The organism is Streptomyces sp. NPDC096132, assembly GCF_044763345.1.
In the GTDB taxonomy this organism is placed as follows: Bacteria; Actinomycetota; Actinomycetes; order Streptomycetales; family Streptomycetaceae; genus Streptomyces.
Genome location: NZ_JBIWGA010000023.1, coordinates 21576 through 134101, shown reverse-complemented (window position 1 = coordinate 134101; position 112526 = coordinate 21576). Strand labels below are relative to the sequence as shown.

The window sequence follows — 112526 nt, the reverse complement described above, 5'->3', positions numbered from 1 at the left end:
GGCGACCTCGCCGGCGTCCGCGCCAGGCTGCCGTATCTCGCCGAACTCGGCGTGGACGCCCTGTGGTTCAACCCCTGGTACCTGTCGCCGATGAAGGACGGCGGCTACGACGTCGCCGACTACCGGGCGATCGACCCGGCCTTCGGCACCCTCGCGGAGGCGGAGAAGCTCATCGCGGAGGCGCGGGAGCTGGGCATCCTCACCATCGTCGACATCGTGCCCAACCATGTCTCCGACCAGCACCCCTGGTTCCGCGCCGCCCTGTCCGGCGGTCCCGAACGCGAGCTGTTCCACTTCCGCCGGGGCCGCGGTGAACTCCCGCCCAACGCCTGGCGGTCGCAGTTCGGCGGACCGGCCTGGACCCGCGTCGAGGACGGCGACTGGTATCTGCACCTCTTCGCCCCGGAACAGCCCGACCTCAACTGGGCCCACCCCGCGGTCCGTCAGGAGCACGAGGACATCCTGCGCTTCTGGTGGGAGCGGGGGGTCGCGGGAGTCCGCGTCGACTCCGCCGCCCTCCTGGTCAAGGACCCGCTCCTGCCGGACTTCACCGAGGGCCGCGACCCGCATCCGTACGTCGACCGGGACGAACTCCACGACGTCTACCGTTCCTGGCGCGCCGTCGCCGACGAGTACGGCGGGATCTTCGTCGGCGAGGTCTGGCTCCCCGACACCGAACGCTTCGCCCGCTATCTGCGCCCCGACGAACTGCACACCGCGTTCAACTTCACCTTCATGGCCTGCCCCTGGGACGCGCGGCGGCTGCGCGCGTCCATCGACGAGACGCTGGCCGCGCACGCCCCCGTGGGCGCCCCCGCCACCTGGGTGCTGTGCAACCACGACGTCACCCGGACCGTCACCCGCTACGGCCGCACCGACACCGGATTCGACTTCGCCGCCAAGGCCTTCGGCACGCCGACCGACCTCGCCCTGGGGATCCGGCGCGCCCGGGCGGCGGCCCTGCTGTCGCTCGCCCTGCCGGGAGCCGTCTACGTCTACCAGGGAGAGGAGCTCGGCCTGCCCGAGGCGGACGTGCCCCGCCACCGCATCGAGGACCCGATGCACTTCCGTTCCGGTGGCATCGACCCCGGCCGGGACGGCTGCCGGGTGCCGCTGCCCTGGACTTCCGAGGCGCCCCACGCGGGCTTCGGTTCGCTCGAGGAGCCCTGGCTGCCGCAGCCCGCGGGCTGGTCGGCGTACGCGGTCGACCGGCAGCGCGACGATCCGGACTCGATGCTCGCCCTGTACCGCGCGGCGATCGCCGCCCGGCCGGTCTTCGGCGACGGCCCGCTCACCTGGCTGCCCTCCCCCGACGACGTCCTCGCCTTCGCCCGGGCGGAGGGGGTGATCTGCGTGGTGAACCTCGCGGGCTCGCCCGCCGAACTGCCGGGGCACCACGAACTCCTGCTCAGCAGCGGCCCGTTGGACGACCGGGGCCGTCTCCCCCAGGACACGGCGGCCTGGCTGAGGGCCTGAGCCGCCGCGCCTGCCCCGCTGTCCCCGCACCCCCACCACGAAGGGATCAGCACATGCACAGCAGCCGCTTCAGACACGTCAGGCGCATGCCGGCCGTCGGTGCGGCTGTCGCCGTCGCCGTCGCCGTCGCCGTCGCCGCGGGCATGCTCGTCGCCGTCGCTCCGGCCGCCCACGCGGCGGCGGGCGCGAGTCTCCCCTTCACCTCCGTCGAGGCGGAGTCGGCGACCACCACCGGCACGAGGATCGGCCCGGACCACACGCAGGGCACCCTGGCCTCCGAGGCATCCGGACGCCAGGCCGTCCGGCTCACCTCCGGTCAGCGCGTCGAGTTCACCGCACCGGGCGCGTCGAACGCCGTGAACGTCGCCTACAGCGTCCCGGACGGCCAGTCCGGCACGCTGGACGTGTACGTCAACGGCACCAAGCTCGCGAAGACGATCGCGGTCACCTCCAAGTACTCGTACATCGACACCGGTTGGATCCCCGGCGCCAGGACGCACCACTTCTTCGACAACGCCCGCCTGCTGCTGGGGCAGAACGTCCAGGCCGGTGACAAGGTCGCCGTCGAGTCGACCGGCGTCCAGGTCACCGTCGACGTCGCCGACTTCGAGCAGGTCGCCGCGGCCGCCTCCCAGCCCGCCGGTTCGGTGTCGGTCACCGCCAAGGGCGCCGACCCGAGCGGCAACGGCGACTCCACCCAGGCGTTCCGGGACGCGATCGCGGCCGCCCAGGGCGGGGTGGTGTGGATCCCACCGGGCGACTACAAGCTGACGTCGTCCCTCGGCGGGGTGCAGAACGTGACCCTGCAGGGCGCCGGCAACTGGCACTCCGTCGTCCACAGCTCCCGTTTCATCGACCAGTCCAGCTCCTCCGGCAACGTCCGCATCAAGGACTTCGCGGTCCTCGGCGAGGTCACCGAGCGCGTCGACTCCAACCCGGACAACTTCGTCAACGGGTCCCTGGGGCCCGGGAGTTCGGTCTCGGGGATGTGGCTCCAGCATCTCAAGGTCGGCCTCTGGCTGATGGGCGACAACGACAACCTGGTCGTCGAGAACAACCGCATCCTCGACACCACCGCCGACGGCCTCAACCTCAACGGCAACGCGCGCGGGGTCCGCGTCCGCAACAACTTCCTGCGCAACCAGGGCGACGACGCCCTCGCCATGTGGTCGCTGTACTCCCCGGACACGAACTCCAGCTTCGAGAACAACACCATTTCGCAGCCCAACCTGGCCAACGGCATCGCGATCTACGGCGGCACGGACATCGCCGTGCGGAACAACCTGATCTCCGACACCAACGCCCTGGGCAGCGGGATCGCGATCTCCAACCAGAAGTTCCTCGACCCCTTCTTCCCGCTGGCCGGCACCATCACGGTCGACGGCAACACCCTGGTGCGCGCGGGCGCCATGAACCCCAACTGGAACCACCCCATGGGCGCGCTGCGGGTCGACTCCTACGACAGCGCGATCAACGCGTCCGTCGCCATCACCAACACCACGATCACGGACAGCCCCTACAGCGCCTTCGAGTTCGTCTCCGGAGGCGGCCAGGGCCACCCCGTGCGGAACGTCACCGTGGACGGCGCCACGGTGCGGAACACCGGCACGGTCGTCGTCCAGGCCGAGGCCCAGGGCGCGGCGGTGTTCCGCAACGTCACGGCGACCACCGTGGGCGCGGCGGGCGTCTACAACTGCCCGTACCCGGCCGGCTCCGGCACGTTCACCCTCACCGGCGGCGGCAACTCCGGCTGGAGCAGCACCTGGTCGGACTGCTCGACCTGGCCCCAGCCCGGCCAGGGGAACCCGGACCCCGACCCCAACCGCAATCTCGCCAAGGGTCGCCCGGCCACCGCGACCGGCTCGCAGGACGTCTACACCCCCGGCAAAGCGGTCGACGGCGACACGAACAGCTACTGGGAGTCGACCAACAACGCCTTCCCGCAGTCCCTGACCGTCGACCTCGGCTCCTCCTACTCCGTACGCCGTCTGGTGCTGAAGCTGCCCCCGTCCTCCGCGTGGGGCGCGCGGACCCAGACCATCAGCGTGCTGGGCAGCAACGACGGCTCCGCGTACTCGACGGTGGTCGGCTCCACCGGCTACCGCTTCGACCCGGCCACCGGCAACACGGCCACCGTGTCCCTGCCCGACGGCACCGCTCTGTGGTACCTGCGGCTGTCCGTCAGCGCCAACACCGGCTGGCCGGCGGGGCAGTTCAGTGAGGTGGAGGCGTATCTGACTCCGTGACGTCCATCAGGGGGCCCGTCAGCCGGAGAAGTGCCGTACGAGCTCCTCGGTGAAGACCTGTGCGGCCGGTGCCGTCCATCGCCTGCGGTGGCGGGCCAGCCGCACGGGAACGTCCGCGAACCGCGGGCCGGGTACGTGCTCCAGCCGGCCCTGGCGCAGGTGCTCCTCCACGGTCGTGAGCGGCAGCAGGGTCAGTCCCAGGCCGGCGGCGACGCAGGAGCGCGCGGCGTCCACGCTTCCGAAGCGGGTCAGCCGCGGCCGGGCACCGGGCACGGCGAGCAGCCGTCGCTCCAGCTCGTCGCTGTAGGAACAGCCCTGCTCCAGCAGGAAGAAGTGCTCCGCGGCGAGGTCCGCCCAGGTCGCCGGTCGGGCACGCGCGGCGAGCGGATGCCCGGGAGCGCACAGGAGGGCGAGGGGTTCGGAGGCGACGGGCTCGGTCGTCACCTCGGGGAAGTCGGCCTCGTCGTCCAGCAGGAGCGCCAGGTCGAGGCGTCCGGACCGCACCCCCTCGACGCACTCCGCCGTGCCGGCCGCGTCCAGGTGGATCTCCACCTCGGGGTGGCTGGTGCGCAGGGCGGCGATCACTGCGGGCAGCCGGGTGGAGCAGAGCGACTCGGGGGTGCCGACGGCCACCCGTCCCCCCACGGTCCCCTCGCCCTCGCCGGCGGCCCTCAGCCGGGCAACGGCGTCGAGGACGTCCTCGGCCCTCTCCAGCAGCCGTCGGCCGGATTCGGTGAGCAGCGCGCCCGCGGGCAGGCGGTCGAAGAGCCGGGTGCCGAGCTCCCGTTCCAGGGTGCGGATGTGCACGGTGACGGTGGACTGGGCCAGGTGCAGCTCGGCGGCAGTGGCGGTGAAGCTGGCCGTGCGGGCGAGTGCGGTGAAAGTGTGCAGCAGTCGGGTGTCCACGGGAGCCAGGCTATGCGATATCCCGATCGACGGGATCGATGTTCATCGTTGGACTCGATGGGCGTGGGATGACAGCGTGGAGCCATGACCACCGACGTGAGCGGGAGCGACCCCGTGAACCACTCCGAGCCGCCCGCCGAGACCCTGCGCTACTCGGCCTTCACCCACGATCCGGCGGGAGGCAACCCCGCCGGGGTGGTGCTCGACGCCTCCGGGCTGGACGAGGCGGCGATGCTCGCGCTCGCCGCCGAGGTCGGCTACTCCGAGACGGCCTTCGTCACCGAGCGCGACGACGCCGCGCGCCGGTTCCGGGTGCGCTACTTCAGTCCGCTCGCCGAGGTGGCCTTCTGCGGACACGCGACCGTCGCGCTGGCCGTCGCCCTGGCCGAACGGCTGGGCCCGGGCGAGATCGTCCTGGACACCCCCGCGGGCGAGGTTCCCGTGACCACCAGGGTGGACGGCGAAGGTGCCGTGCTGGCCACGCTCACCAGTGTTCCGACCCGTTCCCGTCCCGCCACGAGCGGCGAGCTGGACGCGACGCTGAAGGCCCTGGGCTGGGTGGCCGACGACGTGGACCCGGCCCTGCCGCCGCACGTGGCGTTCGGCGGCAACGACCACCTGGTGCTGGCCGCCGCCACCCGGGAGCGTCTGGCGGACCTGGACTACGACTTCGACGGCCTCGCCGACGTGATGCGGCGTCACGACTGGACCACCGTTCACCTGGTGTGGCGCGAGTCGCCGGAGCGCTTCCACGCCCGTGACCCGTTCCCCGTGGGCGGTGTGGTGGAGGATCCGGCGACCGGGGCGGCGGCCGCGGCGTTCGGCGGCTACCTCCGCACGGTGGGGCTCGTCACCGGCCCTTCCAGGATCACCATCCGCCAGGGAGAGGACATGGGCCGTCCCAGCGACCTGCTCCTCGACGTGGACCCACAGGTCACCCGCGCCCGCGTCACGGGCCAGGCGGTGGCGCTCTCCGCGGATCAGTAGGAACCAAGCGCCGACCGGGGCGGATGCCGACAGAAGAGGGCGGGGGTCCGTCTCGCTGACCCCCGCCCTCTCTCGGTGTCTCGTGCGGTGCCGCTCAGTTCGGCCGCTGCGTGCGCCGACGCCACCACGCCAGACCCACGCCGATCAGCAGGATTCCCACCGCGCCCGAGGCCGCCGACGCGGCGATCAGGCCGGTGTTGCGCATGCCGTCGGCGGAGTCGGCCGGCTGCAGGGCGTCGCCCAGCTGGTTGCGGACGTCGTTGCCACCGGTCGTGCCCTTCGCGAGCGGGCCTCGCGAACCGGCCACGGGCTCGGCCAGGTAGGGGAAGGAGTCGCCGAACTTCTGGTCGTTGACGTCGACCGCGTCACCCAGGTCGTTCTTGGAACCGACCAGCTCACCCTCGACGACCTGCAGCGAGATGTCCACGACGTCATCGGTGAGCCGGCGCCCGTTCGGGAAGCCCGCGTTGTCGCCGTCGAGCACACCGAGCCGTTTCGGCGCGGCGGCCGGCTTGATCGAGGTGTTCAGGCGCAGCATCTCCGCCGGTCGCACGTTCGGCGGCTGGTTGAGGCCCTTGACGCCCTTGAGGAAGACATCGACGAGATCGTTGCGTGGTTCCGCGGGTGCCTTGATCTTGTAGACCGCCTCCATGAGCTTCGGCAGTTCCGGATTGGTCACGTTCTTCAGGAACTGGCCGTCGTTCCACGGCGAGTCCGCGTTGAACGTGTCCTTGTCCTTCAGCGGGTTGACGACCTCGTTGACCAGCGGGTTGCCCAGACGGGAGACCTGCTGGTAGGAGCCCTGGGCGTTCTTTCGCTGGGTGGTCGACCAGATGCCGACGACCGGCTGGCTCTTCGACTCGGTGATCATGTCGGTGGGCAGTTGCAGGGCGATCGAGTTGACGTTGTAGCCCTTGAGGGTGTCGTTGCCGACCTCGGAGAGGTCACCGCCGTACAGCAGGTCGAACACGCGCAGGTCCAGGAAGAACGGGTCGTCCGCCTGGCCGGCGAACGTCCGGGCGCCGTCGGCGAGCTTACGGACGGCCTGCGAGCGCAGCTTGCCGTAGTCCGGCATCGACGCCTTGCCGACGTTCGACGGAGCCACCGGTAGGTCGTCGCCGAGCTTCGTCCTCGACACGACCTGCTGGTCGCGCAGCTTGATCAGCTCGATGTCGTAGGTCTGTGTGACGTTCAGGTCCGGGTCGTCCAGGCTGGTGACCGGGCCCGTGTTGTACAGGAACGTCTTCTTGGACTTCGTGTGTGTCTTGAAGGTGTAGCGCAGGAGCAGTTCGCCCTGCGCGTCACCGTTGTTGTCGATGTGGATGTCGTACTGGGCGTCGTCCGCGAACGTGTAGAAGTTCGGGCCGCCCGCCGGGTCCTCGAACGGGATCCAGTTCGCGATGATCGTCGTCGTCTCCGGATGGTCCGGACTGACGAAGGCGTACACGTCCGTGTTGTCGTACCGGGGTTGTCCCGAGATCAGCGGGGCCTCCCGGTGACTGGAGGCGGTGGCCGCCCCCGGTTCCAACGTGGCCACACCGGCGGCTGCGAGTCCCCCGGCGGCCAGTGCACCCGTGATGAGGGTCGCGAGGCCCCTGCGCCCCGCACCGCTCCTGGAGATAGGTGTCATACCGTCCGTCCTCCGTGCCAACTTCCCTGACACCCGAGGATTCGGAACAGCCCGCCCTGAGGATTGGTGAATATTGACTGATCTGACCGACCTATCGGTGGATCTGTCGATTGATCTCCACTCTCCCGGCCGTCCCGCCCGCGGGGCGCCACATGGTGGTGACGACGTGCCCGGTGGCGACGGTGATCCGGTCCCGGGGGACGAAACCGACGCTCTCGTACCGCTCGAGGTTGGCGGGGTTGGACGACTCGAGGTAGGCGGGCGCACCGAGTGCGTCGATCCGGGCGAGGCTGTCGGCCAGCAGGCCCATGCCCAGCCCCTGTCCACGGTGCCGGTCGTGGGTGCCCAGGATGGTGAGGTAGAAGTGCTCCTCACGGGGGCGAGCGGCCGCGAACTGCTCCGAGACGCTCAGGACCGCCGCGACTTCCTCCGGGCTGGCGACCTCTGCCAAGAGGTGCTCCAGGCCGGTCTCCTCCTCGGGTGACAGTTCGTCCTCGCCCGGCGGGATCCACACGGCGACGGCTTCGACGTTCCGGGTGACGAGCGTCCAGGAGTGACGCAGCGCCGCCGTCGCGAAGAGGCGCCACATGGGCATGATCCGCGCGGCGCGCGAGCGTTCGTCGGGGAAGACGGGGCCCCAGAGCGGGTCGTGGAAGAACGCCGTGGTCAGGGTGTCGACGATGGCTTCGATGTCCGCGGGGGCCGCCACCCGTACGGGGACGCGGGGATGCGTGGTGGTCATCTGCTCACCTCTGTTCGGGCATGTGTACGCCCCGACGTTACGGCCGGACCGCCCTCCCCTTCATGGACCAATCCCGATGCGGCGGCCCAGCCGCTCAGTGGTCGTGGGCCGTGGTGAGCCGGTCGACGGCGGTGTCGAGTGCCTCGGTGGGCAGGGTGAAGGGAAGCCGCAGGTAGCGGTCGTGGGCTCCGTCCGGCGAGTACTGGCTGCCGGGGGTGAGGAGGAGGCCGTGGTGGGCGGCGTCCGCCGCCAGTCGGCTCGAGGTGGTGTCGAGGAGTTCCAGCCACAGGGACAGGCCGCCCTGCGGGGGCCGGAAACGGCACCACGAAAGCGCGCTCAGCCGGGAGACCAGGTGGTCGCGCTGGGCTCTGAGCCGGTCCCGCCGGTGCGCCAGCACCTTTTCCCGGTGTTCCAGGAGGTGGAGGGCGATCACCTCGTTGAGCGGGGACGGCGCCAGCGCGGCCGCGAGAGGGTGCGCCGACAGGCGGGCGACGACGTCGGGATGTGCCCGGATCCAGCCGATGCGCAGGCCCGGCCACAGGGACTTGCTCAGGGATCCGACGGTCAGCACACCTCGGTCGCCGGCGCGCGTGGTGAGGCGGGCGGGCGGAGGTTCCGCGTCGCGCAGGTCGAGGTCGCGCGTGGTCTCGTCGACGACGAGGAGGGTGTCGTACGAGCGGATGCGGCGCCGGAGGTCGTCCCGCTGCTCCTCGCTCATGAGCAGGCCGGTGGGGTTGTGGAAGTCGGGGATCAGGTAGGCCAGGGCGGGGCGGGCCGTGCGGAGGGTGTGGTCGAGCGCGGGGACGTCCCAGCCGGAGGGGGCGAGGGGCTGGGCGATCGGTCTCGCTCCGGCGGACCGGAACGCGGTGAGCGCGCCGGGGTAGGTGGGCGAGTCGGTGACGACGCGGCTGCCGTGGTGGAGAAGGGCCGCGCAGAGCAGGTGGAGCGCGGCGTCGGCCCCGCTGGTCAGCAGCAGGTGCCGGCTGTCCGTGGGAAGGCCCTGGGCCGTGTAGGTGTCGGCCAGGGCGGTGCGCAGTCGTGACGGGCCGCCCTGCGTCGGCGCGCCGGGCAGAAGGGTCGTGTGGAGGCTGTCGGCCGCGGCGTGGACCGCTTCGAGCAGCTCGTCGAACGGGGCGGCCGGCTCGGCGATGGTCAGGTCCAGCGCGGCGCCGTCCCTGCCGCCCCGGCCGAGGTCGCTGGACCATGGCGCGAGGCGGTCGCGCAGGTGCGGGGGCAGGGCGGTGGTGCTGCCGGATCCGGTGCGGGTGCTGATCAGTTGCTCGGTGCGCAGGAACTGGTAGCAGGTGGTCACGGTGCCGCGGGCGAGACCCAGTTCGGCGGCCAGGAGGCGTTCGGCCGGCAGTTGTACGCCGAGCGGCAGGCGGCCGTCGTGGATCGCCTTCTCGACGGCGTGCGCCAGCTGCCGTGCCACGGAGGCGCCGCCCACGCGCCAGTCGCCCAGCAGGCGGGCCAGTTCCGAGGCCGGGATGTGGCGGGTCACCTGCACGTGGGCCACCTTACCCGGATTGGCCCATGCCCGGCCGAGCGGACGGCCCTAGCGTCGGCGGTGACCGGCCATGACCGCAGCGGTGGCCGGCCACGATCCCCAGGAGAGAGCACGTGCCCCTCAGCTTCCGACACGTCGACGTGTTCGCCGCCACGGCGTTCACCGGCAACAGCCTCGCCGTGGTCCCCGACAGCGGAGGTCTGTCCACCTCGCAGATGCTCGCCATCACCCAGGAGCTGCGCCACTTCGAGACGATCTTCCTGAGCCGCGCGGAAGACGCGGAGGAGAAAGGCGCCCCGGAAACGGTCCGGGCCCGCGTGTTCGACCTGTTCGAGGAGCTGGACTTCGCGGGCCACCCCGTCCTGGGCGCGGCGGCCGTGCTGCACGAGCAGGAGGACGCGCCCGGCGCCCGGCACTGGACCTTCCAACTGCCGGGAAAGACGGTCACGGTGACCACACGGCGCACCGAGCGCGGGTACCACGCCACCCTGGACCAGGGCAGACCCGAGTTCGGCGCGACCCTCTCCACCGCTGACGCCCACGAGGTGGCCGGGGCCCTCTCCCTGCCGGCGGAGGCACTCGCCGAGCTTCCCCTCGAGGTGGTCTCCACCGGGCTGAGGTATCTGATCGTCCCCGTACGCGGCCACCTGGCCGCCGCAAGGATCGTCCACGACGACTTCGCGGAGCTGCTCGCCCGGCACGGGGCACAGTTCGTCTACGTCGTCGACGTCGACGCCCGTGAGGGCCGGCACTGGAACAACGACGGAATCCTGGAGGACGTGGCGACCGGCAGCGCCGCCGGCTGCGTCGGGGCGTATCTCGCGGGGCACCGGGTCGTGCCCGTGGGGAAGGAATTCGTGCTGCACCAGGGCCGGTTCGTCGGCCGCCCGAGCCGGATCACCGTCCTTCCCGAGGGCCTGCCCCGGGATCTCACCAACATCCGGGTCGGTGGCGACGTCGTCATGGTGGCCCGGGCCACCCTCGACACCGTCCCCCAGCCGGCCGGTCAGTGAAGGTACAGCGACTTCCCATGCCCCAGCACCTGCTCCACAGCGCGTCCCGGATCCGCGAGGCCGTGGACATCGCCGACCTGATCGAACCCGTCGCCGAGGCGTTCATCGCGTTCAGCGGCACGGACGGCGCCCAGGCCCCGGTCATGGTCCTCCCGCTCGGCGACGGCGCCGACTCCCACATCAAGGCCGCCCACCTGCCCGGCCGACGTCCCTTCGTCGTCAAGGTGGCCAACTGGTTCCCCGGGAACAGACGTCAGGGCCTGCCCGAGGGCGGCGGTTTCGTCGCTCTCTTCGACGCGGCGACCGGAGCCGTCACCGCCGTCCTCGAGGACGAGCACCATCTGTCCGACGTCCGCACCGCCGCGGCGGGCGCCGTCAGCGCCCGGGCCCTCGCCCGGCCCGACGCCACCCGTGCGGCCGTCCTGGGAACCGGCAGACAGGCCTACCTCCAGGCCCGCGCGCTCACCCACGTCCGGCCCGTCCGGCACCTCACCGTCTGGGGACGCGACCCCCGCAAGGCGGCCGACCTCGCCGCCCGCCTCCGACAGGAACTGCCGGACACCGACACCACGCCGACCCCGGACGCGGAGACGGCCGTACGGCATGCCGACATCATCGTCACCGCCACCGCCTGCACCACCCCCGTCCTGCACGGCGCATGGCTCGCCGAGGGCGTGCACATCACGGCCGTCGGCGCCGACGACGCCGTCAAGCGCGAACTGGATGGTGCCTGTCTGCGCCGCGCCACCGGGGTGTTCGTCGACAGCCGGGACCTCAACCTCCGCTACGGCGATCTGCGCGCCGCCATCGCGCACGGCGAGGCAACCCCGCACCGCATCGACGGCGAACTCGGCGACGTACTCTCCGGTCGCGTTCCGGGCCGCCGCTCCCCGGCCGACATCACCATCGCCAAGCTCATCGGCATCGGCGCCCAGGACCTCACCACCGCCGAAACGGCCCTAGCCCTGCTGGCCCCGTGACACCAGGGACGCGCCCACACCCGACGAGCTACTGGTCCGACGACAACTCGAACACCCGCACTCGCCGACCGCCGGTGGGACTGACGGTCTCACGGGCCAGATGCATCCCCAGTTTGGTCATGATCCGTTCGGAGGCGTCGTTGCCCACTTGAGCGATGCTGACGATCCGCTCCAGCCCTCGCTCTTCGAACCCGAACCGTACCGCGGCCGCAGCGGCCTCGGTGGCCAGGCCCTGCCCCCAGTGGGACCGTCCCAGCCGCCAGCCGACCTCGACCGCCGGCAGTACCTCCGGCAAGAAGTGCGGCACCGAAAGGCCGGTGAACCCGGCCAGCTCACCAGTGGACCGGATCTCCACGGCGAACAGGCCGAAGCCCTGTGACTCCCACTCGCTCTCCCATGCCTGGATCCCGCTGCGAGTCTGCTGTTCGTCACGGACGCTGCCGTCACGGATCCACCGCATGACCTCGGGGTCGGCATGGACGGCAGCCATGGGCGCGACGTCTTCCTCGCGCCAGCGACGCAGGATCAGACGGGGAGTCTCCAGTGTGACCATCCAGTCATTCTGGATCACACATGCCGCTGGGCGCGCGCCGCGCCCGCCACGGCCAGGCCGAGCAACACGATGACGGTCGGGCGGGCCAAAACGCTGAAGACCCTCACCGGGCCGGAGTCACGGCCTCCGCCGTCTGCGCGGGCTTCGCGTCCGCCGGAACGTCCGTGTCCGAGGAGCCGGACGTGTAGGCCGTGTGCGTCGTCCGGGCAGCGGCGGGATCCGCCGCGGCGGAAGCGGCGTGGGCCGTGACGGCCGCGCCGACGGCCGGCGCGGTGCCCACGACCGAGAGGCCCGGTGCGGCGCGCACCCGGCCCGTACGGAGGCTGCGGGTTACGCTCCGCGTCTACGGCGACGAGAGGGAGGCGATCGTGGGAGCGGAGCTGTCGAGTCCACCGAGACCCTGGTTGAGAGGGATCGGGTTCGGTGTCCTCTTCGGAGGGGTGACTTCAGTGGTCTCCGTTGCCGCCATCGGGCGGGCGTGGGCCGCTTGCGACATCGGCGGCAACGCTGCGGCCAACAGCATGACCTTGCTCTTGCTCGCCCCTCTCCTATGGATTGCGGCCGCCGTTCCGTGGCTGGTCCTGCAAGGCACTCTTGGCAGACGTCATCGAGGGGCCGCACTGACCGCAGGGCTCGTCTTCACCCTGTGGTTCACCTGGTTCCTCGTGACATGGCTCGGCATGCCGGACTCCTACCCCGCCCCAGGGTGCCCGGACAACGTCCCACCCTGGTGGCCGAGTTTCCTCCCCGCATGACCGGAGATCGTCCCGCCCCGGCGCGCTGACACCCCCTAACCGACCAGGCGGCGGCGCCAGTCCAGAGGGGTGATCTTGATGGCCCGGGTGGGGTCGTTGTCCCACTCGGTGGGGAGGCCGACCGCTTCGAGGGCGGTCACCACCTCCTGGCCGACGGCGGCGGTGGTCTCGGTGGAGCCGTCGAAGCCGCCGTAGAGGAGCATCAGCCCCTGGCCGCCGGCGGCGGAGTCGGTGCACTGGGTGTGGAAGTAGACGAAGCCGCGGGCGTCGGGCTCGGCCTCGGCGCCGATCTCGGCCTGACCGCAGCTGCGGCAGCAGGTGAAGTTCTCGCGGGCGGTGATACCGGCCTCCTCCAGGGCGGTGAACGCCCGGGTGAGCCGCTCGGGGTCGGTCTCGCCCTGCCATGCCGCCTGCTCCGCGACGCGCTCCAGCCACATCCGGTCGACCAACGCCTGCGCCTGCTCGCGCGAGACCGGCCGGCGGTCCCCGCTGACCAGGTAGTCCTCGGCCAGTTCGGCCAGTTCGTCACGGGTGTCGTATCCGCCGACCAGCACCTCGCGGACCCGCCTCTCCAGCTCCCGGCGCTCGTCCTCGTCGAGTTCGAGCGGCGGCACCTCCCGGGCGGGGCCCATGTCCAACGGCGACCAGGCCCGGCCGCTCTCCCAGCCGTCCTCCCGGCGGGCCCAGCCCGTCATCGCGGCGATCACCGCCTCGGGCGTGTCCACCATGACCTGGAAGTGCCGGTCGGCGGCGCCGTCGCGGTGCTCCAGCGTGTAGTCGCCACCGGCCTCGTGCCAGACCTGGGTGAAGACGTCGGGCAGGTCGGGTATCCGCTGGACCACCAGGAAACGGTCGCCGTCACCGCCGATCCGCCGGACCAGCCCGGCCAGCTCCTCGGCCGACACGCGCACGTGCCGCTCCCCGTTCTCCGTCTTCACCACGATCTCGAGCATGCGCAGACTCTGGCACACCCCACTGACACCACGCCCCCACCACAGCGCGCCCCACCACCCCCGAATCGGCTACCCGCCCGCCGCCGGCCGCTCCGGCAACCCCGTCCCCGCCGTCGTGATGGACCGCAGCAGCCGTTCGGCATAGGCATGGAAGCGGGTCGGCATGTCGAAGCCCTTGGGGTCGAGGACCCACTGGAGCTGCAGCCCGTCCATCACCGCGGCCGTCTCCGCGGCCACCCCGACGACATCCGTGCCCTGCCTCAACTCGCCGCTGTCCACGGCCCGTTGCAGCGAGTCGGACATGACCGAGACGAGCTCGGTGTAGCGCCGGACGAAGTAGGGGTGGGCGGGGTGGCCGGGGTCGCCGGCCTCGGCGGCGAGGACGTTGAACATCCGGGTGCGGCCGAGGCGGGCGGCGTTGTACTCGGTCAGCCGGAGCAGGTTCACGTAGCACTCGGTGGCCGTGGCGAAGTCCTCACGGAAGAACCTCTCCGAGTCCTGCTGCTCGGTGCGTTCGAGGACCTGCACGAGGAGGTCCTCCTTGCTGCGGAAGTGGTGCAGCAGCCCGCCCTGGGTGATGCCCACGTCCTTGGCGATCCGGGCCAGGGAGGAGGCGTGGAAGCCCCACTGGGCGAAGTGCTCGACGGCGGCGTCCAGGATGCGCAGCCGTCGCTCGTCGCCCACGGAGTACGTCCCGCGGCCTGCGGCTTTGCCGCCGGTCCTGCCGTTTTCCTTCTGCTCCATGGCGGTCACCATAGCCCGCGCACAGACTGCTCCTTCGTGCGGTGCGGCACATCACGAGGCCGGTGATTACACGTGTAAGTCACTTATTTTTCAAGCCATGTGCAGAGTGATTCAGGCCACTTGACCAAAACCTAGTACCCACTCGGTTTTGCTGCTTCCCTGATCGGGCCGGTGCGGCGAAGATGCCGCCCCCGTCCCCCATGGAGAGCCGCCATGGCCCTGAGCCACGACGCCCCGCTCGGTGAGTCGACCTCCCCATCGACCGCCGCGCCTGCCGCGCAGTCCATCCCCGCCGACGCCTCCCCCAAAGCCCCCGCCACCCTCGTTCTGACCCTCGCGTTCGCCCAGTTCGGCGCCTATCTCGCCGTCCTCACGCCGGTCATGGTCACGCTCGCCCTGCGGGTCAGCCAGATCGTGCCGGAGGCGGACCGGGGTGCCGCTCTCGGCCAGGTGCTGTCCGTCGGCGCGCTGCTGGCGATGCTCGGCAACCCGGTCTTCGGCGCCCTGTCCGACCGCACCACCAGCCGCTTCGGCCGCCGCCGCCCCTGGCTGGTGGGCGGGATGGCCGCCGGGCTCGCCGGGCTCCTCGTCGTCGCCCTCGGCGGCAGTGTGCCGGTGCTGGTGTTCGGCTGGGCCGTCGCCCAGCTCGGCATCAACGCCACCCTGGCCGCCCTGACCTCCTGCATCCCCGACCTGATCCCGCCGCAGCAGCAGGCCCGGGTCTCCGGCGTCATCGGCATCACGACCTCGCTGGCGATGATCGGCGGTTCGGCGCTGGCGCAGGTGTTCAGCGGCTCGATGGCCCTGGCCTTCCTGGTGCCGGGCGTCATCGGACTGGCCGCCGTCGTCTGCCTCGCGGTCGTCATCAAGGACCGGCCGGCCCGGGCCGGCGCCTTCGCCCCGTACAACCTCAAGGAGTTCCTGCGCAGCTTCTGGGTGAACCCGCGCAGGCACCCCGACTTCGCCTGGAACTTCGCCGGCCGCTTCCTGGTCTTCACCGGCGCCTCCTGCGTCACCAGCTACCAGGTGTACTTCCTGATGGACCGCCTCGGCTACGACGACACCGCGGTCACCGGGAAGGTCCTGGTCGGCACCCTCGCCATGGTGGTCGCGATCGCCGCGGGCTCGCTGCTCGGCGGTCAGCTCTCCGACCGCTCCGGCCGCCGCAAGCCGTACGTGCTGGGCTCCTCCCTTCTCATGGCGGTCAGCCTGGCGATGATCGCCTCCGCGCAGGGCTTCGGGATGTACGTCGCCGCCCTGGTCGTCTTCGGGTTCGGCGAGGGCCTGTACCTCTCCGTCGACATGGCGCTGGCCGCCGCGGTGCTGCCCAACCCCGAGGAGTCCGCCAAGGACATGGGGGTGCTGAACATCGGCAACGCCCTCCCCCAGTCCCTGGTCCCCATCGTCGCCCCCGCGTTCCTCGCGATCGGCGGCGGCGGGAACTACGGCGCGCTGTTCCTCTTCGGCGCCGTCGCCGCCGTACTGGGCGCGCTCGCCGTCCAGTTCATCCGCTCGGTCAAGTAGGCCCACGGCCGGGCGGCCGTACCCCACCCCGGCCCCCACGTACAAGGAAAACCGGATGACCACCCCCGCGTACCGCGATCCGAACCTGCCCGTCGACGAGCGCGTCGAGGACCTGCTGGCCCGGATGACCCTGGAGGAGAAGGCGGGCCAGCTCTTCCACACGATGCTGACCATGACGCCGGACGGCGGCCTCGCCGAGGAGGGCCCGTTCCTCCGGTGCGGCACCACCGAACTGGTCACGGGACGCCATCTGACCCACTTCAACCTGCTGGGTCAGGGCGACGCCCGCGCGATGGCCCGCTGGGCCAACCGGATGCAGGAACTGGCCGCGGACACCCGGCTGGGCATCCCCGTCACCCTCTCCACCGACCCCCGGCACGCCTTCACCGACAACCCGGGCGCCTCCTTCAACTCCGGGGCGTTCTCGGCCTGGCCCGAGCCGCTGGGCCTGGCCGCGATCGGTGACGCGGAGTTGGTGGAGAAGTTCGCCGATACGGTCCGCCGCGAGTATCTGGCGGTCGGCTTCCGGGTCGCCCTGCACCCGCAGATCGACCTGGCGACCGAGCCGCGCTGGTCGCGCCAGTCGGGCACGTTCGGCTCCAGCGCGGAGGTCAGCGGCGCGCTGGCGGCCGCGTACGTACGCGGGCTGCAGGGCCCGCGGCTCGGCCCGCGGTCCGTCGCCGCGATGGTCAAGCACTTCCCGGGCGGCGGACCCCAGAAGGACGGGGAGGACCCGCACTTCCCGCACGGCAAGGAGCAGGTCTACCCGGGCGGCATGCGCGAGTACCACCTGGCGCCCTTCCGCGCGGCCGTCGAGGCCGGGTGCTCGCAGATGATGCCGTACTACGGGCAGCCCGTCGGCACCGACTGGGAGGAGGTCGGCTTCGGCTTCAACAAGGACGTCCTCACCGGCCTGCTGCGCGAACGTCTGGGCTTCGACGGCATCATCTGCACCGACTGGGGTCTGCTCAGCGACGCCGAGATCCTGGGCGAGCCGGCCGAGGCGCGTGCCTGGGGCGTCGAGCACCTGAGTGTCGCCGAGCGCGCGGCGAAGGCGTTGGACGCCGGTACCGACCAGTTCGGCGGGGAGCAGTGCCCCGAGGTGATCGTGGAGCTGGTGCGCTCCGGCCGCGTCGCGGAGGAACGGATCGACGCCTCCGTACGGCGGCTGCTGCGCGAGAAGTTCCTCCTCGGGCTGTTCGAGAACCCGTACGTCGACCCGGACCGCGCCGAGGAGACCGTCGGGGCCCGTGAGTTCACCGCCCTGGGCGAGGCGGCCCAGCGCCGCTCGCTCACCGTCCTCACCAACAACGGCCTGCTGCCCCTCGGCGGACGCCCCGACCTGTATGTCCGGGGACTGGGCCAGGAAGCGGCCGCGGCCTACGGCAACGTCGTCACCGACCCGGCCGACGCGGACATCGCCGTCCTGCGGCTGCGCACCCCGTACGAACAACGGCCCGGCGCCTTCGAGTCGTTCTTCCACGCGGGTTCCCTCGCGTTCCCCGACGAGGAGCTGAAGGAGATCCTCGGGGTGCTCGACACGGTGCCCACGCTGGTGTGCGTCACCCTCGAACGGCCCGCCGTCCTCCCCGAGATCGCGGAACGCGCGGCCGCCCTGGTCGCGGACTACGGCGCCTCGGACGCGGCCCTCCTGGACGTGGCCTTCGGCCGGGCCCGCGCCGAGGGCCGCCTCCCGTTCGAACTGCCGCGCTCCATGGCCGCCGTCGAGGCCGCCCGGCCCGACGTGCCCAACGACACCCAGGACCCGGTCTTCGCGTACGGCCACGGCATCGATCTGCCGTAGGCCACGGGGCCGCGGTGGGGCGCGGCCCGTCACCGGGGCTGGAGCAGGTCCTCCAGCCCCGCGTGCCATCCGACGAGCAGACCGTCGACGACTTGGTCGTTGTGCTCCTTGGTCTCCCACAGGGAGATCTGGGCCTGCTCGCGCCCGACCTGCCACTCACGCTCCGAGTCGCGGAGGAACCCCAGGGCGTTGGTGACTTCGCCGCGGTCGAGGGAGGCGATCTCCTTGCCGGCGAACTCGCGCACCCAGTGGGAGTCCCGGTCGAAGTCGTACAGGAGCGGAGGTCTGTCCCCCATGGGCTGTGCGGCGAAGCAGAGACGTCCGTCGACCGTGAGGAAGACGATCAGGAACCACGTGGCACGGCTGGAGACGTCGCCCCGGTCGTAGCGGGTGATCTCGAACATCACGCCGTGCTCGGCCCGGTCGCCGGTCAGCGGGTGCAGGATCGGGATCTGCCAGCCGGCGACGGTGGACGGGGGCGTCGGCTCGGGCGTCGGGGCCATGCCGTTCAGGGCGTCCTTGAAGTCCGCGAAGCGTTCCCGCCAGGTCGGACGTTGCCAGGACGGGCGTCCCTGCTGGGCCGGTTCGACCGGGCCCAGCAGGGCTTCACGGGTCGGCACTCCAGCGGCTCGCAGCCGTTGTGCCGCCGTTTCGGCGAAGTCGCGCACCCCTTGCCGGAATTCCGCCGCGGCCCTGTCCACCGCGGCCTTCTGCGCGTCGCGCGCGGATTGCGCCTGCTGCCCCCGTGCGCGCAGCGCCTCGGCCTTTCTGCGGATCTCCTCGTCGTCCACGGACGCACCCCTCCCCCATGCGGAAGAGGCCAATGTAGCCGCAGCCGTTCCGGTTGTCCGCTGTTGTGCCGTTTTGATCACGGCACGCCCCGTGCGGTCAGCCTGCGGCGAGGAGCTGCAGGGTGTCGATGACCCGGTTGGAGAAGCCCCACTCGTTGTCGTACCAGGCGACCACCTTGATGTGGCGGCCGTCGACGCGGGTGAGGGCGGAGTCGAAGATCGACGAGGCCGGGTTGCCCGTGATGTCGGAGGAGACGAGAGGGTCCTCCGAGTACTCGAGGACGCCGGCGAGCGGACCCTCGGCGGCGGTGCGGTAGGCGGCGAGGACCTCGTCGCGGGTCACGTCGCGGGCGACGGTCGTGTTCAGCTCGACGATCGAGCCGACCGGGACGGGCACGCGGATCGAGTCGCCGGACAGCTTGCCGTCGAGGTTCGGCAGGACCAGGCCGATCGCCTTGGCGGCGCCCGTCGTGGTCGGCACGATGTTGACGCCGGCGGCGCGGGCGCGACGGGGGTCGCGGTGCGGGCCGTCCTGGAGGTTCTGCTCCTGCGTGTAGGCGTGCACGGTCGTCATGAAGCCGTGCTCGATGCCGGCCAGCTCGTCGAGCACCGCGGCCAGCGGGGCCAGCGCGTTGGTCGTGCAGGAGGCGTTCGAGACGATCGTGTGCAGCTCCGCGTCGTAGGCGTCGGTGTTGACGCCGTACGCGAGGGTGACGTCGGCGCCGTCCGAGGGGGCGCTCACGAGGACCTTGCGCGCGCCCGCGTCGAGGTGGGCGCGGGCGTCCTTGGCGGAGGTGAAGCGGCCGGTCGCCTCCAGCACGATGTCGACGTCGAGCGCGGCCCACGGCAGCTGCGCCGGGTCACGCTCGGCGAGCACCTGGATCCGGCGGCCGTCGACGACGAGCGCGCCGTCCTCGACGGTGACCGGGCGGCCGAGGCGGCCGGACGTCGAGTCGAAGGCGAGCAGCCGGGCGAGGGCGGTCGGCTCGGTGAGGTCGTTGACGGCGACGATCTCGAGGTCGCTGTCGCGTTCGAGGAGCGCGCGCAGCACGTTGCGTCCGATGCGGCCGAATCCGTTGATGGCGATGCGAGTCATGAGTGATGTCCCTTTGTCTCTGCGGTCGCCACCAGCCTCGCGTGCGGCGGCCACCCGTGGCCGGGGCGTGAGCGCCATGGTTCGCAAGGATCTCGCCAAGCGCGCTGCCCGGCTGTTCCCGCCTATTCGCCGCGGGTGAAGGTGCGCCGGTACTCGCTCGGGGTGGTGCCGAGGATCTGCTGGAAGTGCAGCCGCAGATTCGCGCCGGTGCCGAGCCCGACGTCGCCCGCGATCTGCTCGACGCCGCGCTCGGAGCGCTCCAGCAGCTCCCGGGCCCGGTCGATGCGGGCGCGCATCACCCACTGCATGGGGGTGTAGCCGGTGTCCTCGACGAAGCGGCGCGAGAAGGTGCGCGCGGAGACCGCCGCGTGGCGGGCGAGCGTCTCCAGGGTGAGGGGTTCGTCGAGGCGGTGCAGGGCCCATTCACGGGTGGCGGCGAACCGTTCGCCCAGCGGCTCCGGCACACTGCGCGGCACGTACTGGGCCTGGCCGCCGCTGCGGTAGGGCGCCGCGACCAGGCGCCGGGCGGCGTGGTTGGAGGCGGCCACGCCGAGGTCGCCGCGGAGGATGTGCAGGCAGAGGTCGATGCCGGAGGCGGCGCCGGCCGAGGTGAGCACGCTGCCCTCGTCGACGAACAGGACGTTCTCGTCGACCTGTACGAGGGGGTGTTTCGCCGCCAAGGCCCGGGAGTAGTGCCAATGGGTCGTGGCGCGTCTGCCGTCGAGGAGGCCGGTGGCGGCCAGCGCGAAGGCGCCGGTCGAGATGGCGGCCAGCCGGGCACCGCGGCTGTGGGCGGCGAGCAGCGCGTCGACGACCTCCCGCGGCGGGTCCTCGCGGTCCGGGGACCGGTAGCCGGGGATGAAGACGATCTCGGCCCAGGCGAGTGCCTCCAGGCCGTGCGCCACGTGGTACGACAGCCCGTCGCCGCCGGTGACGAGGCCGGGTTCCGCCCCGCACACCCGCACCTCGTACGGCATGCTGGCGCGGGTGGTGAACACCTGCGCGGGGATGCCGACGTCGAGCGGCTTGGCGCCTTCGAGCACGAGGACGGCGACGCGTCGGAGGCGGGAGGGCGGCACGGGGACAGCCTACGGGGTGGGGGTGCTCGGGCTTCGATCGTCACGTTGTCGATCAGGGCTGACATCGGGTCCGTCCGAGCGGCGCAGACGGAGGGTCAGGATCTGGAAGGGGCGCAGGGTGAGGCGGATCTCGCCGTCGGCGATCCGGTGGCTCGCCGGGTCGGGCAGGGGGCGTTCCAGCAGGTCGGTCGTCCCGGCGGAGGCGAGGGGGAAGCCGGGGGTGAGGGTGGCGCGGGCGCGGACGCCCTCGGACTCGTAGAGGCGGACGACGACGTCTCCGCTGCGGTCGTCGGCGAGTTTGACGGCCTCGATCACCACGCCCGGGTGGTCGACGGTGACCAGCGGGGCGACCGGGGTGCGGCCGGGCCGGGTGCGCTCGGGGAGGTTGAGGCGGTAGCCCTCGCGGACGGCGTCGGCGAGGTCGGCGCCGATCAGCAGGGCGTAGCGCAGCCGGTGGACGCCCTGGTCCTGGTCGGGATCGGGGAAGCGGGCGGACCGCAGCAGGGAGAGGCGGACCGTGGTGGTGGTGCCGCCGTCGGGGCGGACGTCACGCGTGACGTCGTGGCCGTAGGTGGAGTCGTTGACGAGGGCGGCGCCCCAGTCGCGTTCGCCGACGTGGAGGAAGCGGTGGGCGCAGATCTCGAACTTGGCGGCGTCCCAGCTGGTGTTGATGTGGGTGGGGCGTTGGACGTGGCCGAAGGGGATCTCGGCGGTGGAGTGCGCGGCCCGCACGTCCAGGGGGAAGGCGGCCTTGAGGAGCTTCTCGTGTTCGTGCCAGTCGACGACCGTGTCGACGAGCAGGCGCCGTGAGCCGGCCGGGAGGGTGAGGGTCTGCTCGATCCGGGACGCGCCGAACGACCGTACGACGCGTATGGTGCCGTCCTCGGCGGCGGTGACCGAGTCGGCCTCGGTGAGGTCGCGTACGGAGTTGCGGTAGAAGGCGTCGATGTCCCAGGCGTCCCACTGGTTGGGGAAGTCCTGGTGGAGCTGGAGGAGGTTCGCCCGGGCGCCGGGGGCGAGTGCCTCGCGGTCGGCGGTGATGTCGTAGGCGGAGGTGATCAGGCCGTCGGTGGCGTCGACGGTGAAGCGGACCAGGCCGTTGTCGAGGAGGAGGCTGTCGGGGGTGATGACCGGGGCCACCGGTGTGCAGGGGTCGGTGGGGCGCACGGCGGCGCCGAGGCCGGGGACGTCGGCCCTGGTGTGCGGGGCGGCGTTGAAGACCAGGGTGTCCTCGCCGTCGCCCGCCAGGGTCCGCTGTGCCGCGTCGATCAGGCCCTCCAGCTCCCGGGCGACGGCCGCGTAGGTCTCCTCCGCCTCCCGGTGCACCCAGGCGATCGAGGTGCCGGGGAGGATGTCGTGGAACTGGTGGAGCAGGACCGTCTTCCACAGGCGGTCCAGGGCGTCGTACGGGTACGGGTGTCCGTGCCGTACGGCGGCGGTGGCGGCCCACAACTCGGCCTCGCGCAGGAGGTGTTCGCTGCGCCGGTTGCCCTGCTTGGTGGCGAGCTGGCTGGTGAGGGTGCCCCGGTGGAACTCCAGGTAGAGCTCGCCGGACCAGACGGGGGCGCCGCCGGCCGCCTCGTACTCGGCGTGGGCGCGGGGGAAGAAGTCGGCGGGGCCCTCGACGGCGATGCGCGCGGAGCCCTCCAGGTCGGCCATGCGGGCGGCACGGGAGAGCATCTCCCGGGTGGGGCCGCCGCCGCCGTCGCCGTAGCCGAACGGGATGAGGGAGCTGTTGGAGCCGGCCTTGTCCTGGAAGTTCCGTACGCTGTGGGCGACTTCGGCGCCGGAGAGTTCGCCGTTGTAGCTGTCGACGGGCGGGAAGTGACTGAAGATCCGGGTGCCGTCGATGCCCTCCCACCAGAAGGTGTGGTGCGGGAACTTGTTGGTGGTGTTCCAGGAGATCTTCTGCGTGAGGAACCAGCGCACCCCGGCGAGCTTCATCAGCTGCGGCAGGGCGGCGTTGTAGCCGAACGTGTCCGGCAGCCACATCTCCTCGGTCTCGACGCCGAACTCCTCGAGGAAGAACCGCTTTCCGTGGACGAACTGGCGGACCAGGGCCTCGCCGCCGCTGATGTTGGTGTCGGGCTCGACCCAGAGGCTGCCGGTCGGCAAGAACTGCCCGGTCTTCGCCTTCTCCAGGGCGCGGGCGTAGACCTCGGGGCGGTGTTCCTTGAGCCAGGCGAGCTGCTGCGCCTGGGACATGACGAACTTGAACTCCGGGTGGTCGTCCATGAGTCGGGTGACGTTGGAGACCGTGCGGGCGACCTTGCGGACGGTCTCGCGCAGCGGCCAGAGCCAGGCGGTGTCGATGTGGGCGTGGCCGACGGCGGAGACGCGGTGGGCACTGGCGTGCGCGGGAGCGGCGAGGGCGGGGGCCAGTGCGGCGCGGGCGGCTTCCGCGCTGCCGCCGATGTCCTGCAGATCCACTGCGTCCAGGGCGTGTTCGGCCGCGCGGAGCAGTTGCCAGCGGCGCGGGGAGTCGGGGGACAGTTCGCGCATGAGCTGGTCGAGGACGTCGAGGTCCTGGACGAGTTCGTACACCGGCCGGTCGATGACCGCGAGGTCCAACCGCCGTAGCCGGTACAGGGGTTCGCCCGGGTCGGCGGCCGGGTCGCCGAGCCAGGGGGCGCGACCGCCCACCGAGGTGGGGCCGAAGGTGAGTTCGCCGGGCGCGGTGTGCATCACGACCGGGTTGGCGGCGGCCTCGATGTACGCCGTGAACTCCTCTCCCCCGACAGCGGATTCGCTCACCGGCAGCCAGGTGTTGCGGGGGTTGAGGGCCTTCACGGCGGTGCCGTCGGCGCGGTAGACGAGGCCTTCGGCGGAGAAGCCGGCCGAATGGGTGGCGAAACCGAGGTCGAGGACGGCCTCGACGGGCAGTCCGGCCCAGTCGGCGGGAATCGTGCCGCTCACCTTGAACCAGCTGGTCGTCCAGGCCGGGCCCCAGCGGTCGCCCGTCCGTGCCGGGCGGTAGGGGGCGGCCAGGCCCTCGCGTACGGGCACGGGTTCGCCGGGGACGTCCCAGACGTCGACGCGCAGCGGGACGGAGCGGGCGTGGACGGCGGGCCGTATGCGCTCGTCGAGCACCCGGCGCAGCCGCTGCTCGGTGAGTTCACGGTCGTTGTGCATGGCTGTGTTCTCCGTGGGGGGTTGCGTAGGGGGTGCTCATCCCTTGAGCGCGCCGCCGAGGGCGAAGCCGCCGCCGAGTTTGCGGGAGAGCAGCAGATAGAGCATGACGACGGGCAGCGAGTAGAGGAGCGAGAAGGCGGAGAGCTGTCCGTACTGGGTCTGGTCGTGGGCGCTGAGGAAGGTGAACACGCTGACGGACGCGGGGAGTTTCTCCGGGGACAGCAGCAGGATGAAGGGGACGAAGAAGTTCCCCCACATGCCGATGAAGGTGAAGATGGTGACCACGGTGACGCCGGGGCGCATCAGCGGCAGGACGACCCGCCACAGCACCTGCATCGCGTTCGCGCCGTCGATGCGGGCCGCCTCCTCCAGGACGATCGGCACGCCGTCCATGAAGTTCTTCATCAGCCAGATCCCGAACGGCAGCGCGGAGGCGGCCAGGAAGAGGGTCGTGCCGGGCATCGAGTCGATCAGGTCGACCTGCACGAACATGCTGTAGACCGGGATCATCACGGCGGTGATGGGCAGTCCGGTGGAGAACAGGATCGTGTAGAGGAACGGGCGGCGCAGCCGGGAGCGGTAGCGGGAGAGCGGGTAGGCCGCGAGGACCGAGACGACGACCGTGATCAGGGTGCCGAAGCCGCACAGCAGCAGGCTGTTGAGCATCGGCCGGTAGGTGGTGTCGACGTTGAGGACCGCGTCGAAGTTGTCGAGGGTCAGCGTGTCCGGCCACTTCAGACGGAAGGTGTTGAGGTCGCTGACGGAGGCGAGGGCCATCCACAGCAGCGGCAGGACGTACGTCACCGACACCGCCAGCAGGACCAGGTTCACCCCGAGCCGGCCGAGGCGGGAGCGGCGCCGGAGGGACGCGGGGCGGGCGGCGGTCCGGTCGCGGCGGGCGGAGCCGGTGCGCGGCTTGACGGCGACGGCCATCACTCGTCCTCCAGTCGGAGCAGCCGGATGTACACGGCGGAGAAGAGGGCGCCGACCACCAGCAGGACGAGCGCGATGGCGGTGCCGTAGCCGATGAGGCTGTTCTGGAACGCCTGTTGGTACATGAACACGGGGAGGGTCTCGCTCTTGTTGCCGGGGCCGCCGCGGGTCATGGTGTAGATCAGGCCGAAGACGGAGAGCGTCTGGAGCGTGATCAGCATCAGGTTGGTCAGGATCGACCGCCGGATCACCGGCAGGGTGACCCGCCACAGCCGCTGCCAGGGGCCGGCGCCGTCCATCTCTGCGGCTTCGACGAGTTCCCTCGGCACGTCGTTGAGGGCGGCGGAGAAGACCATCATCGAGAACGCGGTGCCGCGCCAGACGTTGGCGAGGCAGACCGCCAGGATCGGCAGGGTGTAGAGCCAGTTCTGCCGTGGCAGGTGCAGGGTCTGGAGGAGGGAGTTGAGGGATCCCTGGTCGTAGAAGAAGGCGTACATGAGGTAGCCGGCGACCACCTCGGGCAGCACCCAGGCGGCGATGACCACGCCGTTGGTGAGCGAGCGGACCGGCTTGGAGGCCTTTTCCATCAGGACGGCGAGGGCGAGTCCCAGGGTGTTCTGGCCGACGACGGCGGAGCCGACCACGAACACCAGGGTGAGGCGTACGGCGTTGAGGAAGTCGGAGTCCTCGAAGGCGCGGGTGAAGTTGTCGAGGCCGGTGAAGTGGGTGCCGGTGGCGCCGGTGAGCTGCATGTCGGTGAAGGCGTAGTACACGCAGTAGGCGATCGGGCCGGCGAGGAAGACGGCCAGCAGGACCACCGCCGGCAGGAGCGGCATGCCCCTGAGCAGGCCGCGGACGGGCGCGGGGACCCCGCGGGACCGGCGGTGGCCGTCGGTCCCGCGGGGAGCTTGGGCGAGTGCGGTCACGAGGTGCCCTTGACGGTCTTGTCGTCGCCCACGGCGGCGGCCACGTCGCTGTCGTAGGTGGCGGCGGCCTTGTCGACCGAGGCCTGGCCGGTGGTCACGGACTCCATGGCCTTCTGGATGGCGGTCGAGACCTGGTTGTAGGCGGGCAGGCCGGGGCGGTAGTGGGTGTCGGCCACCAGAGCCGTGAAGAACTCGTTGGTGGGGACGGCCTTCAGATACGTGGGGTCGGTGGCGACGTCGGTGCGGGTGGCGATGGTGGCGTTGAGGGCGTTCCACTTCGCCGAGTTGGTCTTCGTCTGGATCGACTCCAGGAACTTCCAGGCGAGGTCGGGGTTGCCCGCCTTCGCGGGGATCGACCAGGCCCAGCCGCCTGACATCGATGTCTTGCCGGGCGCCTGTCCGTTCTGCGTCGGCATGGCCGCCGTACCCATGGTGCTCTGCCATTCGCTCCACGGCTTGGCGCTGGTCGATCCCCAGTTGTTGGGCATCCAGGAGCCGTCGATGTCGATGGCGAGCTTGCCCTCGGGGATCAGTTCGGTGCCGACGGTGGTGCCGAAGTTGGCGCCGAGGGCCTGGTCCACGGACGGGCCGAGCTTCTCGCTGAAGACGGTGTGGACGAACGTCAGCGCGTCCTTGAAGCCCTGGCTGCCCACGACCCACTTCTTCTGGCTCGCGTCGTAGAGGGACTTGTCGCCGGCCGGGGTGCCGTAGAGGAGCATCTCGAAGCCCTGCATGGAGGAGGCCTCGCCGCCGGCGGTGCCGGTGTAGATGTTCAGCGGGGTGACACCGGAGAGCTTCGCCTTGATCTTTCTGGCGGCGGCGAGGACGTCGTCCCAGGTCTTCGGCTGCCAGGGGACGGAGATCCCGGCCTTGGCGAGGAGCGTCTTGTTGTACCAGATCCCGCGGGTGTCGGTGTTGTCCGGGACGCCGTACACCTTGCCGTCGGAGGCGCCGGTGACCGCGCCCTTGGCCGCGGTGGCGTACTGGGACCAGTCGGCCCACTTGGCGGTGTAGGTGTCGAGGGGCTTGAGGTAGCCGCCCGCGATGTCGGAGTTGATCAGCGCGGTGTCCTCGTAGATCAGGTCGGGGGCGGTGGAGGGCGACCGCATCATGAGCTGGATCTTGGTGTAGTAGTCGTTCTCGGAGGCGGTGACCGGGACGAGGTTCACCTTGGTGCCCGGGTTGGCCTTGGTGAACTCCTTCACCATCGAGGCGAGGTAGTTCGCCTGGAGCTTGTTGCTGCTGTTGAGGTTCTGCCAGTAGACGACCTTGATCGACTTGCTCGAGCTCCCGGAGGAGCCCGAGCCGCAGCCGGTGGCGGCCAGGGCGGTGGCGGCGGTCAGGGCGGTGGCGATGACGAGTTTCGAACGCACTGTGGTTCCTCCGGAACGGAAAACCTGTGGGAAGCCGCGAGGGGCGCGGTCGCGACGGCTCGTTCCGGGCGACGCCTCCCTTGCGCCGCCCTGCGCGACCGGCCCGTTCGACCCGGTTCAGTGGGCGACAGCTAAATCCAATGGATGGACTAAGTCAACGCTTCCGGCATGTAAACTTCCGGCCATGCGGCGTGTCGTGACGGCGCGGACGCGGTGGTGTGCACAGGACGCGGGGGTCAGGTGATGGACAGGTGACGACGCTCGGCGGCACGAATCTGCCGCGGGTCGGCGGGTACAACCAGGCCGTGGTGCTGGACGCCATCCGGACCCGGGGCGCGGTCAGCCGCGTCGAGCTGGCCACGCTCACCGGCCTGACCAACCAGACCGTCTCGAACGTCGTCCGCAAGCTGCTCGACGCCGGTCTGGTCACCGAAGTCGGACACGCGCCCTCCAGCGGCGGCAAGCGCCGCACCCTCCTCTCCCCCCGTCCCGACGGCGCCTACGCCGTCGGCGTCCACCTCGATCCCGACTCGGCGGTGATCGTGCTGGTCGACCTGGCGGGCGAGGTGATCGTCAGCCGCCGACTCCGGCTCACCGCCCCGGACGTCCCCGCCGACGTCGTCGACCGGGTCGCCCGCGCGGTCCAGCGCCTGATCGGCCGCTCGGAGGTGGACCCTGGCCGGCTGCTCGGCGTCGGCATCGCGGCCCCCGGACCGATCGACGGCTCCTCCGGGTGTGTCGTCGCGCCGCCCAACCTCCCCGGCTGGGACCGTGTGCCCCTGGTCGAGATGTTCGCCAAGGCCACCGGCCTGCCCGTCGCCCTGGACAACGACGCGACGGCCGCCGCGATCGGGGAGCGCTGGATCGGCGGCGAGGCCCGGGCGGGCAGCTTCCTGTTCATCTACCTGGGCACCGGCATCGGTGCGGGAATCGTCCTCGACAACACGGTCCTGCACGGCGGTACGGGCAACGCCGGGGAGTTCGGCCACATGCCCGTCGAGCCGGGCGACCGTGTCTGCGCCTGCGGTGCCACCGACTGTCTGGGCCCCTACTGCAGCCCGGCCGCTATCATCGACGACCTGCTGCGCCGGCACGGCCGGGCCGCCGCCGACCGCATCGGCCTGACCGGCACGCCGGAATCCCTGCACGACGACTGGAAGTCGCTGCGCCGCGCCGCCCGCACCGGCGACCCGGACGCCCGTGACGTGGTGCGCCACGCCGCCCGCCGCATCGCCCGGGCCGCCCGCGGTGCCGTCAGCATCCTGGACGTCAGCCGTGTCGTCCTCGGCGGCGAGGCGCTCCGCGGCATCGAGCCCATCCTGCTGGAGGAGATCGACAGCGCCGTCAACCGCACGTCGGTGGCCCGCTCCATCCGTCCCGTGACGATCGAACAGAGCGTCATCGGCGACACCGTCGGCGCGATCGGCGCCGCGTCCCTCGTCCTGCACGGCAACTACGCACCTGGGTGGCGGCTGCTGACTGATACGGCCGGCTGATCCCAGGATGCCGGTCCCGCGGGGGCTGCTGTCCCCGTGCAGATGGTGAGCCCTGCCTCGCCGAACCGGCGGAGGTCGTCGGCGACGCTCACCACGCCCGGTGCGGCGCCGCCGGGCGGCCGTCCCCTCCCCCACCCCGGGCCCAGAGCCCAACCCCGGGCCCCTTGCAGCGAAACGCAACGGCATTCTATGTTTGAGTCCAAACGATAGGGGCTCACATGACACCACGCATGCTGCTCGTCCTGAGCGAGAACTGGACCCTGACCGGTGGCCGCGCCGAGCTGCCGGCGGCCGTACGGTGGGCCCGCGAGGCCGAGGACGCCGGCTTCGACTCGGTCATGGTGAGCGAACACATCGTGCTCGGCCCCGACGCGGGCGCCGCCGGCGTCATGGGCAACCCCCGCGACTACGCCCTCCCGGGCAACCAGGACCCGTACACCCCCTGGCCGAACTCCCTGCTCCTGCTCGCCGCGATCGCCTCGGTCACCGAGCGCCTGCGCCTGGCCGCCGCGGCCGTGCTCGCCCCGCTGCGCCATCCGCTGCTGATGGCCCGGGAGTTGGGCACGCTCGACCTGATCAGCGAGGGGCGGCTGCTGGTCCAGCCGACGGTCAGCTGGAGCAAGGACGAGTACGACGCCCTGGGCGTGCCGTTCGCCCGGCGGGGGCGGCTGCTCGACGAGCACCTGGAGGTCTGGGCGAAGGCCTGGGGGCCCTCTCCGATCTCGCACGAGAGTGAGCACTATCCGTTCCGGGACGTCTACTTCGAGCCCAAGGCCTACCGCCCGGAGGGTCCTCGGCTGTGGTTCGGCGGGCAGCGTCTGCACGGGCCGGTCCTGCGCCGCCTCGTCCGGTACGGCCACGGCTTCCACCCGCTGGGCCGGCCGGCGCCCGAGGACCTGCAACTGCTCAAGGAGGCGATGGCCGAGGCCGGCCGCGACGCCACCGACCTGGAGATGATCGGCGGCACCCAGGCCGTCTTCCCCGACGACCACGCGCCCGCGGACCTCGGCGCGGCCCTCGCGTCGATCCCGGAGCAACTGGAGCAGGGCTTCACGACGTTCTGCGTCAAGCCGAACCAGTTCATCGACGATCCGGGGCGGGTCGGGGCGTTCTGCCGGGACGTGATGCGCCGCGTCGAGTCGCTGACCTCGTAGCGGCCGACCCACGGACCGCAGGAAGGCCGGCCTCGGATGTCCGTCCGCCATGCGGCCAAATGACCCCTCGGGGTCATGAACGACGGTTGGGCGTACGGAAGTTGAACACTGCGCGCGATACCCGCGCGACCTGCGGGGCGTCCCTACGCTCGCGCACGTGCGAGATCATCGACAGGCGGGCGACGACCGCCACGGCAGTCCCCGCGAGCGGTCCCCCCGGACAGCCCTGGCGCCCCGCCCGGCCGGTCCTGGCGGTCGCCCGAACCCCCTGCTGGGGCTCCAGCAGACCGCGGGCAACGCGGCGACCGTCGCGGCGATGAGCGGGGCGGGGCCGTCCGCCGCCGCCCGCGGCCGGACCCCGAAGGCACCGCTGCCGACCGTCGTCGAGGAGAACGCCCTGGAACTCCCGCCGTATCTGCGGGACATGGAGGCGGCGGGTCTGTCCACGGCGTACGGCCTGACCGGGCACGAGTTCGTCACCGCCACCGTGGCCGACGCCGTCGGGCACCGCGACGGCGTGGTCGCCGAGATCGCCGCCGAACTCGCCGGACGGCCGGAGTCCTTCTACGGCAGCGGGCGGGCCTTCGCCGTCACCGGTGCGCGGGGCGCCGACCGCTACGACGTCACGGTGCGGGTCTCCCCCGCCGCCGACGACCGCCCGGGTCTCTTCTCCCCCGAGGGTCCCGGCGCCGAGGACGCCGCCACCAAGGTGGACGTGCACCACAACACCGCCGCCACGGTCGCCCACAACACGGGCTCGTCCGCGTCCAGGGGCGCGGCCTTCACCGCCTTCGGAATGGCCCCGGTGGCACCGGGCGTCTGGCTCGGCGGGGCGGCGACCGTCAACGCCCAGCCCTTCCAGTCGTCCCGGGACTCCCGCACCGCGCGGAACATGGCGGAGCCGCGCGTGCTGCGCAGCGACAAGGGATCCGTCGAGGTACCGCGCAAGGTCCGCTACGGCGTGCGGATCATGAAGGACGGGGCGCGCGCCGCGCAGGAGGCCGGCGGGTCCGGCACCCTCACCATGCGGGTGCCGCTGGAGCACCTGGTGCCGGCGGCCGCAGGGCCGGCACCCCGTCCGGCTCCGGTGTCCCCCGAGACCGCGCGGACGGTGTCGCTGGCCGACTCCATGGCTCCGCTCGCCGTCTCGGACACCGCCGCCCCGCACCAGGGCGGCGGCGGACTGTTCGACGCGGTCGCCTCGGCCCTGCACCCGTCGCTGACCTGGCCGGGCGCTCCCGGCCGGGCCCGCCTGTACGAGGCCACCGCCACCGCGACCGTGCTGGAGGACCTGCCCCGGCTGCTGCGCGACGGAGTCGTGGGCGAGGACCTGACCAGCCGGGACGGCACCACCACCGGCACCTACCGGATGCGGGCCACGATCACCGACCTGGCGCCCGGCTGGAGTACCGGCAAGACGCAACTGCGCACCCATCAGCAGACGCAGCACGCGGTCACGGACAGCGCGGGCAAGGGCCGCGGCGGCGCCTTCGGCCTGGGCCCGGCGGCGGGCTTCGGCGTCCTGGGCAACGCGGCCGCCGTCCGTGGCACGGTCATGCCGGTCGTCGGGGCGCGCCAGACCCGGTTCAGCGTGGCCGAGCAGACGGTGTCCAGCCGGCAGGGCGCGGAGGTGCGCGGCGACAAGGTGCTCTATCTGGGTACGGTCCTGTTCACCGTCGAGGGCAGCGGTCCCACCTCGCCGCTGACCCGGGCGCGGGGCGGCGGCCGTACGGCGCACCACTCGATGCGGGTCTGGATCGGCCTGCGAGCCGACGAGGCCCAGGAGTTGGGGCTGCCGCTCCCGCAGGGCGTGACGGCCGAGGAGTTCCTCAAACGTCCGCCGCGGCCCTCGACGGACACCGAGGACGCGGGGCAGGACAAGGGGAAGGGCAAAGGCAAGGCCAGGGCCACCGAGGCGGAGGCGGCCGAGCAGGAGGCCGCCGAGCAGGGAGCGGCCGGGAGCGAGGCCCCGGCGCACGTCGCACGGCATCTGCCCTTCGGCGCGATGGGCTCCAGCGTGGCGATCAGCCGGCTGGACACCGCCCCGATGATGCGGGCCGTACGGCAGCTGTTCGCCACGGATCCCCGGCTCGCCGGCTATCTGCCCGCCTTCGGCGAGGAGCGGCAGCCGCGCGAGCCGAGCCCGGAGGAGGCCGAGGTCCAGCGGCGCAACTACCGCGAGCTGGTCACCGTCCTGTCGGAGACCAACCTGCGTTTGCACAAGGACCAGTTGCTGTCGACGGGCATCCGGGTGCGGCTGCGCCGCAAGTCCCGCTTCCACGCGCACGACGTACAGCTGAAGGTGACGGGCTCGCTCCGGGAGACGGGCCATCTCGGCGACGTCAAGGACTGGCTGGTGCGCAGCCACTCGGGCGTCACGAGCAATCTGCAGAGCGGGCGCGCCAGTTCACGCAGCGTCGGCGGGATGGCCCTCGGTCAGTTCCGGCTGGTCCCCGGCGCCCTGACCCTGTCGGCGCGCGCCGAGAAGGGCCGTACGACGACCCGGCGCGGCCAGGCGGGACCGACCCTGCGCACCGACGTCCTCACCAACGGCTCCGAGGACGCGAGCGTGTTCGGCGGGGCGCTGAGCCTGAACGTCGGCGTCACCATGACGACCCGGCAGCGCAAGGCCGCGCGTTCCCTCACCCCGGGCGCGCCGGGCCGGGACGTGCCCACCGCCGAGGAGCTGGCGACGCTGCCCCTCGACGCGCAGGACGTGCGGCTGCTCACCCCCACCTCCTTCACCCTGGACGACGAGGCCAAGCGGCGGCTGGACACCGGGACTTCCACGCGCACGGCGCGCCACCACGACGTACGCACCGAGTTCGCGGCGGCGGGCATCGGCGACCTGGCCGGACTGGCTCCCCGGCAGCTTGGCGGCCGCCGGGGTGTGCGGGACTGGACGCTGGTGGAGACCGTCGGCGACGGGCAGCCGGTGCGGGACCTGGCGTTCGAGCTGCTGGCGCGGGCGGCCGCCCGGAACCAGGAGGCGCGGGAGGACCGGGCGCTGCAGACCGAGGGGCTCGCGCCCCGGCTGGCGATCGAGGAGCGGTTCGGCCCGCAGGCGGTGACGGCGGCGCTGCGGCAGGCCGTCTCCGCGGGCTGGGTGGTGCAGAACCTGCGGTACGCGCGTCGGCTGGCCGGGTTGAACGGCGCCGTCGGCACCCGGTTTGCACTCACCGCCCCGCGGGTCGTGCACCAGGGCACGGGAGCGGGCACCGAGACCTTCGTCCTGGGCGGGCACCAGGTCACGGGGCAGGAGGGTACGAGTCACAGCGCCTCGGTGCAGGGAGGTCTGACGGGAGCGGAGAACGGCACCGAGTGGCGCCTCGCCGAGGGGGTCGCGGCGGGCCGCGCCCTGGGCAGCGGCGACACGACGGCGTCCACCCTCGCCGGCACCGTCGAACGCAACGCGCACACCTCGCGCAAGAGCCCGCTGTACCTGGTCCAGTGCGATCTGGTGGTGCGGATGGTCGCCGAGGTCGCGGTGAACGGCGGCGGTCCGTACGTGGCGCGGGGCGGGCGTACGGTGCCGGCGGCGGTCGGTGTGTGGCTGACCGAGCGCCAGCTGCGGGCGGCGGGGTTGAAGGTGCCGGGTGAGGAGGAGCGGAAGGCGACCGCTGCCTCCGGGTCGGGGCAGGATGCCGGGGAGACCGCAGGGCGCGCGAGGCCACCACGGGCCGGAGACGACCGCGCGGAGGCCTCCACCGACGCCTCGACGAGCGCGCCGAAGACCGCGTCCAAGGGCTCGTCCATGCTGCCGTCGGCCCCCGTCCCCGGCCTGGCCCAGAGCCTCCCGCTCGGCTTCGGCATGATCGAGGACCTGCCCGACTTCCTGCCGCTGCTGGAGCGGATCCGCGGCCGCCTGGGCGCCTCCCTCGCCGACGACCTGCTGCCGCGCACCCGGCTGACGGACCGCAACGACAACGTGCAGCGGCTGCTGCGGGTGCTGGACCGGGACGGCTCGGCGGGACTGCTGTCGAGCGCGATGGACGGCGGCGTGGGCGTGGAGCTGCTCGACGGGCGCAAGCGGCCGTACCGGGCGGTGTTCAGCGTCCGCAGGACCGGGCGGGGCAGCTATCTCGAGACCGCCTCCGACGGCCGGGACATGGAGTACATCACCTCCGCCGCCGCACAGCGGGCCGCCGCCCACGACGAGAGCGACAGCCGGGGCGTGGAGGCGGTCCTCGCCGGCTCCGGGAAACCCGACGGTGGCGCCGGTCAGCTCAAGAGCGTCGGCGCGGCCGCCGGCCTCGGTCTCTCGGCGAGCGACTCGCGCCGTTCGGCGAGCGTCGGGCGGGCCCAGCTGGGTGTGAAGACCGTCGCCGAGGCGTCGTCCACGCCGTCGGCGCGGATGCACGTACCGATCGAGGCGAACCTGGAGATCCTCACGGGCAACCGGCGGGTGGCGCTCGCACGGCTGGAGGGCCTGAGCCTCGCCCATCGCGTCCCGGCCGCCGACCTGCACGCGCTCGCGCGGCTCGCCCCCGTGCCGCCGCAGCAGGTCGGCCGGCACGCCGTCCCCGCCGAGGAGGGCGGCGCCGACCGGCTCGGCCCGTGGCGGCGCACCGGGCTGCGGCTGCCCATGGAGGCGCAGGTCAACGGGTTCCAGGGGACGCCCAGGGTGCGGCAGGCGGTGGACGACGCGGTCGAGCGGGCGGGCGGGAGCGCACGGTTCCGTACCGGCGGCGAGGCGGCCTTCCATCTGCTGCGTGAGGCCGTCTCCACGGAGTGGCTGATCGCGGCGCTGCCGCTGCTGACCGCCGCGGGTGTGGACCTGCCGCCGGTGCACGCGACCGGTGCGTCCGGGCAGGACCTGCGGACCTCGCTGCACGCCCGGCTGCGCTCCGGGCGGGTGCTGGGCGTCGGGGACAGGATGACCTTCGAGACCGTCGCGCAGAGCGGGCTGGACGCGCCGCGCCCGACGGGTGCGGAAGGCCAGCAGGCCAACGAGCACGGCAGGTCGGCGCGCGGCCTGTTCGGTGCGGGCGTCCTGAACGCCGACGAGTTCCGGATGAACCAGTTCCTCGGTGTCATGGACGGCTCCGGCAGCGCCACCGCGACGGCGGCGAACGCGGCCGGCTCGATGCCGCTGCACAAGCCCAAGTCCGAGTCGGTGCTGGTGCAGTTCACGCTGGACGTGCGGGTGGTGGCGGAGGTGACCGACCGGGTGCGGTCCAGCCGCCGCTCGACCGCCGTCCAGGAGGTGACACTCCCGGACCCGGTGGTCATCCGCATGCCCGCCCCCGCGGTACGCCGCCTCCTCGCCGACCCGGCCGACGCCGAACTCCTGCGCGACCCGCAGAACCACCTGAAGCTGCGTGCCCGCCCGGACGCCCCGTGACGACGCACCGCGTGCCGGCTCGCATGGTCAGGGGCGGCCGGGGGTGCGACGCTGGAGGGGAGGGGCTTCCCAGGAGGAGCAGCCGGGAGGACCGATGGGGCGTGATGTCCCGGCGCTGGTCTTCACCCGCGAGGACCGCCGCCGCTATCGGATCAAGATGCAGGAATGCCTCGACGTCCTCGCGCAGATGTTGCGCGAGGAACGGTTCGAGTCGGAGCGGCCCCAGGTGGGCCTGGAGATCGAGCTGAACCTGGTCGACGACCGGGCCGAGCCGGCGATGCGCAACAGCGAGGTGCTGGAGGCGATCGCCGACCCGGCCTGGTCCACGGAGCTGGGCCGGTTCAACCTGGAGATCAATGTGCCGCCCCGGCGCCTGACGGAGGGCGGCCCCGACGCCTGGGAGTCCGAGATCCGGGCCGCGCTCAATCACGCGGAGGAACGCGCCACGACGGCCGACGCCCATCTGATCATGATCGGTATCCTCCCCACTCTGCGACAGGAGGACGTCGGCGAGGAGACGCTCTCGGAGAACGCCCGCTACCGGCTGCTCAACGACCAGGTCTTCGCGGCGCGGGGCGAGGATCTGCGGATCGAGATGGACGGTGTGGACCGGCTGCGCACGTACGCCGACACGATCACCCCGGAGGCCGCGTGCACCAGCACCCAGTTCCACCTCCAGGTCTCCCCGCAGGAGTTCGCCGGCTACTGGAACGCGGCGCAGGCCATCGCCGGGGTGCAGGTGGCGCTGGCGGCCAACTCGCCGTTCCTGTTCGGCAAGGAACTGTGGCACGAAACCCGGGTCCCGCTGTTCGAGCAGGCCACCGACACCCGCCCGCAGGAGATCAAGGCGCAGGGAGTACGGCCGCGGGTGTGGTTCGGCGAGCGGTGGATCACCAGCGTCTTCGACCTGTTCGAGGAGAATCTGCGGTACTTCCCGGCGCTGCTGCCGCTGGTCGACGAGCAGGATCCCGTGCAGACCCTGGACGAGGGCGACATCCCCGAGCTGGGCGAGCTGACCCTGCACAACGGCACGATCTACCGCTGGAACCGCCCGGTCTACGCCGTCGCCCACGACCAGCCGCACGTGCGGGTGGAGAACCGCTGTCTGCCGGCCGGTCCGACCGTCGCCGACACCCTCGCCAACGGCGCGTTCTACTACGGGCTCACCCGCGCCCTGGTCGAGGAGGAGCGGCCGGTGTGGTCGCGGATGTCCTTCCAGGCCGCCGAGGACAACCTGCACACCGCCGCACGCCTCGGCATCGACGCACCCCTGTACTGGCCCGGCATGGGCGAGGTGCCGGTGCCCGAACTCGTACTGCGCCGGCTGCTCCCCCTCGCCCACCGCGGGCTGGAGCACACGGGCATGGACGCGGCCTGGCGGGAGCCGCTGCTCGGCGTCATCGAGCAGCGGTGCGTCACGGCCCGTAACGGAGCCGTCTGGCAGAAGGAGATGTTCCACCGCATCAGCGACTCCGCCCACACGGACCGCCATGAGGCGCTGCGGCGGATGACACGGCAGTACATCGACTACATGCACCTCAACGCCCCCGTCCACAACTGGCCGGTCGAATGACACCTCGCTGACCGGCCGTCAGCGGCGTTCCCGCGTCCCGTCCCGTCCTGTTCCGTCCTGGGAGGTACCCGTGGCGCACACACCGGCCACCGACGTGGTGATCGCGGGCGCGGGCCCGGTCGGGCTGAGTGCCGCCGCGGAGTTGCGGCGGCACGGGGTGCGGTGCCGGCTCGTGGACCGGCTGCCGGCACGGCTGCCGTACGCGAAGGCGGTCGGGATCCAGCCGCGCACGCTGGAGATCTGGGACCGGATGGGGCTGGCCCGTACGGTCCTGGAGTCGGCCGCCGTACTGCGCGGCCAACTGGTCCACGTCAACGGCCGGGAGACGGCGCGCACGGACCTGGTGCTGCCGCCCGAGGTGCCCTACGGCTTCGCCGCGCTGCCGCAGTACGAGACCGAGCGGCTGCTGGAGGAGTACCTCGCGGGTCTGGGGACGGTGATCGAGCGTGGCACCGAGCTGCTGTCCTTCGTCCAGGACCCCGAGGGGGTCACCGCCCGGCTGCGGACGGCCTCCGGCACGGAGGAGGAGCTGCGTGCGAGGTATCTCGTCGGCTGCGAGGGGGCGCACAGCGTGGTCCGCAAGGGGCTGGGGCTCCGCTTCGAGGGGGCCGCGTTCGCCGAGGAGTACATGCTGGGTGACGTCGAGGCGGACTGGGACCTGCCGCACGGGTACGGCCTGCGTTCCACCCACCGCACCGACGACGGGGTCACCGACGACGTGCTGGTGTGCATCCCGCTGCCGGGCACCGGGCGTTACCGCATGTCGATGCTGGTACCGCCCGAGCTGTCCACGCGGACGGCCGACCAGGCCGGCGACAGCGTGGCGCACGGGCTGGAGGGCGGGCGCGCCCCGGAGCTGTCCCACCTCCAGGCCGTCGTCGACCGGCTCGCCCCCAAACCGGCCGCCCTGTCCCGGCTGCGGTGGTCGTCGGTGTTCCGGATCAGCCATCGCATCGTCGACCGGTACGGCGACGGACGGGTCTTCGTCGCGGGCGACGCGGCCCACATCCACCCGCCCACCGGCGCCCAGGGCATGAACACGGGCATCCAGGACGCCTGCAACCTGGCCTGGAAGCTCGCCCTCGTCGTCCGGGGGAAGGCGGGCCCACGGCTGCTGGAGACGTACGACGCGGAGCGCCGGCCGGTCGGCGAGGAGGTCGTCGGGCGGACCGTGCGGCACGCCAGGCACGGCATCGAGGCCGACCCGGACGACCCGCGGACCGTCATGCTCCGCGAGGCCCAGCTGCTGGTCGGCTACCGGGACGGCCCGCTCGCCGGCCGCCCGTACGGGCCCGCCGACGCGCCCCAGCCGGGTGACCGGGCGCCGGACTGCACCGGACTGGGCCTCACCGCGGCGGCCTATCCGCTGCGTCTGTTCGACGTCCTGCGCGGCCGCGCCCGGCACGTGGTGATCCTGTACTCGACCCACCTGGCCGATCTCGCCGGGGGCGTCGAGGCCGTCGCGAGGGCGCCGATGGGCGGCCCGGCGATCGTCGCCGTGCTCGCCCGGGAGGGCGCCGCGGCCGCGCCCGACACGCTGGGCGTCCCCGCCTACCGCGACGCCGGCGGCGAGTTCGCCCGGCTCTACCGGCCCGACGGCCCGACCGGCTTCGTCGTCCGCCCGGACGGGTACCTGGCCTCGCGCTTCCCGCTGGCCGCCACCACCGCCGCCCTGGGCGACCTTCTCACGGCCCTCTCCGCGCGGACCCCGGTCCGCTGACCTGGCGTATTTCCGTCCGAGCACCCGCCGCGTCCCGGCCGCGGCGGAAACTAATGTTGTGCACTTTCTTGACGACCATTACTATAGAGCCTAACTTCGCGGTGTCCTTCCCCCCGGTCAAGGGAGACCGCGATGTCCCCGTCCCCCGTCGCATCACCGTCCGCCTCCCCCGAACGAACCCGGCAGCTGCGCCGGGTCGCCCTCTCCGGGCTGCTCGGCACCGCCGTGGAGTTCTACGACTTCCTCGTCTACGGCACGGTCGCCGCCCTCGCCTTCGGCGAACTGTTCTTCCCCGGCGCCGATCCCGCCGTCGGCACCATCGCCGCGTTCGGCACGTTCGCCGCCGGCTATGTCGCCCGCCCGCTCGGCGGCGTCCTCTTCGGTCACTTCGGCGACCGTCTCGGCCGCAAGTCGATGCTGCTGCTCACGATGGGCCTGATGGGTGGCGCCAGCTTCCTCATCGGCCTGCTGCCCACGTACGACACCATCGGCGTCTGGGCGCCGGTCCTGCTGATCGCCCTGCGGGTCCTGCAGGGCATCGCCATCGGCGGTGAGTGGGGCGGTGCCACGCTGATGGTCGTCGAGCACGCCGGGGAGCGGCGGCGCGGCCTGTGGTCCAGCTTCACCCAGATGGGAGCTCCGCTCGGCTCCCTGACCTCCGCCGCCGTCGTCGCGCTGGTCGTCACCCTCCCCCGGGACGAGTTCGCGGCGTGGGGCTGGCGCGTGCCGTTCCTGCTGAGCGTGCTGCTGCTCGCCGTGGGACTGTTCGTGCGGCTCAAGGTGGTGGAGAGCCCCCTGTTCACCCAGGTGAAGAAGCGGCGCGCCGAGGCGCGGCTGCCCATCCTCGACGTGCTGCGGCATCCGCGTCCCGTGCTGCTGGCCTGCTGCGTCGGCATCGGCGCCTTCACCGCCCAGTCGCTGCTGACCAGCTATCTGATCGCCTACGCCACGGGCATCGGCTACGCCCGGCCGCAGGTGCTGACCGCGCTCACGGTCTCCGCCGCCGTCGCCCTGGTCGTGCTGCCCTGTGTCTCCGCGCTGTCCGACCGGGTCGGCCGCCGCCCGGTCGTCCTCACCGGAGCCCTTCTCTCGGCGGCGCTCGCCTTCCCCGTGCTCACGCTGGTCGACTCGAAGTCGCCCGGACTGCTGATCCTGGCCGTCGTCCTCGGCCACGGCATCGCCCAGTCCACGATGTACGGTCCGCTGGGCGCTCTGTTCAGCGAGATGTTCGGCACCCGGGTCCGCTACACGGGCGCCTCCCTCGGCTACCAGGGCGCCACCCTGATCGGCGCCGGCTTCTCCCCCATGATCGCCGGAAGCCTGGTCGCCGGGAGCCACAGCAGCACCCCCGTGGCCCTGCTGCTCTGCGGGGGCTCCCTCGTCACCGCGCTGACCGTGTGCTTCGTACGCGAGACCAGCCGGAAGTCGCTCGCCGAGCCGGCGGAACACCCCACCACCCCCCACACCCAGGAGATCACCGCATGACCACCCGCACCCGCACCGCCGCCGTGGCAGCGCTGCTGCTCGCGCTCACCACGCTGCCGACCACCGCCTTGGCGGCGACGGACGAACCGGCCCACGTGGAGGGCCGGCTCCCCTCCGGCGCGACGTACCTGATGGACGTGCCCGCCGACTGGATGAGGACGGTCCTGCTGTTCAGCCACGGCTACGCGGCCGGCCCGGCCAACCCCGCCCGGGACGCCCCGGACGACGCCACCAAGGCCCTGCTCCTGCAGCAGGGCTACGCCCTCATCGGCTCGTCCTACGCCACCACCGGCTGGGCGGTCACCGACGCGGTCCCCGACCAGCTCGCCACCCTCACCGCGTTCACCGAGCGCTTCGGCTCGGCCTCCCGCACGATCGCCTGGGGACGGTCCTACGGTGGACTCGTCACCACCGCCATCGCCACCCTGGAGGACCGCCTCACCAGCGGCCACTGGTCGGGAACGGACGCCGGCTCCCTCAACTCCCGTGCCGGGGCGGCCGATTCCTCGACCCCGGCCCGCTACGTCACGTACCGTCCCACTCCCTGCCTGCGCCCCTACGACCTTGCCCACCCGGCCGACGGCCGGTGACCTGGTACGGCCGCCCGCCGTGTCGACGGCGGGCGGCCGTACGCTTGCTCCCGTGGCGGACGACGACATCCTGGACACCTCGGACGGCGACACCGCGGACGACGGCCCGCAGCCGCGCCCGCAGTCGCTCATGCTCGCCTTCTTCGGCAACCACGTGCTGGAGGAGGGCGAGCTGGGCGTGTACTCGGGCAGCATCATCGAGATCCTCGGCCGGGTCGGGGTGGGCGAGCAGGCCGTGCGGTCCACGCTGACCCGGATGGTCAACCGGGGTCTGCTGCGGCGTCAGCGGGAGGGCCGCAGGATGTACTTCGGCCTCACCCCGCAGGCCACGCGCATCCTGCGCGACGGCCGCACCCGGATCTGGACGCAGAGCGCGGTCAACGACGACTGGGACGGCTCCTGGACCCTGCTGGGCTTCTCCCTCCCCGACTCCTGGAAGCGCCAGCGCCACGACCTGCGCTCCCGGCTGGCCTGGTCCGGGTTCGGAGCGCTGTACAGCGGGCTGTGGATCGCCCCGGGGAACGTGGACGTCTCCGCCGTCGTCTCGGAACTGGGTCTCGCCGACCACGTCAAGATCTTCCACGCCCGGGCCGACCAGGCCACCGACATCGAGCTGATGATCCGCGACACCTGGGACCTGGAGAGCATCGCCGCCCGGTACGTCGTGTTCGACAAACGCTGGACCGCCCACCTGGGCGCGGGCTCCGGGGACGACCCGATCGGCACCCGGCTGCGGCTGGTCAGCGAATGGCTGTGGACCATCCGGACCGACCCCCGGCTCCCCGCCCGGCATCTGCCCCCCGCCTGGCCGGCCCGCGCCGCCCAGGAGACCTTCCGGCAGGTCGCGCGCGAGACCGAGGCCCCGGCCCTGCGCATGGCCCGCGACCTGCTGGAAACCGCACCCCTGCGCTGACCACCCTCCGCTACTCCCGTGCCGGGAGGCCCGCCAGGCCGGTGTCGTGCATGATGCGGTCGACGGTGCGGGCGAGGTCGCTGTCGGGACCGATGACAGTCTCGACGCCGCCGGGCAGCAGGTCGAGCTCCCGGTACCAGTCGCGCAGCTGTGCCGCCCCGACCTCGTCCGCGATGGGCTTCGTCGCATGCCGCGCGAGGGTCTCCTCCCACGGCACGTGCAGGTAGTAGGCGTGGCAGGGGCCGCGGTGGTCGGTGCGCAGCCGGGCGAGCATCTCGCCGTACCGGTCGGCGTACAGGATCCCTTCGATGACGACGTGGTAGCCGGCGTCCAGCGCATAGCCGGCGACGGTGTCGATGAGGCCGATGCTCGCCGCTCCGGGCCGGTCCCGTTCCCGCAGGACGGTACGGCGGAGGTTGTCCTGCCCGACCAGGGCGAGCCCGCGTCCGAACCTCTCGCGGACCCCGGCCGCGACCGAGGACTTTCCCGAGGCCGAGTTGCCGCGCAGCACGACGAGCCGGGTCTGCGTGGTGCCCACTTTCACGGGGTCAGCCTACGGCGGCCGCGCACCCCACGGAAACGTGAACTGGTCTGTGGAGCAGGGCCGTTGGCCGTAGGTTGGGCAGCGACTGATCCACTCCTCGACGGGAAGACGGACGCCTCTCATGACCGACGACGTGACGACGCCCGGAGCGGCGGAGCACCAAGAGATCGACAGGTCGGTGCCGCACTCGGCCCGGATCTGGAACTACTGGCTGGGCGGGAAGGACCACTACCCCGTCGACGAGGAGGCCGGTGACGCGTACACGGCCGTGTTTCCCGGCATCGTGACCATCGCCCGCAGCAGCCGTGCCTTCCTGCGGCGCACCATCACCCATGTGGTGGCCGAGGCGGGCATCCGGCAGTTCCTGGACGTCGGGACCGGCCTGCCGACCGCCGACAACACCCATGAGGTCGCACAGCGGATCGCCCCCGAGGCGCGGATCGTCTACGTCGACAACGACCCGTTGGTGCTGGCGCACGCCCGTGCGCTGCTCCACTCCTCGCCCAAGGGGGCGACCGCCTACGTCGACGCCGATGTGCTGGACCCGGACCGGATCCTGGCGGCCGCCGCCGAGACACTGGACCTCAGCCGGCCCACCGCCCTGATCCTGAGCAACATCCTGGGCCACATCGCCGATGACGCCCAGGCCCGTGCCGTCGTCGACCGGTTGATGGGGGCCCTGCCGTCCGGCAGCTACCTCTCCGTCAACGACGGTTCGCTGGGGATCGATCCCGTCTTCGAAGCCGCCCAGGACGCCTACAACGCGAGCGGTGCCGTCCCCTACAACCTGCGCACGGTCGACCGGATCACGTCCTTCTTCGACGGTCTGGAGCTGCTCGAGCCCGGTGTCGTCCCGGTCCCCCTCTGGCGCCCCGACCCCGCCTCCCCGGCCCCCGAAGTCATAGGCGAGCACGGCGGACTCGCCCGCAAGCCGTGAGCGTCAGTTCTCCGAGTCGAGGAAGTCGGCGAGGAGGACGGCGAACTCGTCCGGCGTGGCGAGGCGGATGCCGAGGGTCTCGGCCTTGGTCCGCTTCGAGCCGGCGCCGTCTCCGGCGACGACCAGCGTGGTCTTCTTGGAGACGCTGGAGGAGGCACGGCCGCCCGCGCGCTCGATGAGTTCGTTCATCTGGTTGCGGCTGAGCTTCTCCAGCGGGCCGGTCATCGCGCCGGTGACCACCACCGCCATGCCGGCGAGCGGACCGGCGGCCGCAGGGGTGTCCTCGGCGTCGGTCCCGGTGTCCGCCGCGGGCGGCGGGGTGGCGCCGGGCTCGGTCATGTTGACGCCGGCCGCGGCGAGCTTGTCGATGAGCGGGGCGAGTTCGGCGAGTTCCGCGACGATGGACGGGGCCTTCTCGGTGCCGATGCCCTCGACCCGCTGGATCGCCTCGGCGTCGGCGGCCCGCAGCTCGTCCATCGTGGCGAAGTGGCGGGCTATGCGGCGGGACATGGAGCGGCCGGTGCCGCGCACGCCGAGGGCGCACAGGACCCGCGACAGGGGTTGGCCCTTGGCTCTGGTGAGCGCGGCGAGGAGGTTGTCGGTGCTGGTCTCCCCCATGCGCTCGAGACCGAGGAGCTGGTCGCGGGTGAGGGTGAACAGGTCGGCCAGATCGGCGACCAGGCCGGCCTCGACGAGCTGGACGACGCGGGTGTGACCGAGGCCCTCGATGTCGAGCTGGTCGCGGCCGGCGGCGTAGGAGAGGGAGGCGACGAGATGGCAGTTGCGGCCGTTCTCGCAGCGCCAGCGCTGCTCGCTGGTGTCGATGCCGGCGCCGCACCGGGGGCAGGTCTCGGGGAAGGCGATGGGCTGTTCGTCGCCGGTGCGCAGATGGGCGACGGGGGCCTCGATGCGGGGGATGACGTCGCCGGCCCGGTGGACCATGACGTGGTCGCCCAGGCGCAGGTCGCGGCGGGTGATGTCGGCCGGGTTGTGGAGGGTGGCGTAGGTGATGGTGGAGCCGTCGATCTCGACCGGTTCGAGGACGCCGCGGGGGGCGATGATGCCGGTGCGGCCCACGTTCCACTCCACCGCGAGCAGTCGGGTGATCTTCTCCACGGCCGGCAGTTTGTAGGCGATGGCCCAGCGCGGGGCGCGTGAGCCCGAGCCGGCGGTCCGCTGGTCGGCGGCCTCGTCGGCCTTGATGACGATCCCGTCGATGCCGAACGGCAGTTGGGCGCGCAGGGCGGCGATCTCCTGGACCCGGGCCAGGACCTCCTCGGGGGTGCCGGCCGTGGTGCCGGGCACGGCGGTGGCGGCGGTGGTGTTCACGCCGTAGGCGCCGGTGAGCGTCATCAGGTCGCTGTGCGCGCTGTCCGTGAGGGACGCGGCGAGGGCCGGCTCGGTGGCGGGCAGGGGCAGCAGGCCGTAGCCGAAGAACGTCATGGGTACCGTGTAGGCGCGGTCCTTGGCGCGCAGGGTGCCGGCGGCGGCGTTGCGGGGGTTGGCGAACGGCTGTCCGCCGTGTGCGGTGCGCACCTCGTTGGCGTGCTCGAACTGGGCGGTGGTCATGAGGACTTCGCCGCGCACCTCCACCGTGACCGGTTCGGTCAGCCGGTCGGGCAGGCCGTCTATGGTGCCGATCGCGTGCGAGACGTCCTCCCCGGCCGTCCCGTCGCCGCGCGTGATCAGCCGGGTCAGGCGGCCCTCGGTGTAGCGGGCGGCGATCGCCAGGCCGTCGAGTTTCGGCTCCACGCTGAAGCGGGTGACGTCATGTCCGATGCGCCGGGCCAGGGAGGCGGTCCACGCGGTGAACTCCTGCGGCGAGAACACGTTGTCCAGGCTCAGCATCGCCACCGTGTGGGGCACGTCCCCCTCCACGGCACCGCCGGCGACCTTTCCGGTCGGCGAGTCGGGCAGCACCTCCTCGGGGTGTGCGGCCTCCCACTGCGCGATGGAGCGCACCAGCCGGTCGTAGGCGTCGTCGTCAAGCGCCGACGTACCGCCCTCGTAGTAGGCGGCGGCCGCCCGCACCGCGTCCTCCACGGCCCGCGCGTAGGCCACGGCGTCCACAATCACTGCACCAGATGTCGTCATGCCCGCCATCCTGCCTGCCACCACTGACAATGCAGGGAACCGCTCCACCCGTCACGCCGCCCGACCCATCCCGTCCCGGACGACGCGCAGACGCGGTGCGGCCGGGATGCGCGCGGCGGCGGGCGTGACGCGCACCGGGCGGACCCGGTAGGTCGTCCTGGTGGGGTCGGTGACGGGCTCGCCGAGGGATATCCGGCCCGCCGCCTGCAGCCGGTCGCACTCGGCGGTGGGCAGGGCGACATAGCAGCCGCCCCGGCCGGTGCCGGAGTCCAGCGGCCGCCAATAGCTGTATCTGCGGCGCCCGTTGGTGTGCACCGTGACGAACACGGGGTGGCGGGCGTCGCAGATGATCCGCAGAACCTCGGCTTCGGCGCGGGTCAGCGGAGCGCGGGCGGATGACCGGTCGGCGGCGGGTGGCATCGGTGGTGACCTCTTTCAGGGACGGTGGTTCCCCACCGTTTACCCCGTGCGGGCGTAGTCGATCTCTATAGACGCGCATTCTTCAACAGGACAGTGACAATCCAAACGGATTTGCGATCAACCCGTCGTGTCGTCGGGCGGGCACGGCGGGTAGAACGGGGCCGGACCGGCGTTCGGGAGGTCGACCGGACCGTCGAAGCCCGTCTCCGTGTCCATCTCGGAGAACTGCCGGGTGTCGGGCCCGAGTCCGCGAGCGCGCTCACCGAGCCGGGCCTGTGTCTCGAACCCACCGTCGCCGATGTACACGTACGCCGCGAGGTCGGGGTAGCGGTCGTGGTCGAAGTCGGCGACGGCGACGTTCCGCGTCGCCCCCAGGTCGAGCGGGATGACCTTCTGGCCACGGCCGGAGTTGGAGAAGGGCCCCAGCCTCAGCTCGGCCATCTTGGGCGGGATGGGATCGTCGCCGCCCTGCCTGCGTCCGGCCACGACGACGAGGTCGCTCCACCCGTCCTGGTCGAAGTCCGCCACGGCGGCCCGCACGTACTCCTGGTGCTCCCCCGCGTGGTCGGCCAGGTCACGTGGCCGCGAGGTCGTCTCGTGGTCCGAGCCGACGCCGAAGGTGATGGTCAGGCCGGCTCCGTTGCCCGAGGGGTCCGCGACGCGGTCGGGGAGGCCGTCGTCGTTCACGTCGGCCACGAGTGCCCCGTCGGCCGTGACACAGGCCGTGACGGCGGACGGCCCGTCCGGGGGCTGGGGCGGGGGGCCCAGGTTGTCCTCGCAACCGCTGAACAGCAGCAGACCGGTCACGACGAGGACGGCGGCGTTCCTGCGCCTTCTTCCGCTCTCGGTCAGTTCCGGCAAGCCGTACGCCACGGAGATCATGGCGGCCCACTATCGCACAACGGTTCGCGGCCGATCGGGTTCCGTTGCCGGTCGCTGCAACCGCGGTGGCCGAAATACGTGTCTCAGGAGCCGTGGCCGACGCTCCTGGGGCCACGGAGGCGCGGGTGCGCCAGGGCAAGGAGGGATGGCGATGAGCACGTGGGCCGTACCGGGGTACTCCGAGTCGCTCGAACTCGGCTCCGGGGCCAGTGGGCGGGTGGTGCTCGCCGTGCACGAGCCGACCGGTCTGCCGGTGGCCGTGAAGTACCTCAGCGAGTCGCTCCGGACCCGGCCGGGCTTCGTCCGCGGGTTCCGCGCCGAGGCGGAGCTGCTGGGCGGCCTGGACAGCCCGTACGTGGCCGGCTTCTACGAGTACGTGGAGGCGACGGAGGGCGCCGCCATCGTGATGGAGCTGGTGGACGGCGTGTCCCTGCGGACGCTGCTCGCCCGCCAGGGCCCCTTGTCGCCGGAGGCGGCGCTGACCGTGCTGAAGGGTTCGCTGCTCGGTCTGGCGGACGCGCACCGGTCCGGTGTCGTCCACCGCGACTACAAGCCGGCGAACGTCCTGGTCACCCCTGACGGCGTGTCCAAGCTCGTCGACTTCGGCATCGCGGTGGACGCCGGCATCAGTGCGGGCGTCGCCGGCACCCCGGCCTACATGGCCCCGGAGCAGTGGACCGGCGCGCCGGCCTCCCCCGCCGGTGACGTGTACGCGGCCACCGCCACGTTCTTCGAGTGCCTGACGGGCCGTAAGCCCTACCCGGGCGACAACATGGCCCAGTTGGCACTGCAGCACGCGCAGGACCCCGTCCCCGTCGAGGAGGTGCCCGAGGGCGTGCGCGCGCTGGTCCGCCGGGGCCTGGCCAAGACGGCGGCGGAGCGCCCCACGGACGCGGCGGCCTTCGTGGCGGACCTGGAGCGGGCCGCCGTGGCGCACTACGGGGAGGACTGGGAAGAGCGCGGCCGGGGCCGGCTGGCCGCCCTCGTGGCGCTGCTGCTGTTCCTGCTCCCCTCCGGCCGTACGGCGTCCGGGGGCACCACCACCGACGAGGCGCGTACCGTGCTCGGCCGGAACCCCGCCTCCGGGCGGCTGCACGCCTGGCGGCCCACCTGGCCGGGAGCGGTCGTGGCGGCCGCCGCCGTGCTCGTCGCGCTGCTCCTCGGCCAGGGCGTCGGGCAGGGCGCGGGTGCGCACTCCCGCCAGGACACGCAGGCGCTGGCCACCACCAGCCCCACAACGCCGACCGGCGCGAGCCCGCTGCCCTCGGCCACGGAATCACCCTCCCCGTCGGCCACCACGGGTTCCCCGCCGGCCGACGCCTCACCCTCCGGCTCGGCCACGGGGGACACCGGATCGCCGACGGCCGTCGTCACCGATCCCGCACTGTCGTCCGACGCCTCGGCGAGCGCCTCCCCGTCCGGATCCCCGAGTACGACGCCCAGCACATCGCCGTCGCCGTCCCCGTCCGCCGCCACGGCCGTCAAGGAGGTCAGCCTCTCCGGATTCCGGCAGACGGGCACCGGCACGGCCACCGCGACGGTGACGGTCACCACGGACGGCACCGGCCCGGTCTCCGTCACGCTCGCCTGGTTCTCGGGCGACACCGCGGGGCAGCCGGGGAGCCCGGACGGCGCGTCCGTGTCGTACCGGCGCAGCGGCGCGACGCAGTACACGCTGACCGTCGAGCACTCCTTCCAGGGCACCGGCTGCTACTGGACCGTGCAGGCCTCCACCAGCCCCGCCTCGGCGGACGGGGGCGCGTCCCAGCAGCTCCTGACGAGGAGGTGCCAGATCCGATGACCGTTCCCCACGACCGCCGGCCCGTCCCGCCGGAACAGGACGACTACAGCGCGACCGTGCTGGACAGCCACTGGGTCCAGCGGGGCGGCGAGGACACGACGGTGCGCGAGACGTCCGACGCCACCGTGGCTCTCCCGCACGTCGAGGGGACGGTCCTGCGCTTCGGCCCGGGCGTCACCGCCACTGCGACCCACGGTGTGCGCACGGCGCCCGCGCCCGCGGCGGCGTCCCCCGCCTCCCGGCGCCGCCGTCTGCGCCGGCACACCCTTCCCGCGCTGGTCCTGCTCGCCGCCGTCCTGTTCCTGCTGTGGCGGCAGCACGCCACGCCCGGCCTCTCGGTGCGCGAGGTGGCCGTGGCGGCCCCCGAGCGCGGCACCGGCTGCGACGGGACGGCGGACGTCGTCGGCGTGGTCCGCACCGACGGCCACGCGGGTGAGCTGTCCTACCGCTGGGTCCGCAACGACGGCACCGCCTCCGACGTACTGCACGCGACGGTCCCCGAGGGCCGACGGGTGGTGCGGCTGCATCTGCTGTGGACCTTCCAGGGGCAGGGGCACTACGCCGCCGCCGCGGAGTTGCGCGTGCTGTCCTCGGACGGCGGCGCGGCACGGGCCCGGTTCACCTACGACTGCCCGTAGCTCACCTGTGGCGTGGGCCCGCCCTACGCCCGCGCCTCGCGCGCCCATCGTTCGACGGCGGGTACGCAGGTCTCGGCGAAGTGCTCGTAGTCCTCGGGGGTGTTGTAGACGTGGGCGGAGAGCCGGAGGTAGCCGAGTCCGTCGAAGCTGGTGAACGCGGCCTCCACGCCGAGTTCGGCGGGTGCCCGGTCGCGGAGCGCGTCGGCGGCGATCCGGCTCGTCCCCAGACCGTCGGGCAGCCGGACCAGCCGCATCCCGGGTACGGGCATGCCCACGTCGACGGGGTCGGGTGACGTCCCCGCGCGGGCGAAGGCGTCCGCGACGACCCGGGCGCCGTACTCGGCCAGGTCGTCCATGTAGCGGCGGGCCGTGTCCCAGCCCCAGGTGTCGTCGACGAAGCGGAGCGCCGCGGGCGCGGCCAGGGCGCCGGTGGCGTCGAGGGTGCCCTGGTGGTCGAAGCGGTCGGGGAAGGGCTCGGCGGCGCCCCAGGAGTCGATCAGCGGGTACAGGTCGTCCCGCAGGGGGCCGCGGGCGACCAGCACGGCCGAACCGCGCGGGGCGCAGCCCCACTTGTGCAGGTTGCCGACCCAGGCGTCGCAGTCCAGGCCCGCCAGGGGCGTGGCGAGCAGGCCGGGGGCGTGGGCGCCGTCGACGAGCAGGGTGATCCCACGCCGTGCCGCCTCGGCGCCGACGCGCTCCACGGGCATCAGCCGGGCGGTGGCCGAGGTGATCTGGTCGAGGACGATGAGCGCGACCTCGTCGTCCACCTCCGCCATCACGGCCCGGTACGCCTGCTCGGGGTCCGCGGCGAGCGGTACCCGGGCCGTGCGCACCCGGCTCCCCCAGCGGCGGGCGAGCCGCTCGGCCCCCATGGTGACGGCGCCGTAGCCGTGGTCGGTGACCACGATGTCGCCGCCGGGCCGTGCGGCCAGCGCGGCGTACACGACACTGGCGCCGGCGCTCGCGTTGGGGACGAGGGCCAGGTCCTTCGCGTCGGTGCGCAGCCGGGCGGCGATCTCGGTGCGGGCCGCCGCGAGCCGGTCCGGCAGCGTCGGGAACCAGACGACCGGCGCGCGTTCCATCTCGGCGCGCAGGGCGTTCTGCCGCTCCTGCGCCACCCTGGGGACCGCGCCGAACGACCCGTGGTTGAGGTGGCGCAGTGCGGGGTCGAGGGTCCAGCCCGCCATCGCGGGCCGGCCGTCGGGCAGCGTCAGCGGACGGGGCACGGTGACGACGTCGCCCTCGCTCATGGTGTTCCCTCTTCCGGCCGGGACGGCGTCAGGAGAAGAAGCCCCGCTGCGCGGGGAGGCCGGGGGTGAGGGAGGGGCCGCCGGCCATGACGCGGTCCAGGTCGCGCTTGATGCGTTCGGCCTCGCCGCGCACCTGGGCGGGCACGTCACCGCGTTCGGAGACGAGGCGGTGGTAGATCGGCGTGTCGTCGAAGACGGAGAACACGGAGAGGCTCTGCTTTCGTGGACGGTCGGGCGGGCCCGACGCGGTGGAACGGCTTCCGACACGGCACCGATCCGGCGGGCGGATCGGCGCTGCCGTGACGTCGCCTGACGGCCCCGCAGCGAAACCGGTGTCGGCGACATCATCGCATTGTCTCCGCTTCGACCCGGTGCTGATGACCATCGATGACCATCCGTGACAATTCGGAGTCTCGCACTCCGGTTCCGGGTACACCGACATGATGACCATGCGCTAAGCTAAGGCCAAAGCTGAAGGGCGGAACTCCCGTTCCTCGGTGACGCGTTGGTGGTCCAAGGAAAGACGCCCCGCTTCCTGCGGGGAAATGCAGGTGCAAGGCCTGCCCGGCGCTCGGAGACGGACCCCGTACCACTTCTCGTGGTGCGGGGTCCGTGCGTTGCCGGTCCTCAGACCTCCAGTTCGGCTTCCAGCGCCTTGAGCCGGTGGCGGGCGAGGGCGAGGTTGCTGCGGCCGCGGTCCAGCGCGAGGTACAGGAAGAGCCCGCCGCGCGCCCGGGCCAGGGGCCTGATCAGGTGGTACTGCTGGCCTAGGGTGATCAGGATGTCCTCGATCTCCTCCTGCAGACCGAGTGACTTCAGCGTGCGCTGCTTGGCCCGTACGACCTCGGTGTTGCCGGCGGCGGCCAGCTCCAGATCCAGCTGGGGCCCACCACCCAGCACCCCGAGCGACATTCCGCTCTCGTAGTCGACGAGGGCCACCCCCAGGGCACCCTCGATGCTCATCGCTTCCTTGAGCGTGCTCTCAATGTTCACGCCGGTGCCTCATTTCCGTACAGACTGACCGGGGTTGATCATTTACATCGACAACCAGTGTTTTTTCTGTGGCTGTTGATTTCGATCCAGCTCATCTTTGGCCAGTCTTGCGATAGTTGGCAAATAAAGTACTGTGCTCCGCAGGGCAACCGAAGGGGCAACCGATGGCTTTACTCGAGGCCGCCCTCACCCGAGTCCTGCAGACGCCCGGCATCGCCGGTGCGGCTGTGGTGGACTCCGTGACGGGTCTCTCCTACGCCTCGCTGGGGGAAGTGGGTGCGAGTCGGGACGCCCACGACATCGTCGGCATCGCCGACACCCGCCTCAGGCAGGCGGGGTGCACCGACGAGCTGGAGAGCATCGTCGTCACCACACCGAGCATGCACCACGTGACCCTGAGCGTCGGCCGGGACCGCGATCCGGTCCTGCTGTGCGCGACCGTGGACCGGGAGCGGACGAACCTCGCCTGGGTGCTGCAGGACCTCACCCGGCATGCGGACGCGCTGCTGGCATGAGCCGGAACGACACCGACAAGCCCCCCGCCGCCCGCAATCTGCCCTCCCTTCTGTTCGGCCTCCACGAAGAGCGCCGGAATTGCACCGTCACCGTCTCCGGCACCCCGGGCGGCACCATCCATGTGCGTGACGGGCTCGTGGTCGCCATGGAAACCCCGGGCGCCCCGGGGGTCGAGGCGATCCTGCTGAAGTCCGGCCGTCTCACGGAGGAGGCGTGGACGTCCGTGCGCGCCACCGACACCACGCACGAGCATCTGGCGCGAGAACTCGTCGCCCGGGATCTGCTCGGCGCCGGGGAACTGGAGGTCGTCAGCCTCGGCTCGCTGTTCGACGCGGCCTTCGCGCTCTCCCTCAACAGGCTGACGGACTGGGAGGTCGGCGAGCCCGTCCCCGTGCTGTACGCCGGAACCGGAGTGCCGCCGGAACGGCTGGTCGCCGAGACCACGCGCCGCTTCGGGATGCTGGCCCAGGAGCCTGCCGCGATCGCGCGGTCCGCCCGCGACCGAGTGCGTCCGACGTCCGCCGGCGGCCCGGAGGAGTCCGCCGCCAGGCTCTCCCCGCGCCACCTGGAGCTCCTGTCCGCCGTCGACGGGCGGCGCACGCCCCGGGACCTCGCGTTCACGCTGGGCCGTGGTCTCTTCGCCGTCCTGCTCGACCTGCGGCACCTGCTCGATCTCCGGCTGGTCGAGTACGCGACTCCGGCGGGTGCCGTACGCCCGAGCACCGCGCCCCGTACGCCCGCCTCCGACGCCCCGGCGGCGTCGCCCGTCCCCGCGACGGCCGGACTCCCCCGGCGCCTGCCGCGCCGTACCGGCCACCAGCAGGCCGCCTCGGAGTCCCCCGAACGCCGCCCCTGACCGGCCGGTTCGGCCCCGTCGCTCCCCGCCCGTCCTCCCCGCCCACACCGCTCACCAGGAAGAAGACGACATGAGCGACCCCGTGAACGACATCCTCATATCCCTGCGGGACAAGGTGATGGGTGTCACCGAAAGCACGCTGGCGACCGTCGACGGGCTGGTGGTCGCCAGCGACGCCGGCAAGACGCATCCGGAGTCCATGGCCGCCGTCGCGGCGGCCACGCTGTCCCTCGGGCGCCGCCTCGCGGACCAGGGCTCCACCGGGACCCTGCGGGAGATGAGCGCCCGGTGCAGTGCCGGGCATGTGATCGTCACGGCGGTCGGGGAGCGCGCCCTGCTCGCCGTCGTCGCGGACGAGGGGCTGGACCTGGCCGCGTTCCGCCGGGAGATGCCGGCTCTCGTGGCGGAACTCGGCGACATCCTGGACGCCGACACCCCGGGCTGAGCGCTCATGGGGCGTCACCGTCGGCGGCATCCTCCTCGGACTCGTCGTCGACCGCTTCCAGCAGGCCCGGCGGCCGCAGCACCACGAGGCGCTCCACCTCGTACGACATCTCGACGGTCCCGGGGTCGGGCGGCGGGTGGTAACGGCCCGCGCACACCGACAGGTTGACGATGAGGTACGCGTACCAGCCGCGCCCCACGCCCCGCCCGTCGGCGAACACCCGGTCGCCGTTCACCCACCAGACCACGGACCGTCTGCCGAACTCGACGCGCAGATCGATCCACGCGCCCGGCTCGATCGCCGGGTCGCGGTGGTAGAGGCTGCCGCCGCGGACGTGGTTGCTCAGCTCCAGGAGGTCGGGGTTGTCGGGGTGGTACTCGAAGACGTCGATCTCCTGATCGCCGTCCCGCCAGGTCCAGATGGCCGGCCAGGCCCCCATCTCGTACGGCAGTCTCACCCGCGCCTCGAGCACGTCGCCCGTGCGGACGGTGAAGGCCTCCTCGCTCCCCTCCGTGGTGAGCAGACCCGCGTTCCACCGCCCGTCCCGCCGCCGGATCGCCAGGAAGGTTCCCGTTCGGCTGTAGGCGGGATCGGACACCAAGTAGTCCAGTTTGTTGTCGTCGGGGTTGATCGGTCCGCCGTTCGGATACGCCCACGAACGCCCTGCCACCCACTGACGGGTGGACGTGAAGTCCGCGGCGAAGACGGGCTCGGGTCCGCGCCGGGGCGCCCCGGCCGAGGGCGGGCTGTCGGATGCGGGATTCTCCATGCGCCGATGCTGCTCCGCATATGACCTGGGCATGCGGGAGCGGGGTGGATCCACCGCCAGAACAACCCGTGTGAGTGAACCGCCCCTGGTGAGGCGTGCTCCCGGGTCACAGCAGTCGTACGCCCGGGCCGGTCCTCACCCCGGTGGGCGGACCAGGTCGCGCAGGATCCAGGGTCCCGCCTCGGCGAGTCGCCGGGCGTGGTCGTGCACCGTGTCGACGCATTCCGCCAGGGTGCCGGCCTCCGTCTCGGGCAGGCCGAGGAGAGCGCGTGCGCCCGAGTCGCTCCGCGGGTCGTCGACCGAGACCTCGCTCTCGACCGCGAACCCGCCCTCGGTGAGGCGCAGCACCAGCGCGAAGTACACCTCACGGCCGTCGCGCAGGCGTACCGACTCCCCCAGTACGTGCGTCCCGGGGTCGGCTGTCTGCCAGTGGGCCCGGTGCTGCCTGCTGAGGACTTCGGGCAGTTCCAGGGTCTGCCCGTAGGTCATGCGCCGAAGCACGCGGGCGGCCTCCCACAGCGCCACGAGAAGGCGCTCTGCGTGTTGTCCCGAAGCGTCCATGGACGGCGAACGCGCCACGCCGCCGGCAGGTTCCCGCCCTGCGCCGGACCGTGCCACCGCCCCTCGGACGATGCGCCGCCGCAGCCCCGTCGGGCGATGCCGCCGATACAGCTCCTCAGGCGATGCCGCCGTTGGCGAACAGGACCTGTCCGTTGACCCAGCGTCCGGGACCGGCGAGGAACGCCACCGTCCCGGCGATGTCCTCCGGGGTGCCCAGCCGCTCCAGCGGGGGCTGTGCGGCGAGGCGGGCGATCGTCTCCTCGTCCTTGCCCTCGAGGAAGAGCGGGGTGGCGGTGGGTCCGGGGGCCACGGCGTTCACCGTGATGTCGCGGCCGCGCAGCTCGCGGGCGAGCACCGGTGTCATGGCCTCCACGGCTCCCTTGCTCGCCGCGTAGGCGGCGTAGCCGGGGAAGGACAAGCGGGTCACCGAGGTGGAGAAGGTGATGATGGCGCCGCCGCCCCGGACCCGCCGGGCGGCCTGCTGGGCCACCACGAAGGTGCCGCGCACATTGGTGCGCGTCAGCCGGTCGAACGCGTCCAGGTCGTACTCGGAGACCGGCCCCAGGATCATGACGCCCGCGGTGTGGACCACGACGTCGAGCCCGCCGAAGGCCCGCTCCACCGCGTCGAACGCCGCGGCCATTACGTCTTCGTCGGCGACGTCCCCGGTGACCGCGATCGCCCTGCCGCCCGCGGCCTCGATGGCGGCCACGGTCTCGTCCGCCGCCGCCTTGTTGCCCGCGTAGTGCACGCCGACGGCCATGCCGTCGGCGGCGAGCCGCTGGGCGACGGCCCGGCCGATGCCGCCGGAGGCACCGGTGACGAGCGCGACCCGTGCAGTCTTAGAGGCCTCTGTGGCCTCTGCAGTCTTTGTGGTTTCCGTGATCTCGGACATCGTGTCTACCTCGCTCCTTTATGGACGCCACGTTCATATAAGCACGTTGTGGACGACGCGTCCATATGTCAGGGTGGGCGGGTCGAAACAGCACTCGGGAGGTCGGCGCATGCCGGAGCGGGCGGAACGCGAAGCAGCCCCGCGGGTACGGCGGGGCCGTGGGCGGCGGCCGGCGGACGAGGTGCGTGCCGATGTCCTCGACGCGGCCGGCGCCCTGCTCCTCGACAAGGGCATGGGCGCGTTCACCATCGAGGCGGTCGCCGACAGGGCCGGCGTCAGCAAGACCACGATCTACAAGTGGTGGCCGTCGAAGGGGGCGCTCGCCCTCGACGGCTACTTCCACGCCGTGGAGTCCGCGCTGGCCTTCCCGGACAGCGGTGATCTGGAGGCCGACCTGACGGCGCAGTTGCGGGCCTTCGTCCAGGTGCTCACCCGGACCCCGGCCGGGAGGGTGATCGCCGAGCTGATCGGCCAGGCGCAGACCGACCCCGATCTGGCCGCCGCCCTCCTGGAGCGCTACTCCGGTCCGCGCCGGGAGCTGGCGGTCCGGCGGATGCGGCGGGCTCAGGAGCACGGGGAGCTGCGCGCCGACGTCGATCCCGAGGTCCTCGTGGACCAGCTCTGGGGTGCCTGCTACCACCGGCTGCTCCTGCCCAGCCTGCCGGTCACCGAGGAGTTCGCGACGAGTCTGGTCGGCAATCTGATGCGGGGGGTCCGGACCTGATCGCAGCGGCGACCGCCGGGGCCGGATCGGTCAGGGCGGTCAGGGCGGTCAGGGGCCGCCGCGCGGCGGGCGGCTCAGCCGCAGGCTCCGGCGCTCTCCTGCCGTCATCGCGCCCCACACGCCGTCGCTCTCGTTGTGCCGGACGGCCCAGGCGCCGCAGGCCCTCATCACCGGGCAGCGGTGGCAGACCGCCCGCGCCTGCTCGATCTGCCGCCGGGACAGGCCGCCCTCCCCGATCGGGAAGAAGAGTTCGGGGTCCTCGTAACGGCAGGCCGCGGCCTCACGCCAGTTGACGGACGGGAAAGACTTCATCGGCACCTCCGGCGATCACTTCGCCGACATCGGCGGGCAGCCCGGCTCCGCGACGTTCGTCGCATCCCCGGACCCGGCAGAGGTAGAAAGAAATATAGGCACTTTCAACCGTTTCGGCCATGGCTGTGTGAGGCGGAGAGGAGGTCGTCGTGCCCATGAGACCTACCGAAGCCGCCGGGCGCGGCCCCAGGGAGCGGCTGGGCGCGGGCCTCTTCGCGCGGGTCGCCGGGCCGGACGGGCCCCGCCGCCGGGCCCGTATCCACAACACTCCCGGCCCGCGCTGGTTCGGGCCGGAGCGGCCGGTCCGCCGGGTGCACGGGGACGCCTCCATGTTCGTCGGCGGGCTGTCCGCCCTGTTGCTCCAGTCGCTGCACCCGCTCGCCATGGCGGCCGTGGCCGCGCACTCGGGTTACCGGGGCGATCCCTGGGGCCGGCTCCAGCGCACGAGCCTGTTCCTGGCCACGACCACGTACGGCACCGCGGAGCACGCCGAGCAGGCGTGTGCCCGGGTGCGCGCGGTGCACGAGCGGGTGCGGGGACTGACCGAGCGCGGTGAGCCGTACCGCGCCTCGGATCCGCGTCTGCTCGGGTGGGTGCACGTCGCCGAGACGGACAGCTTCCTGCGCGCCCATCAGCGCTACGGCGCGCATCCGCTGTCGGACGACGAGTGCGACGGCTATGTCGAGGACATGGCGCGCGTCGCCGTCGAACTGGGCATCCCCGATCCGCCCCGCAGCCGGGCCGAGCTCACCGAGCGGCTGACCGCCTACCGCCCCGAACTCGAGGTCACCGCACAGGCATGGGAGGCCGCCCGCTTCCTGCTGCTGCACCCGCCTGTGCCCCTCGTCGCCCGACTCCCGTACGGCGTGCTCGCCGCCAACGCAGTGGCCCTGCTGCCCGGTTGGGCCGCCGAGGAACTGCGCCTGCCCAGGCTCCCCGTGGTGGACGAGGTGTGCCTGGTGCCGCTCGGCCGCGCCACCGTCGCGACGATCCGATGGGCGATGGCACCGGCCAGACAGCGGGTGACGACGGCAGCGGGCTGATCCCGCGGCCGAATCCCGCTTCCCCCCTCCACTCCCGCCTTCCCCTCCACTCCCGCCTTCCCCTCCACTCCCGCCTTCCCCTCCACTCCCGCCTTCCCCTCCACTCCCGCCTTCCCCTCCACTCCCGCACTCCCTCTCTGCTCCCGCACTCCCTCTCTGCTCCCGCACTCCCACTCGGTTCCCGCACCCCCGCGCGAACACACTCCTTCACGACTATGGCCCTCGCGCCCTACCCGGCGGTATACAAACTCCGGCGAACAGTACGGCGGCCGTACGGGGCGCCGGCGCCGGCCCGGGCGGGCTCGGGGGGAGGAGCGCGATGGAGCGCGAGATTCGCGGAGGAGCATCGGTGGGACGGCGTCACAGAGGGGTCGTCTTCCTTGCCGCGCTGGGGAGTTGTGCCCTCGTCGCCGCCTCCGCTGTGCCCGCGGCGGCCCACGGCGGAGGCGGCGGGAAGGCCCAGGAGTACGTGGCGCTCGGGGACTCCTACACCTCCGGACCCGTCATCCCCCGTCAGGTCGACGCCAATTGCGCGCGGTCCGACCACAACTACCCGTCGATCGTGGCCGCACGGCTCGGCACGACCCCCTTCAAGGACGTCAGCTGTGCGGGGGCGACGACCGAGCACATGTGGAAGGCACAGGGAACCAACGGCCCCCAGCTGGACGCGGTGCGCCGCAACACCGACCTGGTGACCGTGCAGATCGGCGGCAACGACATCGGCTTCGGCACCATCATCGCGACCTGCGCCCAGCTGGCCGCGCAGGATCCGTCCGGCAACCCGTGCCAGCGGTACTACGGGGCCTCCGGGGTCGACCGGCTGAGCGTCGCGATCGCCGAGACCGCGCCCAAGGTCGCCCAGGTGCTGCGGGACGTGCACAAGCGGGCGCCGCACGCGCGCGTGCTCGTCGTCGGCTATCCGGACCTGCTGCCCGACGACGGCAGCGGCTGTGCGCCCTCGGTGCCGTTCGCGGCGGGGGACTTCCCCTATCTCCGGGACACCGGCAAGCGCCTCAACCACATGCTGCGGCTGGTGGCGCGCTGGAACCACGCGGAGTACGTCGACACCTACGGTCCGACCATCGGCCACGACATGTGCAAGCCCCCGGCGGACCGCTGGATCGAGCCGTTGCGGCCGGCCTCCCCCGCGGCCCCCGCGCACCCCAACGCCAAGGGCGAGGCCGTCATGGCCGAGGCCGTACTGCACCGCCTGGGCCACGGACGGCACGGCCACTGAACCCACGGCGCCCGGGGCCGCCGGGTCGGGGCCCCGGTCAGCGCAGCACGCTCCGGGCGTACGGCACCAGGCGGACCGGGCCCACCAGGCCGTGGTCCTGTAGGGCGACGGCGCCGAAGACGGCGGGCTGGGCGACCCGGAGGCGGTTGACGAGCGGTGTCGCGACCTCCACCTCGATCACGTTCCGGCCGGACCGCAGCAGCGCGCCGACCTCGACGACGGGGTGGAGCCGGTCGACCGCGGGCGCGCGCGTTCCGTTCACGGTCACGCGTACGGTGTCGCTGACCTGGCCGAGCTCCAGGCGGGCGTCGTACGCCGCCGTCCAGTCGCGCGGCAGGGTCACCGTCGTACGGTAGCGGCCGATGCCCGCGGAGTCGGCCAGCTCCGGGATGCGCGACCAGGGCAGCAGGGTGTCGAGCGTGAGGGTACGGAGCACGCGGTCGGTCAGTGTCGGGCCGGAGCCCGGGTACCAGTCCTCGACCTCCAGGTCCCACCGGTCCGGGACGACCGGCGCGGGCACCGAGGCGACGGCGGTGGTGACGGTACGTCCGGTGGAGAGGCGGGTGGTGTACGTTCCGGGCGCCGCCGTACGGAGCGTCAGGCCCCGCTCGGTGTAGAGGACCTCGGAGGCGTCCGTGGCGACGACGTGGGGGCGCGTTCCGTCGCGGTCCCCGAACAGGCCGGGGCGGCCGAGCGCCACGATCGTCGTCTGTCCGGGCTGGAGGGTGACGCGCAGGGTCACGTCGTCGCCGTCCTCGGTGTAGCGGGCGAGCCGCACGGCCTCGCCGGTCCAGGGGTCGAGCAGGTACGGCACCGTCGTCCCGCCCCGGGTGCGGCGCAGGGTGACGTCGTGGTCGATCGCGGCCACGGGCGGTTTGACGGTCTCCGCGTGCTTGCCGTTGCACAGGTAGTAGAAGTCGGCGTCCCGGGTGACGCGGTGGGCGTTGAGGAGGGTGGAGGCCGTGGCGTGGCGTACGTCGGCGGTGACGCCCAGGCGGGCGAGGGCGTCGCCGACGGCCGCCTTGTCCGTGACGCGCCGCACGGTGGGCAGGGCGAGCAGCCGGCCGAGGACGTCCCGCAGCCGGTCGGTCTCCCCGTCGTCGGGGACTCCCGGGGTGAGCGCCTGGTCGAAGGCCCCGAGCAGGACGACGGGCAGCCCGGCCTCGGCCAGGCGCAGCAGTCGGCGGGCGTCGGCCAGGGCGAGGGTGGGCGTGGAGCCGTAGAAGAAGTCGCCTTCGACGAACAGGGCCTTGTAGGCCGGTCCGTCGGGGGCGAGACGGCCGCCGGAGACCGTGGCGTTCGGCAGGTCCAGGAGCGGGCCGCTGAGGAACTGGTGGGTCCAGCCGAGCGGGACGCCGGTGGCGGTGAACCAGGAGGCGCCGATGCCGGTCGCGGTGTATCCGGTCTGGCGGAAGATCGCGACGTCGGCGCGGGCGGTGCCGGCCTGCAGGACGGTGTGGACGCGGCCCAGGTAGTCGGCGATGTCGTTCAGGTGCCGCCAGGTCGGCTGGCGCGGGCCCCAGGACTCGCCGTAGCCGGGGCCGCCGTTGTACGGGCTGAAGGCGGCGAAGCCGGGCCAGGCGGCGCCGGGTGCGGTGGCGTAGGAGAAGCCGTGGACGACGGTCTGGTTGACGCCCGCCGCGTAGGCGCCGCCCATGGTCCGCAGGAACCGGTCCCAGGTGGTGCTGTACGCGGACCCGTTGTAGGCGCCCGCCTCGCAGGACAGCACCGTGTGCCCGGCCATGTCCCGGCCGCCGGCCAGGCAGCGGTAGTCGTCGAGGTTCTTGAAGCCGAGGGACTCTCCCTCGGGGACGTCGAGGAGCGCGGCCGAGGCGATGGCGTCGGTCTGCAGGCCGTAGGGCTGGGCGCGCAGGGTCATGCCGAGCGAGTGGGCCCAGTCCCGCAGGGCGCGGACGTGGTGCCGGTTGAACAGTTCGGAGACGGTCTCCCAGAAGTCGTGCCGGATCTGCCGGGTCAGCTGCGCCTCGAACGCGAACACCTGGTTGCCGCCGTCGAGGATCACCGCGGGCAGGAACGGCAGCAGGGGCCGTCCGGTGTGCTGCTCGAAGGCCTGGGGCAGGGCCGGGGTCCAGGTCAGGCCGGCGGTCTCCAGTTCCACGGAGTCCTCGAAGAACGCTCCGCCGGCCGCCCTCAGCAGGCCGCGCAGGGACGGCGTCAGCAGCTCCCGTTCCCAGAAGCCGGTGACGGCGGCGGTGCCGGCCGCGCCGAGGTGGTCGACCACGTACGCGGCCGGCGCGGAGTGGGGTCCGGACTCGGGCTGCTGGGCCGAGCCGCGCAGCCAGTAGGCGATCAGCACCCAGTCGCCGTTCTCCGGTGCCGTCCACGCCAGGGTGCCGTCGGTGACGGTGGCGGTGAGGTCGCGGACGCTGGAGGGGTCGAGGCCGGTCTCCTTGCGGGTGGAGTTCGCGGGCTCGACCCGGGCGGCCTGGACGGCGACGAGAATCTGCCGGGTCACGCCGGTCGCGGGGGCGCGACCGGGCGGCGGCACCGGGCCGTCGTAGGTGGCTCCCGGAGCCAACTGGACGCGGCCGAGGACGAGTTCGCGGGCGGCGGCCTCGTCGTCGGGGGTGAGGCCGGGGACGGCGACGGGCCAGCTGGGGCCGAGGGTGAGGTCGAGGGTGAGACCGCGTCGGGCGGCACGGCGCAGGGCGGCCTCGACGCCGTCGCGCCACGGTCTGCTCGCCCAGCCGTGGTGGGCGGTGTCCAGGACCGACTTGTCCTTGATGCTGTGGTGCACGGCGGCGATCTCGGCGCCACCGAACCCGGCGTCCGCGATCCGGTCGACCTCCCGGGCGATCTCGTCGGCGTCGACCAGGCCGTCCGGCCACCACCACCGGAACCTGGGGCGCCGGGCGCGCGCGGGGGCGGCGAACCACTCGGCGTCCGGGCCGTGGTCGTGGGTGGCGGTGGACGGCGCGGCCGCGACCGGCGTGCCCGCCCCCGCGGCCGCGACGGCTCCCGCAGTGAGGCCGGCGGCGAGGACGGTACGGCGGGACAGACTGCCGCGCGACGAGACGCTCTCAGGCACAGGGACGCTCCCCAGGTCGTCGACCAGGGATTGAATCGTTTCAATCCCGTTCGCAAAACGCCGGAACGTTAAGCCGCGGCTTCCCACGGGGTCAAGAGGTGTGCGGGGTCGGGCAGTTGTCGGTCGGGTGTCAGGCGGGCGTCCCCTCCGTCCGATGTGCCGGATCATCCCGCAGATCGGCGACCAGCCGCGCTCCGGTCACCGTCTCATCGTCCTTGTGGGCCTCCCAGCGGGCGAACGTCTCCGCCGCCGCCTCCGCGAAGACGGCCGGGACGCCCGCCGAACGGCTCGCCCGGGCGATCTCCCGCATCTCCGGTTCCCACCGCCACGCCTTCGGTCCGGCGCCGGCCAGTCGCTCCGGGGCGGCCAGGGGTGTGCCGGGCAGCAGGTGTGCCGCGAGGTCCAGCAGGTCGTCCAGCACGCCGTGCCCGTCGGCCAGGGCCGCGGCGTGGGCGGCGAGGGCGTAGGAGATCTTGTTGTAGGCGGCGAAGGACAGCTTGAGGGCCGACGCCCGGCCGATCGGGCCGGCCAGTGGGAACGGGGTGAGCGCGGTGCCGTCGAAGAGGGCGGAGACACGCGCCACGGCCCTGTCGTCGCCCGACAGATAGAGACGGGTCGAGCCGGGCCGGCGGGGCGGCGGGCCCGTGATCCCGCCGTCCACGACCGTCGCTCCGCCGCCCTCGAAGACGGCGCTGATCTCGGCCATGCGCTCCGGACTGACGGCGTTGGCGTCGACGTAGACACCCCGGAATCCGGTCGCCGCGACCTGCCCGGCGACCTCGAGCGCGGCGGCGGGAGGGCACACGCTCAGCACGACCTCGCAGGTCGCGGCCAGTTCCTCGAGGCTTCCGGCGGGCCGCAGCCCGAGCCCCTCGGCCCGCGCCACGGTGGCCGCGGAGCGGCCCTGCGGCAACCACCGGACGGTGGCCCCCGCCGCCACGGCCTGCGCCGCCACACCCGCTCCCATGGCACCCGGGTGCAGAATTCCCACGTCTCCATGAACCATGAGCGGACCCTAACCCGACGCCGGCGGGGGCCGAGGCGGCGGTCCTCGCGAGGGAGAGTCCGTACGGTCCCGCGGGCTCGGCGCCCTGTGTACGGTGCCCCGGGGCCGGGCGGCCGGTGCCGTGCCGAAGGTGCCTCGCGTGGGTCATCATGCGGGGGTGGAGCATCGTTTCGTCGGCATCGACGAGTTGTCCGGAGCCCCCGAGGCAGTCGTCGTGGTCGATGTGCTGCGGGCCTTCACCACGGCCGCCTGGGCGTTCGCAGGGGGCGCCGAACGGATCGTGCTGGCCGGCACGCTGGACGAGGCCCGCGCCCTCAAGTCCCGCCGCCCCGACTGGATCACGCTCAAGGACGGGCCGCCCGCGCCGGACTTCGACACCGTCAACTCCCCCGCCCTGGTGCGCTCCCTCGACCTCGCCGGACGCACCCTCGTACAGCGGACGACCCACGGGACCACCGGCGCCCTCGCCGCCCGGAACGCCGCGCTGCTGCTGTGCGCGGGGTTCACGGTGGCCGCGGCGACCGCCCTCGTCCTCACGGCCGTTCGGCCCCGCCGGGTGACGTATGTGATCACCGGCGGCGACGGGTGCGCCGAGGAGGACCTCGCCTGCGCCCGGTACATCGCGGACCTGGCGGAAGGGCGTACGGCGGACCCGGCGCCGTATCTGCGTCGAGCCGGCGGCTCCGCTGCCGCCGCCGAACTCGCCGAGGGTGTGCGGCGCGGCTACCGCGGGATCCATCCCGAGGACACGGCCCTGTGCCTGGAGGCCGACCGGCACGGGTTCGCGATGGGCGCGGCCCTGGAGGACGGGCACATCGTGCTGCGCCCGGGGCGGGCCGGGCCGGGGACGGCTCCCGGATCTCCGCGGGTCACATCCCCGGGGGTCCCGCCCCACCCTTGAGGCGTTCCAGGTCCGAGGGCCGTACCTGGATCACCACGATGGCGATCAGGGCGGCGATGACCGTGAAGATCGCCGCCATGACGAAGGCGGCCGAGACGCCGGAGGTGAGGACCTCGTCGGACCAGGGCGGAGGGAGTTCGCCGGTGCGCTGGAAGCGCAGGCGTTCGGCGGGGGTGGCCTGGGCGAGGAAGGCGGGGATCTGCTGTTCCGCCTCGTTGCGGCTGGCCGTGCCGTACATGGTGACCAGGATGGACAGACCGAGCGAACCGCCCACCTGCTGGGTCGCGTTGAGCAGTCCGGAGGCGGCGCCGGTCTCCGGTGTGGGCACGTTGGACAGCGCCATCAGGGTGAGCGACACGAACTCCATGCCCATGCCCAGGCTGAACACCAGCATCGGGCCGAGGATGCTGCCCGCGTAGGTGGAGTGGATGTCGGTCAGCGTCAGCCAGGCCAGGCCCGCCGCCGCGAGGATCGCGCCCCCCACCATGAAGGGCTTGGGGCCGTACGTCGGCAGGAACCGGGAGGCCAGCCCGGCACCGACCGCGATCACGGCGCTCACCGGGAGGAACGCCAGTCCGGCGGCCAGCGGGCTGAAGTCGAGGACGTTCTGCACGAAGAGCGTGAGGAAGAAGAACATGCCGAAGATCGCGGCGGCGAGGCACAGCATGATGCCGTAGGTGCCCGCCCGGTTGCGGTCGGCGAACATGTGCAGGGGCGTGATCGGCTGCCTGGACCGCCGCTCGACCAGGACGAACACGGCGAGGACCACGATGGCCGCGGCGAACGAGGCGAGGGTGAGGGGGTCGCGCCAGCCGTCCTGGGCGGCCCGGATGAAGCCGTACACCAGCAGCACCATGCCGATGGTCGACGTCAGCGCGCCCGTGAGGTCGAAGCGGCCGGGGTGGCGCTCGGACTCCTTGATGTAGCGGGGGGTGGCCAGCGCGATGAGCAGACCGATGGGCACGTTGACGAAGAGCACCCACCGCCAGTTCAGCCACTCGACGAGGATGCCGCCGGCCAGCAGGCCGATCGCGCCGCCGCCCGCCGAGACCGCGGCGAACACACCGAAGGCGCGGTTGCGTTCGGGTCCCTCGCGGAAGGTGGTGCTGATCAAAGCGAGCGAGGTCGGGGAGGCGATGGCTCCGCCGACGCCCTGCAGGGCGCGTGCGCCCAGGAGTTGGGCCTCGTTCTGGGCGAGGCCGCCGAGCAGGGAGGCGAGCACGAACAGCAGGACGCCCACGATGAACACGCGCCGTCTGCCGAGGATGTCACCGGCCCGGCCGCCGAGCAGCAGCAGCCCGCCGAAGGTCAGTGTGTAGGCGTTGACTACCCACGACAGGCTGGTGGTGGAGAAGTCCAGGGAACGCTGGATGTCCGGCAGCGCGATGTTCACGATGGTGATGTCCAGCACCACCATCAACTGGCAGGAGGCGATGACCAGCAGCGCCATCCCGTTTCCGCCGCCGCCCTCTTGGCGGGCGGAGGTCCGGGTCGCGGGGGTGGGCTGCGGAGCGCTGCTCATGACGTGTGTCGCCCGCTCGGGGGCGGGCCCTCGGGAGGCGCGGTGAACGGGTGGAGTCCACCGCCGTGTCCACCGTTCGACCGTACGCCCCCGCCCGGGCCGTCACCACTCGATCACCTAGGCCGGTCACCCGCCGCTCGGCACCCCTCGGCCGGTCACCCGCCGCTCGGCACCCCTCGGCCGGTCACCCACCGCTCGACACCCCTCGATCGGTCACCCACCGCTCGACACCCCTCGGCCGGTCACCCACCGCTCGACACCCCTCGGCCGGTCACCCACCGCTCGACACCCCTCGATCGGTCACCCACCGCTCGACACCCCTCGGCCGGTCACCCACCGCTCGGCACCCCTCGATCGGTCACCCACCGCTCGGCACCCCTCGGCTGGCCCGGGACATACGGACGCGGGGCCAGGACTCCCCCGCAGTCCTGGCCCAGCATCCGGTACCGCGCGTTCCGCTCCGCGGTCGATCACCAGGATGCGGCAGAGGTCCGCGGTGTGTCGTTGGCGGACGGTCCACGGCTCGTTGGCGCTGCGTCCACTTCCGGTGCGTCGCCGGGCACGGCCAGGGCCCGTTCGCGGAGTTCGCTGGGCGGGAGGCCGTAGGCGGTGCGGAAGGCCCGGGTGAACTCGGCCGCGCGGGGGAAGCCCCAGCGGGCGCCGACGGCGTGGATCGGCAGGGCGCGCAGGGCCGGGTCGGCGAGGTCGCGGCGGGCGCCCGCGAGCCGCTGGTCGCGGATGTAGGAGGCGATGCCGACGCCTTCGTCCTGGAAGAGGCGGTACAGGTAGCTGCGGGAGATGTGGTGGGCCTCGGCGACGCGGGCGGGGGTGAGGTCCGGGTCGCCCAGGTGGCGGCGCACGTGGTCCTTGATGTGCAGGACGAGGGTGCGGCTGCGGGTCTCCGGCGGCAGGCTCGGGTCGGCGTCCACGGCGTGTGCGAAGGCGACCGTGACGAGGTCGGCGACCACCGTGCCGAGGCGGGGGGCGTCAGTGGCCCGGTAGGGCGCGGTGTCCGAGATCAGCCGGAGCAGGAACTGGGCCAGCAGCGCGCCGCTGCCCTCGCGGCCCGAGACGAGGCCTCCCAGGATCCGGTCGACGCGGTGTCCCGGTACGGCCACGAGGGTGCGCGGGATCTCCACGCCGACGATCGTGACGGGGTCGGAGCCGGTGGCCACGTCCCAGGACCGGGACGAGGAGTTGGTGTGGAAGTCGTTGATCCGGTAGACGGCCTGACGCCGGTCCCAGACGGCGACTCCCTCGCCCTTCAACAGGAGGGACAGGTGGTAGGTCTCGGGGTCGGACTGCCGGACGAGTTTGGCCGTGCGGTGGAACGTGATGGGGTCCATGGTCGCGGGCCACACGACCACCTCGCCCAGTTCGATGACACGTTGGTGGCCGTGGTAGTCCGCGGTGTGGTCGGTACTGAGCCGCATGGGCGCGTGGGTGCTGCCCATGCGCTGGGCCCATGCCTCGAAGCGGTCGCACGGCGGCAGGTCACTCGTCCGGAAGACCGACTCTTGCAACATTCAAGCAGTCAACCACACGGCTCGTACCACCTGTTGAGGGTGGCCCCCTGAGCACCCGCAGTCATATTACCGAACCGTAACCTACCGACCAGTACCCGCGGTAACCCCGTGGTCGGTACGGTCCTGACAGTTCGTCTAAGAGCGGTACGGGGCTGCGGTTGGGACGACTGCGCTCCGCGCCGTCCCCCACCCGAGCCGCACAGAAAGGCTCGGGCCTCCCTTCTCCCCCGGAGGTCCGCCATGCCCGCCCCCACCCGACTGCTGGCCGCGGCCGTGACCGCTGCCGCCTGCCTCGGCGCCACGGCCGTCCCGGCCACCGCCGCCACCGACACGGACGCCGTGGTCTCGCGCGGCGTCACCATCCCGGCGTTCTACAACCCGCCCGCCGCCCTCCCGGCTGCCGACGGCACCCTGGTGCGCACCGAAGCCCTGCCCCTCGCGCTGAGCCTGCCGGGCATCGACGGCCCCCTCCCGGGCACGGCGACCCGCCTGATGTACAAGTCCACGGACTCCGCGGGGCAGCCTGTCGCGGTGACCGGCGCCTACATCGAGCCGGCGGCCGCCTGGAAGGGCGGTGGGGCGCGTCCGCTGGTCGCGGTGGCGCCGGGCACCATGGGACAGGGCGACCAGTGCGCCGCCTCCCTCGGACTGGAACATCCGCTCACCGTCAACTGGCAGACGCTGTCGGTCGGTTACGAGAACCTGGCGATCTACCGGCTGCTCGCGCGGGGCATCGCCGTCGTGGTCACCGACTACGCCGGGCTGGGCGCGACGGACCGCTTGCACACGTACGTCAACCGGGTCGACGAGGCGCATGCCGTCCTGGACTCGGTCCGCGCGGCCCGTTCCCTCCCGGGTACGTCGCTCACGGCCGGCTCCCGGGTCGCGCTGTACGGCTACAGCCAAGGCGGCGGGGCCACGGCGGCGGCCGCCGAACTCCAGCCCTCCTACGCCCCCGACATCACCCTCGCCGGGACCTACGCCGGGGCTCCGCCCGCCGACCTGGTCGCCGTCACCAAGGCCATCGACGGCAGCGACCTGGCGGGGGCACTGGGCTGGTCGGTCAACGGGTTCGTGCAGTCCGACCCCGAGCTGAAGCCGATCGCGGAGGCACATCTGAACGCGGCCGGCAAGGCGGCCCTCAAGGACCTGTCGACCATGTGCGTGGGCGACGCGCTGCTGGCCTACAACTCGGCCCGCAGCAGCTCCTGGACCACCGACGGGAGCTCCATCAGCGAGATCGTCCAGTCGGAGCCGGCGCTCAAGGCGTTCCTGGCCGAGCAGCGCATCGGCACCCTCGAGCCGGCGTCCCCGGTGCGCCTGGCGACCGGCACCGCCGACGATCTCGTACCGCATGCCCAGGCGCGTGCGCTCGCCGTCGCCTGGTGCGCGAAGGGCGCCGACGTCACCTACAAGCCGGTGGTCCTGCCCAGCCTGGGCCGGGCGCTGATCAACCACTTCACTCCCCTGCTCACCGACCAGGGCGACGCGCTCTCGTGGTTGACGGACCGGCTCGACGGCAAGCCGGCGACGTCCAACTGCGCCACGCTGCCGTTCAAGCCCTGACGATCCTTCGTCCGGGGCGTCCGGGGACAAGCGGCGCGGCGGCCGGTGCGCACACGAGGCACCGGCCGTCTCCCCGCTCCGCCGCGCCTAGGCTGGAGCCCATGGCCGAGGTCGAGGTGGTGGAGTTGCTGGTGTCGTCCGCGCACCGGTTCGCGGGGCGTCCTTCGGACGGGCCGGCGGACGGGCCCGAGGACGAGTCGGTGCGGGAGGTGGAGGTGCGCTGCGGTCTCGGGCTGGTCGGCGACCGCTACTTCGGCCGTGCGGCCCACCGGGACGCGGCGGTGACGATCATGGCCGCGGAGAACCTGCCGACTCACCTCCGGGCCTCCCTCGGTCTGCCGCACACCCGGCGCAACATCCTGTTGCGGGGCGTCGACATCGACGCCCTGGTCGGTTCGACCGTCGTGCTCGACAGCGGGGCGGGTCCCGTGGCGTTCGCCGTCAACCGCCCGGCGCGGCCCTGCGCGTGGATGGACGTGACGATCGCGCCGGGGGCGCAGCGCGCGCTGCGCGGCAAGGGCGGGGTGCGGTGCACACCGCTGTCCGACGGTGTGCTGTCCGTCGGGCGGGCGACCTTCGACGTGGTCGGCACATGGCCCGAGCCGGCGTAGCGCCTGCCCTTCACCGCCGAGTTGTTCGCCCTAGGGCCTGTCGTTTGGATCAGGCCGCAGGGAATCAGCGGGACTGTTCGGCGCCGGTGAGCGGGGTGTGGTGCGTGCAGCTGCAAGGCGGAGGAGGGCGTCGATGCGGAGCATCGGCAACCGACGACAACGCGGCTGGGGGTAGCCCCTCTGGGGGAGCGCGTGCCACACCCCGCGTCTGCGGCGTGATCCAAACGACAGGCCCTAGCCGTCGGAAGCGGTCGGTCCGGGAGGTTCTCCGGCCGAGAGGCCGAGGCGGGCGATGATCCGTTTGCCGACCGGCTCGCGCAGCGCGTCGAGTTCCTGGGCCACCGCCCTGACGATCTCCAGGCCGTGCCCGCCCACCCGGGTCGGATCGGGCGGGCGGGGCACGGGGAGAACCGGATCGGTGTCCCACACCACGATCTCGACCGTGTCGTCGGCGATGCGCAGCTGGAGCAGGACCGGGCCGGGCGCGTGTCTGAGGGCGTTGGTGACCAGCTCGCTGACTACCAGCTGGGAGAGGTCCCTGACCCGGCCCGGCACCGGCAGCCCGTGCCGGTGCCGGACGCGGGTGAGGAAGTCGCCCGTCAGACGGCGTGCGCGGGCGATGCAGCCCTCCTTGCCGTCCAGGGCCACCGTCGTCTCGAACGGGATGCCATCGGTTCCGGTGGCATCCTCGCCGGGCGGAACAGGTTCCATCCGGACCGCCTTCACTGCCCCGTTCATAGGGGCGCGGCTACCCCCGAACCCGCCCCCTACGCCCCGGGCGCACCACCCACGGGGCCTCGCTCAGTCGAGGTGGTAGCTGTCGCCGTAGACCTTCCAGTCCAGGGGCGGGTCGAGGTCCAGGTTGCCCTTGCGGAGGAAGACGCGCTGGGCGGTGTCGACCCGGCTGGTGTCGCTGTGCGCCTCCTCCTGCTTCATGGCCCAGACCCGGGCGTCGAGGAAGGCGTTGAGGTACGCGGTCTCGTCGCCGCCCCGGGCCGGCGGCTTCGCCCTGTTCAGGGCGCGCCCCCGGATGTTGCGGAAGCTGGTGGCGTCGGTGCCGTCGCCGTGCATGACGATCGCGTCGTAGTAGATGAACTGGCCCAGGGTGCGCAGTCCGTCCGTCTTGCCCTGCTTGACGGCCGGGTTGAAGTAGACGCGGTCGCGTTCGTCGTTCTGCGCCTGCTGGAAGGCCGTGTCCTGGGCGGCCTTGCGCCAGTCCCTGGGGTAGTTCGGGTCGAGTCCGGTGTGCGAGTCGGTGCCGTCGACGGCGCGCAGGGCCGGAAGGTACTTGGCGAGGACGTTGCCCGGCTTGCGGTCGGCGTACAGCTCCACGAGGTCGAGCATGTCGCCGGTGCCGGAGCAGAAGCCGATGATGCCGGCGGTGTAGCCGCGGCCGTCGCCGATGTCCTCGATGTACTTGTACTGGGCCTTCCAGTCGAGCGAGGAGTTCTCCGCGCTCGACACCAGCTTCATGGCGATCTCCTTCTTCGCCGGGTCGTCGAGACCGACGGCGGCCGCGGCCGCCGTCGCTCGGGGCGAGGCCAGGAGCGGGGCGGCCGCCACGGCCCCGGCCAGTGCTCCGGTGAGGGTGAGGAAGGTGCGGCGGGAGGCGGGTATGTGCACCACAGGGGCTCCAGGTGAGCAGTGGGGGGTGGGGGTGTTTCCGTGTCATGAACTGACAGGAAGGTTTCCTATCAAGGCAGTTGAACGGACGTAACCCACCGGAAGAATGTTCGTGCGATCGAACAAACAAGCCACGCCATCGCCCGGCACGGCGTTTGACATCAGCCACCCAATGGCATGGACATAGCACGTGTGAGGGGGAGGCCGATCATGCACCCTGCTCTGTTCGAGCCGGCAACGCTCGTGGTGGGCCAGCCCAGGCGTTCACGCTGGCGCAGATACGTCGGCCCGGCGCTGGCGGTGTCCACCGTGGAGGGGACCCTCCTCGCGGTGGTCACACAGCTCACCCCTTCCCAGTACGCCCTGAGAGAGCCGTCCGGCCCACTCGTCGTCCGGATCCGGAAGCGCTCCAGGTTCGGCGAGTTCTGGGCGGCACGGTTCCACTTCACCGATGCCGGAGGGCGGGATGTGGGCACCGCCGGGGCCCGTGGACTGGTCAAGACCGCGCAGCTGACCCTCCACACGGCGCAGGGGCGCCGACTGTTCCTGACGCGGCGCTCCCTCCTGCCCGGACTGTGGGAACTCACCGAGACCGACCCGGAACCGAACGAACGGCCGGAGCCCGTCGGCCGGGTCACGGCCAGATCCGCCGATCCCTGGCTGGGACTACAGGAGTACGTGGTCGAAATGGACGCCCGGCTGGAGCCGGCCGAGAGACGGACGCTGATCGCCTCGGTGGTGTGTCTCCACCTTCTCCGCCGGCCTCCGGGCAGCTCGGCCGCAACTGCCTGACGGCCCACCGGGCCTGATCAGCGGGTGCCGGGAGTGTCGCCCCGCCAGTCGAAGCGGCGGCCGTCCGCGCCGCGCCGTACGTACAGGGCCCGGCCGCCGGGGCCGTAGCGGCCTATCTCCGTGGTGAGCGCGACCTCACGCAACTCGTGGTCCGTCCGGCCCGTGACGTCGAGCAGCAGACCGTCGAGCGGGCCGCCCACCAGTTCGGCGTACGCGCGGTCCGGGCGGGGGCCCGCGTCGTCGTGATCGGCGCCGTAGACCCGGCCCCGCAAGAACTCAGCCTCGTCCATGACCAGCAGCTTGGCATCCCCCACTGACAACGGGCCCGCGTGGAGGGTGGGGCGGTCTTCGGCCAAAGTTCGTGGCGGAACGGGGCGCACGGAGGCATTCGCCGAATCCGCCCCGCGTCCACGGGTATCCCGCCCCTACTCGCACATCGCTGTGTACGGGCTGGGGGGCCGACCTTGATGGCAGGCGCGCGGGAACGGGCACCGGACGACGGGTCGGCGTGGGCCCGGCGCCGCCGGACCGTACGGGAACTGCGTGCGGCCGGTCGTGACGGGCCGCGGCTGTGGGAGGTGCTGCCCGCGCTGGCCCTGCTGGTCGTGACGGTGTGTGCCGTGGTCGTGGGGCTCGCGCTGGTCTCCCGGGCGTTCGGCGGCTGGGCCTGTGTCCCGTTCCTCGTGACCTTCGCCCTCGCCGCGGAGGCACTGCGCCGCCGGTCCCGCCCGCTCGCCCGGCGGCGTGGCGGCTACTACACCCCCGACGAACTGGCGGAGCTCGACATGCCGGCACTCGTGGTGGCCGTGGCCCGGATGCTGCGGCGGGACGGCTGGCGGGTGCTGCCGCCGCCCCGGCACGACACCCTGCACCTCGCCGCCCGCGACGGCCGGGGCCGACTGCTCGACGTGGCGTTCCGTCCGGTGGCCGAGCCGCTGCCCGACGAGGAGGCGGCCTGTTCCTGCCGGGCTCGGCAGGCGGCACGGCGGCGGACCGGTCCGCCGCTGCGGCTCGTCGTGCACCGGGGCACCTTCACCCACCGCGACGAGGTGTGGGCCGCGCGCCAGGGCCACACGTTTCTCATCGACGGCCCCCGTCTGCTGCTGTGGGCACGCGGCACTCCCCTGGCCCAGCTCGCGATCGGCGCCGCTCCCCCGCCCCCGGGAACCTAGTGCCCCGGCAGGCAACGTTTTGCCCCGTCGCGACGCCCGGCACGCCCTCTCGCCGCACCGGCCGAAAGCCCAAGTACATCCAGTACGAGGGCTTCCGGCCGGCACGACGAGAGCACGCTCCCCCACTCTCGACATCGCTCGAGCGGGGGGACCCCCACGACGCCGCTCCTTGACGGGCAAACGTTGCCTGCCGCGGCACTAGCGGGGCGGGGGGTGCAAAAGGGCCGCCGCCCGGACCCTGGGGGCCCGGACGGCGGTCGTACGGCGCTCTCCTGACGGTGACTCAGGAGGTCACGGCGTCAGCTGCCAGCGCTGGATGTAGCCCACGTCGATCGACGCGCGGTCCTGGACGCGCAGCTTCCAGGTGCCGTTGACGGGCTGGGCGGAGGCGTCGATCGTGAAGGTCTGGTCGACGTTGTCGGCGGAGCCGCCGCTGCGGTTGAGCAGGGAGTAGACGGTTCCGTTGGGGCCGACGAGGTCGACGGTCAGGTCACCCCGGTAGGTGTGGACGATGTTGACGTAGACCGAGGTGGTGGCGGAGGCGTTGCCGTCCCGGCCCGCGATGGTGACCGCCGACTCCACGGCGGCGCCGTTGTCCGGGATGTCGACGCGGGTGGCGTTGGCGTAGATGTACGCGATCCGCCAGGTGAAGGTGTCCGTGACGGACGCCCCCGTGCTGTCGGTGACCTTGACGGAGACGTCACTGGTGCCGAGGGTGGTCGGCGTGCCGGAGATCAGACCGCCGGCGCTGATGGTCAGGCCGTCGGGCAGCCCGGTCGCCTCGTAGGTCAGGCCGGCACCCGAGTTGGTGGTGTAGGCGTCCACCTGGAGGCTGACGGCCTGGCCGATGCCGCTGGTCTGGTCGGCGATCGGGGCCACGTTGACGCCGAGGGCTATCCGGCTGCCGACATTGATGGCGGCCCAGGCGTCGGCGACGGCGAGGTAGGTCGGGCTGTAGGCGCCGAACAGGTCGGCCGCGGCCGACAGGGTGGCGGTGCGGGCGCCGGCGTAGTTCGTCGACGAGGTCATGTACGTCGTCAGGGCCCGGTACCAGATGGCGGCGGCGTTGGTGATGCCGATGCCGGTCACGGCCTGGCCGTCATAGGTCGGGCTGTCGTAGGAGACGCCGTTGATCGTCTTGGCGCCGCTGCCCTCGGAGAGCAGGTAGAAGAAGTGGTTCGCGGGGCCCGAGGAGTAGTGGACGTCGATGCTGCCCAGGGTGGAGCTCCAGCTGTCACGCGAGGAGCCGTCCTTGGAGGGCTTGTCCATGTAGCGCAGGGGGGTGCCGTTGCCGTTGATGTCGATCTTCTCGCCGACGAGGTAGTCGCCGGGGTCCGCCGGGAGGTTCTCGTAGAACTCGACGGCGGCGGCGAAGATGTCCGAGGTCGCCTCGTTCAGACCGCCGGACTCGCCCGAGTAGGTCAGGTTGGCGGTGGCGGCGGTGACGCCGTGGCTCATCTCGTGGGCGGCCACGTCGAGGGCGGTCAGCGGGTGGGTGTTGCCCGAGCCGTCGCCGTAGGTCATGCAGAAGCAGCTGTCCTGCCAGAACGCGTTGACGTAGCTGCTGCCGTAGTGGGCGCGGCTGTAGGCGGCGACCCCGTCGTTGCGGATGCCGTTGCGGCCGTAAACCTCTTTGTAGTAGTCCCACGTGGCGGCGGCACCGAAGGCCACGTCGACACCGGCGGTCTGGCGGTTGGAGGGCAGACCGGTGCCCCAGACATCGTTGTCGTCCGTGAACAGCGTCCCGGTGCCCGACGTGCCCTGGTTGAGGTCGTACGTCTTGTGCCCGGCGCGGTCGGGGTCGGTGAGCTGGTACGTCGATCCGGACAGGGTGGTGCCGAGCGGGACCGTGCCGACGTACTGGCCGGTGCCGGTGCCGGTGTGCACCTTCTCCGCGGCCTGGATCTGCTTGCCCGTGGTGGCGTCGGTGACGACCTGGAGCTCGCTGGGGGTGCCGTCCTTCTGGACGCCCTCGACGACCGTCTCCCAGGCCAGGACGGGCTTGCCGGTGCCGGCCCAGACGACCAGACGGGGCGCGTCCTCGGTCTCGGCGCCCTTGACGGCGGCGTTCTTCGAGGCGGCGAGGGCCTTGGCGGTGGCGTTCGACGCGGAGAGCTTGGGGGTGAGCGAGGGCACCTTCAGGGTGGCTCCGCTCGCCTTGGTCACGGTGGTGCGGCCGCTCTTGTCGTGCACGACCAGGTCGCCGCCGAGGACGGGCAGCCCGGCGTAGGTGCGCTCGTAGCGGGTGTGGGTGGTGCCGTCGGCGTCCTTGATGACGTCCTTGGCGACCAGCTTCTCCTGGCCGCCGAGGCCCAGCGCCTGGGCCGTCGTGCCGGCCGCGGTCTGGGCGCTCTTGATCAGCGAGGCGCGGCGGGCGGGGGACAGGGCGGTCGGCTCGGCGCCGGCCCGCGGTGTGGCGGTGATCTTCGCGGGACCGGGGTCGGCGGGTGCCGCGGAGGCGGTGCCGGTCTGCACCCCGAGGGTCAGCAGGGTGCCGGCGGTGGTGAGGGCGAGGAGCGAGGCGCGTCTGCGCCGGGGGGTGGCACGGTGTCGCCGGGGCAACGGGTTCTCCTTCAGTGCGACGGTCGGCCTCTGGTGGGGGCCGAGGTGGGGGCGGACCGACGGGATGGGCCGGCCCGGAGCGCTGCACGACAGGCGGGTGGAAGGAGGTGGGGGGTGGATGGGAGTGGGGGGGTGGGCATGCGCCGCATGAGGCGCATGTGAAGGAACGGTGAACGTTCCGCAGCAGGGTGACACCGCGCGCACAGGTTTGTCATGGGAATGCCAAAACATCGGCTGGAAATGACCATGACCGACTGGGGATTCGGCGGCGCTGCGCAGGTTTTCGGCCGCGGGCACGGCACGCCGGCCACCGGCGCTGCTCCGTTCGAGTGGTCCGCTTCCGCGCATCGTCGTACCGTCGGTACCGGCCCTCCTGGGAACCTCCTCGGGGCGAAGATCGAAGAAGACCGGCGGCCCCGGGACGGGCGGGCGGGAGCGGACATGCGACACATCACGAGGACAGCGGCGATGCTCTGTGCGGCGCTGGGACTCACCGCGGCGATCGGCACCGCCTCGGCCGCGCCCGGCGCGCCGTCGGCCGGTGCGCGGCAGGTGGCCCGGCCCGTCCTGGTCGACTGCCTCTGGCATCCGCAGGTGCGGCCGGGCGACTTCATCCTGGCCTGCGGCGACGGCAACAGCCGTCTCGTCGAGCTGCACTGGACCAGCTGGGGCGCGCAGTCGGCGCGGGCGAGCGGGGTCAACGTCGTCAACGACTGCAAGCCGTACTGCGCGGTGGGCCACTTCCACCCGTACGCCGTGAAGGTGAAGCTGGACCAGCCCAAGCCGTGGAAGAAGCACCCGCAGGTGCAGCACTACAGCCGGATCACGCTCACCTACCCCGGGGACCGGCCGGAGCAGTTCCCGCGCGTGGTGACGTATCCGCTGTGGGACTGAGCGTCCTCACTCCATGAGGCCGGCGGCCACCGTGGCGCCCAGTTCCCAGCAGGCCTCCGTGTCCGCCTTGCCCGGTTCACCGGTGACGGTGACCGGTTCGGCCGCGCGTCGCCAGCCCAGACCGGTGGTGACGGCCTCGATGGCGCGCACGGCACCGGTGACGTCGTTGCCGCCGTGCACGTAGTAGCCGAAGGCGCGGCCCCGGGTGGTGTCGAGGCAGGGGTAGTAGACCTGGTCGAAGAAGTGTTTGAGGGCGCCCGACATGTAGCCGAGGTTCGCGGGGGTGCCCAGCAGGTAGGCGTCGGCCTCCAGGACGTCGGAGGCGGTGGCGGCGAGGGCGGCCCGCCGGACGACACGGACGCCCTCGATCTCCGGGGCGGTCGCGCCCGAGACGACCGCCTCGAACAGCGCCTGGCAGTTGGGGGACGGGGTGTGATGAACGATCAGCAAGGTGGCCACGCCACCGAACCCTGCCCGCTCCCCCGGACCGTCCGCAACCGACGACGCGCCGTCGGCCGGCACGCGGCGGGCGACCGCCGACGCCCGCTTCCCCTCATCCGCTCAACTCCCGTACGTCCACGGTCAAAAGACCGCGCGGATCTTCGTCTTTCGAACGGACTTGGGCCAGTCCCGGATCCTGCCACCCCCGCGAGCGACCCGCTCCGTACGTTCGGAGCACCAGCGGGGCCGGAGGAGCCCGGTCCCGCGCAACCGGCAGGAGGAGCGCCATGGCGAATGTGGAGATCTCTCTCAAGGAGATGCTGACCGCGGTGGAGGGCGCGCTGGGAGCCGCCGTCGTGGACTACACGAGCGGGATGGCCCTGGGCACGCTGGGCGGGGGCAAGGACCTCGACCTGGCCGTCGCCGCCGCGGGCAACACGGATGTGATCCGGGCCAAGGTCCGCACCATGGAACACCTGGGCCTGAAGGGCGAGATCGAGGACATCCTGATCACGCTGGGCAGCCAGTACCACCTCATCCGGCTCGTCAAGGGCCGTACGGGCAGCGGTCTGTTCATCTACCTCGTTCTGGACCGGGAGCGCTCCAACCTGGCCATGGCCCGCCACCAGCTCAAGCGGATCGAGAACGAGCTCGAGGTGTAGGCGCTCCCACGGTCCTCGGCTTCGCACGCCCTCGAATTGAAGATTTCTTCATCTCGACACATCCAGATCAACGCATCACACGGGTGTGCGGAGCCCACAGCCAGGAGGATCGGGACGCAGGACCCCGACGCAGGACCTTCGCGCGCGGCGGCGCAACACGGCGGGCCGTCGCGCCGACGGGAACCATCCAGCAAACCGCGGCAGGAGCGAGCGATTGACCATGCAGGTCCCCCTCTACCAGGCCAAGGCCGAGTTCTTCCGCATGCTCGGGCATCCGGTGCGCATCCGGGTCCTCGAACTGCTGCAGGGCGGCCCCGTCCCCGTACGGGACCTGCTCACCGAGATCGAGATCGAACCGTCCAGTCTGTCCCAGCAGCTGGCCGTACTGCGGCGGTCCGGGATCGTGGTGTCGATCCGTGAGGGATCGACGGTCAGCTACGCGCTGGCCGGCGGCGACGTCGCCGAGCTGCTGCGGGCGGCCCGCCGAATCCTCACCGAACTCCTCGCCGGGCAGAACGAGTTGCTGGCCGAGCTGCGCCAGGCCGACCCGCCGCTGCCGGTACCGCAGGGCGGTGCCCGGCGGACCTGACGGGAGGTGTGCGGCCGTCTTCAGGTTCGCTTCAGGTAGCTCCTGGAGCCTCGGCCGCATGCACGGACACGACCACGGGCACCGCCCCCGCACTCCCGAAGCCGAACGCAGCCGCCGCTGGTTCATGAACAAGGCGCTGCTCGCCGGCGGAGTCGCCGCGGTGGCGACCATGACCGGATGCTCCTCGAGCTCCTCCGACTCGGCGGGCGCCGCCGCGTCCTACGGCGGCCCGGGCGGCGGCATGCCCTCGGGGATGCCCTCCGGGGGGCCCGGCGGCGGGGCCGGGGGCATGGGTCCAGGGGCGAGCGAGGTCAAGTACGCCGACTTCGTCGGGGTCACCACCGACGGCAAGGTGGTCGACGACCTGTACTCGATCCACTCGACGGATGTCGGTACCGACAAGCTGGTCAAGGCCGCGCAGGCCTTCCTGGACGGGCTGACCTCGAAGGAGCGCAAGGCCTCCGTCTTCGAGGTGGACGACGACGAGTGGCTGGCCTGGAGCAACGTCGACGGCTACCAGCGCGAGGGCGCCCGGATGGGCGACCTGACCGAGAAGCAGCGCGATCTCGGCTACGCGCTGCTCGGCGCCGCCCTGTCCGCCGACGGGCTCACCCAGACCCGCAACATCATGAAGCTCAACGCGTTCCTGGGCGACTACAGCGGCGGCGGCCGGGACACCCTCACCGAGGGCGCGTACTTCTTCACGTTCATGGGCACCCCGTCGACCACCGAGCCGTGGGGCTTCCAGTACGAGGGCCACCACGTGGCCATCAACTACTTCGTGCTCGGCGACCAGGTCGTCATGACGCCCACCTTCATGGGCTCCGAGCCGACTTCCGCCACCTACGACGGCGAGAAGATCACCCTCTTCAAGAAGGAGACCAAGGCGGGTCTGACCCTGCTGCGGTCGCTCACCGACGCCCAGCGGGGGAAGGTCGTCTCCTCGGAGACGAAGGCCGGCGACAACCTCAAGGCCGGCGCGGGACAGGACAACCTGAAGCTCGCCTACCAGGGCCTGGTCGCCAAGGGGTTCACCGACACCCAGAAGGACAACCTCCTGGACCTCGTGCGGGTGTACGTCGGCAACATGGACGACGGGCACGCCGAGGTGAAGATGCAGGAGGTGGAGGACCACCTCGACGAGACGTACTTCTACTGGATCGGCGAGTCCGAGGACTCCTCCGCCTTCTACTACCGCGTGCACAGCCCGGTGGTGCTCATCGAGTACGACGCCCAGTCCCCGCTCGCCTACGGCAACAAGGACAGCAACGGGGGCGGCGGCATGGGCGGGCCGGGCGGAACGCCCACCCAGCAGCACATCCACACCATCATCCGCACGCCCAACGGCGGCGACTACGGCGTGGACCTGCTCAAGCTGCACCTGGAGAACGACCACTAGGCGGCCACCGGACGACCCCTGGACGCACGAAGCCCCGGGGCGGCGCCTCAGCCGCCCCGGGGCAGACGCACGGGTCAGCCGCCGCCCAGACGGGTGCGCAGCAGTTCCTTGCCGAGTTCCGCGCCCTTGCGGCTGTCCGCCTGGGCCTTGCGGAACAGCTCCACGACCTGAGTGTCGCGGTCGCGCTCGGCGTCCTGGATGTAGGTCTCCAGCCGGAGCGCGTTCTCCAGGCACGCCTCGACGTACCAGAGCAGGTCGTAGTCCTTGTCCCGGGTACCGGTCACTTCGCCGGTCTCCGCGTGCGTGGCCATGCGGGGCCTCCTCCCAATGATCTCCGTCGTGCTCGTGGGCCGGGTACCCCCGGCCCACGGGGCCACACCGGACATCGCTGCCGAACACGGGCGCGGACGTCGAACGAAACAGACCAAAACGCCAGGGTTCGCCACCCCTTCCGCCATGTAGAAATATCTACCAGCATTCATAGGCCGAGGCCGGTGTTTGCGGCCGACGGCTCTTGCCCGGCGCTGCGCTGACCTGCGTCGCCGGGTCCTGGGGACAGCACACGGAGCCGGACGATGAGCGATGCGATGTGGGAACGCGGCGTGGAGTGGCTCTCCGCCGCCGCGACGGACCCGAGGGTCTGCAAACGGGAGTGGGACCAGGGCGACGGGATCGCCCTGCTGCAAGCGGGGCGGTACTGGGACGTGCTCAGCGTCCCGGACCGGCTGGGCCTGCTCACCCTGGACCTGCTGTGGCAGCCGGCGCTGCCCGTGCCGGGGCCGACGCTGGTGGACACCGCGGCCCACCGGGTGGGCTTCTTCCTGCCGCCCGATCCGGGCAGCCGCTGGATCGGGGCGGGGCTGCGGCACGCCGGCCGGGGCTCCTGGGTCGCGGTGCCGCCGCCGTACCGGCCCGCCCGCTTCCTGGAGTGGCTCGTGCCGCCGGACGGCACCGGCGCGCTGCACGCGCCCGTCACGCTGGAGCTGGCGCTGCGGCAGGCCAACGGCACCCTGGCCGTCCTTTCCCCGCTGGGCGCCGGGTGAGGACCATCACGCGGCGCCCCCGCTCTCCGCCCCAACTCACCTTTGGCGAATGGCATTTCAGGCACTCGGCACAGAAGCGAACAGATGGCGGTCGATTTCGGAGCGAAGTCTCGCTCAACCGTGCGAGATGGATCAATGACAGTGTGTACTGTGCTGCGAGTACCCGACGCGACCCCCCTGGAACCCGAATCGATGATCGAATTACCGGACCTCGTGGCCGGTGGCCTGGCGGCCGGCACACTGTCCGCGCTCGCCCTGGGCGGCGGGCTGTTGCGGTTACGACGGCAACACCGGCGGCAGTACGCGGAGATCGCCGCCCTGCGCACCCAACTCGACGGAACCGTCCGGGCGTTCACCGCCGAGGTCGAGCATCTGGCGGCGCACCGCGTCCCCGCCGCCGCGCGGCAGGTCGCCCATCCGCATCTCGACGTGCCGGGCCCGCTCCAGCCGTTGACCGTCGGCACCCCCCTGGGCATCGCCCTGGAGAACGTGCTGCTCGCGCTGCAGTCCGAGGTGGTCGCCCAGCGCACCCGGGTCGACGCCGCCGCGCAGGCCGGGATGCGGGGCGCCACCCGGGAGATCCAGGCGGCCCTCTACCGCCTCCAGGACGCCCTGCGCGTGCTGCAACAGCGCTACGACGACCCGGAGCTGGCGCAGACCCTGTTCCGGCTCGACCACGAGAACGAACAGTCGCTGCGCCGCGCCCAGGTCACCGCCGTGGTCTGCGGCGCCTGGGTGGGACTGGCCCGCGAGGAGTCCCATGTCGTGGACGCGGTGACCGGCGGCCAGGCCCGGCTCGCCGGGTACCAGCGGGTCCGGGTCCACAACCATCTGGAGCCCGGCACCGCTTTGGTCTCGCACGCCGTCGAGCCCGTCGCCATCATCGTCGCCGAGCTCCTCGACAACGCGCTGCGGCACTCCTCGCCCGACACGGACGTCGTCGTGAGCCTGGAGCACGTCCATCACGGCGTGTGCGTCACCGTCGACGACGCGGGCCTCGGCATGACCCGCGACGAACGCGACCGCGCCCAGCGGCTGGTGGCCGGCGACGAGCCGATCCTGCTGACCGCGCTGGGCGATCCGCCGCGCATGGGCCTGGCCGCGATCGGCCGGCTCACCCGCCAGTTCGACCTGGGCGTGGACGTCTCCTCGGCCTCCCCCTACGGCGGGGTGCGCGCGGTGCTGCGCGTCGACAGCCATCTGCTCAGCAAGGTCGACCCCGAGGAGCGGCCCCCGGCGGCCAGCACCCCGCGCACCACCCGCAGGCCGGCCCCTGAACGCTCGGCCCCCTCGCACACGTACGGAACGGAGAACACGGTCGCGGAGCCCGCCGGGCACCACGGCCCCGAGGACGCCGACGGCCTGCCCCAGCGCCGCCGCCGTACCCGGGTGGCCGCCCCCGAGGACGGCGCGCCCGCCCGGCCGGCGCGCCGTCCGGAGCAGGCCGCCGCCGCGCTCGGCGCACTCCAGTCCGGCACCGCGGCGGCCCGCTCCGGCGCGGACGAGCCGGCCACCACACAGGTGGCCGGGGACGACACCGACCAGACCGACCAGACCGACCACGCAGAAGGAGGAGCGGCCCGATGACCAGCCGCGACACGGGCGACACCGCATGGGTGCTGGAGCCGATCCTGCAGGTGCCGCACGTGGTGGCCGCCGTCATGCTCACCCGGGACGGCCTTGTGACGGGGTACACCGACGCGCTGTCGCAGCCGTCGGCCGAACGGGTGGCCGCCATCACCAGCACCGTGCAGGGGGCGTGCCGGACGGCCGCCGCCGCGTTCGCCGACCGGGAGCGGGCGGAGGTGCGGCAGATCGTGATCGAGTCCGACCACGGCTATGTGCTCATCGTGCCGACGGACCACGGCACCTGTGTCGCCGCGTACGGCGACGGCGAGGTGCGTCTCGACCTGCTGGCGCACCGGGTGCACTCCCAGGTGGCGCGCCTGGGCGAGAAGGCCATGGCGGCCGCGCCACGAGGAGCCGACGACAACGCGCCGGCATGACCCCCCGCCCGGCCGGCCGGCCCCTGGTACCCGCGTATCTGTCGACCGGAGGAGTGGCCCGGCCCAGCCGCCCCCACATGGAGCGGCTGACGGTGCTCGCCCTGAGCGGTGAGCCGGGGTCCGACGACCCGCCCGAGGATCTGCCCGCCGCCGGAGTCGCCCTGCTGGAAGCCCTGGAGCGCGGCTCGCTGGCCGTGGTGGAGGCGGCGGCGCTGCTCCGGCTGCCGGTGTCCGCCGTGCGGGTGCTGGCGGCCGACCTCGCCGACCGCCGACTGGTCCACGCCCGGCCGCCGATCCCGCCCGCCGGGCGGTTCGACCCCGACCTGCTGAAGAGAGTGGCCGATGGCCTCCGCGCCCTCAAGCACGACTAGCGCCGCCCGCACGACGGAGCACGTCCACCTTCCCGACACCGCTCGCGACCTGGTGAAGATCCTGGTCGCGGGGCCGTTCGGGGTGGGCAAGACGACCCTGATCGACTCGGTGTCCGAGATCCGGCCGCTGCACACCGAGGAGCACCTGAGCGAGGCGTCCGCAGAGGTGGACGACCTGGCGGGGGTGCGGGACAAGTCGACGACGACCGTCGCCATCGACTTCGGCCGGCTGAGCCTGCCCGGCGGGGTGGTGCTGTACCTGTTCGGCACGCCCGGGCAGGAGCGGTTCCGGGCGCTGTGGGACGACATCGCCTTCGGGGCCCTCGGCGCGCTCGTCCTGGTGGACAGCCGCCGGATCGACGCGTCGTTCGACGTGCTGGGGCTGGTGGAGGAGAGCGGGCTGCCGTACGCGGTGGCCTTCAACGAGTTCCCGGACGCGCCCCGGCACCACGGGGTGGAGCGGCTGCGCCGGGCCCTGGACCTGGAGGCGGACACACCGATGGTGACCTGCGACGCACGGGATCCGAACTCCTCCATCGACGCGCTGCTGGCGCTGGTCGACCATCTGATCGCCCATGACCCGGTGGAGGCCCGGTGACCACCTATCCCCCGGACCAGAGGGACTTCTCGCGCTCGGCGCCGGTGCGCCTGTGGGAGGACGGCTTCGCGTCGGATCCGCGCCACTACTACGCCGCGTTACGCGCCCAGGGGCCGGTCGGCTGGGCGGAGCTGGCCCCGGGCGTGCCGGCGTACGTGGTCACGGACCGGCGGGCGGCGCTGGACGTGCTGCACGACGACGAGACGTTCTCGCACGACCCGAGGGCCTGGGAGACGACCGTCCCCGTGGACTCCCCGGTGCTCGGCATGATGCGGTGGCGGCCCAACGCCCTGTTCTCCGACGGCGCGGCCCATGTCCGCTACCGCACCACGCTGATCGACGTGTTCGACCTGGTGGAGCCGCACGATCTGCGCGGCCGGGTGCACCGGGCGGTGCGGCTGCTCGCGGGGCGGATCGGTCCGCGTGGAGAGGCCGATCTGGTCGGGGACTTCGCGCGGCCGCTGATGGCGCTGGTGCTCAACGACCTGTTCGGGCTGCCGGACCACGAGGGCGACCGGCTCAACGACAGCCTGGGCAAGATGATGGAGGGCGGCGCGCAGGCGACCGAGGGCGAGGCCCAGTACGCCCAGTACGTCCTGGAGCTGATCGCGGCCAAGGCCCGGACCCCCGGGGACGATCTGCCGAGCCGCCTGCTGGACCATCCGGCCCGGCTCACCCGCGAGGAGGTCACCTGGCAGGTGTTCCTCACCCTCGGGGCCGGCTACGAGCCGACCGCGAACCTGCTGTCCAACACCCTGTCCCGGATCCTGGGCAACCCGGCCTACTACTCCACCCTCACCAGCGGCGCCCGCCCGGTCCTGGACGCGGTGGTGGAGGTGCTGCACCACGAGACCCCGCTGGCCAACTACGGCATCTACTACGCGCGCCGGCCCGTCTCCTTCCACGGGGTGTGGCTGCGGGACGCGGTGCCGGTGGTGGTGTCGTACGGCGCGCTCGGGCAGCACGACGAGCAGGAGGTCACCAGCGGCCGGCATCCGAACGACGCCTCGCACCTGTCGTGGGGCGCGGGTCCGCACGCCTGTCCGGTCAAGCAGCACACCCTGGTGCTGGTCACCGAGGCCATCGAGCAGCTCACCCAGTGGCTGCCCGACCTGGACCCGGTCCTGCCCCGTGGGCGGCTGACCTGGCGGCCGGGACCGTTCCACCGCTCCCTGACCGCTCTGCCCGTCCGTTTCAGCCCCCGCTCCCCCTCTTCCGACCAGCCAGGAGTCCCGTCGTGACCGTGACCGACCGCATCGCCCTCGACCCGCTCGGCGCCGACATCCCCGCCGAGAGCGCCCGACTGCGTGCCCTCGGCCCCGTCGTGCCCGTGGAACTGCCCGGGGGCATCCCCGCCTGGGCGCCCACCGGCTACGACACGCTCAAGCAGCTGATCCTCGACCCCGAGGTCAGCAAGGACCCCCGCACACACTGGCGGCTGTGGCCGGAGCTCGGCGAGCACCCGACCTGGGGCTGGATCCTGGGCTGGGTCGGCGTGGTCAACATGCTCTCCACGTACGGCGCCGACCACACGCGGCTGCGCAAGCTGGTGGCGCCGAGCTTCACGCACCGCCGCACCGAGGCCCTGCGGGAGCGGGTGGAGGTGATCACCACCGAGCTGCTGGACGAGCTGGAGCAGGGCGGTGAGGTGGTGGACCTGCGGGCCGGGCTCGCGCACGCGCTGCCGCTGCGGATCATCTGCGAGCTGTTCGGGGTGCCCGAGGAGATGCGGGGCGCCACCGCCCGGCTGATCGCGGCGATCATGGACACCTCGGATCCGAGCCCGGAGCACGCCGCGTTCGTGCAGGAGCAGATCGGTACGGTGCTCGGCGGGCTCATCGCCCACAAGAGCGAGCATCCCGGCGACGACATGACGACCGAGCTGATCCGGGTGCGCGACGAGGACGGGGACCGGCTGAGCGACGAGGAGCTGCTGTACACGCTGCTGCTGGTCATCGGGGCCGGGTTCGAGACGACCGTGAACCTCATCGGGAACGCGGTGGTGGCGCTGCTGGGCCGGCCCGAGCAGCTGGCGGCGGTCCGCGGCGGGGAGATCTCCTGGGACGCGGTGGTCGACGAGACGCTGCGGGCGCACCCGTCGATCGCCTCGCTGCCGCTGCGGTTCGCGGTGAGCGATCTGAAGGTCGGTGACGTGACGATCCCGGCCGGCGACGCGATCATCACGACGTACGCGGCCGCGAATCTGGACCCGGCGCACTACGGTCCCGACGCGGACGTGTTCGACGCGACGCGCGCGGCGGAGGACCATCTGTCGTTCGGGATCGGGGTGCACCGGTGCATCGGCGCGCCGTTGGCCCGGATGGAGGCGCTGACCGCGCTGGGCGCCCTGTTCGACCGGTTCCCGCAGGTGCGCCTGGCGGACGGGGAGCTGGAGCAGGTGCCGTCGTTCATCGCGTTCGGCTGGCAGGAGATCCCGGTCCGGCTGCGCGGCTGACGGCCGCAGGATCCCTGTCGGCTGCGGGACCGACGGCCGCAGGGGTGCGACCAGTCCCCCGTGCCGGTCGCTCCCCCGCGGTTCCTCGAACCTACGTGCCTGGTGGTCGGCTTGTGAATCGTGCCGATGCCCGTTCCGGGGGCGGGAGGACTCACCTGTGCACAGGTGAGTCCGGATGGCCCGATTCCGGTGCTCGCCGGTGGTCGCCCTGCAGGTCGGGCTGGTCGAGTTCGCGGGTCGCGAGGTGGGCGAGGACCACCTCGTAGAGGTCGCTGCCGGAGGCGAGGAGCTGGCGTTCGAGGACGGGTTCGGCGCTGCGGACGTGCTCGCGGACGGTCTGGGCGTGCACGCCGAGGAGCTGGGCGGCGCGTTCGGCGTTGCCGCCGGCGGCGATCCAGGCGCGCAGGGTGCCGCGCAGGTCGCGGCCGTCGGTGTCCAGCCGGGACAGCAGGTCCTGTGCCCAGGTGCGCAGGGCGGGGCCGGTGAGCAGTTCGCCGAGGGGGACGGGGGCCGCCGGGCGGGCAGCGAGGTCCTCGATGGTGCACTCCTGGGTGTTGAGGGCCAGATGGACGGTGGCCCGGACCCTGAGGTCGGAGAAGTCGGTGCCGAGCAGGTTCTCGACGCGGTCCATGCGGGCGCGGACGGTGTTGCGGCTGACGCCGAGCACCTTGGCCGCGCTGACGGCGGTGAACTCCAGGCCCAGCCGGGTGGTGGCGAGGAGTTCGGCCCGGGTGTGGTGCGGGAGGGTGTCGAGGGGGCGCAGCAGCCGGGTGGTCCAGGTCCGCAGCACCTCCGGGTCCATCAGGCGCTCGGGGTGGGTGCGTTCGGCGTAGACGGCCGTCCTGTCGGGGCGGAAGCGGGCGACGGCGAGGGCGCTGACGGCCTGTCCGTAGGCGGTGGCGGTGCGGGCGAGGTTCTGGCGCGCGCTGCCGCCGAGCAGCGCCTCGGGGGTGCGCAGGCACAGGGCGCGCAGGTCGGCGGCCACGGTGTCGTCCGGGACGACGCAGATGACATGGCCGTCCATGGCCGGGCAGCGCACGACCAGGGCCTCTTCGCGGGTCGCCGTGACACAGGCCTCGGCGACCCGGTCGCGGTCCGCGGGGGCGGTCTCGACGACGTAGACGCAGGCGGTGTCGGTGTCGAGCAGACCGGGCCAGAGGCCGGCCGCCACCCGGCGGGCGGCCACGATGTCCTCGACCATGAGAAGTTGCAGGATGGCCAGCCGCAGGTCGGAGGTGGCGCGGGCGAGGCGGTCTCCGGTGGCCACGGTCTGCTGGGCGCGCAGCAGCAGTTCCAGGACGGTCGCGGTGTGGGTGAGGATGTCGGCGGCGCGCCGGTCGAAGGGGGCCGTACGGCTCACGGTGAGCACGCCGGCCGTGCTCGGACCGGGGAGTTCGACCCTGACGAGGCGCAGGTGGCGGCCGTCGCCCTCCCACGCGGCGGAGGCGAGGCGCCCGCAGACGAGGTCGGCGACCAGGTCCTCGTCGAGCGGCATGGGCTCTCCGGCCAGCGGGGTGCCGCTCGGGTCGAGCAGGGACACGCTCGCGTCGAGGGTGACGGCCAGCCAGCCGACGGTCCTGCGGATGCCGGATGCGGCGGGGCGCAGCCGCTCGAGGAGTTCCTGCGCCCATGTCGCGTCGTCGGTACTCGTCACCTCGGTGTGACGGTTCCGGTCGTGCTGGCCGGCCATGTCGGCGCTCTCCCTCGTCCCTCCCGGCCCCTGAGGGCCGATGCGGTCGTTCCGGTCGGGGACGTTACCTCACCTCACCGGCCGGGAGGTTCCGAGGTCAGTCCGCGGCAGCGGTCTGCCGGACGCCGAGGGCGGCCAGGACCGCTCCCAGGACGCACAGCAGGCCGGTGACCACGACGGCCGCGTGCACACCGTTCATGAAGGCCTGGCCGCTGCCCTCGACGACGGCCGCCCTCAGCTGCGCGGGCATGGTGTCCGAGACGGGTGCGACGCCCATGGCGACGGCGTCCTCGGCCTTGGCCAGGCCGGCGGCCGTGGCGGCGGGGACCCCGGCGGCGGTGAGCTCGCCGCCCAGCGTGGAACCGACCCTGGCGCTGATCACGGACACCAGGACGGAGGTGCCGAGAGCGCCGCCGATCTGCAGGGTCGTGGCCTGCAGTCCGCCGGCCACGCCACCGTCCCGGACGGGCGCGTTGCCGACGATGGCGTCGGAGGACGCCGACATCACCATGCCGACGCCGAGGCCGAGCGCGATGAACGACGGCCACATGGTGGCGTAGGAGGAGTCGGTGGACCAGGTGAGCATGCCGAAGCAGGAGGCGGCCTGGAGGATCATGCCGAGCGGCATGACGACGCGGGCGCCGAACCGGCCGGTGAGGGCGGCGCCGAGCGGGGAGGCGACGAGGGAGGCGAGGCTCAGCGGGAGGGTGCGGACACCGGCCTCGACGGGTGTGTAGCCGCGGACGTTCTGCAGGTAGAGCATGATGAAGAAGATCGCGCCGAGCATCACGAAGAAGTTGAGCGCGGTGACGACCGTGCCGACGGTCAGGGCGGGGCTGCGGAAGAGCCGCATCGGCAGCAGCGGGTGCGCGACGCGGGTCTCGTACCACCCGAAGACGACGAGCACGGCGACGCCGGCCAGGACCGCGCCCGAGGTGCTCGCCGAGGTCCAGCCCCAGGTCTCGCCCTTGACCACGCCGAGGACCAGGCTGAGCAGTCCGGCGGCGAGCAGGACCACGCCGGGGACGTCGAAGCGGTGGTGTCCGGTGGAGTTCCTGGACTGCGGGAGCACCACGGCGCTGAAGACGAGCGCGGCGACGCCGATGGGCAGGTTGATGTAGAAGACGGACTCCCAGCTGACGTGCTCCACCAGCAGCCCGCCGACGATGGGTCCGAGGGCGGTGGAGACGGCGGAGACCATGGCCCAGATGCCGACCGCCATGCCGAACCTCCTCGGCGGGAACACCGCGCGCAGCAGCCCCAGGGTGTTGGGCATCAGCAGACCGCCGAAGACGCCTTGGAGGGCGCGGAAGGCGACCACGCCCGCGATGGAGCCGGACAGTCCGATGGCGACCGAGGAGAGGGCGAAGCCCGCGACCCCTGCCAGGTAGTACGTGCGGCGGCCGAACCGGTCGCCGAGCTTGCCGCCCAGGATGAGGGTGGCGGCCAGGGCGAGCAGGTAGGCGTTGGTCACCCACTGCAGTTCGGCGGTGGAGGCGTTCAGATCGCGCCCGATCTCCGGGTTGGCGATGGCGACGACGGACCCGTCGAGCTGCACCATGAACAGGCCGAAGGCGACCGCGCAGAGGGTGAGCCAGGGGTTGGAGCGCCGTCCGCCGGCAGCGGGTGCCGGACCGGAGGCGCGTGCGGGCACGCCGGAGCGGTCCACGGACGTGGAGGACATGGAGGTGCCTTGTCTGTGTACGAATTGGTGCGGGGGGGGGAGGGCAGGGAAACGCGCGGGCGCTCAGTGCGCGGCGGAGTGCAGGTTCCGGGCGAGTGAGGTGAGCGCGCCCAGCGCGGAGCCGAGGGCGTCCAGCTCGCCGTCGGTGAGGGCCAGCAGTGCCTCGGTGAGGTAGGCCGTCTCGAGGTCGCGGACCTCGGCGAGCCGGGTGCGCGAGGTGGCCGTCAGATACAGGTGGGCGACGCGCTTGTCGGCGCCGTCCTGCCTGCGCTCCAGCTCGCCCGCCTCGGTGAGCTGGGAGACGAGGGCGCTGACGTTGTTGGGCTTCATCAGCAGGGCCTCGGCGGCCTTGCGCACGGTGGCACCCTCCTGCTGGGCGACGAACTTCAGCAGCAGGAGCTGCCCCTCGGGGGGCTTGGGGTGCGGGTAGGTGGACGCGATACGGCGGTCCAGGGTCCGGTGCAGCGCGGGGAGACAGGCCGCGAGCTCGGAGGCCACGCGGTCGATGCCCCCGGAGGGTGCGCTGGTGTCGGACATGCGGCGAGAATAAGTATCTCACCATATGTATGTCAACATAGGTATCAGTTGATCGGCTGATGCGACGGCCCGGACGTACGATGTGTCCGTGGCCCATCTGCGCGCCGCCCAGAAGGAGATGACCCGTCGGCTGCTGCTGTCGACGGCACTGGAGCTGTTCGAGGCGCGCGGCTACGCGGGGACGACGGTGGACGACATCGCCAGGGCCGCGGGCACCACCCGGGTGACGTTCTACGCCTACTTCCCCGCACGCTCGGACCTGATGAAGGCCCTCTTCGGCGAGCTGGAGGCGCTCACGGCCGAGGACGCCGACGGTCTCGTCACGGTCGTACGCGACGGCGGGCGGGAGGGCATCGAGGCCTGGCTGCGCACCGCCGCGGACCGCTGGCCCCGGATCCGGCCGTACGTCCTGGCCGCGCACGAGGCCGCGGCCGTGGACCCGGAGGTGCGCGAGCTCGTCGAGGCCTCGTTCGACGGACTGGTCGCCGACGTCCAGGCGGCCCTCGACCGGGCCGGCCGGTTCGATCCGGACTCCCGGCGCATGCGCGGCTTCCTCGCGCTCGCCCAGCTCGACCGGCTCGCCCGGCACTGGATGCGGCACGGCTGGCAGAGCGACCCGGCGACGGCGCTCGGTCTGCTCACGGACAGCTGGGTGCATCTGCTGGGCCGTCGCACGGCATAAGCTCGGCCAATGGCCAAGTACTACGACGTGCACCCCGACAACCCCCAGCCGCGCACCATCGCCCAGGTCGCGCAGGCCATCCGGGAGGACGCGCTCATCGCGTACCCGACGGACTCCTGCTACGCGCTGGGCTGCAGGCTGGGCAGCAAGGACGGCATCGACCGGATCCGGGCCATCCGCAAACTGGACGACCGCCACCACTTCACCCTCGTGTGCCAGGACTTCGCGCAGCTCGGCCAGTTCGTGCGGGTGGACAACGACGTGTTCCGGGCGATCAAGGCGACGACGCCTGGCAGCTACACCTTCATCCTCCCGGCGACGAAGGAGGTGCCGCGCATGCTCCAGCACCCGAAGAAGAAGACGGTGGGTGTGCGCATCCCGGACCACGTCGTCACCCAGGCCCTGCTCGCCGAGCTCGGCGAGCCGCTGCTGTCCAGCACCCTGCTGCTGCCCGGCGAGGACGAGCCGATGACACAGGGCTGGGAGATCAAGGACCAGCTCGACCACGTGGTGGACGGCGTGCTCGACTCCGGCGACTGCGGCACCGAGCCGACGACCGTCATCGACTTCTCCGAGGGCGAGGCGGAGATCGTGCGGCGCGGGGCGGGCGACCCCTCGCGGTTCGAGTAGTTCCCCCGGGCGGGGCCCTCGCGAGCGGTTCGATGGTGCGTGCAACGATGAGCCATGACCTCTGTACATGGAACGGCCGTGGACATCACCACCGAGGACGGCGTCGCGGACGCCTACCTGGCACACCCGGGTGACGGGACGCCCCGGCCGGGCGTGCTGCTGTACCAGGACGCCTTCGGGCTGCGCCCGCACCTGCGGGCCATGGCCGACCGGCTCGCCGGGGCGGGCTACACGGTGCTGGTCCCCAACGTGTTCTACCGTCACGGGCGCGCCCCGGTCGTGGAGATGCCCGAGTTCATCGACCCGGCCGCCCGTCCGGAGATCTTCGGCAGCCTGATGCCGATCATGCAGTCCCTGACCCAGGACCTGGCCATGCGGGACGCGGACACGTATCTGCGCTGGCTGGACGAGAGCCCGCTGGTCGCGGACGGGCCGGTCGCGCTCACCGGGTACTGCATGGGCGCCCGGCTCTCCCTGCTGACCGCCGGCACCTACCCCGAGCGGGTCGCGGCGGCGGCCGGCTTCCACGGCGGACGGCTCGCGACCGACGCGCCGGACAGCCCCCACCTGGTGGCGGACCGGGTCACCGCCGAGCTCTACTTCGGTCACGCCGACAACGACTCGTCCCTGCCGCCCGAGCAGATCCGGCTCCTGGAGGACACCCTCACCGCGGCCGGGGTGCGGCACACCTGCGAGGTCTACGAGGGCGCCCACCACGGATTCACCCAGGCCGACACCGCCGCGTACGACGAGGAGGCGGCGGAGCGGCACTGGGCGGCGCTGCTCGACCTGCTGAAGCGGACCTTCTGAGCAAGGGGGGCGCCGGCACGGGCGCCCCCCTTTTCCTCCCACCCGTTGACATGGGCACACCCCGATGCGACTTTGAGAGCGCTCTCAAAAAGGTATGGACCAACCCCACAGGTCTACCCGCACGGAGGTGGAGAGTGCTCGCAAGGATCACCACGGCACTGTTCGGAGCGGTCGCCCTCGTCGGCGCGCTGCTCACCCTCGGCCCCCCGGCCGGGGCCGCCGTCCCCGACACCGTCCCTCTGAAGATCACCAACAACTCGGGGCGCGGCGACGCCCTGTACGTCTACAACCTGGGCACCCTCCTGACGACAGGTCAGCAGGGCTGGGCCGACGCGAACGGAACCTTCCACGCGTGGCCCGCCGGAGGCAACCCGCCCACCCCGGCACCGGACGCCTCGATCCCCGGCCCGGCCGCCGGACAGTCGGCCACGATCCGGATCCCCAAGTTCTCCGGCCGGATCTACTTCTCGTACGGGCAGAAGCTCGTGTTCAAGCTGACCACCGGCGGCCTGGTGCAGCCGGCCGTGCAGAACCCGAGCGACCCGAACCGGAACATCCTCTTCAACTGGTCCGAGTACACGCTCAACGACTCCGGGCTGTGGCTGAACAGCACCCAGGTGGACATGTTCTCCGCGCCGTACGCGGTCGGGGTGCAGCGCGCCGACGGCAGCACCGTCAGCACCGGGCACCTCAAGGCGGGCGGCTACAACGGGGTCCTCACCGCCCTGCGCGGTCGGTCCGGCGGCTGGGCGAACCTGATCCAGGCCCGGGCCGACGGCACCGTGCTGCGCGCGCTCTCACCGCTGTACGGCGTGGAGACCGGGGCCCTTCCGGCGAACGTCCTGGACGACTACGTCAACCGCGTCTGGCAGAAGTACGCGACGACCACGCTGACCGTGACGCCGTTCGCCGACCAGCCCGGCACCAGGTACTACGGCCGGGTCTCGGGCGGGGTCCTGAACTTCACCAACGCCTCCGGCGCGGTCGTCACCAGCTTCCAGAAGCCGGACGCCGCCAGCGTCTTCGGCTGCCACAAGCTCCTCGACGCCCCGAACGACGCCGTGCGCGGGCCGATCTCCCGCACCCTGTGCGCGGGCTTCAACCGGTCGACGCTGCTGGTGAACCCGAACCAGCCGGACACCACGACGGCGACCTTCTACCAGGACGCGGTGACCAACCACTACGCCCGCGCGATCCACGCGCAGATGGCCGACGGGAAGGCGTACGCGTTCGCCTTCGACGACGTCGGCCAGCAGGAGTCCCTCGTCCACGACGGCTCCCCGCGCCAGGCGTATCTGACGCTGGACCCGCTGAGCTGAACCCGGCGCCTGAACGCGACGACGTCCCGCACGCGGGGGGAGCCTGCGTGCGGGACGTCCGTCAGATGGAGCGGATCAGCCGGTCGTCACGGCGGTGTCGTCGATGACGAAGCTGGTCTGGAGCGAGGAGTCCTCGACGCCGGTGAACTTCAGCGCCACCGTCGAGCCCGCGTAGGAGCCGAGGCTGAAGGACTTCTGGACGTACCCGGAGGCCGCGTTGAGGTTCGAGTACGTGGCCAGGGTCGTCGACCCGGCGGTGACCGTCAGCTTGTCGTACTGGGTGCTGGTGGTGGTCTCGGCCGTGTCGATGTGGATGTAGAAGGTGAACGTGGTGTTGGTGCAGCCGCTCGGGATCGTCACCGACTGGGACAGCGTGTCGGTGTGGGTCGATCCGTAGCCGTCGAGCCACGCCTTGTAGGAGCCGGTACGGGCCGCCTGGCTGCTGGAGTTGGTGATGACACCGCTCGTCGCCGTCCAGGTGGTGTTGCCGGACTCGAAGCCGTTGTTGCCCAGCAGCTGCGTCGAGGTGCAGGAGCCGCCGCCCGAGGAGTTCACCGTCCAGGTGAAGGACGCGGTGCCGGTGGCGCCGGTGGAGTCGGTCACCGTGACGGTGCTGCTGTAGGAGCCGGCCGTGGTCGGCGTGCCCGAGATCAGACCGGTGGAGCTGCTGATCGACAGGCCGGTGGGCAGACCGCTGGCGGCGTAGGTCAGGGAGCCGCTGTTGGTGCTGCTGGCCGAGATCTGCAGGCTGACCGCGGTGCCGACGGTGGACGTCTGGCTGCCCGGGTTGGTGACCGTGACGCCGGTCGACGGGACCGTGATGTGGCTGCCGACGTTGATGCCCGCGAAGGCGTTGCCGACACCCGCGTACTGCGTGGAGCTGGAGCCGTACAGCGCCGTGGCCGCGTTGAGGGCGGCGGTGCGGGCGCCCGCGTAGTTGGTGCTGGACGTCATGTACGTCGTCAGCGCCTTGTACCAGATCTGCAGCGCCGCGGCCCGGCCGATACCGGCGACGGCGACGCCGTCGGAGGTCGGGCTGTTGTAGGTGACGCCGTTGATGGTCTTGCTGCCGCTGCCCTCGGACAGCAGGTAGAACATGTGGTTCGCCGGGCCCGACGAGTAGTGCACGTCGAGGTTGCCGACGCCGGAGTACCAGCTGTCGGCGGAGCCGCCGTCCTTGTCGGGCTCGTCCATGTAGCGCAGCGGGGTGCCGTCGCCGTTGATGTCGATCTTCTCGCCGATGAGGTAGTCACCGACGTCGGAGGAGTTGGCGGCGTAGAACTCCACACCGGTGCCGAAGATGTCGGAGGTGGCCTCGTTCAGACCGCCCGGCTCACCCGAGTAGTTCAGGCCCGCGGTGTTGGAGGTGACGCCGTGGGTCATCTCGTGGCCGGCCACGTCCAGCGAGGTCAGCGCGTGCGTGCTGCTCGAGCCGTCGCCGTAGGTCATGCAGAAGCAGTCGTCGTCCCAGAAGGCGTTGACGTACGCCGTGCTGTAGTGGACGCGCGAGTAGGCGGCGACGCCGTCGTTCTTGATGCCGCTGCGCCCGAAGGTGTTCTTGTAGAAGTCCCAGGTCGTCTGGGCGCCGAAGTGGGCGTCGACACCGGCGGTCTGGGTGTTGGAGCCGGAGCCCGTTCCCCAGGTGTCGTCGGTGTCCGTCATCAGGGTGCCGGTGCCCGACGTGCCGTTGTTCAGGGTGTACGTCTTGTGGCCGCCGCGCGTGGTGTCGTACAGCTGGTACGTCGACCCCGACAGCGTGGTGCCGATGGTGACGGTGCCGCTGTACTGGCTGTTGCCGGTACCGGTCTTGATGTCCTGGAACTCGGAGAGCTTCGCTCCGGTGAGGGCGTCGGTGATGACGTGCAGCCGGCTCGGCGTGCCGTCGTCCTGGAGGCCGGTGACCACCGTCTCCCAGGCGAGCTTCGGCGTGCCCTCACCGGCCCAGATCACCTTGCGGGCGCTCTGCGTGGCGGGGTCCGTGGCGTCGAGCGCGGCGGCCCGCTTCAGGGCCTTGGTCTCGGCGGACGCCTTGCTGTACGTCGCCTTGGTCGACTTGACCGAGATGGCGCGGCGGTTGTTGTTGAAGGACGTGCTCACGGTGCCGGCGGCCAGCGAGGCCGGAGGCGTGTGCACGACGAAGTCGCCGCCGAGGACGGGCAGACCGGCATAGGTGCGCTCGTAGCGCGTGTGCACGGTGCCGTCGTTGTCCTTGACGACGTCCTTGACGAGGAGCTTCGTCTGGGCGTCCAGGCCCAGGGACTCACGCGTCTGCGTCGTCTTCGCCGAGGCGCTCTTGATGAGCGTCGCGCGCTGGGCGGACGTGATGTCGGCGGCCAGGCCGCCGGTGCGCAGGGGGGTGGGGTGGGGGGCTGCGGGCTTCGCGGCTGCCGGGACCGACTGGACGCCGAGGGCCAGAAGGGCGGCGGTGGAGAGCAGGGCTGCTCCGACCGCGGTCCGCTTGCGGGGGTTGGGTCTCACTCGTTCTCCTACTGCGGCGGCCGCGGGGTACGGCCGGTGACAGACCGGGCAGCGGGTGTGCTGTCCGGGACGAGCTGAGTTGTGCGGGACCGTGGAACAAGGTGAGGGCAACGTGCCGCTGGTGTGCGGCAGTTGGGAGGGAGAATGACAGTCTTGACGGTTGCATGTCAGCCAGGCCGGGACACTTCAAGGGTTATCCCTCTGTGCCGGGTGCGACCGAGGGTGCCGCACCCGGCCCTCCTGTGAGTGAGCTGTGCGTCTACCGCTGCGACGAGGGTGCGCGGGCCGTGGCAGCCCCAGGTGCTCGCGCAGGGTCGTCGCTGTGCAGTGCGTACGGAACAGGCCACGGCGGCGCACCCACGGATGATGCGTGCCGTACGGGGCGCGCGGGGGCGGCCGTACGGATGCACGGGTGCTGTTCATGCGGCGGGAAGCCGGCGAAAAGGGAGCGGGAAGAAGAGGACGGCCGCCGTCAGGGCCGGCCGGGGGCGCGGCCTTCGGCCGTCCACCACGTGTCCCGGCCCTTGAGACGAGCGGCACGACACACAGGGAACGCTTGCCCTCACCGCCCCCTTACACGTAGACATTCCCCCACGAACATCCGTGACTCTGGGGGGAGTTGACGATGGAAGGGACGGTTGACGGCTTCCGCTACGGGGCCGTGACCCCGGTGGCGGCCTATGTGATGGCCTGCTTGGGAGGGGCCCTGGGGCTGCGCTGCATCGTGCGGTCGCTGCTCAACACGGACTCCTGGAGAGCGGGCTGGCTGGCGCTGGGCGCCGTGTCGATCGGCTGCGGTATCTGGACGATGCACTTCATCGCGATGATCGGCTTCCAGGTGGAGGAGACCCGGATCGGCTACGACGTCGGGCTGACCGTGCTGAGCCTCGCCGTCGCGGTCGCCGTGGTCGGGGTCGGTGTGTTCATCGTGGGCTACCGGGCCGCGGGCCGTGCGTCGCTGGCGCTCGCGGGTGTGGTCACCGGACTCGGGGTCGCCGCCATGCACTATCTGGGCATGGCGGCGATGCAGCTCAACGGCAGCATCGTGTACGACCCGCTCGTCGTCGCCCTCTCGGTGCTGATCGCGATCGTCGCCGCGACCGCGGCGCTGTGGGCGGCCGTCACGATCCGCGGCTTCCTGACGAGCCTGGGCGCCAGTCTCGTGATGGGCGTGGCCGTGTCCGGGATGCACTACACGGCCATGGCCGCGGTGAGCGTCCATGTGCACGGCACGACGTCGTCGTGGGCCGGTGACGCTCCCACCTCGCTGCTGCTGCCGATGTTGATCGGGCCGGTGATCTTCCTGGTGCTGGCGGGGGTGGTGGTGATGTTCGATCCGCTGCTGGTGCTCGGCGACGGCGAGTGGAACCGGCCCGCCCCCGAGGAGCGGGCCGCCACGGCGAAGAAGCCGGCCAGCCGGTCGTGGAGCGGTGGGTGAGGGGTTCGCGCAGCCCGAGGTGCTCACGGAGAGTCGTCCGTCGGGGATGAGGTACGGCGGGACGTTGAAGCCGTCGACGGCGCCGTGCCGCACCCAGTGGGCGCCTTCTCGCGCCACTCGGCGACCACCGGTGGGCGCTGCGCGGCGCGTCGGGGTGAGGTCGACGTCGAACTGCGACCCCTGATGGCGGACTTGGCGTACGGCGCCGCGTGCCGACCAGGCGTCGGCGCCCGGGGAGCCGTTGACGGCCGCCGTCCTTCCAGTCGTCCCAGATCACGCGGGCGACGGTGAGGAACTCCTCGGGCCGGCGGCCTCGTGGCCGTTCAGGCCGGCGGACGGATGCCCAACAGCAGCCGGTCCTGGGGGCGTTCGGGGTGCGGGTCGCAACGAGGTCCAGGAAGGTGCTGTCGGCGGTCGTGCGGACGTCTCATTCCGTCGGTGGTCGGTGGCGCGACCATCTTCGCGGGTCACCCGCCTCCTGAGCCCCCGTGGATCATTGCTACGGTGCAGCCCGTGTCTGACTCCTCACGTGATACCGCCGCCGGCGCCGGCTGGGGCGAGGCCGAACCGGGCGCGTACCGGCAGTTGATGCCGGGCCGGGTAGAGAAGATCTCGTGGCTCGATCCCCGGATGCTGTGGGCCGCCCGCAACGGTGTGCTGGCCTCCTGGTTCGGGGATCCCACGGGCCGTACCCGCGACCGGTGGGTGGCGCAGCGGGAGGCGGCCGGGACGCCCGCCGACAAGGTGATCCGGCGCTCGGACCCGGACCGCTTCTCCTTCATGGTCATCGGCGACACCGGCGAGGGGGACGATCCCCAATACGCGGTCGTACCGGGCTTCCTGAAGGTGAGTCAGGGCACAGCCTTCACCGTCCTCGCCAGCGACGTCATCTACCCGGTCGGCGGCACGGACGACTACGGCAGCAAGTTCTTCCGCCCCTACCGGGACTATCACGCCCCCATCTACGCGATACCGGGCAACCACGACTGGTACGAGGACCTCGGCGGCTTCATGCGGGTCTTCTGCGACGACGCCCCGCCCCTGCCCGCCGAGCCCGCGCCGCGCCCGCTCACCCGCGCCTGGCTGCGCTCCCTGCTGTGGCACCGGCCTCGCCCGCACGACGGCCAACGCCTCGCCGAGGCACGGAAGTTGCGCCCGGCGGCGGACCAACAGGCCGTGCAACCGGGGCCGTACTGGGCGATCGACGCCGGGCCGGTGCGGATCATAGGCATCGACACCGGCCTGCTCGGCACCCTCGACGCCGCGCAGGGCGCCTGGCTGCGCGAGGTGTCCCAGGGGCCGAGGCCGAAGATCCTGGTCACCGGTTCACCGCTGTACGTGGACGGCGAGCACCACCCGTGCCCGATCGAGGGCGGGGGCACCGTCGACGACCTCGTCCGCGCACCCGAGCACCACTATGTGGCCGCGATCGGCGGCGACATCCACAACTACCAGCGCTATCCGGTGCGGTTGGAGGACGGCCGCACCCTGCAGTACGTCGTGTCGGGCGGCGGGGGCGCCTTCATGCACGCCACGCACACCATCCCCCGGGTCTCCGTCGCCGGCGTCACCGAGCGGGAATTCCGCTGCTATCCGCTGCGCGGCGACTCCCTCGCCTTCTACAGCAGGCTCTACGGCCGCCGGCTGCGGCTGCGCCGCTTCTTCGCCCTCAGCGAGGCCGAGGGCCAGGCGGTCGTCGCCGAGCGGCTGGGCATCCCGGCGACCCGTACGCCCGGCCCGGAGGTCCGGGTCACCCGGCGGATCCGGCTGATCGCCGGTCTGCTGGGCACCGGAAGCCGGCCGGATCGCCGCAAACGGTTCCGCCTCCCCGTGCGCAAGATCTACACCCAGCTGTTCTCGCCGAGCTCGGCGACGTACAGCCCACCGTTCTTCAAGTGCTTCCTGCGCCTGGACGTCACCCCGGAGTCGATCCGGCTGCGCTGCCACGCGGCCACCGGCAACCTCGCGCAGGAGCTGAACCCGCCGGTCGAGGACGAGGTCGTGATCCCGCTGAACTGATCACACGCCCGCAATGTTCGCCTGACACAATCGGGACAGAACTGACGTACGACCGCTGGAGGAGCCCGTGCCGCCGACCTCACGCCCCCTGCGCAAGCTGGGCTTCCTCACCATCGGGCTGTTCGACGGGGACGACCCCGCGCGGGGACACGAGACGACCCTGGAGATCATCGAGCTGGGCGAGCGGCTCGGCTTCGACAGCGCCTGGGTGCGCCACCGCCATCTGCAGTACGGCATCTCCTCCCCCGTCGCCGTCCTGGCGGCCGCCTCGCAGCGCACCCGCCGGATCGAACTCGGCACCGCGGTGATCCCGCTCGGCTGGGAGAACCCGCTGCGGCTGGCGGAGGACCTGGCCACGGTCGACATCCTGTCGGGGGGCCGGCTCAACCCGGGCGTGAGCGTCGGCCCGCCGATGCACTACGACCAGGTCAAGGACGCCCTCTACCCGGACACGGCCGACGCGGAGGACTTCGGCTACGAGCGGGTGCGGCGGCTGTTGGACCTGGTGCGGGGCAAGTCGGCGACCGACTTCAGCGGGGTCGAGGGGTTCGAGGTGTTCTCCGACCGGGTCCAGCCGCACTCCCTGGGCCTCGGCCGCCGCCTCTGGTACGGCGGGGGCAGCGTGAGCTCGGCGCGGTGGGCCGGGGAACACGGCATGAACTTCCTCACCAGCAGTGTCCTCAAGGCCGACGGCCCGGACGACACACGGGACTTCGCGCAGATCCAGCTCTCCCACATCCAGGCCTTCCGCGCCGCCCACCCCGACGGCGGGGCCGCGCGCGTCTCCCAGGGCCTCGTGGTCATCCCCACCGACTCGGCCTCGCCCGAACAGCGCGCGAAGTACGAGGAGTTCGTCGCCAAGCGCCTGCCGCGCACCACGTCCCCGCAGGGCCCGGCCCGGCTGCTGTTCGCGCCGGACCTGGTCGGCACCTCCGAGGAGATCGCCGAACAGCTGTACGCGCACGCCGCGTTCCGCGAGATCGACGAGGTCGCCTTCGCCCTGCCGTTCACCTTCGAGCACGAGGACTACGTGCAGATCCTCACGGACATGGCGACGAAGCTGGGCCCGGCGCTGGGGTGGCGGCCGGCGGCGGCCGGGTGACGGCCGTGCCGGAACCGCACCTGGAGGGCTGGCGTTTCGGGCCGGGGCGCCCGCCCCCGTTCCTCACCCTCTGCGAGGAGACCGAGGCGCCGGGCACACGGCACGGGCTGGCGAAGGGCGGGTCGCTGTGCGGCATTCCGCAGGACCGGCTCACCGTGTACCGCGGCCCCTTCGTCCCGGTCCACGACATGGCCTGCCCCGGCTGCCGGTCCCAGGTGCTCGGGGATCCCGAGCCCAGCGTCGGGGAACGCCTGCTCCACCGGGTCCGGGGCGCGGTCCCCGGCCGCCCGCGCGAGGAACTCCTGTCGGCGCTGCGGCAGGGCGCGGAGGTCGGGCTCTGGGTCAGCGGACCGGCGCAGGAGCTCGTACGGCGGTACGCGGGACGTGAGCGGATCGTCGAGGGCGGCGAACCCGTCGAGGCCGTGGTGCGCGCGGACCGGCGGCTGGGCCTGGCCCGCGTGGTCCACGGCACCCGCGAGTTCGTCGTGTTCATCCCGGAGGACGGCCGCCCGTTCGTGGCCCGCGCCGAGCCCGGGGAGTGAGCCTCACCAGCGGCCCGGCTCCGTGCCCACGATCGGCTGCGACGGCTTGCCGTCCACCCCGACGGGCACGTCACCGGTGAGCATCACGCGGTGCATGGTGCGCGGAAAGCCCAGGTGGGCGTTGTCACTGGGGGCGAGGTGGATGGTGGCCCGGTTGTCCCAGAAGGCCACGCTGCCGGGCTCCCAGCGGAAGCGGACGGTGTACTCGGGGCGGACCGCCTGCTCCAGCAGCATGTCGAGGAGCGCCCGGCTCTCGGCCCGGGAGACGTCGGCGATCTGCTCGACGTAGTAGCCGTTGACGTACAGGATCCGCTCGCCCGTCTCCGGGTGCACGCGCACCAGCGGATGCAGCGAGGCGACCTGGTGGTCGAGCAGGTGGCGGACGTAGGCGTCCTCGCCCGGCCTGGGCTGGTACCCGACACCGAGCCGGTGCTCGGCCCTCAGCCCGTCCACGAACTCCCGTACGGGCGCGGACAGTCCCGCGTACGCGGCCGCCAGATTGGACCAGGTGGTGTCGCCGCCGTACGGAGGCACCGTCTCGGCGCGCAGGATCGTCGCGGCGGGCGGGTCGATACGGGCGCCGTGGTCGCAGTGCCAGCCGCGCAGCAGGGTGTGGCGCCTGCGTTGCAGCCATTCGTCGTGCTCCATGCCGAACTTCCCGCCCAGCTCCAGCCGGTCGGCGGTGGTCTCGATCTCCGGGAAGTCCTGCGGTGAGGCGCCGCCGCGCTTGCGCAGCACGACCGGCTCGCCGAAGCGCCGCGCGAACGCCACGTGCCCGGCGTGGTCGAGGCGCTGTCCGCGGAAGAACACCACCTTCCAGCGCAGCACGGCCGCCCTGATCGCGGCGACCTGGGCGTCGTCCAGGCCGGCGGCGAGGTCGACGCCCTCGATCTCGGCGCCGATGTGCCCGGCGACCGGTTTCACCTCGACCCCGGCCGCCTCCGCCACCTGGCTGTCGAAGTCCGTCGTCATGCCCGCTCCGATCGTCGTGAATGTGCCTCGACGAAGATCGTGACAGCGAATCGACGCCGTGGCGACAGTGCCTCGGAGCGGGCCCGCCCCTCACCCGATCGGCCGCCGGGGCGGCCGGGGCGCCGTCCTGCGGTGGATCGCTCCGCCGGGCGCGTACCAGCCCGCCTTCTTGCGCACGGCCGGGGACGGGTCGTCGTCCCGGGCCCGGATCAGGGCGGCCGCCGCGGCCGGGTCACCGTGCACCCACAGGGCGACCAGTTCCACCGCGTACGCCCGGACGTGCGGATCCGGGTCGTGGTGCAGCAGACGTACGGCACGGGGGAGGATCGCCGCCCGGTCGGGCCGGCAGACCTCCGCGTCGGGCTTGCAGCGTTCGCAGGACAGGGCGTGCAGTGCGGCGATCCGCACCCGGGGGTCGGGATCGTCGAGTACGGCGGTCAGGTCCCCCAGAGCCTCCGGCACGAGGAGTTCGTCGAGCAGCTTGCAGCACTGTTCGCGCACCCGGGCCTGGGGATGTCTCAGCCCCGCCCGGACGGCGGGCACCGCCGCCGCACCCCGTGCCAGGAGCGCGCGGAAGGCGGCGGGGCGGCGGGGCTCACTGCCGAGCGCGTCCACGAGAACGGCGTCGGGGATCGGAAGCGGATCGGGCGTCGGCGCGGCCATCCAGGGCCTCCCTCCACTGTCCCGACGAGTGTGCGCGCCCTCCGGTCTCGCCCCAACTGCTTTTCGCGAGCCCGGCCCCGGGTTGATCGGCCCCTCTCGATCCATGAGGCTGGAGGGACGAGACTCAGTCCAGGGGAAGGCCAGACCGTGATCGACATCCCGGTGCACACGCTCAATGACGGTACGAGGCTCCCGGCCCTCGGGCTGGGTACCTGGCCGATGGACGACGCGCAGGCGGAGGAGGCGGTGGCCGCGGCGCTCGGGCTGGGGTACCGGCTGATCGACACGGCGACGAACTACCGCAACGAGACCGGGGTCGGCCGCGGGGTGGCGCGGGGCGGGGTCACGCGCGAGGAGCTCGTGGTCACCACCAAACTGCCTGGCCGCCACCACGGCTACGAGGAGACCCTCGCCTCCTTCGAGGAGTCCCGCCGGCGCCTCGGCCTCGATTACGTGGACCTCTACCTGATCCACTGGCCGCTCCCCCGTGTCGGCAAGTACGTGGACTCCTGGCGGGCCATGATCAAGCTCCGCGAGGAGGGCCTGGTCCGCTCGATCGGCGTCTCGAACTTCACGCCCGAGCACATCGAACGCCTGGAGAAGGAGACGGGCGTCCTGCCGTCGGTCAACCAGATCGAGCTGCACCCGCTCTTCCCGCAGGACGAGCTGCGGGCCTTCCACGAGACGAAGGGCATCGTCACGGAGAGCTGGAGCCCCCTGGGCCGGGGCTCGGCGCTGCTCCAGGACCCCGCGGTCGTGGCCGTCGCCGAGGCGCTCGGGGTCACGCCCGGCCAGGTCGTCCTGCGCTGGCACGTCCAGCTCGGCGCGGTGCCCATCCCGAAGTCCGCCGACGCCGGCCGTCAGCGCGCCAACCTCGACGTGTTCGGCTTCGAACTCGGCCCGGCCCAGATGAACGCGATCGCGGACCGGCCACGGCAGCGGCTGGGCGGGGATCCGGAGGTCCACGAGGAGTTCTGACCCCTCGCGGAGCCGCGTGCCGCGGTCGCGGACGGGGTACCCGGGGGCCGCGGAAAGGAGCGCCGGGTGAGTGAGCGGCTGAAGGAGTACCGGGGCAAGCGGGACTTCCACCGGACCCGGGAGCCCGAGGGCAGGGGGGCCGCGGGCGGCGGCGGACCGCGGTTCGTGGTGCAGATCCATGACGCGCGCACCCTGCACTTCGACTTCCGGTTGCAGGTGGGGGACGTACTGAAGTCCTGGTCGGTCCCGAAGGGGCCCTCGGCGCGGCCGAAGGACAAGCGGCTCGCGGTGCCGACGGAGGACCATCCGCTGGAGTACGAGGACTTCGAGGGGGTGATCCCGGCGGGTGAGTACGGCGGCGGGACGGTGATCGTGTGGGACCGGGGGACGTACGAGCCGCTGAGCGACGACGGCGGTTTCGAGGAGGCCCTGCGGCGGGGGCATGTGTCGTTCCGGCTGCACGGGGAGAAGCTGCGCGGCTCGTACGCGCTCACCCGGTTCCGGGGCGGGAGGGACGACGGTGAGGACGAGGCCTGGCTGCTGGTGAAGTCCGGGGGGAGTGCGCGGCGTGACACAGCGGATCCGCGGCGGGCGCGTTCGGTGCGGACCGGGCGGACGCTCGCCCAGGTCGCCGCCGGGGAGTGAGGAACGGGACGGCCCGAGAGCAGCCGGAATCGGCAGCGACATCTTGGATCCGGCCCCCAACTCCCCCTTCCCGCCTCTATGTTCACTGCGAGGTGTCGTCATCGCTCGCCCACGTGAGCATGAGCCAGGAGGGCCTTCCGTATGCGTACGCGTCTCCCACTCCGAGCAGCGATAGCCGGTGCGGTCGCCGCCGGTACCGTCCTCGTCGGCCCGGCCGCCCACGCGACCCCGCCCGGTCCGGGGGTCACGGCCCGGCTGATCGCCCAGAAGACGGTCGGGGACACCGACTACACCCTGCGGGAGATCACCATCCCTCCCGGTCAGGCCACCGGCTGGCACTACCACGACGGTCCGCTGTACGCCGTCGTGAAGTCGGGCACGCTCAGTCACTTCGCCGCGACATGCGCCTCGGACGGCGTGTACCCGAAGGGCAGTGTCGTGCAGGAGCCGGCCGGGCCCGGGAACGTGCACATCGGCCGCAACCTGGGCGAGACCCCCGTGGTCCTGGAGGTCCTGTACGTGCTGCCGCACGGCTCGCCGTTCTCCGAGGACGCGCCGAACCCGGGCTGTCCCTTCGAGTGAGCGTTCCTCCCGCCGCGGCTCGTCACTGCGGCTCGAGGGTCTGTTCCGCCCAGATCGTCTTGCCCCGGTCGGTCTGCCGGCTGCCCCAGCGCTGGGTGAGCTGCGCGACGAGCAGCAGTCCGCGTCCGCCCTCGTCGAAGGCGTGGGCGCGGCGCAGGTGCGGGGAGGTGGAACTGCCGTCGGAGACCTCGCAGATGAGGCTGCGGTCGCGGATCAGCCGGAGCTGGATGGGGGGTTCGCCGTAGCGGATGGCGTTGGTGACGAGTTCGCTGACGACGAGTTCGGTGACGAAGGCGGTCTCCTCCAGTCCCCACGCGGTGAGTTGCTCGCTCGCGGCCTGGCGGGTGGCGGCGACGTGGGCGGGGTCGGGCTCCACGTCCCAGGTGGCGACCCGGTCGGCGCCGAGCGCGCGGGTGCGGGCCAGCAGCAGGGCGACGTCGTCGCTGGGCTCCTCCGGCAGGACGGCCTTGAGCACGGTGTCGCAGAGGGCGTCGAGGGAGGCGGCCGGGGCGGTGAGGGCGCTGCACAGTTCGCCGGTGGCGCGGTCGACGTCCCGGTCGCGGTCCTCGATGAGGCCGTCGGTGTAGAGGGCGACGACCGCACCCTCGGGCAGTTCCAGCTCGACCGCCTCGAAGGGCAGTCCCCCGACACCGAGCGGGGGACCGGGGGTCATCCGGACCAGTTCCGCTCCGCCGTCGGGGAGCAGGACCGCCGGCGCGGGATGGCCGGCGGCGGCGAGGGAGAGCCGGCGGCTGACGGGGTCGTAGACGGCGTAGAGGCAGGTGGCGCCCAGCTCCGCGACCTCGTCGCCGCCCTCCTCGTAGCCCGCCAGGTGGGTGACGAGGTCGTCGAGGTGGGTGAGGAGCTCGTCGGGCGGCAGGTCCACGTCGGCGAGGGTGCGGACGGCCATGCACAGTCGGCCCATGGTGGCCGAGGACGGGATGCCGTGCCCGACGACGTCTCCCACGACGAGGGCGACCCGGCTGCCGGCGAGCGGGATCACGTCGAACCAGTCGCCGCCGATGCCGGCCGTGGAGCCGCTGGGGAGGTAGCGGTGGGCGACCTCGACGGCGGCCTGTCCGGGCAGGCCGCGCGGCAGGAGGCTGTGCTGGAGGGCGAGCGCGGTGGTGCGTTCCCGGGCGAAGCGGCGGGCGTTGTCGATGCAGACGGCGGCCCGGCTGGCGAGTTCCTCGGCGAAGACGGCGTCGTCGGCCTCGTAGTCGTCGGGGTGGGCCATACGGACACCGACCAGCACGCCGAGGGTGGTGCCGCGGGCCCGCAGCGGCACCGAGATCATCGAGTGGACGCCGCGCCGGAAGGGGCGGCCCTGGGGGGATCGCGCGTTGCGCTCGGCGAGCCAGTGCATGAAGTCGGGCTCGCCGGCCTGGCTGCGCACGGCACGCCCTTCCCGAAGGGCACGGGCGGGTGCGCTGTACGGCGGATGCGCGTCGGTCTCGCCGAGGTGGACGGCCGCCTCGGGGGTGCCCTCGTGGACGGAACCGTGGGCGACCCGGCGCAGCACGATCTCGCCGTCGGGGACGGGCGGCGGCTCGTCGGCGCCGAGGACCCAGTCGAGGAGGTCCACACTGGCGAAGTCGGCGAACCGCGGGACGAGGAGTCCGACCACTTCCTCGGCGGTACGCACCACGTCGAGGGTGGTGCCGATGGAGGCCGCCGCCTCGTTCAGCAGGGCCAGTCGCTGGCGGGCCAGGTACTGCTCGGTGCTGTCGAACGCCGCCAGGGCGACCCCGACGACCTCACCGGAAGGCTCGCGCACGGGCCACATCTCGGTGGTCCACGCGTGCTCCCGGTTGAGAGAGGGGGCGCCGGTCCAGCTCTCGTATCGGAGCGGGCGGCCGGTCTCGGCGACGTGCCGGAGGTGCCAGTTGAATCCGCGGCTGTGCTCGGCTTCCTCGACGGTGTCCGGGAAGTGGCGGCCGAGCAGGACGTCCTCGGCCACGCCCATGACCTTGCAGGCGACCTCGTTCAGGCGCAGGTAGTGCTGGTGGGGGTCGAAGACGGACATCGACATGGACGCCTGCTGGAAGGCGCGCCCCGCCAGGGTGGGCTCCGGGCCGGAAGGCCGTTCGGCGGTGAGGGTCCAGCCGGCGGGCTCCCCGTCGAGGCCGAGGACCGGGCAGGCGGTGACGGTCAGGGTGACGGGGCTGCCGTCGCGGTGGCGTACGACGACGGGCCGGGTCCAGGTCCGCGCCGGGAGCGGCGGGAGCTCCTCGGCGAGCAGGTCGGCCGCCGCCCGCCCCACGGCCTCCTCTGCCGGATGGCCCGTCAGCAGACGGGCACCCTCGCTCCAGCCGGCCACGATGCCCCGGGCATCGATGACGGCCGCAGCGACGACATGCTCCATGCCGTCCAGAATGGTCCCTTTGCCCCGGTGCATCAACCGCGAGGGACCGGACGTGGAGCGAGGGGCTCCGCCGCGGTCAGCCGCGGTGGGCGCGCAGGGCGTCCAGGGCGCGGTCGGCGTGGGTGTTCATCCGCAGTTCGCTGCGGACGACCTCGAGGACGGTGCGGTCCTGGGCGATGACGAAGGTGGCCCGCTTGGTGGGCATCAGGGAGACGCCCCGCTTCACGCCGAATCGTTCCCGCACGGTTCCGTCGGTGTCGGACAGCAGGGTCATGCCGAGGGTGTGACGCCCGGCGAACTCCTGCTGGCGGTCCACGGAGTCCCCGCTGATGCCGACGGGACGGGCGCCCGCCGCGGCGAACTCGGCGGCGAGGTCACGGAAGTGGCAGGCCTCGGCGGTGCAGCCGGGGCTGAGGGCGGCGGGGTAGAAGAAGAGCACGACGGGGCCGTCGGCGAGCAGGTCCGTCAGGCTGCGCACCGTGCCGGTCTCGTCGGGGAGCGAGAAGTCCTCGACCTTGTCGCCGGTCTCCAGCGTCTTCGTCATGACCGTCCTTCCGTGCCGTTCGCGACGCTGCGGGCCCACAGCACGAGGGGCACCTGCAGGGGCAGCCGGCCGAAGGCGGCGGCCTTGAGGGGGGTGGGACGGTCGCGCCAGTCCAGCGCCATCTTGACGTTGGCGGGGAAGACGCCGACGAAGAACGCGGCACTGGCCAGGGCTGCCGCCTTCCGGGTCCGCGGCAGCGCCACTCCGGCCGCCAGCACCAGCTCGGCGACGCCGCTGCCGTACGTCCAGGCCCTGGGCGGGCCCGGCAGGGCGCGCGGGATGATCGCGTCGAACTGACGCGGTACGGCGAAGTGGGCGACCCCCACACCGGCCAGCAGGCCGGCCAGCAGCAGGGGTGAGCGTCCGGACCGGGACAAGGTTCCTCCTCTGATGTCCTGGCACCCGACATTACTGGACGGTAGAAGACCGCCCGGAGGCGGGGGTCCGCAGCCGGGCCCGCCGCAACTCCCCTGCTCCCGGCCCCCGATGGAGCCCTGGTCAGGTCTCGTCCGTACCGGCCCGGGGTGTGTCCGAAGGGCCTGCGGTAGACGTCGCCGAAGGCCGAGCGCGGCGCGGGTGTGCTGGTCGGCCGGGTCGGCATGGACGAGCGCGCACCCGGCGGCCGGCCGGGGGTCGGCGGGGGTGGGCAGGCGCATCGGCTGCCGCGGGGAGGCGCGCAGCTGATCGCGCAGGACGGAGAGCAGCCGTCACCCTGGGGCTGACGGTGAGCGTCGGGGGGATGGCGGCTCCGGCCCTCGGGGCGCCCGCGGACGCCAGGTTCCCGCGGACGGGACTGTCCCCCTGCTCCTGCCGCCCCTGGTGGCCTGGCCGCTGCTGCGCGGCCCGAAGGAGCAGGCCGGGGACGCTCCCGTCGCCGGGGCCGTCCGGGGCGGGGTCAGGCGCTGATCGTCGGCTGCTCGGTCTCGTCGTCGGCGGCGTAGGAGAGGAAGTCGTCGACCATGCGGTGGAAGAGCGTGGCGAGCTGGCCCAGTTCCTCCGCGGACCAGTCGGACAGCGCGAGCTGCATGCCGCGGGCCCCGGCGTCCCGGACGCGGTCGACGGCCTCGCGGCCGGCGTCGGTGAGCTCGATCCGCTGGGCCCGGCCGTCGTCGGGGTCGGGGACCCGGGTGACGTATCCGGACCTCTGCAGCTGCTGCACCGTACGGGTCACATGGGAGGCCTCCACGCCCAGGCGCTGGGCCAGCTCCCCCGGCCGCAGCGGATCTGAGTCGGCGACCTGCCGCAGCAGCGCCACGGCGGCCCGGTCCAGGGGGACGCCGGCCATCGCCATCAGCCGGTCGTGCTGGCGGGCGCGGGTGCTCAGGTAGGTGATGCGTGTGAGCGCGCGCTCGATCTCGATCACTTCCGGGGAGGCGACGGCGGGCACGGGGAGCGGTTCGGTGGACATGCGACCCACTTTACCATCTTGTTGCGTAACTCAAGTAAGTTACTGCGTGCGTTGACCCACACCTACTGCGGAAAGACGACGCGAGGGCAAGCGTAAGGGCCCGGCAGGCTCGCACCGCCCGCCGGGCCCTCATCTCTTCGTCCACCAGGCCTGGCCTAGGCCGGGACGCGGACGCTCTCACCCCAGGCCGCGCCGGACGCGATCGCCTGGCGCCACGGCCGGATCGCTCTGGGCGGCATACCGACCGCCAGCGCGCCGCTCACCCGGTCGCCGGTGCGGTACGCGGCCACGAACCGGCGTTCGGCGAGGTCGCCCTCGACGACGGCCACCTCGTCGTGGCCGCGCAGGAAGCCGTACGCCTGGATCTTCATGTCGTACTGGTCCGACCAGAAGTACGGCACCGGCGCGAACGGCTTGCGCGCCGCCGGGGCGGCGAGCAGGTTGCGGGCGGCGGCCATGCCCTGCTCGGCCGCGTTGGTGCGGTGCTCGATCCGCATCGCCGTGCCGAACAGCGGGTTGTGCCAGCGGGCCACGTCCCCGGCGGCGTACACGCCCGGGACCGCCTCCAGGTACGCGTCGCACACGACGCCGTCGCCGACCGTCAGTCCGCTCCCGGCCAGCCAGTCGGTGTTGGGCAGCGAGCCGACCGCGACGAGCACCTCCTCGGCCTCGACGATCTCGCCGTCCGCGAGCCGTACGCCGTCCTCGGTCACCTCGGTGACGGTGACCCCGCAGCGCAGGTTCACGCCCCGGTCGCGGTGGGCCTGCGACAGCAGCCGCCCGACGTCCTCGCCGACGGCGTGGGCCAGCGGCACCGCGGCCGGTTCCAGCAGGGTGACCCGTGCTCCCAGCCGCCAGGCGACGGCAGCCGCCTCCGCACCGAGGAACCCGGCGCCGACGACGACCAGACGGCAGCCGGGCGCCAGCCGTTCCCGCAGGGTGAGGGCATCATCCAGGGTGCGCAGGACGTGCGCCCCCTCGCCGGGCAGTCGGCGCGGCCGCACCCCGGTGGCCAGGACCAGCCCGTCGTACGGCACCTCGCCGCCGTCGGCCAGCCGGACCCGGCGCCCCGCCACGTCCAGGCCGGACGCCGCGGCGCCGAGCCGCAGGTCCAGGTCGAGCGCGGCGAGGTCCTCGGGGCGGCGCAGCCGGAGCCGGTCCTCCTCCCATTCGGAGGCGAGGAGCTGCTTGGACAGCGGCGGGCGGTCGTACGGGAGGTGGGGTTCGTCGCCGACCAGGGTGAGGGTGCCGTCGTAGCCCTCGCGGCGGAGGGTCTCGACCGCCGCGAGTCCGGCGGCCGAGGCTCCGACGACCACGATCCGGTTCACTGCTCGACCAGTCGGATCGCGGCGGCCGGGCAGACGGCGACGGCCTCGCGGACGTCGTCGAGGAGGTCGGGCGCGGGCCGCTCCTCCAGCAGGATCGCGATGCCGTCGTCGTCCTGGTCGAAGACCTGCATGGCGGCGACCACGCACTGCCCCGAGGCGACGCACTTGTCGGCTTCCAGCTCCACCTTGTGGGAGGTCATGGGATTCCCCTTCTTCACTTTCGGGTTGCTGTGGTGCTGTGCGGGACGGGGAACCGTCACCAGGTCACGGGCAGCGAGTGGACGCCGTAGATGAAGGCGTCGTGCTTGAAGCGGACGTCGTCGACGGAGCCCACCAACTTCAGGGTGGGGATGCGCCTGTAGAGGGTGCCGTAGACGACCTGGAGCTCCATCCGCGCCAGCGGCTGGCCCAGGCACTGATGGACGCCGAAGCCGAACGCGACGTGGCGGCGGGCGTCGCGCGTGAGGTCGAGCCGGTCGGGGTCGGGGAAGACCTCCGGGTCGCGGTTGGCGATCTCGTTGGCCATGATCACGCCCTCGCCGGCCTTGATGACCTGCCCGGCGATCTCGATGTCCTCGGTGACCGCGCGGCGCCGGCCGAGGTGGGTGATGTGCAGATAGCGCAACAGCTCCTCGACGGCGGAGGAGACGAGCCCGGGGTCGTCGGTGTCCCGCAGCAGGGCCAGCTGGTCGGGGTGCTGGAGCAGGGCCAGGGTGCCGAGCGCGATCATGTTCGCGGTGGTCTCGTGCCCGGCGATGAGCAGGAGCAGCGCCATCTCGGTGGCCTGCTGGTGGTCGATCTCCCCGGCGGTGACGCGGGCCGCGATGCTCGACAGCAGGTCGTCGCACGGGTCGGCGAGCCGTTTGCCGATGAGTCCGGCGAGGTAGGCGGCCACCTCGCGGCTCGCCCGTCCGCGCTGTTCGGGGGTGGCGTCCCGGTGGACCATCGTCTTGGTGTTGTCCTGGAAGAAGGCGTGGTCGTCGTAGGGCACGCCGAGCAGTTCGCAGATCACCAGCGAGGGGATCGGGAGGGCGAACTCCTCCACCAGGTCCACCGGTTTGGGGCCGGCCAGCAGGCCGTCGATCAGGTCGTCCACGATGCGCTGCACGGCCGGGCGCAGGGCCTCCACCTTCTTGATGGCGAACGGCGCCGTCACCATCCGGCGCAGCCGGGCGTGTTCGGGGTCGTCCATCATGATGAAGCTGAGCTTGCCCTCACCGGCCTCGGGGCCGGCCTTGGTCGGGTAGCCCGGGCTGTCGGTGTCCGCGCTGACGCGGGGATCGCCCAGGATCGCGCGCTGCTCGGCGTAGCGGGTCACGAGCCAGGGCTCGGTGCCGTCCCAGAGCCGGACCTTCGTCAGCGGCGCCCGCTCCTGCAATTCCCTCAGGGCGGGTGGGGGGTCGAACGGACAGCGGGCCGCCCTCGGCATCGGGAACTCGGGGACCGTGTCCGCGGCTTCGGGCAGGGGGCCGGTCAGGGTGTCGGCCATGGCTCTCCTCTGTGGTGGGGGGTGGGGGGCGAGGCCTCGATGAGCGCATGCAAACAGAGGGGCCTGACACGTTCCGGTCAGTTCCCTGACGGAAACCTGACGTGGCGTGGATCACACAGGGAATGCGCTGATGGCGAGGGTCAGTCGGCGTCAGCCGTCGCCCTCCGCGTCACCCAGCCAGTACCCGAAGCCCCGGCGCGTGTGGATCAGCGCCGGCGCGTCACGGTCCACCTTGCGCCGCAGCCGGGAGACGAGCTGCTCGATCGCGTTGTCGCCCCGGAAGTCGCCCCAGACGTACCTGCTGATCTGCTCCTTGGACACCACGCGGTGCGCGTTGACCAGGAGGTGACGGAGCAGGCGGTACTCGGCTGGGGTGAGGTCGAGGCTGCGGGGTCCGCGCCAGGCCCGACAGAGGGTGTCGTCGAGGACCAGCTCGCCGTAGCGCGGGGAATGGCCCGGGCGGCCGGGGGCGGCGCCGCGCAGGAGCACCTGCATCCGGGCCAGGACCTCGGCGACCCGGAACGGCTTCGTGACGTAGTCCTTCTCCCCCAGGCCCAGTTCGGGCAGAAGGCTGCAGAGGGCGTCGTACGGGGTGAGATACAGGACCGGTGGCCGGTGCGCGATCACCGGTCGGCCCGCGCGGGCGAGGCCGGCCAGGTCGGGCAGGGTGGTGTCGACGACCAGCAGGTCGAAGCGGTGGGCGCCGAGCCGGGTCAGCGCGTCGGCGGCGGTGTCCGTGAGGCCGATCCGGTAGCCGGCCAACTCGAGTGTGGTGGCGAGCAGTTCGGCGGTGTCGGGTTCACCGGCGAGGATCAGCACATGCTGCCCGGCACCGCGGGCGAGCGACGGTTTCCCGGTCGGGTCGGCATACCGGGCCGGGACCGTCCGTGGGGGGCCGCTCGGGCGGGTTAACGCTCCGGTGGGGTCGCCGTCGCCCGAGGAGTACACAAGGCCGGTGGCACGGCGGTCGTCGCGCCGCGGGGGTCGTGATGCCCGCATCAGGATCCCTGCCCTCCTTCTACGGGGAGGACGGCCCCGGTGACATCGGGGGCGTCTACGGCGTCGAGGGCATCGGCCATACCGGGGGCTCCGACGGATCGGGCGGCGCCAGCCACGCCGGGGATGCCGGTGGCTCGGGCGGCGCCAGCCACGCAGGGGCCTCCAATCTCTCCGGCGGCACCAGCCACGCCCGGGCTTCCAATGTCTCCGGCGGCACCAGCCACGCCGGAGGCGCCAGCGACTCCCACAGCGCCAACCATGCCGGGGATACCGGTGGCTCGGGCGGCACCAGCCACTCCCGGCCCTCCAATGACTCCGGCGGCACCAGCCACGCCGGAGGCGCCAGCGACTCCCACAGCGCCAACCATGCCGGGGATACCGGTGGCTCGGGCGGCACCAGCCACGCAGGGGCCTCCAATCTCTCCGGCGGCACCAGCCACGCCCGGGCTTCCAATGTCTCCGGCGGCACCAGCCACGCCGGAGGCGCCAGCG

101 protein-coding genes and 2 pseudogenes (1 of these 103 only partly in view) are annotated in these 112526 nt (G+C 72.3%); 52 read left to right on the top strand and 51 right to left on the bottom strand.

Annotated elements, in window-relative coordinates:
- Both ACIRF9_RS39655 and ACIRF9_RS39650 read left to right on the top strand, forming a co-directional pair.
- Positions 1 to 1476: the 3' portion of a glycoside hydrolase family 13 protein gene (locus ACIRF9_RS39655; RefSeq protein WP_403832709.1), read on the top strand. It extends 102 nt beyond the left edge of the window; the window shows 1476 of its 1578 coding nt (coding positions 103-1578); the start codon falls outside the window, past its left edge; the stop codon is at positions 1474 to 1476.
- Positions 1477 to 1529: 53 nt separating this feature from the next.
- Positions 1530 to 3722, top strand: coding sequence for a discoidin domain-containing protein (locus ACIRF9_RS39650; protein ID WP_403832707.1), 2193 nt, complete (start codon positions 1530 to 1532; stop codon positions 3720 to 3722).
- A gap of 18 nt (positions 3723 to 3740) precedes the next feature.
- Here the strand turns inward: ACIRF9_RS39650 and ACIRF9_RS39645 are convergent, their stop codons facing one another.
- The gene (locus ACIRF9_RS39645) at positions 3741 to 4628 is read right to left on the bottom strand and encodes a LysR family transcriptional regulator (RefSeq protein WP_403832705.1); all 888 of its coding nucleotides are present in this window, start codon (positions 4626 to 4628) and stop codon (positions 3741 to 3743) included.
- An 84-nt stretch (positions 4629 to 4712) separates the two neighbouring features.
- On the opposite strand from ACIRF9_RS39645, the gene ACIRF9_RS39640 reads away from it, so the two are divergent.
- A complete protein-coding gene (locus ACIRF9_RS39640; RefSeq protein ID WP_403832702.1) occupies positions 4713 to 5615 on the top strand; it encodes a PhzF family phenazine biosynthesis isomerase in 903 nt (300 codons plus the stop codon).
- A 94-nt stretch (positions 5616 to 5709) separates the two neighbouring features.
- Here ACIRF9_RS39640 and ACIRF9_RS39635 read toward each other — a convergent pair whose 3' ends face one another.
- The 3 genes from ACIRF9_RS39635 to ACIRF9_RS39625 all read right to left on the bottom strand — a co-directional run bounded on the left by ACIRF9_RS39635 (position 5710) and on the right by ACIRF9_RS39625 (position 9494).
- Positions 5710 to 7245 carry a DUF4331 domain-containing protein gene (locus ACIRF9_RS39635; RefSeq protein WP_403832700.1) on the bottom strand — a complete coding sequence of 512 codons (1536 nt, stop codon included), beginning with the start codon at positions 7243 to 7245 and terminating at the stop codon, positions 5710 to 5712.
- 91 nt (positions 7246 to 7336) lie between these two features.
- Positions 7337 to 7987 (bottom strand): GNAT family N-acetyltransferase, encoded by a 651-nt coding sequence (locus ACIRF9_RS39630; protein ID WP_403832698.1) that lies wholly within the window; start codon positions 7985 to 7987, stop codon positions 7337 to 7339.
- 94 nt (positions 7988 to 8081) lie between these two features.
- The gene (locus tag ACIRF9_RS39625; RefSeq protein WP_403832697.1) at positions 8082 to 9494 is read right to left on the bottom strand and encodes a PLP-dependent aminotransferase family protein; all 1413 of its coding nucleotides are present in this window, start codon (positions 9492 to 9494) and stop codon (positions 8082 to 8084) included.
- Positions 9495 to 9607: 113 nt separating this feature from the next.
- On the opposite strand from ACIRF9_RS39625, the gene ACIRF9_RS39620 reads away from it, so the two are divergent.
- Both ACIRF9_RS39620 and ACIRF9_RS39615 read left to right on the top strand, forming a co-directional pair.
- Entirely contained in the window at positions 9608 to 10507 is a 900-nt protein-coding gene (locus ACIRF9_RS39620; RefSeq protein WP_403832695.1) for a PhzF family phenazine biosynthesis protein, read from the top strand.
- A 17-nt stretch (positions 10508 to 10524) separates the two neighbouring features.
- Positions 10525 to 11487, top strand: coding sequence for an ornithine cyclodeaminase family protein (locus tag ACIRF9_RS39615; RefSeq protein ID WP_403832693.1), 963 nt, complete (start codon positions 10525 to 10527; stop codon positions 11485 to 11487).
- 28 nt (positions 11488 to 11515) lie between these two features.
- On the opposite strand, the gene ACIRF9_RS39610 is transcribed toward ACIRF9_RS39615, so the two are convergent.
- The 4 genes from ACIRF9_RS39610 to ACIRF9_RS39595 form a co-directional block, all read right to left on the bottom strand.
- The gene (locus tag ACIRF9_RS39610; protein ID WP_403832692.1) at positions 11516 to 12040 is read right to left on the bottom strand and encodes a GNAT family N-acetyltransferase; all 525 of its coding nucleotides are present in this window, start codon (positions 12038 to 12040) and stop codon (positions 11516 to 11518) included.
- A 103-nt stretch (positions 12041 to 12143) separates the two neighbouring features.
- Positions 12144 to 12347: a hypothetical protein gene (locus tag ACIRF9_RS39605; RefSeq protein ID WP_403832690.1), complete on the bottom strand. Its 204-nt coding sequence runs from the start codon at positions 12345 to 12347 to the stop codon at positions 12144 to 12146.
- Positions 12348 to 12830: 483 nt separating this feature from the next.
- Positions 12831 to 13748 carry a DUF6891 domain-containing protein gene (locus ACIRF9_RS39600; RefSeq protein WP_403832689.1) on the bottom strand — a complete coding sequence of 306 codons (918 nt, stop codon included), beginning with the start codon at positions 13746 to 13748 and terminating at the stop codon, positions 12831 to 12833.
- 69 nt (positions 13749 to 13817) lie between these two features.
- Positions 13818 to 14492, bottom strand: coding sequence for a TetR/AcrR family transcriptional regulator (locus tag ACIRF9_RS39595; RefSeq protein WP_403832687.1), 675 nt, complete (start codon positions 14490 to 14492; stop codon positions 13818 to 13820).
- A gap of 213 nt (positions 14493 to 14705) precedes the next feature.
- Here ACIRF9_RS39595 and ACIRF9_RS39590 point away from each other — a divergent pair, with 213 nt between their 5' ends.
- Positions 14706 to 16016 carry an MFS transporter gene (locus tag ACIRF9_RS39590; RefSeq protein ID WP_403832684.1) on the top strand — a complete coding sequence of 437 codons (1311 nt, stop codon included), beginning with the start codon at positions 14706 to 14708 and terminating at the stop codon, positions 16014 to 16016.
- Positions 16017 to 16071: 55 nt separating this feature from the next.
- The gene (locus tag ACIRF9_RS39585; RefSeq protein WP_403832682.1) at positions 16072 to 17820 is read left to right on the top strand and encodes a glycoside hydrolase family 3 protein; all 1749 of its coding nucleotides are present in this window, start codon (positions 16072 to 16074) and stop codon (positions 17818 to 17820) included.
- 29 nt (positions 17821 to 17849) lie between these two features.
- Here the strand turns inward: ACIRF9_RS39585 and ACIRF9_RS39580 are convergent, their stop codons facing one another.
- The 7 genes from ACIRF9_RS39580 to ACIRF9_RS39550 form a co-directional block, all read right to left on the bottom strand.
- Entirely contained in the window at positions 17850 to 18611 is a 762-nt protein-coding gene (locus tag ACIRF9_RS39580) for a hypothetical protein (RefSeq protein WP_403832679.1), read from the bottom strand.
- A gap of 97 nt (positions 18612 to 18708) precedes the next feature.
- Positions 18709 to 19707 carry a type I glyceraldehyde-3-phosphate dehydrogenase gene (gene gap / locus ACIRF9_RS39575; RefSeq protein ID WP_403832676.1) on the bottom strand — a complete coding sequence of 333 codons (999 nt, stop codon included), beginning with the start codon at positions 19705 to 19707 and terminating at the stop codon, positions 18709 to 18711.
- 122 nt (positions 19708 to 19829) lie between these two features.
- Positions 19830 to 20786, bottom strand: a complete 957-nt coding sequence (locus ACIRF9_RS39570; protein WP_403832674.1) for a GlxA family transcriptional regulator — start codon at positions 20784 to 20786, stop codon at positions 19830 to 19832.
- 9 nt (positions 20787 to 20795) lie between these two features.
- The gene (locus tag ACIRF9_RS39565) at positions 20796 to 23918 is read right to left on the bottom strand and encodes an alpha-mannosidase (protein ID WP_403832672.1); all 3123 of its coding nucleotides are present in this window, start codon (positions 23916 to 23918) and stop codon (positions 20796 to 20798) included.
- Between the two features lie 36 nt (positions 23919 to 23954).
- A complete protein-coding gene (locus ACIRF9_RS39560) occupies positions 23955 to 24851 on the bottom strand; it encodes a carbohydrate ABC transporter permease (RefSeq protein WP_403832671.1) in 897 nt (298 codons plus the stop codon).
- Positions 24851 to 25687 (bottom strand): carbohydrate ABC transporter permease, encoded by an 837-nt coding sequence (locus ACIRF9_RS39555; protein ID WP_403832670.1) that lies wholly within the window; start codon positions 25685 to 25687, stop codon positions 24851 to 24853. Before ACIRF9_RS39555 ends, ACIRF9_RS39560 begins: the two co-directional genes overlap by 1 nt.
- A gap of 86 nt (positions 25688 to 25773) precedes the next feature.
- Positions 25774 to 27150: an extracellular solute-binding protein gene (locus tag ACIRF9_RS39550; RefSeq protein WP_403832669.1), complete on the bottom strand. Its 1377-nt coding sequence runs from the start codon at positions 27148 to 27150 to the stop codon at positions 25774 to 25776.
- A 251-nt stretch (positions 27151 to 27401) separates the two neighbouring features.
- Here ACIRF9_RS39550 and ACIRF9_RS39545 point away from each other — a divergent pair, with 251 nt between their 5' ends.
- From ACIRF9_RS39545 to ACIRF9_RS39510, 8 genes and pseudogenes are all read left to right on the top strand, one after another.
- The gene (locus ACIRF9_RS39545) at positions 27402 to 28646 is read left to right on the top strand and encodes an ROK family protein (protein WP_403832668.1); all 1245 of its coding nucleotides are present in this window, start codon (positions 27402 to 27404) and stop codon (positions 28644 to 28646) included.
- 218 nt (positions 28647 to 28864) lie between these two features.
- Positions 28865 to 29800 (top strand): TIGR03619 family F420-dependent LLM class oxidoreductase, encoded by a 936-nt coding sequence (locus tag ACIRF9_RS39540; RefSeq protein ID WP_403832666.1) that lies wholly within the window; start codon positions 28865 to 28867, stop codon positions 29798 to 29800.
- A gap of 157 nt (positions 29801 to 29957) precedes the next feature.
- Complete coding sequence (locus ACIRF9_RS39535; RefSeq protein WP_403832663.1) at positions 29958 to 35144, top strand: hypothetical protein; 5187 nt, start codon at positions 29958 to 29960, stop codon at positions 35142 to 35144.
- Between the two features lie 94 nt (positions 35145 to 35238).
- Positions 35239 to 36717 carry a glutamate--cysteine ligase gene (locus ACIRF9_RS39530; RefSeq protein WP_403832661.1) on the top strand — a complete coding sequence of 493 codons (1479 nt, stop codon included), beginning with the start codon at positions 35239 to 35241 and terminating at the stop codon, positions 36715 to 36717.
- A 70-nt stretch (positions 36718 to 36787) separates the two neighbouring features.
- The gene (locus ACIRF9_RS39525; protein ID WP_403832658.1) at positions 36788 to 38437 is read left to right on the top strand and encodes an FAD-dependent monooxygenase; all 1650 of its coding nucleotides are present in this window, start codon (positions 36788 to 36790) and stop codon (positions 38435 to 38437) included.
- Between the two features lie 132 nt (positions 38438 to 38569).
- Positions 38570 to 39922 carry an MFS transporter gene (locus ACIRF9_RS39520; protein WP_403832655.1) on the top strand — a complete coding sequence of 451 codons (1353 nt, stop codon included), beginning with the start codon at positions 38570 to 38572 and terminating at the stop codon, positions 39920 to 39922.
- Positions 39919 to 40344 (top strand): annotated as a pseudogene (locus ACIRF9_RS39515) (hypothetical protein); the annotation flags it as partial. The gene ACIRF9_RS39520 and the pseudogene ACIRF9_RS39515, both read left to right, overlap by 4 nt.
- A 220-nt stretch (positions 40345 to 40564) precedes the next feature.
- Positions 40565 to 41425 (top strand): PaaX family transcriptional regulator C-terminal domain-containing protein, encoded by an 861-nt coding sequence (locus tag ACIRF9_RS39510; protein WP_403832653.1) that lies wholly within the window; start codon positions 40565 to 40567, stop codon positions 41423 to 41425.
- Between the two features lie 10 nt (positions 41426 to 41435).
- Here ACIRF9_RS39510 and ACIRF9_RS39505 read toward each other — a convergent pair whose 3' ends face one another.
- Positions 41436 to 41969, bottom strand: a complete 534-nt coding sequence (locus ACIRF9_RS39505) for an AAA family ATPase (protein ID WP_403832650.1) — start codon at positions 41967 to 41969, stop codon at positions 41436 to 41438.
- A 121-nt stretch (positions 41970 to 42090) separates the two neighbouring features.
- Here ACIRF9_RS39505 and ACIRF9_RS39500 point away from each other — a divergent pair, with 121 nt between their 5' ends.
- Positions 42091 to 42906, top strand: a complete 816-nt coding sequence (locus ACIRF9_RS39500) for an SAM-dependent methyltransferase (RefSeq protein WP_403832648.1) — start codon at positions 42091 to 42093, stop codon at positions 42904 to 42906.
- Between the two features lie 3 nt (positions 42907 to 42909).
- Here the strand turns inward: ACIRF9_RS39500 and ligA are convergent, their stop codons facing one another.
- From ligA to ACIRF9_RS39485, 3 genes are all read right to left on the bottom strand, one after another.
- Positions 42910 to 45000, bottom strand: coding sequence for an NAD-dependent DNA ligase LigA (gene ligA / locus ACIRF9_RS39495; RefSeq protein WP_403832645.1), 2091 nt, complete (start codon positions 44998 to 45000; stop codon positions 42910 to 42912).
- A gap of 51 nt (positions 45001 to 45051) precedes the next feature.
- The gene (locus tag ACIRF9_RS39490; protein WP_403832642.1) at positions 45052 to 45420 is read right to left on the bottom strand and encodes a hypothetical protein; all 369 of its coding nucleotides are present in this window, start codon (positions 45418 to 45420) and stop codon (positions 45052 to 45054) included.
- A 117-nt stretch (positions 45421 to 45537) separates the two neighbouring features.
- Positions 45538 to 46302: an FG-GAP repeat domain-containing protein gene (locus ACIRF9_RS39485; protein WP_403832639.1), complete on the bottom strand. Its 765-nt coding sequence runs from the start codon at positions 46300 to 46302 to the stop codon at positions 45538 to 45540.
- 151 nt (positions 46303 to 46453) lie between these two features.
- Between ACIRF9_RS39485 and ACIRF9_RS39480 the strand changes: the two genes are divergently transcribed.
- Entirely contained in the window at positions 46454 to 48103 is a 1650-nt protein-coding gene (locus tag ACIRF9_RS39480; protein ID WP_403832637.1) for a serine/threonine-protein kinase, read from the top strand.
- Entirely contained in the window at positions 48100 to 48741 is a 642-nt protein-coding gene (locus ACIRF9_RS39475; protein WP_403832636.1) for a hypothetical protein, read from the top strand. Before ACIRF9_RS39480 ends, ACIRF9_RS39475 begins: the two co-directional genes overlap by 4 nt.
- A gap of 23 nt (positions 48742 to 48764) precedes the next feature.
- On the opposite strand, the gene ACIRF9_RS39470 is transcribed toward ACIRF9_RS39475, so the two are convergent.
- The 3 genes from ACIRF9_RS39470 to ACIRF9_RS39460 all read right to left on the bottom strand — a co-directional run bounded on the left by ACIRF9_RS39470 (position 48765) and on the right by ACIRF9_RS39460 (position 50984).
- Positions 48765 to 49991, bottom strand: a complete 1227-nt coding sequence (locus ACIRF9_RS39470; RefSeq protein WP_403832634.1) for an aminotransferase class V-fold PLP-dependent enzyme — start codon at positions 49989 to 49991, stop codon at positions 48765 to 48767.
- Between the two features lie 28 nt (positions 49992 to 50019).
- On the bottom strand, positions 50020 to 50196 hold the full coding sequence (locus tag ACIRF9_RS39465) for a hypothetical protein (RefSeq protein WP_403832632.1): 177 nt from the start codon (positions 50194 to 50196) through the stop codon (positions 50020 to 50022).
- A gap of 422 nt (positions 50197 to 50618) precedes the next feature.
- Positions 50619 to 50984: a hypothetical protein gene (locus ACIRF9_RS39460; protein WP_403832630.1), complete on the bottom strand. Its 366-nt coding sequence runs from the start codon at positions 50982 to 50984 to the stop codon at positions 50619 to 50621.
- 164 nt (positions 50985 to 51148) lie between these two features.
- Between ACIRF9_RS39460 and ACIRF9_RS39455 the strand changes: the two genes are divergently transcribed.
- The 3 genes from ACIRF9_RS39455 (at position 51149) to ACIRF9_RS39445 (ending at position 52801) form a co-directional block, all read left to right on the top strand.
- The gene (locus tag ACIRF9_RS39455) at positions 51149 to 51499 is read left to right on the top strand and encodes a hypothetical protein (protein WP_403832627.1); all 351 of its coding nucleotides are present in this window, start codon (positions 51149 to 51151) and stop codon (positions 51497 to 51499) included.
- A complete protein-coding gene (locus ACIRF9_RS39450; RefSeq protein WP_403832624.1) occupies positions 51496 to 52356 on the top strand; it encodes a hypothetical protein in 861 nt (286 codons plus the stop codon). Before ACIRF9_RS39455 ends, ACIRF9_RS39450 begins: the two co-directional genes overlap by 4 nt.
- 70 nt (positions 52357 to 52426) lie before the next feature.
- Positions 52427 to 52801 (top strand): roadblock/LC7 domain-containing protein, encoded by a 375-nt coding sequence (locus ACIRF9_RS39445; protein WP_403832622.1) that lies wholly within the window; start codon positions 52427 to 52429, stop codon positions 52799 to 52801.
- A gap of 4 nt (positions 52802 to 52805) precedes the next feature.
- Here the strand turns inward: ACIRF9_RS39445 and ACIRF9_RS39440 are convergent, their stop codons facing one another.
- The 3 genes from ACIRF9_RS39440 to ACIRF9_RS39430 form a co-directional block, all read right to left on the bottom strand.
- A complete protein-coding gene (locus tag ACIRF9_RS39440) occupies positions 52806 to 53570 on the bottom strand; it encodes a beta-glucanase (protein WP_403832620.1) in 765 nt (254 codons plus the stop codon).
- 135 nt (positions 53571 to 53705) lie between these two features.
- Complete coding sequence (locus tag ACIRF9_RS39435) at positions 53706 to 54059, bottom strand: hypothetical protein (protein ID WP_403832617.1); 354 nt, start codon at positions 54057 to 54059, stop codon at positions 53706 to 53708.
- A gap of 187 nt (positions 54060 to 54246) precedes the next feature.
- Entirely contained in the window at positions 54247 to 55026 is a 780-nt protein-coding gene (locus ACIRF9_RS39430; RefSeq protein ID WP_403832615.1) for an SDR family oxidoreductase, read from the bottom strand.
- A 109-nt stretch (positions 55027 to 55135) separates the two neighbouring features.
- Between ACIRF9_RS39430 and ACIRF9_RS39425 the strand changes: the two genes are divergently transcribed.
- Complete coding sequence (locus ACIRF9_RS39425; RefSeq protein ID WP_403832612.1) at positions 55136 to 55750, top strand: TetR/AcrR family transcriptional regulator; 615 nt, start codon at positions 55136 to 55138, stop codon at positions 55748 to 55750.
- 48 nt (positions 55751 to 55798) lie between these two features.
- On the opposite strand, the gene ACIRF9_RS39420 is transcribed toward ACIRF9_RS39425, so the two are convergent.
- Both ACIRF9_RS39420 and ACIRF9_RS39415 read right to left on the bottom strand, forming a co-directional pair.
- Positions 55799 to 56062: a WhiB family transcriptional regulator gene (locus tag ACIRF9_RS39420; protein WP_403832610.1), complete on the bottom strand. Its 264-nt coding sequence runs from the start codon at positions 56060 to 56062 to the stop codon at positions 55799 to 55801.
- The gene (locus ACIRF9_RS39415; RefSeq protein WP_403832607.1) at positions 56031 to 56219 is read right to left on the bottom strand and encodes a hypothetical protein; all 189 of its coding nucleotides are present in this window, start codon (positions 56217 to 56219) and stop codon (positions 56031 to 56033) included. The genes ACIRF9_RS39420 and ACIRF9_RS39415 overlap by 32 nt, the downstream gene beginning before the upstream one ends.
- Here ACIRF9_RS39415 and ACIRF9_RS39410 point away from each other — a divergent pair.
- Together ACIRF9_RS39410 and ACIRF9_RS39405 are read left to right on the top strand one after the other, a co-directional pair.
- Positions 56218 to 57105 carry an oxygenase MpaB family protein gene (locus ACIRF9_RS39410; protein ID WP_403832606.1) on the top strand — a complete coding sequence of 296 codons (888 nt, stop codon included), beginning with the start codon at positions 56218 to 56220 and terminating at the stop codon, positions 57103 to 57105. The two genes, ACIRF9_RS39415 and ACIRF9_RS39410, sit on opposite strands and share 2 nt — an antisense overlap.
- Before the next feature lie 319 nt (positions 57106 to 57424).
- On the top strand, positions 57425 to 58342 hold the full coding sequence (locus ACIRF9_RS39405) for an SGNH/GDSL hydrolase family protein (protein WP_403832604.1): 918 nt from the start codon (positions 57425 to 57427) through the stop codon (positions 58340 to 58342).
- Positions 58343 to 58379: 37 nt separating this feature from the next.
- Here the strand turns inward: ACIRF9_RS39405 and ACIRF9_RS39400 are convergent, their stop codons facing one another.
- Together ACIRF9_RS39400 and ACIRF9_RS39395 are read right to left on the bottom strand one after the other, a co-directional pair.
- Entirely contained in the window at positions 58380 to 61391 is a 3012-nt protein-coding gene (locus ACIRF9_RS39400; protein WP_403832601.1) for a glycosyl hydrolase, read from the bottom strand.
- Between the two features lie 130 nt (positions 61392 to 61521).
- Positions 61522 to 62382, bottom strand: coding sequence for a DUF1932 domain-containing protein (locus tag ACIRF9_RS39395; protein WP_403832599.1), 861 nt, complete (start codon positions 62380 to 62382; stop codon positions 61522 to 61524).
- 172 nt (positions 62383 to 62554) lie between these two features.
- On the opposite strand from ACIRF9_RS39395, the gene ACIRF9_RS39390 reads away from it, so the two are divergent.
- Positions 62555 to 63298, top strand: coding sequence for a 2-phosphosulfolactate phosphatase (locus tag ACIRF9_RS39390; RefSeq protein WP_403832596.1), 744 nt, complete (start codon positions 62555 to 62557; stop codon positions 63296 to 63298).
- On the opposite strand, the gene ACIRF9_RS39385 is transcribed toward ACIRF9_RS39390, so the two are convergent.
- Both ACIRF9_RS39385 and ACIRF9_RS39380 read right to left on the bottom strand, forming a co-directional pair.
- Positions 63267 to 64820, bottom strand: a complete 1554-nt coding sequence (locus ACIRF9_RS39385; RefSeq protein ID WP_403832594.1) for an MFS transporter — start codon at positions 64818 to 64820, stop codon at positions 63267 to 63269. The genes ACIRF9_RS39390 and ACIRF9_RS39385 overlap by 32 nt on opposite strands.
- Before the next feature lie 470 nt (positions 64821 to 65290).
- On the bottom strand, positions 65291 to 66346 hold the full coding sequence (locus ACIRF9_RS39380) for an AraC family transcriptional regulator (RefSeq protein WP_403832592.1): 1056 nt from the start codon (positions 66344 to 66346) through the stop codon (positions 65291 to 65293).
- A gap of 240 nt (positions 66347 to 66586) precedes the next feature.
- Here ACIRF9_RS39380 and ACIRF9_RS39375 point away from each other — a divergent pair, with 240 nt between their 5' ends.
- Positions 66587 to 67912 carry a lipase family protein gene (locus ACIRF9_RS39375; RefSeq protein ID WP_403832590.1) on the top strand — a complete coding sequence of 442 codons (1326 nt, stop codon included), beginning with the start codon at positions 66587 to 66589 and terminating at the stop codon, positions 67910 to 67912.
- A gap of 101 nt (positions 67913 to 68013) precedes the next feature.
- Positions 68014 to 68523: a molybdenum cofactor biosysynthesis protein gene (locus ACIRF9_RS39370; RefSeq protein WP_403832588.1), complete on the top strand. Its 510-nt coding sequence runs from the start codon at positions 68014 to 68016 to the stop codon at positions 68521 to 68523.
- A 234-nt stretch (positions 68524 to 68757) separates the two neighbouring features.
- On the opposite strand, the gene ACIRF9_RS39365 is transcribed toward ACIRF9_RS39370, so the two are convergent.
- The gene (locus ACIRF9_RS39365) at positions 68758 to 69234 is read right to left on the bottom strand and encodes an ATP-binding protein (protein WP_403832586.1); all 477 of its coding nucleotides are present in this window, start codon (positions 69232 to 69234) and stop codon (positions 68758 to 68760) included.
- A gap of 90 nt (positions 69235 to 69324) precedes the next feature.
- Positions 69325 to 70149 carry a chitosanase gene (locus ACIRF9_RS39360; RefSeq protein ID WP_403832584.1) on the bottom strand — a complete coding sequence of 275 codons (825 nt, stop codon included), beginning with the start codon at positions 70147 to 70149 and terminating at the stop codon, positions 69325 to 69327.
- A gap of 207 nt (positions 70150 to 70356) precedes the next feature.
- Between ACIRF9_RS39360 and ACIRF9_RS39355 the strand changes: the two genes are divergently transcribed.
- Entirely contained in the window at positions 70357 to 70938 is a 582-nt protein-coding gene (locus tag ACIRF9_RS39355; protein ID WP_403832582.1) for a hypothetical protein, read from the top strand.
- A 17-nt stretch (positions 70939 to 70955) separates the two neighbouring features.
- Here the strand turns inward: ACIRF9_RS39355 and ACIRF9_RS39350 are convergent, their stop codons facing one another.
- Positions 70956 to 71228: a hypothetical protein gene (locus ACIRF9_RS39350; protein WP_403832580.1), complete on the bottom strand. Its 273-nt coding sequence runs from the start codon at positions 71226 to 71228 to the stop codon at positions 70956 to 70958.
- A 177-nt stretch (positions 71229 to 71405) separates the two neighbouring features.
- Here ACIRF9_RS39350 and ACIRF9_RS39345 point away from each other — a divergent pair, with 177 nt between their 5' ends.
- A complete protein-coding gene (locus tag ACIRF9_RS39345) occupies positions 71406 to 72110 on the top strand; it encodes a hypothetical protein (protein WP_403832577.1) in 705 nt (234 codons plus the stop codon).
- 291 nt (positions 72111 to 72401) lie between these two features.
- Here the strand turns inward: ACIRF9_RS39345 and ACIRF9_RS39340 are convergent, their stop codons facing one another.
- Positions 72402 to 74672 (bottom strand): M4 family metallopeptidase, encoded by a 2271-nt coding sequence (locus ACIRF9_RS39340; RefSeq protein WP_403832574.1) that lies wholly within the window; start codon positions 74670 to 74672, stop codon positions 72402 to 72404.
- A 441-nt stretch (positions 74673 to 75113) separates the two neighbouring features.
- On the opposite strand from ACIRF9_RS39340, the gene ACIRF9_RS39335 reads away from it, so the two are divergent.
- Entirely contained in the window at positions 75114 to 75566 is a 453-nt protein-coding gene (locus ACIRF9_RS39335) for a hypothetical protein (protein WP_403832571.1), read from the top strand.
- 6 nt (positions 75567 to 75572) lie between these two features.
- Here ACIRF9_RS39335 and ACIRF9_RS39330 read toward each other — a convergent pair whose 3' ends face one another.
- On the bottom strand, positions 75573 to 76025 hold the full coding sequence (locus tag ACIRF9_RS39330; RefSeq protein WP_403832569.1) for a flavodoxin family protein: 453 nt from the start codon (positions 76023 to 76025) through the stop codon (positions 75573 to 75575).
- Positions 76026 to 76294: 269 nt separating this feature from the next.
- On the opposite strand from ACIRF9_RS39330, the gene ACIRF9_RS39325 reads away from it, so the two are divergent.
- From ACIRF9_RS39325 to ACIRF9_RS39315, 3 genes are all read left to right on the top strand, one after another.
- Positions 76295 to 76669, top strand: a complete 375-nt coding sequence (locus ACIRF9_RS39325; protein ID WP_403832566.1) for a hypothetical protein — start codon at positions 76295 to 76297, stop codon at positions 76667 to 76669.
- A 220-nt stretch (positions 76670 to 76889) separates the two neighbouring features.
- Complete coding sequence (locus tag ACIRF9_RS39320; protein WP_403832755.1) at positions 76890 to 77258, top strand: ArsR/SmtB family transcription factor; 369 nt, start codon at positions 76890 to 76892, stop codon at positions 77256 to 77258.
- A 58-nt stretch (positions 77259 to 77316) separates the two neighbouring features.
- Entirely contained in the window at positions 77317 to 78657 is a 1341-nt protein-coding gene (locus tag ACIRF9_RS39315; protein ID WP_403832564.1) for a DUF3500 domain-containing protein, read from the top strand.
- Positions 78658 to 78731: 74 nt separating this feature from the next.
- On the opposite strand, the gene ACIRF9_RS39310 is transcribed toward ACIRF9_RS39315, so the two are convergent.
- Positions 78732 to 78968: a hypothetical protein gene (locus ACIRF9_RS39310; protein WP_403832562.1), complete on the bottom strand. Its 237-nt coding sequence runs from the start codon at positions 78966 to 78968 to the stop codon at positions 78732 to 78734.
- 264 nt (positions 78969 to 79232) lie between these two features.
- On the opposite strand from ACIRF9_RS39310, the gene ACIRF9_RS39305 reads away from it, so the two are divergent.
- The 7 genes from ACIRF9_RS39305 (at position 79233) to ACIRF9_RS39275 (ending at position 85130) form a co-directional block, all read left to right on the top strand.
- Positions 79233 to 79700 (top strand): hypothetical protein, encoded by a 468-nt coding sequence (locus ACIRF9_RS39305; RefSeq protein WP_403832560.1) that lies wholly within the window; start codon positions 79233 to 79235, stop codon positions 79698 to 79700.
- A gap of 192 nt (positions 79701 to 79892) precedes the next feature.
- Entirely contained in the window at positions 79893 to 81287 is a 1395-nt protein-coding gene (locus ACIRF9_RS39300) for an ATP-binding protein (protein WP_403832557.1), read from the top strand.
- Positions 81284 to 81706, top strand: a complete 423-nt coding sequence (locus ACIRF9_RS39295; RefSeq protein ID WP_390661507.1) for a roadblock/LC7 domain-containing protein — start codon at positions 81284 to 81286, stop codon at positions 81704 to 81706. The genes ACIRF9_RS39300 and ACIRF9_RS39295 overlap by 4 nt, the downstream gene beginning before the upstream one ends.
- A complete protein-coding gene (locus ACIRF9_RS39290; protein ID WP_403832554.1) occupies positions 81703 to 82077 on the top strand; it encodes a DUF742 domain-containing protein in 375 nt (124 codons plus the stop codon). Before ACIRF9_RS39295 ends, ACIRF9_RS39290 begins: the two co-directional genes overlap by 4 nt.
- Complete coding sequence (locus ACIRF9_RS39285) at positions 82049 to 82675, top strand: GTP-binding protein (RefSeq protein ID WP_403832552.1); 627 nt, start codon at positions 82049 to 82051, stop codon at positions 82673 to 82675. The genes ACIRF9_RS39290 and ACIRF9_RS39285 overlap by 29 nt, the downstream gene beginning before the upstream one ends.
- Entirely contained in the window at positions 82672 to 83916 is a 1245-nt protein-coding gene (locus ACIRF9_RS39280) for a cytochrome P450 (protein WP_403832549.1), read from the top strand. Before ACIRF9_RS39285 ends, ACIRF9_RS39280 begins: the two co-directional genes overlap by 4 nt.
- Positions 83913 to 85130: a cytochrome P450 gene (locus ACIRF9_RS39275; RefSeq protein ID WP_403832547.1), complete on the top strand. Its 1218-nt coding sequence runs from the start codon at positions 83913 to 83915 to the stop codon at positions 85128 to 85130. The genes ACIRF9_RS39280 and ACIRF9_RS39275 overlap by 4 nt, the downstream gene beginning before the upstream one ends.
- A 151-nt stretch (positions 85131 to 85281) precedes the next feature.
- Here the strand turns inward: ACIRF9_RS39275 and ACIRF9_RS39270 are convergent, their stop codons facing one another.
- The 3 genes from ACIRF9_RS39270 to ACIRF9_RS39260 form a co-directional block, all read right to left on the bottom strand.
- Positions 85282 to 86820 carry a helix-turn-helix domain-containing protein gene (locus tag ACIRF9_RS39270; RefSeq protein ID WP_403832545.1) on the bottom strand — a complete coding sequence of 513 codons (1539 nt, stop codon included), beginning with the start codon at positions 86818 to 86820 and terminating at the stop codon, positions 85282 to 85284.
- Positions 86821 to 86917: 97 nt separating this feature from the next.
- Complete coding sequence (locus ACIRF9_RS39265; RefSeq protein WP_403832542.1) at positions 86918 to 88504, bottom strand: MFS transporter; 1587 nt, start codon at positions 88502 to 88504, stop codon at positions 86918 to 86920.
- Positions 88505 to 88567: 63 nt separating this feature from the next.
- A complete protein-coding gene (locus ACIRF9_RS39260; protein ID WP_403832540.1) occupies positions 88568 to 89041 on the bottom strand; it encodes a MarR family winged helix-turn-helix transcriptional regulator in 474 nt (157 codons plus the stop codon).
- A gap of 88 nt (positions 89042 to 89129) precedes the next feature.
- Between ACIRF9_RS39260 and ACIRF9_RS39255 the strand changes: the two genes are divergently transcribed.
- The 4 genes from ACIRF9_RS39255 (at position 89130) to ACIRF9_RS39240 (ending at position 92482) form a co-directional block, all read left to right on the top strand.
- The gene (locus ACIRF9_RS39255; protein WP_403832537.1) at positions 89130 to 89723 is read left to right on the top strand and encodes a TetR/AcrR family transcriptional regulator; all 594 of its coding nucleotides are present in this window, start codon (positions 89130 to 89132) and stop codon (positions 89721 to 89723) included.
- A 9-nt stretch (positions 89724 to 89732) separates the two neighbouring features.
- Complete coding sequence (locus ACIRF9_RS39250) at positions 89733 to 90353, top strand: L-threonylcarbamoyladenylate synthase (protein ID WP_403832534.1); 621 nt, start codon at positions 89733 to 89735, stop codon at positions 90351 to 90353.
- 54 nt (positions 90354 to 90407) lie between these two features.
- A complete protein-coding gene (locus ACIRF9_RS39245) occupies positions 90408 to 91163 on the top strand; it encodes a dienelactone hydrolase family protein (RefSeq protein ID WP_403832532.1) in 756 nt (251 codons plus the stop codon).
- Between the two features lie 134 nt (positions 91164 to 91297).
- Entirely contained in the window at positions 91298 to 92482 is a 1185-nt protein-coding gene (locus tag ACIRF9_RS39240) for a glycoside hydrolase family 64 protein (protein ID WP_403832529.1), read from the top strand.
- 75 nt (positions 92483 to 92557) lie between these two features.
- Here the strand turns inward: ACIRF9_RS39240 and ACIRF9_RS39235 are convergent, their stop codons facing one another.
- Positions 92558 to 94960: a M4 family metallopeptidase gene (locus ACIRF9_RS39235; protein WP_403832527.1), complete on the bottom strand. Its 2403-nt coding sequence runs from the start codon at positions 94958 to 94960 to the stop codon at positions 92558 to 92560.
- A 625-nt stretch (positions 94961 to 95585) separates the two neighbouring features.
- Between ACIRF9_RS39235 and ACIRF9_RS39230 the strand changes: the two genes are divergently transcribed.
- The 4 genes from ACIRF9_RS39230 (at position 95586) to ACIRF9_RS39215 (ending at position 100061) form a co-directional block, all read left to right on the top strand.
- The gene (locus ACIRF9_RS39230) at positions 95586 to 96398 is read left to right on the top strand and encodes an MHYT domain-containing protein (protein ID WP_403832525.1); all 813 of its coding nucleotides are present in this window, start codon (positions 95586 to 95588) and stop codon (positions 96396 to 96398) included.
- Between the two features lie 513 nt (positions 96399 to 96911).
- Positions 96912 to 98417, top strand: a complete 1506-nt coding sequence (locus ACIRF9_RS39225) for a metallophosphoesterase family protein (RefSeq protein ID WP_403832523.1) — start codon at positions 96912 to 96914, stop codon at positions 98415 to 98417.
- A 67-nt stretch (positions 98418 to 98484) separates the two neighbouring features.
- Positions 98485 to 99519, top strand: coding sequence for an LLM class flavin-dependent oxidoreductase (locus ACIRF9_RS39220; RefSeq protein WP_403832520.1), 1035 nt, complete (start codon positions 98485 to 98487; stop codon positions 99517 to 99519).
- Positions 99520 to 99524: 5 nt separating this feature from the next.
- Positions 99525 to 100061 (top strand): hypothetical protein, encoded by a 537-nt coding sequence (locus tag ACIRF9_RS39215; protein ID WP_403832518.1) that lies wholly within the window; start codon positions 99525 to 99527, stop codon positions 100059 to 100061.
- 3 nt (positions 100062 to 100064) lie between these two features.
- Here the strand turns inward: ACIRF9_RS39215 and ACIRF9_RS39210 are convergent, their stop codons facing one another.
- Both ACIRF9_RS39210 and ACIRF9_RS39205 read right to left on the bottom strand, forming a co-directional pair.
- Positions 100065 to 101033 carry a TauD/TfdA dioxygenase family protein gene (locus tag ACIRF9_RS39210; protein ID WP_403832515.1) on the bottom strand — a complete coding sequence of 323 codons (969 nt, stop codon included), beginning with the start codon at positions 101031 to 101033 and terminating at the stop codon, positions 100065 to 100067.
- A gap of 90 nt (positions 101034 to 101123) precedes the next feature.
- On the bottom strand, positions 101124 to 101696 hold the full coding sequence (locus ACIRF9_RS39205; protein WP_403832512.1) for a HEAT repeat domain-containing protein: 573 nt from the start codon (positions 101694 to 101696) through the stop codon (positions 101124 to 101126).
- A gap of 147 nt (positions 101697 to 101843) precedes the next feature.
- On the opposite strand from ACIRF9_RS39205, the gene ACIRF9_RS39200 reads away from it, so the two are divergent.
- From ACIRF9_RS39200 to ACIRF9_RS39190, 3 genes are all read left to right on the top strand, one after another.
- Positions 101844 to 102674: an aldo/keto reductase gene (locus ACIRF9_RS39200; RefSeq protein ID WP_403832511.1), complete on the top strand. Its 831-nt coding sequence runs from the start codon at positions 101844 to 101846 to the stop codon at positions 102672 to 102674.
- 66 nt (positions 102675 to 102740) lie between these two features.
- Positions 102741 to 103319 carry a DNA polymerase ligase N-terminal domain-containing protein gene (locus tag ACIRF9_RS39195; RefSeq protein ID WP_403832509.1) on the top strand — a complete coding sequence of 193 codons (579 nt, stop codon included), beginning with the start codon at positions 102741 to 102743 and terminating at the stop codon, positions 103317 to 103319.
- A 141-nt stretch (positions 103320 to 103460) separates the two neighbouring features.
- Positions 103461 to 103901 carry a cupin domain-containing protein gene (locus ACIRF9_RS39190; RefSeq protein WP_403832506.1) on the top strand — a complete coding sequence of 147 codons (441 nt, stop codon included), beginning with the start codon at positions 103461 to 103463 and terminating at the stop codon, positions 103899 to 103901.
- Between the two features lie 22 nt (positions 103902 to 103923).
- On the opposite strand, the gene ACIRF9_RS39185 is transcribed toward ACIRF9_RS39190, so the two are convergent.
- From ACIRF9_RS39185 to ACIRF9_RS39150, 8 genes are all read right to left on the bottom strand, one after another.
- On the bottom strand, positions 103924 to 106266 hold the full coding sequence (locus tag ACIRF9_RS39185; RefSeq protein WP_403832504.1) for a SpoIIE family protein phosphatase: 2343 nt from the start codon (positions 106264 to 106266) through the stop codon (positions 103924 to 103926).
- 76 nt (positions 106267 to 106342) lie between these two features.
- Positions 106343 to 106810, bottom strand: coding sequence for a peroxiredoxin (locus ACIRF9_RS39180; RefSeq protein WP_403832501.1), 468 nt, complete (start codon positions 106808 to 106810; stop codon positions 106343 to 106345).
- The gene (locus tag ACIRF9_RS39175) at positions 106807 to 107187 is read right to left on the bottom strand and encodes a hypothetical protein (protein ID WP_403832499.1); all 381 of its coding nucleotides are present in this window, start codon (positions 107185 to 107187) and stop codon (positions 106807 to 106809) included. The genes ACIRF9_RS39180 and ACIRF9_RS39175 overlap by 4 nt, the downstream gene beginning before the upstream one ends.
- A gap of 518 nt (positions 107188 to 107705) precedes the next feature.
- On the bottom strand, positions 107706 to 108218 hold the full coding sequence (locus tag ACIRF9_RS39170; RefSeq protein WP_403832497.1) for a MarR family winged helix-turn-helix transcriptional regulator: 513 nt from the start codon (positions 108216 to 108218) through the stop codon (positions 107706 to 107708).
- A 155-nt stretch (positions 108219 to 108373) separates the two neighbouring features.
- Positions 108374 to 109546: an NAD(P)/FAD-dependent oxidoreductase gene (locus ACIRF9_RS39165; protein ID WP_403832495.1), complete on the bottom strand. Its 1173-nt coding sequence runs from the start codon at positions 109544 to 109546 to the stop codon at positions 108374 to 108376.
- Complete coding sequence (locus ACIRF9_RS39160) at positions 109543 to 109746, bottom strand: ferredoxin (RefSeq protein ID WP_403832493.1); 204 nt, start codon at positions 109744 to 109746, stop codon at positions 109543 to 109545. Before ACIRF9_RS39160 ends, ACIRF9_RS39165 begins: the two co-directional genes overlap by 4 nt.
- Positions 109747 to 109802: 56 nt before the next feature.
- A complete protein-coding gene (locus ACIRF9_RS39155; RefSeq protein WP_403832490.1) occupies positions 109803 to 111035 on the bottom strand; it encodes a cytochrome P450 in 1233 nt (410 codons plus the stop codon).
- Positions 111036 to 111185: 150 nt separating this feature from the next.
- Complete coding sequence (locus tag ACIRF9_RS39150) at positions 111186 to 112034, bottom strand: response regulator transcription factor (protein WP_403832488.1); 849 nt, start codon at positions 112032 to 112034, stop codon at positions 111186 to 111188.
- Here ACIRF9_RS39150 and ACIRF9_RS39145 point away from each other — a divergent pair.
- A pseudogene (locus ACIRF9_RS39145) lies at positions 112025 to 112526 on the top strand (hypothetical protein); the annotation flags it as partial. The gene ACIRF9_RS39150 and the pseudogene ACIRF9_RS39145 sit on opposite strands and share 10 nt — an antisense overlap.

What these genes read in the sequence shown, in the direction of transcription:
- ACIRF9_RS39650 (WP_403832707.1), top strand. Translation starts at nt 1,530, where the DNA reads ATGCACAGCAGCCGCTTCAGACACGTCAGGCGCATGCCGGCCGTCGGT.
- ACIRF9_RS39640 (WP_403832702.1), top strand. Translation starts at nt 4,713, where the DNA reads ATGACCACCGACGTGAGCGGGAGCGACCCCGTGAACCACTCCGAGCCG.
- ACIRF9_RS39635 (WP_403832700.1), bottom strand. Translation starts at nt 7,245, where the DNA reads ATGACACCTATCTCCAGGAGCGGTGCGGGGCGCAGGGGCCTCGCGACC.
- ACIRF9_RS39630 (WP_403832698.1), bottom strand. Translation starts at nt 7,987, where the DNA reads ATGACCACCACGCATCCCCGCGTCCCCGTACGGGTGGCGGCCCCCGCG.
- ACIRF9_RS39615 (WP_403832693.1), top strand. Translation starts at nt 10,525, where the DNA reads ATGCCCCAGCACCTGCTCCACAGCGCGTCCCGGATCCGCGAGGCCGTG.
- ACIRF9_RS39610 (WP_403832692.1), bottom strand. Translation starts at nt 12,040, where the DNA reads ATGGTCACACTGGAGACTCCCCGTCTGATCCTGCGTCGCTGGCGCGAG.
- ACIRF9_RS39600 (WP_403832689.1), bottom strand. Translation starts at nt 13,748, where the DNA reads ATGCTCGAGATCGTGGTGAAGACGGAGAACGGGGAGCGGCACGTGCGC.
- ACIRF9_RS39595 (WP_403832687.1), bottom strand. Translation starts at nt 14,492, where the DNA reads ATGGAGCAGAAGGAAAACGGCAGGACCGGCGGCAAAGCCGCAGGCCGC.
- ACIRF9_RS39590 (WP_403832684.1), top strand. Translation starts at nt 14,706, where the DNA reads ATGGCCCTGAGCCACGACGCCCCGCTCGGTGAGTCGACCTCCCCATCG.
- ACIRF9_RS39585 (WP_403832682.1), top strand. Translation starts at nt 16,072, where the DNA reads ATGACCACCCCCGCGTACCGCGATCCGAACCTGCCCGTCGACGAGCGC.
- gap (WP_403832676.1), bottom strand. Translation starts at nt 19,707, where the DNA reads ATGACTCGCATCGCCATCAACGGATTCGGCCGCATCGGACGCAACGTG.
- ACIRF9_RS39565 (WP_403832672.1), bottom strand. Translation starts at nt 23,918, where the DNA reads ATGCACAACGACCGTGAACTCACCGAGCAGCGGCTGCGCCGGGTGCTC.
- ACIRF9_RS39560 (WP_403832671.1), bottom strand. Translation starts at nt 24,851, where the DNA reads ATGGCCGTCGCCGTCAAGCCGCGCACCGGCTCCGCCCGCCGCGACCGG.
- ACIRF9_RS39555 (WP_403832670.1), bottom strand. Translation starts at nt 25,687, where the DNA reads ATGCCGCTCCTGCCGGCGGTGGTCCTGCTGGCCGTCTTCCTCGCCGGC.
- ACIRF9_RS39540 (WP_403832666.1), top strand. Translation starts at nt 28,865, where the DNA reads ATGACACCACGCATGCTGCTCGTCCTGAGCGAGAACTGGACCCTGACC.
- ACIRF9_RS39530 (WP_403832661.1), top strand. Translation starts at nt 35,239, where the DNA reads ATGGGGCGTGATGTCCCGGCGCTGGTCTTCACCCGCGAGGACCGCCGC.
- ACIRF9_RS39520 (WP_403832655.1), top strand. Translation starts at nt 38,570, where the DNA reads ATGTCCCCGTCCCCCGTCGCATCACCGTCCGCCTCCCCCGAACGAACC.
- ACIRF9_RS39500 (WP_403832648.1), top strand. Translation starts at nt 42,091, where the DNA reads ATGACCGACGACGTGACGACGCCCGGAGCGGCGGAGCACCAAGAGATC.
- ligA (WP_403832645.1), bottom strand. Translation starts at nt 45,000, where the DNA reads ATGACGACATCTGGTGCAGTGATTGTGGACGCCGTGGCCTACGCGCGG.
- ACIRF9_RS39490 (WP_403832642.1), bottom strand. Translation starts at nt 45,420, where the DNA reads ATGCCACCCGCCGCCGACCGGTCATCCGCCCGCGCTCCGCTGACCCGC.
- ACIRF9_RS39485 (WP_403832639.1), bottom strand. Translation starts at nt 46,302, where the DNA reads ATGATCTCCGTGGCGTACGGCTTGCCGGAACTGACCGAGAGCGGAAGA.
- ACIRF9_RS39480 (WP_403832637.1), top strand. Translation starts at nt 46,454, where the DNA reads ATGAGCACGTGGGCCGTACCGGGGTACTCCGAGTCGCTCGAACTCGGC.
- ACIRF9_RS39475 (WP_403832636.1), top strand. Translation starts at nt 48,100, where the DNA reads ATGACCGTTCCCCACGACCGCCGGCCCGTCCCGCCGGAACAGGACGAC.
- ACIRF9_RS39470 (WP_403832634.1), bottom strand. Translation starts at nt 49,991, where the DNA reads ATGAGCGAGGGCGACGTCGTCACCGTGCCCCGTCCGCTGACGCTGCCC.
- ACIRF9_RS39455 (WP_403832627.1), top strand. Translation starts at nt 51,149, where the DNA reads ATGGCTTTACTCGAGGCCGCCCTCACCCGAGTCCTGCAGACGCCCGGC.
- ACIRF9_RS39450 (WP_403832624.1), top strand. Translation starts at nt 51,496, where the DNA reads ATGAGCCGGAACGACACCGACAAGCCCCCCGCCGCCCGCAATCTGCCC.
- ACIRF9_RS39445 (WP_403832622.1), top strand. Translation starts at nt 52,427, where the DNA reads ATGAGCGACCCCGTGAACGACATCCTCATATCCCTGCGGGACAAGGTG.
- ACIRF9_RS39440 (WP_403832620.1), bottom strand. Translation starts at nt 53,570, where the DNA reads ATGGAGAATCCCGCATCCGACAGCCCGCCCTCGGCCGGGGCGCCCCGG.
- ACIRF9_RS39435 (WP_403832617.1), bottom strand. Translation starts at nt 54,059, where the DNA reads ATGACCTACGGGCAGACCCTGGAACTGCCCGAAGTCCTCAGCAGGCAG.
- ACIRF9_RS39430 (WP_403832615.1), bottom strand. Translation starts at nt 55,026, where the DNA reads ATGTCCGAGATCACGGAAACCACAAAGACTGCAGAGGCCACAGAGGCC.
- ACIRF9_RS39425 (WP_403832612.1), top strand. Translation starts at nt 55,136, where the DNA reads ATGCCGGAGCGGGCGGAACGCGAAGCAGCCCCGCGGGTACGGCGGGGC.
- ACIRF9_RS39420 (WP_403832610.1), bottom strand. Translation starts at nt 56,062, where the DNA reads ATGAAGTCTTTCCCGTCCGTCAACTGGCGTGAGGCCGCGGCCTGCCGT.
- ACIRF9_RS39410 (WP_403832606.1), top strand. Translation starts at nt 56,218, where the DNA reads ATGAGACCTACCGAAGCCGCCGGGCGCGGCCCCAGGGAGCGGCTGGGC.
- ACIRF9_RS39415 (WP_403832607.1), bottom strand. Translation starts at nt 56,219, where the DNA reads ATGGGCACGACGACCTCCTCTCCGCCTCACACAGCCATGGCCGAAACG.
- ACIRF9_RS39405 (WP_403832604.1), top strand. Translation starts at nt 57,425, where the DNA reads ATGGAGCGCGAGATTCGCGGAGGAGCATCGGTGGGACGGCGTCACAGA.
- ACIRF9_RS39385 (WP_403832594.1), bottom strand. Translation starts at nt 64,820, where the DNA reads ATGAGCAGCGCTCCGCAGCCCACCCCCGCGACCCGGACCTCCGCCCGC.
- ACIRF9_RS39380 (WP_403832592.1), bottom strand. Translation starts at nt 66,346, where the DNA reads ATGTTGCAAGAGTCGGTCTTCCGGACGAGTGACCTGCCGCCGTGCGAC.
- ACIRF9_RS39375 (WP_403832590.1), top strand. Translation starts at nt 66,587, where the DNA reads ATGCCCGCCCCCACCCGACTGCTGGCCGCGGCCGTGACCGCTGCCGCC.
- ACIRF9_RS39370 (WP_403832588.1), top strand. Translation starts at nt 68,014, where the DNA reads ATGGCCGAGGTCGAGGTGGTGGAGTTGCTGGTGTCGTCCGCGCACCGG.
- ACIRF9_RS39365 (WP_403832586.1), bottom strand. Translation starts at nt 69,234, where the DNA reads ATGGAACCTGTTCCGCCCGGCGAGGATGCCACCGGAACCGATGGCATC.
- ACIRF9_RS39355 (WP_403832582.1), top strand. Translation starts at nt 70,357, where the DNA reads ATGCACCCTGCTCTGTTCGAGCCGGCAACGCTCGTGGTGGGCCAGCCC.
- ACIRF9_RS39350 (WP_403832580.1), bottom strand. Translation starts at nt 71,228, where the DNA reads ATGGACGAGGCTGAGTTCTTGCGGGGCCGGGTCTACGGCGCCGATCAC.
- ACIRF9_RS39345 (WP_403832577.1), top strand. Translation starts at nt 71,406, where the DNA reads ATGGCAGGCGCGCGGGAACGGGCACCGGACGACGGGTCGGCGTGGGCC.
- ACIRF9_RS39335 (WP_403832571.1), top strand. Translation starts at nt 75,114, where the DNA reads ATGCGACACATCACGAGGACAGCGGCGATGCTCTGTGCGGCGCTGGGA.
- ACIRF9_RS39325 (WP_403832566.1), top strand. Translation starts at nt 76,295, where the DNA reads ATGGCGAATGTGGAGATCTCTCTCAAGGAGATGCTGACCGCGGTGGAG.
- ACIRF9_RS39320 (WP_403832755.1), top strand. Translation starts at nt 76,890, where the DNA reads ATGCAGGTCCCCCTCTACCAGGCCAAGGCCGAGTTCTTCCGCATGCTC.
- ACIRF9_RS39315 (WP_403832564.1), top strand. Translation starts at nt 77,317, where the DNA reads ATGCACGGACACGACCACGGGCACCGCCCCCGCACTCCCGAAGCCGAA.
- ACIRF9_RS39310 (WP_403832562.1), bottom strand. Translation starts at nt 78,968, where the DNA reads ATGGCCACGCACGCGGAGACCGGCGAAGTGACCGGTACCCGGGACAAG.
- ACIRF9_RS39305 (WP_403832560.1), top strand. Translation starts at nt 79,233, where the DNA reads ATGAGCGATGCGATGTGGGAACGCGGCGTGGAGTGGCTCTCCGCCGCC.
- ACIRF9_RS39300 (WP_403832557.1), top strand. Translation starts at nt 79,893, where the DNA reads ATGATCGAATTACCGGACCTCGTGGCCGGTGGCCTGGCGGCCGGCACA.
- ACIRF9_RS39295 (WP_390661507.1), top strand. Translation starts at nt 81,284, where the DNA reads ATGACCAGCCGCGACACGGGCGACACCGCATGGGTGCTGGAGCCGATC.
- ACIRF9_RS39290 (WP_403832554.1), top strand. Translation starts at nt 81,703, where the DNA reads ATGACCCCCCGCCCGGCCGGCCGGCCCCTGGTACCCGCGTATCTGTCG.
- ACIRF9_RS39285 (WP_403832552.1), top strand. Translation starts at nt 82,049, where the DNA reads ATGGCCTCCGCGCCCTCAAGCACGACTAGCGCCGCCCGCACGACGGAG.
- ACIRF9_RS39270 (WP_403832545.1), bottom strand. Translation starts at nt 86,820, where the DNA reads ATGGCCGGCCAGCACGACCGGAACCGTCACACCGAGGTGACGAGTACC.
- ACIRF9_RS39265 (WP_403832542.1), bottom strand. Translation starts at nt 88,504, where the DNA reads ATGTCCTCCACGTCCGTGGACCGCTCCGGCGTGCCCGCACGCGCCTCC.
- ACIRF9_RS39260 (WP_403832540.1), bottom strand. Translation starts at nt 89,041, where the DNA reads ATGTCCGACACCAGCGCACCCTCCGGGGGCATCGACCGCGTGGCCTCC.
- ACIRF9_RS39250 (WP_403832534.1), top strand. Translation starts at nt 89,733, where the DNA reads ATGGCCAAGTACTACGACGTGCACCCCGACAACCCCCAGCCGCGCACC.
- ACIRF9_RS39245 (WP_403832532.1), top strand. Translation starts at nt 90,408, where the DNA reads ATGACCTCTGTACATGGAACGGCCGTGGACATCACCACCGAGGACGGC.
- ACIRF9_RS39230 (WP_403832525.1), top strand. Translation starts at nt 95,586, where the DNA reads ATGGAAGGGACGGTTGACGGCTTCCGCTACGGGGCCGTGACCCCGGTG.
- ACIRF9_RS39210 (WP_403832515.1), bottom strand. Translation starts at nt 101,033, where the DNA reads ATGACGACGGACTTCGACAGCCAGGTGGCGGAGGCGGCCGGGGTCGAG.
- ACIRF9_RS39205 (WP_403832512.1), bottom strand. Translation starts at nt 101,696, where the DNA reads ATGGCCGCGCCGACGCCCGATCCGCTTCCGATCCCCGACGCCGTTCTC.
- ACIRF9_RS39190 (WP_403832506.1), top strand. Translation starts at nt 103,461, where the DNA reads ATGCGTACGCGTCTCCCACTCCGAGCAGCGATAGCCGGTGCGGTCGCC.
- ACIRF9_RS39185 (WP_403832504.1), bottom strand. Translation starts at nt 106,266, where the DNA reads ATGGAGCATGTCGTCGCTGCGGCCGTCATCGATGCCCGGGGCATCGTG.
- ACIRF9_RS39180 (WP_403832501.1), bottom strand. Translation starts at nt 106,810, where the DNA reads ATGACGAAGACGCTGGAGACCGGCGACAAGGTCGAGGACTTCTCGCTC.
- ACIRF9_RS39170 (WP_403832497.1), bottom strand. Translation starts at nt 108,218, where the DNA reads ATGTCCACCGAACCGCTCCCCGTGCCCGCCGTCGCCTCCCCGGAAGTG.
- ACIRF9_RS39160 (WP_403832493.1), bottom strand. Translation starts at nt 109,746, where the DNA reads ATGACCTCCCACAAGGTGGAGCTGGAAGCCGACAAGTGCGTCGCCTCG.
- ACIRF9_RS39155 (WP_403832490.1), bottom strand. Translation starts at nt 111,035, where the DNA reads ATGGCCGACACCCTGACCGGCCCCCTGCCCGAAGCCGCGGACACGGTC.
- ACIRF9_RS39150 (WP_403832488.1), bottom strand. Translation starts at nt 112,034, where the DNA reads ATGCGGGCATCACGACCCCCGCGGCGCGACGACCGCCGTGCCACCGGC.